The 115,343-nt window shown below is 72.2% G+C and carries 100 protein-coding genes and 1 riboswitch (2 of these 101 running past the window's edge); of the genes, 56 read left to right on the forward strand and 44 right to left on the reverse strand.

Annotated features, from left to right (window positions below; translation table 11 throughout):
- The 5 genes from CP980_RS23640 to CP980_RS23660 all read left to right on the forward strand — a co-directional run.
- Positions 1-1,205, forward strand: the 3' portion of a protein-coding gene (locus tag CP980_RS23640; protein WP_150529030.1) for an extracellular solute-binding protein. Its footprint begins 67 nt before the window's first position; 1,205 of the gene's 1,272 nt are visible here — the last part of the coding sequence; its start codon lies beyond the left edge, outside the window; it ends in the stop codon at positions 1,203-1,205.
- Between the two features lie 8 nt (positions 1,206-1,213).
- Positions 1,214-2,242: a carbohydrate ABC transporter permease gene (locus CP980_RS23645; protein WP_099892916.1), complete on the forward strand. Its 1,029-nt coding sequence runs from the start codon at positions 1,214-1,216 to the stop codon at positions 2,240-2,242.
- Between the two features lie 2 nt (positions 2,243-2,244).
- Positions 2,245-3,144: a sugar ABC transporter permease gene (locus tag CP980_RS23650; protein ID WP_373312938.1), complete on the forward strand. Its 900-nt coding sequence runs from the start codon at positions 2,245-2,247 to the stop codon at positions 3,142-3,144.
- Positions 3,145-3,219: 75 nt separating this feature from the next.
- Positions 3,220-4,827: a glycoside hydrolase family 13 protein gene (locus CP980_RS23655; RefSeq protein ID WP_150529031.1), complete on the forward strand. Its 1,608-nt coding sequence runs from the start codon at positions 3,220-3,222 to the stop codon at positions 4,825-4,827.
- Positions 4,812-5,840 carry a LacI family DNA-binding transcriptional regulator gene (locus CP980_RS23660; RefSeq protein WP_150529032.1) on the forward strand — a complete coding sequence of 343 codons (1,029 nt, stop codon included), beginning with the start codon at positions 4,812-4,814 and terminating at the stop codon, positions 5,838-5,840. The genes CP980_RS23655 and CP980_RS23660 overlap by 16 nt, the downstream gene beginning before the upstream one ends.
- Positions 5,841-5,911: 71 nt before the next feature.
- Here CP980_RS23660 and CP980_RS23665 read toward each other — a convergent pair whose 3' ends face one another.
- From CP980_RS23665 to CP980_RS23675, 3 genes are all read right to left on the reverse strand, one after another.
- Positions 5,912-6,166: a hypothetical protein gene (locus CP980_RS23665; RefSeq protein WP_229907212.1), complete on the reverse strand. Its 255-nt coding sequence runs from the start codon at positions 6,164-6,166 to the stop codon at positions 5,912-5,914.
- 150 nt (positions 6,167-6,316) lie between these two features.
- Complete coding sequence (locus CP980_RS23670; protein WP_150529033.1) at positions 6,317-7,471, reverse strand: Vgb family protein; 1,155 nt, start codon at positions 7,469-7,471, stop codon at positions 6,317-6,319.
- A 57-nt stretch (positions 7,472-7,528) separates the two neighbouring features.
- Entirely contained in the window at positions 7,529-8,593 is a 1,065-nt protein-coding gene (locus CP980_RS23675) for a gluconolaconase (protein ID WP_150529034.1), read from the reverse strand.
- 441 nt (positions 8,594-9,034) lie between these two features.
- Here CP980_RS23675 and CP980_RS23680 point away from each other — a divergent pair, with 441 nt between their 5' ends.
- Together CP980_RS23680 and pulA are read left to right on the forward strand one after the other, a co-directional pair.
- The gene (locus tag CP980_RS23680) at positions 9,035-10,744 is read left to right on the forward strand and encodes a carbohydrate-binding module family 20 domain-containing protein (protein WP_150529035.1); all 1,710 of its coding nucleotides are present in this window, start codon (positions 9,035-9,037) and stop codon (positions 10,742-10,744) included.
- A gap of 99 nt (positions 10,745-10,843) precedes the next feature.
- Entirely contained in the window at positions 10,844-16,189 is a 5,346-nt protein-coding gene (gene pulA, locus CP980_RS23685) for a pullulanase-type alpha-1,6-glucosidase (protein ID WP_150529036.1), read from the forward strand.
- Here the strand turns inward: pulA and CP980_RS23690 are convergent, their stop codons facing one another.
- The 8 genes from CP980_RS23690 to CP980_RS23725 all read right to left on the reverse strand — a co-directional run bounded on the left by CP980_RS23690 (position 16,190) and on the right by CP980_RS23725 (position 24,712).
- Positions 16,190-16,726, reverse strand: coding sequence for a GNAT family N-acetyltransferase (locus tag CP980_RS23690; RefSeq protein WP_132755760.1), 537 nt, complete (start codon positions 16,724-16,726; stop codon positions 16,190-16,192). It lies immediately after the preceding gene.
- 22 nt (positions 16,727-16,748) lie between these two features.
- Positions 16,749-17,471, reverse strand: coding sequence for a TetR/AcrR family transcriptional regulator (locus CP980_RS23695; protein ID WP_132755762.1), 723 nt, complete (start codon positions 17,469-17,471; stop codon positions 16,749-16,751).
- A 31-nt stretch (positions 17,472-17,502) separates the two neighbouring features.
- On the reverse strand, positions 17,503-18,549 hold the full coding sequence (locus tag CP980_RS23700) for a PDR/VanB family oxidoreductase (protein WP_132755764.1): 1,047 nt from the start codon (positions 18,547-18,549) through the stop codon (positions 17,503-17,505).
- Complete coding sequence (locus tag CP980_RS23705; protein WP_132755766.1) at positions 18,546-19,442, reverse strand: metal-dependent hydrolase; 897 nt, start codon at positions 19,440-19,442, stop codon at positions 18,546-18,548. The genes CP980_RS23700 and CP980_RS23705 overlap by 4 nt, the downstream gene beginning before the upstream one ends.
- A 115-nt stretch (positions 19,443-19,557) precedes the next feature.
- Positions 19,558-20,985: a hypothetical protein gene (locus CP980_RS23710; protein ID WP_150529037.1), complete on the reverse strand. Its 1,428-nt coding sequence runs from the start codon at positions 20,983-20,985 to the stop codon at positions 19,558-19,560.
- Positions 20,986-21,142: 157 nt separating this feature from the next.
- Positions 21,143-23,089, reverse strand: coding sequence for a hypothetical protein (locus CP980_RS23715; protein WP_373312937.1), 1,947 nt, complete (start codon positions 23,087-23,089; stop codon positions 21,143-21,145).
- Positions 23,090-23,188: 99 nt separating this feature from the next.
- Positions 23,189-23,986: a tyrosine-protein phosphatase gene (locus CP980_RS23720; protein ID WP_150529038.1), complete on the reverse strand. Its 798-nt coding sequence runs from the start codon at positions 23,984-23,986 to the stop codon at positions 23,189-23,191.
- Between the two features lie 123 nt (positions 23,987-24,109).
- Entirely contained in the window at positions 24,110-24,712 is a 603-nt protein-coding gene (locus tag CP980_RS23725; RefSeq protein ID WP_150529039.1) for a rhomboid-like protein, read from the reverse strand.
- A 203-nt stretch (positions 24,713-24,915) separates the two neighbouring features.
- On the opposite strand from CP980_RS23725, the gene CP980_RS23730 reads away from it, so the two are divergent.
- Both CP980_RS23730 and CP980_RS23735 read left to right on the forward strand, forming a co-directional pair.
- Entirely contained in the window at positions 24,916-25,530 is a 615-nt protein-coding gene (locus tag CP980_RS23730; RefSeq protein ID WP_229907211.1) for a hypothetical protein, read from the forward strand.
- A 75-nt stretch (positions 25,531-25,605) separates the two neighbouring features.
- Positions 25,606-27,057: a PepSY-associated TM helix domain-containing protein gene (locus CP980_RS23735; RefSeq protein WP_150529040.1), complete on the forward strand. Its 1,452-nt coding sequence runs from the start codon at positions 25,606-25,608 to the stop codon at positions 27,055-27,057.
- A gap of 61 nt (positions 27,058-27,118) precedes the next feature.
- Here the strand turns inward: CP980_RS23735 and CP980_RS23740 are convergent, their stop codons facing one another.
- Complete coding sequence (locus CP980_RS23740; protein ID WP_150529041.1) at positions 27,119-27,724, reverse strand: winged helix-turn-helix domain-containing protein; 606 nt, start codon at positions 27,722-27,724, stop codon at positions 27,119-27,121.
- Positions 27,725-28,136: 412 nt separating this feature from the next.
- Positions 28,137-29,156: a glutamine synthetase gene (gene glnII, locus CP980_RS23745; protein ID WP_099892955.1), complete on the reverse strand. Its 1,020-nt coding sequence runs from the start codon at positions 29,154-29,156 to the stop codon at positions 28,137-28,139.
- 215 nt (positions 29,157-29,371) lie between these two features.
- On the opposite strand from glnII, the gene CP980_RS23750 reads away from it, so the two are divergent.
- Positions 29,372-30,301 carry a Gfo/Idh/MocA family protein gene (locus CP980_RS23750; RefSeq protein WP_132756119.1) on the forward strand — a complete coding sequence of 310 codons (930 nt, stop codon included), beginning with the start codon at positions 29,372-29,374 and terminating at the stop codon, positions 30,299-30,301.
- Between the two features lie 21 nt (positions 30,302-30,322).
- Here CP980_RS23750 and CP980_RS23755 read toward each other — a convergent pair whose 3' ends face one another.
- Together CP980_RS23755 and CP980_RS23760 are read right to left on the reverse strand one after the other, a co-directional pair.
- Complete coding sequence (locus CP980_RS23755) at positions 30,323-30,880, reverse strand: hypothetical protein (protein WP_229907210.1); 558 nt, start codon at positions 30,878-30,880, stop codon at positions 30,323-30,325.
- Between the two features lie 110 nt (positions 30,881-30,990).
- The gene (locus CP980_RS23760) at positions 30,991-31,362 is read right to left on the reverse strand and encodes an ArsC/Spx/MgsR family protein (RefSeq protein ID WP_132755780.1); all 372 of its coding nucleotides are present in this window, start codon (positions 31,360-31,362) and stop codon (positions 30,991-30,993) included.
- Positions 31,363-31,479: 117 nt separating this feature from the next.
- On the opposite strand from CP980_RS23760, the gene CP980_RS23765 reads away from it, so the two are divergent.
- On the forward strand, positions 31,480-31,737 hold the full coding sequence (locus CP980_RS23765; RefSeq protein WP_099892962.1) for a hypothetical protein: 258 nt from the start codon (positions 31,480-31,482) through the stop codon (positions 31,735-31,737).
- A 73-nt stretch (positions 31,738-31,810) separates the two neighbouring features.
- Here the strand turns inward: CP980_RS23765 and CP980_RS23770 are convergent, their stop codons facing one another.
- On the reverse strand, positions 31,811-32,938 hold the full coding sequence (locus CP980_RS23770) for a PP2C family protein-serine/threonine phosphatase (protein ID WP_150529042.1): 1,128 nt from the start codon (positions 32,936-32,938) through the stop codon (positions 31,811-31,813).
- Positions 32,939-33,126: 188 nt separating this feature from the next.
- Between CP980_RS23770 and CP980_RS23775 the strand changes: the two genes are divergently transcribed.
- From CP980_RS23775 to CP980_RS23785, 3 genes are all read left to right on the forward strand, one after another.
- Entirely contained in the window at positions 33,127-33,792 is a 666-nt protein-coding gene (locus CP980_RS23775) for a VIT1/CCC1 transporter family protein (protein ID WP_132756123.1), read from the forward strand.
- A gap of 100 nt (positions 33,793-33,892) precedes the next feature.
- Complete coding sequence (locus CP980_RS23780; protein WP_150529043.1) at positions 33,893-34,786, forward strand: TIGR01777 family oxidoreductase; 894 nt, start codon at positions 33,893-33,895, stop codon at positions 34,784-34,786.
- 156 nt (positions 34,787-34,942) lie between these two features.
- A complete protein-coding gene (locus CP980_RS23785; protein ID WP_150529044.1) occupies positions 34,943-36,199 on the forward strand; it encodes an NAD(P)/FAD-dependent oxidoreductase in 1,257 nt (418 codons plus the stop codon).
- Between the two features lie 64 nt (positions 36,200-36,263).
- On the opposite strand, the gene CP980_RS23790 is transcribed toward CP980_RS23785, so the two are convergent.
- Entirely contained in the window at positions 36,264-37,730 is a 1,467-nt protein-coding gene (locus tag CP980_RS23790) for an NsdA family TPR-like regulatory protein (RefSeq protein WP_132755788.1), read from the reverse strand.
- Positions 37,731-37,903: 173 nt separating this feature from the next.
- On the opposite strand from CP980_RS23790, the gene CP980_RS23795 reads away from it, so the two are divergent.
- The 5 genes from CP980_RS23795 to CP980_RS23815 all read left to right on the forward strand — a co-directional run bounded on the left by CP980_RS23795 (position 37,904) and on the right by CP980_RS23815 (position 41,459).
- The gene (locus CP980_RS23795) at positions 37,904-38,245 is read left to right on the forward strand and encodes a hypothetical protein (protein ID WP_132755790.1); all 342 of its coding nucleotides are present in this window, start codon (positions 37,904-37,906) and stop codon (positions 38,243-38,245) included.
- A 76-nt stretch (positions 38,246-38,321) separates the two neighbouring features.
- Positions 38,322-39,119 (forward strand): lipoyl(octanoyl) transferase LipB, encoded by a 798-nt coding sequence (lipB, locus tag CP980_RS23800; protein ID WP_132755792.1) that lies wholly within the window; start codon positions 38,322-38,324, stop codon positions 39,117-39,119.
- Positions 39,120-39,229: 110 nt separating this feature from the next.
- On the forward strand, positions 39,230-40,177 hold the full coding sequence (gene lipA / locus CP980_RS23805) for a lipoyl synthase (protein WP_132755794.1): 948 nt from the start codon (positions 39,230-39,232) through the stop codon (positions 40,175-40,177).
- A gap of 375 nt (positions 40,178-40,552) precedes the next feature.
- Entirely contained in the window at positions 40,553-40,750 is a 198-nt protein-coding gene (locus CP980_RS23810) for an SCO2195 family GlnR-regulated protein (RefSeq protein WP_030863404.1), read from the forward strand.
- 10 nt (positions 40,751-40,760) lie between these two features.
- Positions 40,761-41,459 carry a DUF4191 domain-containing protein gene (locus CP980_RS23815; RefSeq protein WP_150529045.1) on the forward strand — a complete coding sequence of 233 codons (699 nt, stop codon included), beginning with the start codon at positions 40,761-40,763 and terminating at the stop codon, positions 41,457-41,459.
- Positions 41,460-41,554: 95 nt separating this feature from the next.
- Here CP980_RS23815 and CP980_RS23820 read toward each other — a convergent pair whose 3' ends face one another.
- The gene (locus CP980_RS23820) at positions 41,555-42,022 is read right to left on the reverse strand and encodes an RDD family protein (protein ID WP_099892979.1); all 468 of its coding nucleotides are present in this window, start codon (positions 42,020-42,022) and stop codon (positions 41,555-41,557) included.
- 184 nt (positions 42,023-42,206) lie between these two features.
- On the opposite strand from CP980_RS23820, the gene glnA reads away from it, so the two are divergent.
- Positions 42,207-43,616 carry a type I glutamate--ammonia ligase gene (gene glnA / locus CP980_RS23825; protein ID WP_099892981.1) on the forward strand — a complete coding sequence of 470 codons (1,410 nt, stop codon included), beginning with the start codon at positions 42,207-42,209 and terminating at the stop codon, positions 43,614-43,616.
- 82 nt (positions 43,617-43,698) lie between these two features.
- On the opposite strand, the gene CP980_RS23830 is transcribed toward glnA, so the two are convergent.
- Positions 43,699-44,382, reverse strand: coding sequence for a TetR family transcriptional regulator (locus CP980_RS23830; RefSeq protein ID WP_132755796.1), 684 nt, complete (start codon positions 44,380-44,382; stop codon positions 43,699-43,701).
- Between the two features lie 85 nt (positions 44,383-44,467).
- On the opposite strand from CP980_RS23830, the gene CP980_RS23835 reads away from it, so the two are divergent.
- Positions 44,468-45,238, forward strand: a complete 771-nt coding sequence (locus CP980_RS23835) for an SDR family NAD(P)-dependent oxidoreductase (RefSeq protein ID WP_150529046.1) — start codon at positions 44,468-44,470, stop codon at positions 45,236-45,238.
- A gap of 20 nt (positions 45,239-45,258) precedes the next feature.
- On the opposite strand, the gene CP980_RS23840 is transcribed toward CP980_RS23835, so the two are convergent.
- The 7 genes from CP980_RS23840 to CP980_RS23870 all read right to left on the reverse strand — a co-directional run bounded on the left by CP980_RS23840 (position 45,259) and on the right by CP980_RS23870 (position 56,128).
- Positions 45,259-45,777: a DUF4240 domain-containing protein gene (locus tag CP980_RS23840; RefSeq protein WP_132755800.1), complete on the reverse strand. Its 519-nt coding sequence runs from the start codon at positions 45,775-45,777 to the stop codon at positions 45,259-45,261.
- Between the two features lie 120 nt (positions 45,778-45,897).
- Positions 45,898-48,582 carry a pyruvate dehydrogenase (acetyl-transferring), homodimeric type gene (gene aceE, locus CP980_RS23845; RefSeq protein WP_150529047.1) on the reverse strand — a complete coding sequence of 895 codons (2,685 nt, stop codon included), beginning with the start codon at positions 48,580-48,582 and terminating at the stop codon, positions 45,898-45,900.
- A gap of 220 nt (positions 48,583-48,802) precedes the next feature.
- Entirely contained in the window at positions 48,803-49,426 is a 624-nt protein-coding gene (locus tag CP980_RS23850; RefSeq protein ID WP_030156168.1) for a GntR family transcriptional regulator, read from the reverse strand.
- Positions 49,427-49,535: 109 nt separating this feature from the next.
- Complete coding sequence (locus CP980_RS36405) at positions 49,536-50,894, reverse strand: lipase family alpha/beta hydrolase (protein ID WP_150529048.1); 1,359 nt, start codon at positions 50,892-50,894, stop codon at positions 49,536-49,538.
- Between the two features lie 114 nt (positions 50,895-51,008).
- On the reverse strand, positions 51,009-52,829 hold the full coding sequence (gene sucB / locus CP980_RS23860; protein ID WP_150529049.1) for a 2-oxoglutarate dehydrogenase, E2 component, dihydrolipoamide succinyltransferase: 1,821 nt from the start codon (positions 52,827-52,829) through the stop codon (positions 51,009-51,011).
- A 57-nt stretch (positions 52,830-52,886) separates the two neighbouring features.
- Positions 52,887-54,275 (reverse strand): dihydrolipoyl dehydrogenase, encoded by a 1,389-nt coding sequence (gene lpdA / locus CP980_RS23865; protein ID WP_030863427.1) that lies wholly within the window; start codon positions 54,273-54,275, stop codon positions 52,887-52,889.
- 311 nt (positions 54,276-54,586) lie between these two features.
- Entirely contained in the window at positions 54,587-56,128 is a 1,542-nt protein-coding gene (locus tag CP980_RS23870; protein ID WP_132755806.1) for a leucyl aminopeptidase, read from the reverse strand.
- 346 nt (positions 56,129-56,474) lie between these two features.
- On the opposite strand from CP980_RS23870, the gene CP980_RS23875 reads away from it, so the two are divergent.
- The 5 genes from CP980_RS23875 to CP980_RS23895 all read left to right on the forward strand — a co-directional run bounded on the left by CP980_RS23875 (position 56,475) and on the right by CP980_RS23895 (position 63,227).
- The gene (locus CP980_RS23875) at positions 56,475-58,502 is read left to right on the forward strand and encodes a hypothetical protein (RefSeq protein WP_150529050.1); all 2,028 of its coding nucleotides are present in this window, start codon (positions 56,475-56,477) and stop codon (positions 58,500-58,502) included.
- Positions 58,503-58,608: 106 nt separating this feature from the next.
- On the forward strand, positions 58,609-60,153 hold the full coding sequence (gene pelF / locus CP980_RS23880; protein ID WP_150529051.1) for a GT4 family glycosyltransferase PelF: 1,545 nt from the start codon (positions 58,609-58,611) through the stop codon (positions 60,151-60,153).
- The gene (locus CP980_RS23885; protein WP_132755812.1) at positions 60,150-61,688 is read left to right on the forward strand and encodes a hypothetical protein; all 1,539 of its coding nucleotides are present in this window, start codon (positions 60,150-60,152) and stop codon (positions 61,686-61,688) included. Before pelF ends, CP980_RS23885 begins: the two co-directional genes overlap by 4 nt.
- A gap of 49 nt (positions 61,689-61,737) precedes the next feature.
- A complete protein-coding gene (locus CP980_RS23890; protein WP_132756125.1) occupies positions 61,738-62,385 on the forward strand; it encodes a spherulation-specific family 4 protein in 648 nt (215 codons plus the stop codon).
- Positions 62,382-63,227: an endo alpha-1,4 polygalactosaminidase gene (locus tag CP980_RS23895; RefSeq protein WP_132755814.1), complete on the forward strand. Its 846-nt coding sequence runs from the start codon at positions 62,382-62,384 to the stop codon at positions 63,225-63,227. Before CP980_RS23890 ends, CP980_RS23895 begins: the two co-directional genes overlap by 4 nt.
- A gap of 4 nt (positions 63,228-63,231) precedes the next feature.
- On the opposite strand, the gene CP980_RS23900 is transcribed toward CP980_RS23895, so the two are convergent.
- The 5 genes from CP980_RS23900 to CP980_RS23920 form a co-directional block, all read right to left on the reverse strand.
- Positions 63,232-64,449, reverse strand: coding sequence for a sensor histidine kinase (locus CP980_RS23900; RefSeq protein WP_373312998.1), 1,218 nt, complete (start codon positions 64,447-64,449; stop codon positions 63,232-63,234).
- A 43-nt stretch (positions 64,450-64,492) separates the two neighbouring features.
- Positions 64,493-65,227: a hypothetical protein gene (locus CP980_RS35590; protein ID WP_189999111.1), complete on the reverse strand. Its 735-nt coding sequence runs from the start codon at positions 65,225-65,227 to the stop codon at positions 64,493-64,495.
- Entirely contained in the window at positions 65,224-67,125 is a 1,902-nt protein-coding gene (locus CP980_RS23910) for a phosphatidylglycerol lysyltransferase domain-containing protein (protein WP_132755816.1), read from the reverse strand. The genes CP980_RS35590 and CP980_RS23910 overlap by 4 nt, the downstream gene beginning before the upstream one ends.
- 36 nt (positions 67,126-67,161) lie before the next feature.
- Positions 67,162-68,244, reverse strand: coding sequence for a nicotinate-nucleotide--dimethylbenzimidazole phosphoribosyltransferase (cobT, locus tag CP980_RS23915; RefSeq protein WP_132755818.1), 1,083 nt, complete (start codon positions 68,242-68,244; stop codon positions 67,162-67,164).
- A gap of 70 nt (positions 68,245-68,314) precedes the next feature.
- Positions 68,315-69,520: a bifunctional adenosylcobinamide kinase/adenosylcobinamide-phosphate guanylyltransferase gene (locus CP980_RS23920; RefSeq protein WP_132755820.1), complete on the reverse strand. Its 1,206-nt coding sequence runs from the start codon at positions 69,518-69,520 to the stop codon at positions 68,315-68,317.
- A gap of 114 nt (positions 69,521-69,634) precedes the next feature.
- Here CP980_RS23920 and CP980_RS23925 point away from each other — a divergent pair, with 114 nt between their 5' ends.
- Positions 69,635-69,847 carry a hypothetical protein gene (locus tag CP980_RS23925; protein ID WP_099893015.1) on the forward strand — a complete coding sequence of 71 codons (213 nt, stop codon included), beginning with the start codon at positions 69,635-69,637 and terminating at the stop codon, positions 69,845-69,847.
- Between the two features lie 106 nt (positions 69,848-69,953).
- On the opposite strand, the gene CP980_RS23930 is transcribed toward CP980_RS23925, so the two are convergent.
- Positions 69,954-70,712 carry a class I SAM-dependent methyltransferase gene (locus CP980_RS23930; protein WP_123517156.1) on the reverse strand — a complete coding sequence of 253 codons (759 nt, stop codon included), beginning with the start codon at positions 70,710-70,712 and terminating at the stop codon, positions 69,954-69,956.
- A gap of 50 nt (positions 70,713-70,762) precedes the next feature.
- Positions 70,763-71,371 (reverse strand): DUF3043 domain-containing protein, encoded by a 609-nt coding sequence (locus tag CP980_RS23935; protein ID WP_099893017.1) that lies wholly within the window; start codon positions 71,369-71,371, stop codon positions 70,763-70,765.
- Positions 71,372-71,632: 261 nt separating this feature from the next.
- Here CP980_RS23935 and CP980_RS23940 point away from each other — a divergent pair, with 261 nt between their 5' ends.
- Both CP980_RS23940 and pspAA read left to right on the forward strand, forming a co-directional pair.
- On the forward strand, positions 71,633-72,430 hold the full coding sequence (locus tag CP980_RS23940) for a PspA/IM30 family protein (RefSeq protein WP_132755822.1): 798 nt from the start codon (positions 71,633-71,635) through the stop codon (positions 72,428-72,430).
- 13 nt (positions 72,431-72,443) lie between these two features.
- Positions 72,444-72,722 carry a PspA-associated protein PspAA gene (gene pspAA / locus CP980_RS23945; RefSeq protein WP_099893021.1) on the forward strand — a complete coding sequence of 93 codons (279 nt, stop codon included), beginning with the start codon at positions 72,444-72,446 and terminating at the stop codon, positions 72,720-72,722.
- 119 nt (positions 72,723-72,841) lie between these two features.
- Here the strand turns inward: pspAA and CP980_RS23950 are convergent, their stop codons facing one another.
- Complete coding sequence (locus CP980_RS23950; protein WP_132755824.1) at positions 72,842-73,612, reverse strand: hypothetical protein; 771 nt, start codon at positions 73,610-73,612, stop codon at positions 72,842-72,844.
- Between the two features lie 89 nt (positions 73,613-73,701).
- Between CP980_RS23950 and CP980_RS23955 the strand changes: the two genes are divergently transcribed.
- The 3 genes from CP980_RS23955 to CP980_RS23965 all read left to right on the forward strand — a co-directional run bounded on the left by CP980_RS23955 (position 73,702) and on the right by CP980_RS23965 (position 78,613).
- The gene (locus CP980_RS23955) at positions 73,702-74,544 is read left to right on the forward strand and encodes an adenosylcobinamide-GDP ribazoletransferase (protein WP_132755826.1); all 843 of its coding nucleotides are present in this window, start codon (positions 73,702-73,704) and stop codon (positions 74,542-74,544) included.
- Between the two features lie 32 nt (positions 74,545-74,576).
- Complete coding sequence (locus CP980_RS23960) at positions 74,577-75,275, forward strand: response regulator (protein WP_150529052.1); 699 nt, start codon at positions 74,577-74,579, stop codon at positions 75,273-75,275.
- A gap of 194 nt (positions 75,276-75,469) precedes the next feature.
- On the forward strand, positions 75,470-78,613 hold the full coding sequence (locus CP980_RS23965) for an efflux RND transporter permease subunit (RefSeq protein WP_150529053.1): 3,144 nt from the start codon (positions 75,470-75,472) through the stop codon (positions 78,611-78,613).
- A 72-nt stretch (positions 78,614-78,685) separates the two neighbouring features.
- Here the strand turns inward: CP980_RS23965 and nadA are convergent, their stop codons facing one another.
- Positions 78,686-79,873, reverse strand: coding sequence for a quinolinate synthase NadA (nadA, locus tag CP980_RS23970; RefSeq protein ID WP_132755832.1), 1,188 nt, complete (start codon positions 79,871-79,873; stop codon positions 78,686-78,688).
- Between the two features lie 315 nt (positions 79,874-80,188).
- On the opposite strand from nadA, the gene erpA reads away from it, so the two are divergent.
- Positions 80,189-80,545 (forward strand): iron-sulfur cluster insertion protein ErpA, encoded by a 357-nt coding sequence (erpA, locus tag CP980_RS23975; protein ID WP_030010511.1) that lies wholly within the window; start codon positions 80,189-80,191, stop codon positions 80,543-80,545.
- Positions 80,546-80,620: 75 nt separating this feature from the next.
- Here the strand turns inward: erpA and CP980_RS23980 are convergent, their stop codons facing one another.
- On the reverse strand, positions 80,621-82,087 hold the full coding sequence (locus tag CP980_RS23980) for a hypothetical protein (protein ID WP_150529054.1): 1,467 nt from the start codon (positions 82,085-82,087) through the stop codon (positions 80,621-80,623).
- An 85-nt stretch (positions 82,088-82,172) separates the two neighbouring features.
- A complete protein-coding gene (locus CP980_RS23985) occupies positions 82,173-82,412 on the reverse strand; it encodes a hypothetical protein (protein WP_150529055.1) in 240 nt (79 codons plus the stop codon).
- 133 nt (positions 82,413-82,545) lie between these two features.
- Between CP980_RS23985 and CP980_RS23990 the strand changes: the two genes are divergently transcribed.
- Positions 82,546-83,523, forward strand: coding sequence for a carbohydrate kinase family protein (locus tag CP980_RS23990; RefSeq protein WP_150529056.1), 978 nt, complete (start codon positions 82,546-82,548; stop codon positions 83,521-83,523).
- A gap of 33 nt (positions 83,524-83,556) precedes the next feature.
- Here CP980_RS23990 and CP980_RS23995 read toward each other — a convergent pair whose 3' ends face one another.
- Positions 83,557-84,936: a cysteine desulfurase/sulfurtransferase TusA family protein gene (locus tag CP980_RS23995; protein WP_132755838.1), complete on the reverse strand. Its 1,380-nt coding sequence runs from the start codon at positions 84,934-84,936 to the stop codon at positions 83,557-83,559.
- Positions 84,937-85,219: 283 nt separating this feature from the next.
- Between CP980_RS23995 and ctaC the strand changes: the two genes are divergently transcribed.
- The 4 genes from ctaC (at position 85,220) to CP980_RS24015 (ending at position 89,680) form a co-directional block, all read left to right on the forward strand.
- A complete protein-coding gene (gene ctaC / locus CP980_RS24000; RefSeq protein WP_099893039.1) occupies positions 85,220-86,194 on the forward strand; it encodes an aa3-type cytochrome oxidase subunit II in 975 nt (324 codons plus the stop codon).
- Positions 86,191-87,921 (forward strand): aa3-type cytochrome oxidase subunit I, encoded by a 1,731-nt coding sequence (ctaD, locus tag CP980_RS24005; protein WP_099893041.1) that lies wholly within the window; start codon positions 86,191-86,193, stop codon positions 87,919-87,921. Before ctaC ends, ctaD begins: the two co-directional genes overlap by 4 nt.
- A complete protein-coding gene (locus CP980_RS24010; protein WP_069919980.1) occupies positions 87,918-88,316 on the forward strand; it encodes a cytochrome c oxidase subunit 4 in 399 nt (132 codons plus the stop codon). Before ctaD ends, CP980_RS24010 begins: the two co-directional genes overlap by 4 nt.
- Positions 88,317-88,432: 116 nt before the next feature.
- Positions 88,433-89,680 carry a L,D-transpeptidase gene (locus CP980_RS24015; RefSeq protein ID WP_150529057.1) on the forward strand — a complete coding sequence of 416 codons (1,248 nt, stop codon included), beginning with the start codon at positions 88,433-88,435 and terminating at the stop codon, positions 89,678-89,680.
- Between the two features lie 97 nt (positions 89,681-89,777).
- On the opposite strand, the gene CP980_RS24020 is transcribed toward CP980_RS24015, so the two are convergent.
- Positions 89,778-90,179 (reverse strand): DNA-binding transcriptional response regulator, encoded by a 402-nt coding sequence (locus CP980_RS24020; RefSeq protein ID WP_099893045.1) that lies wholly within the window; start codon positions 90,177-90,179, stop codon positions 89,778-89,780.
- 198 nt (positions 90,180-90,377) lie between these two features.
- Here CP980_RS24020 and ctaE point away from each other — a divergent pair, with 198 nt between their 5' ends.
- The 6 genes from ctaE (at position 90,378) to CP980_RS24050 (ending at position 97,651) form a co-directional block, all read left to right on the forward strand.
- Entirely contained in the window at positions 90,378-90,998 is a 621-nt protein-coding gene (ctaE, locus tag CP980_RS24025) for an aa3-type cytochrome oxidase subunit III (RefSeq protein WP_048476286.1), read from the forward strand.
- A 77-nt stretch (positions 90,999-91,075) separates the two neighbouring features.
- Positions 91,076-91,885 carry a cytochrome bc1 complex diheme cytochrome c subunit gene (gene qcrC, locus CP980_RS24030; protein WP_099893047.1) on the forward strand — a complete coding sequence of 270 codons (810 nt, stop codon included), beginning with the start codon at positions 91,076-91,078 and terminating at the stop codon, positions 91,883-91,885.
- On the forward strand, positions 91,882-92,940 hold the full coding sequence (qcrA, locus tag CP980_RS24035) for a cytochrome bc1 complex Rieske iron-sulfur subunit (RefSeq protein WP_132755842.1): 1,059 nt from the start codon (positions 91,882-91,884) through the stop codon (positions 92,938-92,940). The genes qcrC and qcrA overlap by 4 nt, the downstream gene beginning before the upstream one ends.
- Positions 92,937-94,565, forward strand: coding sequence for a cytochrome bc1 complex cytochrome b subunit (gene qcrB / locus CP980_RS24040; RefSeq protein ID WP_123514857.1), 1,629 nt, complete (start codon positions 92,937-92,939; stop codon positions 94,563-94,565). The genes qcrA and qcrB overlap by 4 nt, the downstream gene beginning before the upstream one ends.
- Before the next feature lie 166 nt (positions 94,566-94,731).
- Positions 94,732-95,796 (forward strand): anthranilate phosphoribosyltransferase, encoded by a 1,065-nt coding sequence (gene trpD, locus CP980_RS24045; protein ID WP_123514859.1) that lies wholly within the window; start codon positions 94,732-94,734, stop codon positions 95,794-95,796.
- Positions 95,797-95,911: 115 nt separating this feature from the next.
- Positions 95,912-96,028: riboswitch (SAM riboswitch) on the forward strand.
- A gap of 231 nt (positions 96,029-96,259) precedes the next feature.
- On the forward strand, positions 96,260-97,651 hold the full coding sequence (locus tag CP980_RS24050; protein ID WP_150529058.1) for an aminotransferase class V-fold PLP-dependent enzyme: 1,392 nt from the start codon (positions 96,260-96,262) through the stop codon (positions 97,649-97,651).
- Positions 97,652-98,079: 428 nt separating this feature from the next.
- Here the strand turns inward: CP980_RS24050 and CP980_RS24055 are convergent, their stop codons facing one another.
- Together CP980_RS24055 and CP980_RS24060 are read right to left on the reverse strand one after the other, a co-directional pair.
- Entirely contained in the window at positions 98,080-98,361 is a 282-nt protein-coding gene (locus tag CP980_RS24055; protein ID WP_030013053.1) for an Lrp/AsnC family transcriptional regulator, read from the reverse strand.
- Positions 98,358-99,080, reverse strand: a complete 723-nt coding sequence (locus tag CP980_RS24060) for a rhomboid family intramembrane serine protease (RefSeq protein ID WP_150529059.1) — start codon at positions 99,078-99,080, stop codon at positions 98,358-98,360. The genes CP980_RS24055 and CP980_RS24060 overlap by 4 nt, the downstream gene beginning before the upstream one ends.
- Before the next feature lie 127 nt (positions 99,081-99,207).
- On the opposite strand from CP980_RS24060, the gene CP980_RS24065 reads away from it, so the two are divergent.
- The 7 genes from CP980_RS24065 (at position 99,208) to CP980_RS24095 (ending at position 107,578) form a co-directional block, all read left to right on the forward strand.
- Positions 99,208-99,447, forward strand: coding sequence for a hypothetical protein (locus CP980_RS24065; RefSeq protein ID WP_008738811.1), 240 nt, complete (start codon positions 99,208-99,210; stop codon positions 99,445-99,447).
- A 40-nt stretch (positions 99,448-99,487) separates the two neighbouring features.
- Positions 99,488-100,852, forward strand: a complete 1,365-nt coding sequence (locus tag CP980_RS24070) for an NYN domain-containing protein (RefSeq protein ID WP_189999117.1) — start codon at positions 99,488-99,490, stop codon at positions 100,850-100,852.
- A gap of 253 nt (positions 100,853-101,105) precedes the next feature.
- Complete coding sequence (locus CP980_RS24075) at positions 101,106-102,134, forward strand: C40 family peptidase (protein WP_132755848.1); 1,029 nt, start codon at positions 101,106-101,108, stop codon at positions 102,132-102,134.
- Positions 102,135-102,385: 251 nt separating this feature from the next.
- Complete coding sequence (locus CP980_RS24080) at positions 102,386-103,429, forward strand: C40 family peptidase (protein WP_150529060.1); 1,044 nt, start codon at positions 102,386-102,388, stop codon at positions 103,427-103,429.
- A gap of 47 nt (positions 103,430-103,476) precedes the next feature.
- Positions 103,477-104,610, forward strand: coding sequence for a hypothetical protein (locus tag CP980_RS24085; RefSeq protein ID WP_150529061.1), 1,134 nt, complete (start codon positions 103,477-103,479; stop codon positions 104,608-104,610).
- A gap of 57 nt (positions 104,611-104,667) precedes the next feature.
- The gene (locus CP980_RS24090; protein ID WP_132755854.1) at positions 104,668-105,810 is read left to right on the forward strand and encodes a glycosyltransferase family 4 protein; all 1,143 of its coding nucleotides are present in this window, start codon (positions 104,668-104,670) and stop codon (positions 105,808-105,810) included.
- A gap of 151 nt (positions 105,811-105,961) precedes the next feature.
- A complete protein-coding gene (locus CP980_RS24095) occupies positions 105,962-107,578 on the forward strand; it encodes a GMC oxidoreductase (protein WP_132755856.1) in 1,617 nt (538 codons plus the stop codon).
- A 19-nt stretch (positions 107,579-107,597) separates the two neighbouring features.
- Here the strand turns inward: CP980_RS24095 and CP980_RS24100 are convergent, their stop codons facing one another.
- Genes CP980_RS24100 through CP980_RS24110 form a run of 3 tightly spaced genes read right to left on the reverse strand, consistent with a single transcriptional unit; the run spans position 107,598 to position 111,511 of the window.
- Positions 107,598-109,163, reverse strand: coding sequence for a caspase family protein (locus CP980_RS24100; RefSeq protein ID WP_150529062.1), 1,566 nt, complete (start codon positions 109,161-109,163; stop codon positions 107,598-107,600).
- Between the two features lie 11 nt (positions 109,164-109,174).
- A complete protein-coding gene (locus CP980_RS24105; RefSeq protein WP_341874198.1) occupies positions 109,175-109,669 on the reverse strand; it encodes an effector-associated constant component EACC1 in 495 nt (164 codons plus the stop codon).
- Between the two features lie 45 nt (positions 109,670-109,714).
- On the reverse strand, positions 109,715-111,511 hold the full coding sequence (locus tag CP980_RS24110; RefSeq protein ID WP_150529063.1) for an AMP-dependent synthetase/ligase: 1,797 nt from the start codon (positions 111,509-111,511) through the stop codon (positions 109,715-109,717).
- Positions 111,512-111,740: 229 nt separating this feature from the next.
- On the opposite strand from CP980_RS24110, the gene CP980_RS24115 reads away from it, so the two are divergent.
- From CP980_RS24115 to CP980_RS24135, 5 genes are all read left to right on the forward strand, one after another.
- Positions 111,741-112,523: a metallophosphoesterase family protein gene (locus CP980_RS24115; protein WP_132755864.1), complete on the forward strand. Its 783-nt coding sequence runs from the start codon at positions 111,741-111,743 to the stop codon at positions 112,521-112,523.
- 99 nt (positions 112,524-112,622) lie between these two features.
- On the forward strand, positions 112,623-113,063 hold the full coding sequence (locus CP980_RS24120; protein WP_053692924.1) for an SRPBCC family protein: 441 nt from the start codon (positions 112,623-112,625) through the stop codon (positions 113,061-113,063).
- A gap of 3 nt (positions 113,064-113,066) precedes the next feature.
- Complete coding sequence (locus CP980_RS24125) at positions 113,067-114,293, forward strand: ArsA family ATPase (RefSeq protein WP_150529064.1); 1,227 nt, start codon at positions 113,067-113,069, stop codon at positions 114,291-114,293.
- Between the two features lie 105 nt (positions 114,294-114,398).
- The gene (locus tag CP980_RS24130; RefSeq protein WP_132755868.1) at positions 114,399-114,881 is read left to right on the forward strand and encodes a DUF5304 domain-containing protein; all 483 of its coding nucleotides are present in this window, start codon (positions 114,399-114,401) and stop codon (positions 114,879-114,881) included.
- Positions 114,882-114,942: 61 nt separating this feature from the next.
- A protein-coding gene (locus CP980_RS24135) for an ROK family glucokinase (protein ID WP_132755870.1) crosses the window boundary here: on the forward strand, positions 114,943-115,343 show its 5' portion. 541 nt of this gene lie beyond the right edge of the window; only the first 401 of its 942 coding nucleotides appear in the window; the start codon lies at positions 114,943-114,945; its stop codon lies off the right edge, out of view.

A 115,343-nucleotide genomic window follows, 5' to 3' on the forward strand; every position in this document is an offset into this window, starting at 1 on the left:
GTGACGACAAGGGCGGCGACGAGACCAAGGCCGGCGGGGAGCTCTCCGGCACGGTCACGTGGTGGGACACCTCGAACGACGCCGAGAAGGCCAGCTTCCAGAAGATCGCCGAGGCGTTCACCGCGAAGCACCCGAAGGTCACCGTCAAGTACGTCAACGTCCCGTACGGCGACGCGCAGAACAAGGTCAAGAACGCCTTCAGCAGCGGTTCCGAAGCCCCTGACGTGATCCGCGCGGACGTCGGCTGGGTCGCCGACTTCGCCTCCCTCGGCTACCTCGACGAGGTCCCGGCCGAGACGGCCAAGAAGGTCGACGCCGAGTTCCTGCCGCAGGCCGCGGCCAGCGGCAAGTACGAGGGCAAGACCTACGCGGTCCCGCAGGTCATCGACACCCTCGGCCTCTTCTACAACAAGAAGATGCTCGCCGACGCCGGCGTCCAGCCCCCCAAGACCCTGGAGGAGGTCAAGACCGCCGCCGCCGCGATCAAGGCGAAGACCGGCAAGGCCGGCCTCTACCTGCGCGGCGACGACTCCTACTGGTTCCTGCCGCTGATCTACGGCGAGGGCGGCGACCTCGTCGACGCGAAGAACAAGACGGTCACCGTCGACAACCCGGCCGGCGTCAAGGCGTTCAAGACCGCCCGCGACCTGGTCACCTCGGGTGCGGCGATCACCAACGCCACCGACGGCTGGACCAACATGCAGACCGCCTTCAAGTCGGGCGAGGCCGCGATGATGATCAACGGTCCGTGGGCCGTCGCCGACACCTACGCCGGTGACCAGTTCAAGGACAAGGCCAACCTCGGCGTCGCCGCCGTCCCGGCCGGCTCCGTCAAGGCCGGTGCCCCGCAGGGCGGGCACGACCTCGCCGTCTACGCCGGTTCCAAGAACCGCGCCGCCGCGCACGCCTTCGTCGAGTACATGACCTCGCAGGACGTGCAGGTGCAGTCCACCAAGGAGCTCAGCCTGCTCCCGACCCGGGCCGCCGCCTACGAGCAGCCGGACGTCAAGTCCAGCGAGATGGTCCAGTTCTTCAAGCCGGCCGTGGACAAGGCCGTCGAGCGCGCCTGGATCCCGGAGAACGGCTCCCTCTTCGAGCCGCTGAAGGTCGAGTACACCAAGGCGATCACCGGGGCGTCGAGCCCGGAGGACGCGGCCAAGTCGGCCGGCACCGAGTTCCGCAAGATCCTCAAGGGCTGGAAGTAGACAAGACGATGGCTGCTCACACCAGCCAGTCGGTGGCGAAGGCCGCGGGCGGCGACGGGGAAGACTCCGTCGCGGCCCGCGGCCGGAGCCGCAGGACTGACAGCGCGAAGCGCGGTGGCCTGGGGCGCGCCCTGGCCACCCACTGGTACGCCTGGGCCATGGTCGCCCCGGTGGTGCTCGTCCTCGGCGTGATCATCGGCTGGCCGCTCGCCCGCGGCGTCTACCTGTCGCTGACCGACGCCAACGAGCGCAACGTCGGCCGTACGATCGGCGCCAACCACATCGAGGCGACGTACACGTTCGTCGGCCTCGACAACTACGCCGACGTCCTGGCCGACCCGGTGTTCCTGCAGCGGCTGGTGTGGACGGTGGTGTGGACCGTCCTGTGCGTGTCGATCACCTTCACGCTCGGACTGGCCCTGGCCAACATGCTGAACCGGGACTTCCGGGGCCGCGCCGCCTACCGCATGGCGCTCATCCTGCCCTGGGCCGTCCCCGGCTTCGTCTCCGTCTTCGCCTGGCGGTTCCTGTTCAACCGCGACAGCGGCATCCTGAACAAGATCCTCGACGGGGGCGGCATTTCGGCGATCCCGTGGCTCGACGACCCGACCTGGGCGAAGTTCTCGGTCGTCGCCGTCAACGTCTGGCTCGGCGTCCCGTTCATGATGGTCGCCCTGCTCGGCGGGCTGCAGTCGATCCCCGGCGAGCTGTACGAGGCCGCCGAGATGGACGGGGCCACGTCCTGGCAGCGGTTCCGGCACATCACCCTGCCCGGTCTGCGGGCGGTGAGCATGACCGTGATCCTGCTCTCCACCATCTGGACCTTCAACATGTTCCCGGTGATCTTCCTGCTGACGCGGGGCGGACCGGGCGATTCCACGGAGATCCTGGTGACCCAGGCCTTCCGGGAGGCGTTCGTGGCCAGTCCGCGCGATTTCGCCGGCTCCGCCACCTGGGGCGTGCTCATCCTCGCCCTGCTCATGATCTTCGCGCTGGTCTACCGGCGCTCGCTGCGCAAGCAGGGAGAGGTGTGGTGACCGTGACGACGACCGACGTCCCCGCGACCCAGCAGGGCGCGACCCGGCCGAGTGCGGCCCAGCAGGGCGTGCGCAAGAGGGGCGAGCGCTCCCCCCTCGCCTCCGCCGGACTGCACGCCACCCTGATCGTCGCGTCCGTGATCGCCGTCTTCCCGGTGCTGTGGGTCCTGCTGACCTCCATCAAGCCCGCGAAGCACGCCATCTCCACGGACTTCGTGAAGGAACCGACCCTGGAGAACTACCGGTACCTGGTGGAGTCGACCTCCTTCTTCACCTGGTTCGGCAACTCCGTGCTCGTGGCCGGCATCACCACCGTCCTCGGCGTGTTCATCGCCGCCACCACCGGCTACGCCGTCAGCCGGTTCAAGTTCCCCGGCATGAAGCCGCTGATGTGGACCCTGCTCGTCACGCAGATGTTCCCGATGGCCATCCTGATCGTCCCGCTCTACAACCTCATGGGAGACCTGGGGCTGCTCAACCAGCCGCTCGGGCTGATCATCACGTACCTCACCATCGCCGTGCCGTTCTGCGCCTGGATGATGAAGGGGTTCTTCGACACCATCCCGGTCGAGATCGACGAATCCGGCCGCGTCGACGGACTCAACCCCTTCGGCACCTTCTGGCGGCTGATCCTGCCGCTGGCCAAGCCCGGCCTCGCCGTCACCGGCTTCTACTCGTTCATCACCGCCTGGGGCGAGGTCGCATACGCCTCCGCCTTCATGGTCGGCGACGAACACCTCACCCTCGCCGGGGGCCTGCAGACCTTCGTCACGCAGTACACCTCCAACTGGGGTGCGATGAGCGCCGCTTCGGTCCTCATCGCCATCCCGGCGGCCATCTTCTTCCTCTTCGCCCAGCGTCACCTCGTCGCCGGGATGACGGCAGGCGCGACCAAGGGCTGACGCCCCTCCCGCGACCCAGGGCCGACCACCCTGCCTGCCCCCTCACACCCCCGGCCCGATCTCTCCAAGGACGACATGACCCAGCACCTCGCCGACGCACTGACTTCGGACAGTGGCCTTCCCACCGCCACCGGCACCCGGCCCGGCTGGTGGAGAGAAGCGGTGATCTACCAGGTCTATCCGCGCAGCTTCGCCGACTCCAACGGGGACGGCATGGGGGACCTCGAAGGCATCCGCCGCCGCCTGCCCTACCTCAAGGAGCTGGGCGTCGACGCCGTCTGGCTCAGCCCCTTCTACGCCTCCCCGCAGGCCGACGCCGGCTACGACGTCGCCGACTACCGGGCCATCGACCCCATGTTCGGCACGCTGCACGACGCCGACGCCGTGATCCGCGAGGCGCACGGGCTGGGCCTGCGCATCATCGTGGACCTCGTCCCCAACCACTGCTCCGACCAGCACGAATGGTTCAAGCAGGCGCTGCGGGAGGGCCCCGGCACCCCGCTGCGCGAGCGCTTCCACTTCCGGCCGGGGCGCGGGGCCGACGGCTCCGAGCCGCCGAACGACTGGGAGTCGATCTTCGGCGGGCCGGCCTGGACCCGGGTGGCGGACGGGGAGTGGTACCTGCACCTCTTCGCCCCCGAGCAGCCCGACTTCAACTGGGAACACCCCGCCGTCCAGGACGAGTTCCGCTCCATCCTGCGCTTCTGGCTCGACCTGGGCGCGGACGGCTTCCGCATCGACGTGGCCCACGGGCTGGTGAAGGCCCCGGGCCTGCCCGACCTCGGGCGCGACGAGCAGCTCAAGCTGCTCGGCAACCAGGTGCTGCCCTTCTTCGACCAGGACGGGGTCCACGAGATCTACCGCTCCTGGCGGAAGGTGCTCGACGAGTACGCCGGCGACCGCATCGGCGTCGCCGAGGCGTGGACCCCGAGCGCGGACCGCACCGCCCTGTACCTGCGCCCCGACGAGCTGCACCAGGCCTTCAACTTCCACTACCTCGGCACGGGATGGGACGCGCAGGCGCTGCGCGCCGCGATCGACGACTCGCTCGACTCGATGCGGCCGGTGGGCGCGCCGACGACCTGGGTGCTGTCCAACCACGACGTCGTACGCCACCGCACGCGCTTCGGCAGCCTGGAGCGGGCGCGGGCCGCCGCGCTGCTGATGCTGGCGCTGCCGGGGTCGGCGTACGTCTACCAGGGCGAGGAGCTCGGCCTGCCGGAGGTCGAGGACCTGCCGGACGAGGTGCGCCAGGACCCCTCCTTCTTCAAGGCGAACGGGCAGGAGGGGCTGCGCGACGGCTGCCGCGTGCCGATCCCGTGGTCGGGCGACCGGGCCCCGTACGGCTTCGGCGACGGCGGCAGCTGGCTGCCGCAGCCGGCCGAGTGGGCCGCTCTGAGCGTGGAGGCCCAGACGGGCGACCCCGCCTCCACCCTGGAGCTGTACCGGGCGGCGCTGCGGATCCGCCGGGACCACGCCGACCTGGGCGCGGGTGACGCGGTGGAGTGGCTGGAGGCGCCGCGGGGCGTGCTGGCCTTCCGGCGCGGCGGCTTCGTCTGCACGGTCAACACGACGGGGGAGCCGGTACGGATGCCCGCGCCGGGGGCGGTGCTGCTCGCGAGCGGCGAGGTCACGGACCCCGGGGTCCTCGGCGCCGACACGGCGGTGTGGTGGCAGGGGTGACCTCCCCGCTCCGGCTGACGGACATCGCCGCGCAGGCCCAGGTCAGCGAGGCGACGGTCAGCCGTGTGCTCAACGGCAAGGCGGGCGTGGCGGCCGGCACCCGGCACCGGGTGCTGGCCGCCATGGACCTGCTGGGCTACGAGCGCCCGGTACGGCTGAGGCGCCGCAGCAACGGGCTGGTCGGTCTGCTGATTCCGGAGCTGACCAACCCCATCTTCCCGGCGTTCGCCCAGGTCATCGAGCAGGCGCTGGCGGGCCACGGCTACACGCCGGTGCTGTGCACGCAGACGCCGGGCGGGGCCACCGAGGACGAGCTGGTGGAACAGCTGGAGGAGCGCGGGGTCACGGGGATCGTCTTCCTGTCGGGGCTGCACGCGGACGCGTCGCTGGACCCGTCCCGCTACCAGCGGCTGTCGTCGCGGGGCGTGCCCTTCGTCCTGATCAACGGGTTCAACGAGCACGTCAACGCCCCGTTCATCTCGCCGGACGACCGTGCGGCGGCGGACATGGCGGTACGTCATCTCGCGGACCTGGGCCACCGGCGCATCGGCCTGGCGATAGGGCCGACCCGGTACGTTCCGTCGGCCCGCAAGGAGGCGGGGTTCAAGGCGGCGCTGCCGTCCGCCGAGTCGCAGGGCCTGATCCAGCGGACGCTGTTCACGGTGGAGGGGGGCCACGCGGCGGGCGGCGCCCTGCTGGAACGCGGCTGTACGGGCATCGTGTGCGGCAGCGATCCGATGGCGCTCGGCGTGATCCGTGCGGCGAGGGAGCGGGGGCTGAGGGTCCCCGAGGACGTCTCGGTCGTCGGCTTCGACGACTCCCCGCTGATCGCCTTCACGGACCCGCCGCTGACGACGGTCCGCCAGCCGGTCCGCGCGATGGCCACGGCGGCGGTGGGCGCCCTCCTGGAGGCGGTGGCCGGCACCCCGGTCCAGCGCACCGAGTACGTCTTCCAGCCGGAACTGGTGGTCAGGGGTTCGACGGCCCAGGTCCCGGAAGCCACGGCCCTCTAGGTCGTGTCCGGTGGACGCCGCAGGGGCGACCGACGTCTCCGTCGGGCCGCCCCTGCGGGCCGGGCGCCGGATCAGGCACCGATGTGCTGCCCCGTCAGCCACTCCCGCTCGCCGCTCTTCTCGCAGGACGAGTTGTAGACCGGGCCGGCGAACGCCGGGAGGTTGTGCGGGACCGCGGCGAACGTGGAGCAGTTCGACGCGCGCTCCGAGCGGCCGCCGGTGAAGTAGTCGACGTCGAGCCCGTCGTCGGCCAGGGCGGCACCGGCCCCGCCCAGCAGGATGCCGGCGGCCAGGACGGACGCGGTGACAGCAGAACGAATACGCATGACTCCCCTAAGGTTCATCGGAGGGACGCGCTGTTCGGTCCGCGCGTCGGCCGGTCCAACAGTCCATGAGCGCCACGGGGAACGGGCGTTCACTCCAATGCCCGCAGCTGTATCGTTTCGACACTTTGCGCCCCCGTGCGCGCCCCCCGGCTAGACGGCGACCTTGCCCACGCCGCCCATGGGCCGGGTGGCGCTTTGGGAGATCTGCCAGAGCTGGCCTTCGCGGTTGCTGACGTAGAGCCGGCCGGCGGGGTCCAGGGCCAGGCCCTCGCACGTCGCCAGACCGCTCGCCACCACCCGCTGCGCGCCGTCGGCCAGGGTGATCTCGTACAGGCGGCCGTTCAGGTGGTCGAGGGCGAAAGCCCTGCCGTCGCCGGTGAGCTCCATGCGCATGGCGCTCGCTCCGGGGAGGGTGGTCACGAGGCGCTTGGCGCCGTCGGCCAGGCCGACCTCGTACACCGTGCCGCCGTGGTCCTTCTGGCCGACGTACGCCTTGCCCTTGCCGTCCAGTGCCACCGCGGAGACGCCGACCGGCAGGCCGGTGGCGACCGTGGCCTTCTGCCCGGTCCGCAGGTCCACCGCGACGAGTTTGCCCTCGCTGTGGCTGACGACGTACGCCTTGCCCGCGCCGTCGAGCGCGAGGCCGTACGCGCCGGGGACACCGGCGACCGTGCCGGCGGTGCCGGCGGACAGGTCCACCACGAGCAGGCGCGCGTTGCCGTAGTCGGCGGCATAGGCCTTGCCCGTGCCGTCCGGCTTCACGTCGCAGATGTCGCCGAGGCCGGTCGCGACCACGCGCTGCGCGCCGGTGGCGATCTTCACCGCGGACAGCTTCTGGCCGCCGCGGTCGGCCACGAACGCCGTGTCCTGGGACGGGTCCACCGCGAGGCCCTCCGAGGTGCCCAGGCCCGTGGTGATGAGGGCGAAGCTCCGCTTGGCGGCTATCAGCTTCGACACGTCCTCCAGCTTCGGCATGTCGTCCTCGCCGATGCTCACCTTCGGCGGTCCGGCCGCTTTCAGCGTCGACGAGGCCATGGCGGAGGTCGAAACGGGGTTCTCGGCGACCTGACGCTGATCCGCGGACACGGCGTGGAATTTCTGGAAGAGGGGGCCCAGGAACCCCATGACGTCGAACGCGCCGTGCGCCGTCTGGCGCACGAGCCACGCGTCCCGCTCACTCTCCAGTTTCCGTACGGCCTCCGAGACGTCCCCTGCGCCGGGTGTGTCCTCGTCGAGGGATTCGGCGGACTGCCTGGCGGAGTCGGCACCGCTGCCGCCGCCGTCGAAGATGTTTCCGAAAGACACGGGTGTTCCTCCTGAAGTGGCTGATCCGGCCTGCCCGGTGGTGCTCTTGTCCGCCCGTCAGAGAGGCTGTTTCTGGCTCTCGTAGTCGAGCGTTTCGGGCTGGAACACCCGGTGTTCCCCGGTGCGGACGGCCACGATTTCGGCGGCCCCCTTCTGCAGGAACCTCTTGCCCTCGTCGGCCAGGTCGAAGTTGGCGCGGTCCTCGACAAAGTCGCCGAGTTTCCAGGCGACGACCCGGGAATACCTCGGCTCCTTGGCCTGCGGGGGAGTTCCCCTGACCTCGACCGGCCGGGGGTAGTACAGGGCCACCCAGCCGCCGAAGGTCACCGGGAATTCGTAGTCGAACTGCCGCACCTGGCGCCGCGTCGTGGCCATGACGTCCGCCCGGCTCATCACCTCGAAGCTGACCGACGACTGGTGCTTCCATTCGGTGGTCAACGAGCCGCTGACGGAGCCGGTGATGCCGAGCAGCAGGTCCGCCCACAGCTCACCGGTGCCGGTGGCGGAAGTGGTGGCCGTCGTCGTGCTCGTCGCCTCCGTCTGCGACTCCTGGTCGACGCCCTGGTTGTCCTTGCTGTTCTTCACGGTGGTCTTCTGGTACTGCATCATCGCCATGCTCTTCTGCATCTCCTGCTGGAGCGATGCGATGGATTTGGCCCCGAAGGTGAGCTTCACCTCGCCCTGGAGCGACCAGCTGACCGTGTTCGAGACGGAGAACTCGACTGTGTCCGTCACCGTGATCTTGATGGGGTCGGTTCCGTTGACGTACGTCTGCTTGGAGATCATGTCGGGCGGGGGCTGAGTGATGTCGCTCCGCTCCTCGACGACCGGAACGCCCATGTTCATGAACGCGCGCCACCCGCGCTCCTGTGCCGTCTTCTCGTCCTCGGGAAATCCGCCGTAGCGCTTCTTGTTCAGTGAGAAACCGATGGGGCCGATCTGCTCGCCCCCGCCTTCGGGAGTCCTCTTCAGTGCGCCCCGCAGGTTGTTCCGCTCCAGGATCGCCTCGGCCCTCGCCGGGATTTCGAGCTCGTCCTGGTTCCGCGCGGTGAGCGGGTGGCGCATGAACACGTCGTTGATATAGGCCTTGCCCACATCGCTCTTCGCGCTTTTCTCCGACATGTACCCGAGGTCTCCCTGCTTCGCGGAATTGAATGATTTTTCCGGTGCACGGTGAAACTACGCGGCCGGTGCCAGATGATCATCGAGCGGAAACGGCCATGGGGTGTTAACCGGACAAGCCCGGTGCCACCTGCGCAATCGCCTCCCGGTGGGGGTCCGGACCGACCGCTTTCCCCGGCGGCATGGGGATCGGGCGTGGCTGGAACCGCCGTTCGGGCCGCCGGCCGGGCGGCGGGCGCCCGGGAAGTGGCGGGGATGCGCCGCTGCCGGGGCGTGCCGCGCCCGCGGGGTCGCGGCCGTGGCAGCACCTTGCGGCCCCAATGTCCGGCAGGACACGCCCCGGAAACAATTCTGCAATCTCTTGCGCAATCTCTTGCAGGCCTCTCACCTGGCCCCTACGGTCGCTGCCATCCCCACCTCTCCCGCCAGGAGGCCCCCCGCATGCCTGCCAGAGCCGTCAGAGCTGCAACTCTTTTCGCCGCCACCGCACTTGCCGCGGCCGCCCTCACCGGCCCGGCGCCACGGGCCGCCGCCGCGGCGCCCGGTGACAAGGACGTCACCGCCGTCCTCTTCGAGTGGCGCTTCGACTCCGTCGCCAGGGCGTGCACCGACGCGCTCGGGCCCGCGGGGTACGGGTACGTCCAGGTCTCGCCGCCCCAGGAGCACATCCAGGGCCCCCAGTGGTGGACCTCGTACCAGCCCGTCAGCTACAAGATCGCCGGGCGGCTCGGCGACCGCGCCGCGTTCAAGGCGATGGTCGACACCTGTCACGCGGCCGGGGTGAAGGTCGTCGCCGACTCCGTCATCAACCACATGGCCGCCGGCGACGGCATCGGAACCGGGGGTTCCTCGTACACGAAGTACGGGTACCCCGGCATCTATTCGGGCTCCGACATGGACGACTGCCGGGCCGTCATCTCCAACTACCAGGACCGGGCCAACGTCCAGAACTGCGAGCTCGTTCAGCTCGCCGACCTCGACACCGGCGAGGACTACGTGCGGGGGCGCATCGCCGGGTACCTCAACGACCTGCTGTCCCTGGGCGTCGACGGGCTGCGGATCGACGCCGCCAAGCACATGCCCGCCGCCGACCTCGCCAACATCAAGTCCCGGCTGACGAATCCTTCCGTCTACTGGAAGCAGGAGGCGATATACGGGGCCGGCGAGGCCGTCTCGCCCGGTGAGTACCTCGGCAACGGCGACGTGCAGGAGTTCCGCTACGCCCGCGACCTCAAGCGCGTCTTCCAGAACGAGAACCTCGCCTACCTGAAGAACTTCGGCGAGGCCTGGGGGTACATGCCGAGCGGGCAGGCCGGCGTGTTCGTCGACAACCACGACACCGAGCGCGGCGGCGACACCCTCAACTACAAGGACGGCTCCGCCTACACCCTCGCCGGCGTCTTCATGCTGGCCTGGCCGTACGGCTCCCCCGACGTGCACTCCGGGTACGAGTGGACCGACAAGGACGCCGGCCCGCCGAACGGCGGCTCCGTGAACGCGTGCTACTCCGACGGGTGGAAGTGCCAGCACGCCTGGCGGGAGATCTCCTCCATGGTCGCCTTCCGCAACGCCGCCCGCGGCCAGGCCGTCACCAACTGGTGGGACAACGGCGCCGACCAGATCGCCTTCGGGCGGGGGGCCAAGGCGTACGTCGCCATCAACCACGAGAGCACGGCCCTCACCCGCACCTTCCAGAGCTCGCTCCCGGCGGGCGACTACTGCGACGTCCAGAGCGGGCGCACCGTGAACGTGAACTCCGCGGGGCAGTTCACCGCCACCCTCGGCGCCGGCACCGCACTCGCCCTGCACGTGGGCGCCCGTACCTGCGGCGGAGGTGGGACCACGCCCCCGCCGGCCGCCGCGGGCGCCTCGTTCGCCGTCAACGCCACCACTGCCGTCGGACAGAACATCTACGTCACCGGGGACCGCGCCGAGCTCGGCGGCTGGAACACCGCCAGCGCCCTCAAGCTGGACCCGGCGGCGTACCCCGTCTGGAAGCTGGACGTGTCCCTCCCGGCCGGGACCGCGTTCTCGTACAAGTACGTACGCAAGGACGCCGCCGGGAACGTCACCTGGGAGAGCGGCGCCAACCGCACCGCGACCGTCCCGGCGAGCGGAAGGGCCGTGCTGAACGACACCTGGCGCCCCTGACCCGCCCGCACCCACCGACCAGGGCCGCCCGGTGTTCCAGAACCCCGCCATCCGCCGGGCGGCCCTCATCCACGTGACCCGTACACAAGGAGACCCGCCTTGATACGCCCCGCCGCAGGAGTGATCGCCGCCGCCCTGGCCGTGACGCTGCTGCCCGCCCTCCCGGCCGCGGCCGCCGCGCCGCCCGCCCCGCCGTCGGACGCGAAACTGGCCGCCGAGCCCGCGCGGCACGACCTGACCCGGGAGCAGTTCTACTTCGTCCTCCCGGACCGGTTCGCGAACGGCGATCCGCGCAACGACACCGGCGGACTGGCCGGCGGCCGGCTGGAGACCGGACTGGACCCGACGGACAAGGGCTTCTACCAGGGCGGCGACCTCAAGGGCCTGACCGACCGGCTCGACTACATCAAGGGGCTCGGCACCACCGCCATCTGGATGGCGCCGATCTTCAAGAACCAGCCGGTGCAGGGGAAGGGGGCCGAAGTCTCGGCCGGCTACCACGGGTACTGGATCACCGACTTCACCCAGGTCGATCCGCACTTCGGCACCAACGCCGACCTGGAGCGGCTGATCGACAAGGCGCACGCGAAGGGGATGAAGGTCTTCTTCGACGTCATCACCAACCACACCGCCGACGTCGTCGACTACCGGGAACAGTCCTACTCCTACCTCTCCAAGGGGGCCTTCCCCTACCTGACGAAGGACGGGGTGCCCTTCGAGGACTCCGACTACGCGGACGGGAAGCGGAAGTTCCCCGCCGTGGACGCGGAATCCTTCCCGCGGACCCCGTTCGTGCCCGACGCGAAGAAGAACCTGAAGGCTCCGGCCTGGCTCAACGACCCGGCGATGTACCACAACCGGGGCGATTCCACCTTCGCCGGGGAATCCTCCGGCCAGGGCGACTTCTTCGGCCTCGACGACCTGTGGACCGAGCGCCCCGAGGTCGTCAGCGGGATGGAGAAGATCTACGAGAAGTGGGTCAAGGACTTCTCGATCGACGGCTTCCGCATCGACACGGTCAAGCACGTCAACACCGGGTTCTGGACCCAGTGGGCCACCGCCCTCGACAAGTACGCCGCCCAGCGCGGGCGGAAGAACTTCTTCATGTTCGGCGAGGTCTACTCCGCCGACACCGCCGTCACCTCCCCGTACGTGACGCAGGGGCGACTCGACGCCACCCTCGACTTCCCGCTCCAGGACGCGATCCGCGCGTACGCCTCCCAGGGCGCGGCCGCCTCGCGCCTGGGCTCCGTACTGGCCGACGACTACCGGTACACCACGGACAAGGCGAACGCGTACGAGCAGGTCACCTTCCTCGGCAACCACGACATGGGCCGCTTCGGGAGCTTCCTGAAGCAGGACCGGCCGGGGGCGGGGGAGCAGGAGCTGCTGGACCGCTACCGGCTCGCCAACGAGCTGATGTTCTTCTCCCGGGGCAACCCGGTGGTCTACTCCGGCGACGAGCAGGGCTTCACGGGCGCCGGCGGCGACAAGGACGCGCGGCAGCCGCTGTTCGCCACGAAGATCGCCGACTACCTGGACGACGACCAGCTCGGAACGGTGCGCACGCATGCGAGCGACGCTTACGATCCGGGACACCCGCTCTACCAGCAGATCAGTGCTCTCTCGAAGCTGACCAAGGAACACCCGGCGCTGCGGGACGGCGTCCAGAGCGAACGTTTCGCCGACGGGTCCGTCTACGCCTTCGCCCGCACCGACGCCCGCTCCCGCACGGAGTACCTCGTCGCCGCCAACAACGCGGCCCAGGCCCGCACCGTCGAACTCGACGCACCGGCCGGCGCCCAGTACCGCACCCTCTACGGCGGCACCGGCCTGCTCCGCGCCTCCGCGGCCGGCAAGCTCACCGTCACCGTCCCGGCCCTCGGCTCGGTGGTCCTCCAGGGCGCCGCCCCCCTCGCCGCCCCCGCCACCAAGCCCGCCCTCACCCTCAAGGCCCCGGCCCCCGGAGCCGCCGGCACGGTCGAGCTCTCCGCCGACGTGACCGGCGGCGGCCTGAACCGGGTCGTCTTCGCCGCGCAGACCGGCACCGGGAAGTGGCAGGTCCTCGGCTCCGCCGACCACGCCCCGTACAAGGTCACCCAGCACGTCACCGCGCCCCCCGGCACCGCCCTGCGCTACAAGGCCGTCGTCGTCGACTCCCGCGGCCGCACCGCGAGCGCCCTCGCCGAGTCCGTCTCCGGCCAGGTCCCGCCCACCCCGCTCCCCACCGCCACCCAGCGCGACTACGCGGTCGTCCACTACCGCCGCCCCGACGGCGACTACACGAACTGGCGGCTGTACGCCTGGGGCGACCTCGCGGACGGCGAGGCCACGCCCTGGCCGGCCGGCCACGACTTCACCGGCCGCGACGCGTACGGCGCCTTCGCCTACGTCAAACTCAAGCCCGGCGCCTCCTCGATCGGCTACCTCGTCATCGACAAGGACGGCAACAAGGACGTCGCCACCGACCGCACCCTCGACGTGACGAAGAGCGGCGAGGTCTGGCTGGAGCAGGGCAAGGAGGCGGCCACCACCGACCGCCCCGCCCAGCCGCCCCAGGACCCCTCCAAGGCCGTCCTGCACTACCGGCGCGCCGACGGGGCGTACGAGGGCTGGGGCCTGCACGTCTGGACCGGGGCCGCGAACCCGACCGACTGGTCCAAGCCGCTGATGCCCGCCCGTACCGACTCCTTCGGCGCGGTGTACGAGGTCCCGCTCGCCGCCGGAGCCACCAGCCTCGGCTACATCCTCCACAAGGGAGACGAGAAGGACCTGCCCACCGACCAGTCCCTCGACCTCAAGGCCACCGGCCACGAGGTCTGGATGCTCGGCGGCCGGGCCCCGTACCTGCTCCCGCAGCCCGCCGGCTCCTCCGCGGCCCTCGACCTCACCAAGTCCGAGGCCGTCTGGATCGACCGCTCCACCCTCGCCTGGAACGCCCCCGCGGCCGCCGCCTCCCTCCAGCTCCTCGCCTCCCGCGAGGGCACGATCACCGCGGAGAACGGAGTCCTGCACGCGGACGGCGCGCAGTGGCTGCGCCTGACCAAGGCCGAGCTCACCGCCGCCCAGAAGCAGAAGTTCCCGCACCTCGCCACGGACTCCGCCTACACCGTCGACCCCCGCGACCGGGACCGCGTACGGGAGGCCCTGCGCGGGCAGCTCGTCGCGAGCGCCCGCGCCGCGAACGGCGCCGTCCTGGCCGCGACCGGCGTCCAGCTCGCCGGGGTGCTCGACGACCTGTACGCGAACACCGCCGCCCTCGGCCCGGTCTTCGAGGACGGCCGCCCCACCCTCTCCGTCTGGGCCCCCACCGCCCGGCAGGTGGCCCTCGAACTCGACGGCCGCACCGTCCCCATGCGCCGCGACGACGCCACCGGCGTCTGGTCGGTGCGCGGCGAGCGCGGCTGGAAGGGCAAGCCCTACCGCTACGACGTGAGCGTCTGGGCCCCGAGCACCGGCCGGATGGTCCGCAACCTCGTCACCGACCCGTACTCCACCGCCCTGACCACCGACTCCACGTACAGCCTGGCCGTCGACCTGACCGATCCGAAGCTGGCCCCGCCCGGCTGGCGCGAGCTGCGCAAGCCCGCGGCCGTCCCCTTCACCTCGGCGCAGATCCAGGAGCTCCACATCCGCGACTTCTCGGTCGCGGACCGCACGAGCGCCCACCCCGGCCAGTACCTGGCCTTCACCGACACCGGCTCGGCGGGGATGCGCCACCTGCGCGAACTGGCCGCCTCCGGCACCTCCTACGTCCACCTGCTGCCCGCCTTCGACATCGGCACGATCCCGGAGAAGGCCTCCGACCGCACCGAACCCGCCTGCGACCTGAAGGTGTACGCGCCGGACTCGCCCGAGCAGCAGGCCTGCGTGGCCGCCGCGGCCGCGAAGGACGCGTACAACTGGGGCTACGACCCGCTGCACTACACCGTCCCGGAGGGCTCGTACGCGAGCGACCCGAACGGCACGGCGCGTACGGTCGAGTTCCGCAGGATGGTCCAGTCGCTGAACGGGGCCGGGCTGCGGACCGTCATGGACGTGGTCTACAACCACACCGTGGCCTCCGGCCAGTCCGACAAGTCGGTCCTCGACCGCATCGTGCCGGGCTACTACCAGCGGCTGCTGGCGGACGGCTCGGTCGCCAACTCCACCTGCTGCGCCAACACGGCCCCCGAGAACGCCATGATGGGCCGGCTCGTCGTCGACTCGATCGTCACCTGGGCCAAGGAGTACAAGGTCGACGGCTTCCGCTTCGACCTGATGGGCCACCACCCGAAGGCGAACATCCTGGCCGTCCGGGCGGCCCTCGACGCGCTGACCCCCGCCAAGGACGGCGTCGACGGGAAGAAGATCATCCTGTACGGGGAGGGCTGGAACTTCGGCGAGGTCGCGGACGATGCCCGCTTCGTCCAGGCCACGCAGAAGAACATGGCCGGCACCGGCATCGCCACCTTCTCCGACCGCTCGCGCGACGCGGTCCGCGGCGGCGGCCCCTTCGACGAGGACCCGCGCGTCCAGGGCTTCGCCTCCGGCCTGTTCACCGCCCCGAACGCCTCGCCCGCGAACGGCACCGCGGAGCAGCAGCGGGCGCGGCTGCTGCACGACCAGGACCTGATCAAGGTCGGGCTCTCCGGCAACCTCGCCTCGTACGCCTTCACGGACAGCGCGGGCAGGCACACCAAGGGCTCCGAGGTGGACTACAACGGCTCCCCGGCCGGGTACGCGGCCGCTCCCGGCGACGCCCTCGCCTACGCCGACGCCCACGACAACGAGACCCTGGCCGACGCCCTCACGTACAAGCTGGCGCAGGGCACCTCGGCCGCCGACCGGGCCCGGATGCAGGTCCTGGCGATGGCCGTCGGCACCCTCTCCCAGGGGCCCTCGCTGTCCCAGGCCGGTACGGACCTGCTCCGCTCGAAGTCCCTTGACCGCAACTCGTACGACAGCGGCGACTGGTTCAACGCCGTCCACTGGGACTGCCGCGAGGGCAACGGCTTCGGGCGCGGCCTGCCGCCCGCCGCCGACAACGCCTCCAAGTGGCCCTACGCGAAGCCGCTGCTGGCCGGCGCCGGGGCACCGGGCTGCGCCGAGATCACGGGGGCCTCGGCCGCCTACCGCGACCTGCTGCGCATCCGTACGACGGAACCGGCCTTCGCCCTCACCACGCCCGAGGCGGTCCAGGCGGCGCTGGCCTTCCCGCTCTCCGGCACGGACGAGACCCCGGGGGTGATCACCATGACCCTCGGCGACCTGGTGGTGGTCTTCAACGCCACGCCCGCCGCCCAGCCCCAGCGCCTCCCGGCCCTCGCGGGCACCGGCTACGCCCTGCACCCGGTGCAGGCGGCCGGCTCCGATCCCGCGGTCAAGCAGGCGGCGTACGACGCGAGGACGGGGGTGTTCACGACCCCGCCGCGCACGGTCGCGGTCTTCGAACGGAACCGGTAGCTACACGACGGTGAGCTGGTCCAGCCGCTTCTCCAGCAGGATCACCCCGTACACGCGACCGTCCTTGCCCTCCTTGTGGGGGTACTCCCCGACCACCCGGTAGCCCGCGGCCCGGTAGTACGCGAGCAGCCGGGGGTTGGTGGAGACGCAGTCCAGCCGCGCCCGCGGCAGTCCGGTACCGGCGATCCGCCGCTCGGCGTGTTCGAGTATCCGCCGCCCGGCCCCCGCGGGCGCGGCCTCGCGGTCCACCATCAGCCGGTGCACGTAGCCGGCGACCGGGGGCTGCACGCCCCAGGCGTCCTCGTCGGACCACCACAGCTCGTACGCGCCGATGATCCGGCCGTCGCCGTCCCCGGCGAGCCACACCTCGCCCTCGCGCATCTTCGCCAGGAAGTGCGCGGCGTCCTTGTCCCCGGGCTTCCACTGGTCGATCCCGTGCTTGCGCATCCACCGGGCGGCCTGGTCGTACAGGGCCACCAGGGTGGCGGCGTCCTTCTCCACGGCACGCCGGAACAGGATCCCGTCATTAATGATCACGGGCGCATTATCACGCGGATGATCAGCGGGGGGCGGGAAGGGTGGCCTCGACGGCCGGCGGGACGAGCCCGACGAGCCGTCCGACCAGCTCTCCGAACGGCCCGTCGGCGGGCTCGTCGGCGAGGATCCGGCCGAGGATGGCGGCCATCTCCGCGTCGTACGCAGCCGATACGGCGGCCAGCGCGGCGAAGTCGTGCACGAGCTGCAGCTCCAGCTCGGCCCGCGGGATCTTCCGCCCCTCCAGCCAGATCAGCGCGGTGGACTCCGCCAGCGACACCCAGGACCGCACCACGAGCTCCAGCCGGGCGGGCGGGTCCTCGATGCCGATGTGGGTCACGATCTGCTCGTACGCGGCCTGCCGGACCTCGTCGATCATCGCGTTGGTCCGGTTGCTCCCGACGGCCGGACCGCCGCGCATCAGCGCCGAGAAACCGGGCCCGTGGTCGTCGACGAACGCGAAGAACCGGCCCATGACGCGCAGCAGCCGGGCCCCGAGCGGCCCCTCCCTCGGTTCTACGAACCGCTGGGCGAGCTCGTCGGCGGCCCGCCGCAGCGCGGCCTCGTACAGGCTCAACTTGCCAGGGAAGTAGTGGTAGACGAGCGGCCGCGATATGCCCGCGGCCGCCGCGATCTCGTCGATCGACACGTCGTCGGGAGACCTGTGGCTGAACAGCTCCAGGGCCACCCCGATCAGCTGCTGCCGCCGCTCCTCGACACCCATCCTGCGCCGCGTCCCGGTAGTCATGCGCCACACCCTACTGGGCCTGCGGCAAGGCTCAGAGATCGAGGACCAGGTGGTCGCCCTGGGCGCGGGAGACGCACAGGAGCATCGAGTCCTCGCGCTCCCGGTCCGTGAGGAGGGTGTCGCGGTGGTCCACCTCCCCCGCGAGGACGCGGTGTTGGCAGGTGCCGCAGAAGCCCTGCGCGCAGGAGTACGGGGTGTCGGGGAGCTCCCGGCGGACCGCGGCCAGGGTGGATTCGTCTGCCGCGACCTCGATCGTGCGGCCCGAGCGGTGGAGTTCCACCGTGAAGGGGCGGGAGCTCCCGGTCGCGGCGGTGGCGGTGAAGCGTTCCAGGTGGACCGGGGTGGCGGGCGGGGCCGCTGCCTCCACCGCCTCCATCAGGGGCGCCGGGCCGCAGCAGTAGACCAGGGTGCCGGGGGCCGCCGCGGCGAGCGGGGTGAGGTCGGGCAGGCCCGCCTCGTCCTGCGCCGTGACGCTCACCCGGGGGCCGTACGCCTCCAGTTCGGCGAGGAAGGGCATCGAGGCGCGCGAGCGGCCGCCGTACAGGAGGGTCCATTCCGCGCCCGCCGCCTCGGCCGCCCGCAGCATGGGCAGGATCGGCGTGATGCCGATCCCGCCCGCGACGAAGGCGTACGAGGGGGACGGCACCAGCTCGAAGCGGTTGCGGGGCGGGCGTACGGGCAGCTCCGCGCCCTCCACCAGCTGCGCGTGCGCCTCGCGGGAGCCGCCGCGGCCGTCCTCGACCAGCCGGATCGCGATCGTGTAGCGGCCCCGGTCCGCCGGGTCCCCGCACAGGCTGTACTGGCGGACCAGGCCCGAGGGGAGCTGTACGTCCACGTGCGCGCCCGGGGCCCACGGGGGGAGCTCCGGGGACTGCAGGGTCAGGACCAGCACCCCGTCCGCCGGTTCCGTACGGGACACGATCAGCGCGGGCAGCCAGCGGCGCGGGGAGTGGCCCGATACCGGGGTCTCCAGCGCGGGGAGGGGCCACAGCGGGGAGCGGGCGACGCGCCCGCGCAGGGCGCGCCGGGTCAGCAGTGCCGCTGCCGCGACCGCCGCCAGCTTCAGGGCGCGGCTCATGCGGTGGCACCGCCGTTCGCGCCGGGGGAGGAGGCCAGGTAGGCGACGGCCTGGGCCGTGGAGCCCTCCTGGGAGGGGTGGTACGTACGCGAGAGGTACGTCGGGATCGACTTGAGCATCGCGCCCGCCGAGGGCAGCGTGCCCTGCCGGCCCGCCCGGAAGAACTGGCCGAGGGAGGCCTTGGCGCCGGGCAGCTCCGGGTCGTTCTCCATGAAGAAGCGGGCGCCCCGCTGCCACAGGAAGACGAGCGCCGTGAAGGCGGTCGCCCAGGTCCTGGCCCTGCGGCGGTAGCCGCCGTCCACGTGCATGAAGAGGTCGAAGGCCACCGAGCGGTGCTCCACCTCCTCCGCGCCGTGCCAGCGCAGCAGGTCCAGCATCACCGGGTCCGCGCCCCGGCGGTCCAGTTCGTCCGCGTTGAGCACCCAGTCCCCGAGGAACGCCGTGTAGTGCTCGATCGCCGCGATCAGCGCGACCCGCTCCATGAGCCACCAGTGACGGGCCCTGCCCGGGGGGAGCGTCCGGTCGCCGAGCAGCTTCTCGAAGAGCCAGTCCACCTGCGCCGTGTAGGGCGTCGGGTCCAGGCCCAGGCGTTTCAGGTGCGGGAGCACGTCGTCGTGGGCGGCGGCGTGCATGGCCTCCTGGCCGATGAACCCGACGACGTCCGCGCGCAGTTGCTCGTCCTTGATGTACGGGAGCACCTGTTTGTAGACGTGTACGAACCAGCGCTCGCCCGCGGGCAGCAAGAGGTGCAGCACGTTGATGGTGTGCGTGGCGAACGGATCGCCGGGCAGCCAGTGCAGCGGGGTGTCCTCCCAGCCGAAGGACACGTTCCGCGCCTTGAGCTCGATGTGCTCCGACGCCACGGGGGCGGGCGCGTGCGGCGTATTAGACATGGCGTCAATGTACTGAGGGGTAAGGGCGAGGAAAACCCCTCTGCGCCCATCAAGTTCGAAGGCCCCCGGGCGCGTGGTGCGCGCCCGGGGGCCTTCCCGTCACGTGCCGCTCCGGCTACCGCCCCGCGTGCCCGCTCGCGAGCGCCCACTCGCGGTTGAGGGCGCCCAGCGGGATCTTGCGCTCGAAGACCGGGGTGCCGAACAGGGAGAGCTGGAGGTGGAGCTGCCCGCTCAGGTCGAAGCCGCCGTACAGGGCCCAGGCGCCGCTGAGGGAGGTCTTTCCGTCGCTGGACGCGCTCGCCTTGGCGTCGGCCTCGCCGCGCAGGTACGGGGCGAAGTCCGCGCTGACGCCGACGGCCCCGTACAGGCCGACGGAGGCCTCGGCGCCGAGCGCGCCCTTGACCTTGCCGGCGGCGGTCACCGTCGCCGTGACCGGCGTGCTCTTGACGTCGGACCGGCTGACCGGCGTCCACCCCTTGCCCAGGGCGTAGCTGCCGCCGACCTTGAAGTCGCCCTTGACGTCCTGCTGGACGTCGAGGGTCACGCGGCCGTCGGCCTCCACCTGGACGTAGCAGGTCAGGTCGAGGTTGACGACGACCGGCACCGGGCCGACCTGGATGACCGGGGCGCTGTGCAGCTTGGCGAACGGGATCCGCTTGGGCGCTCCGGTGCTCGCGGCGGCGCGGCCCTGGAGCTTCCACTGCGAGGACCAGTCGCCGCTCATGCCGAGGAAGGCGCCGCGCGGGCCGGAGCCGGCGCCCGGGGTGCCGTCGTAGGAGAACTCCACCTGAGGGGCGAGCTGGACGAACCCGGAGACCGAGGCGCCGGCCGAGGCGGGGGCGTCCGGGGCGGTGTCGACGGCGGCGTTCACGTCGAGCCGCAGGTTGCCGAGCGGCAGCTTCGCGCCCTCGGGGCCGAACTTCACGCCCCCGGTCTTGGCCCAGGAGAACGTGACGCCCTTCATCAGGGGCTCGACGGTGACCGACGACGGGTCGACGGGGACCTTGCCCTCGGCCTTGTCGTCGTTCAGTACGGAGGCCAGCGTCGTGGAGGCGGTCTTCACCTCGGTGCCGCGGTCGGTCTTCCCGACGACCTCGGTGACCTTGGCGAGCAGGCCGTTGGGGGCGCCGGGCGCCGGCGCGCTGGCGATGACGTCGCCGACGGCGACGGGCTTGTCGGCCGTCGGGGAGGGCGAGGAGGGGGTGGTGGGGGCGGAGGTGGACTTCGTGGGCTTGGGAGCGGGCCCCTGGGGGGCCTTGGTTATGACGGCCCGTCCGCTCGCCGGGTCGTACGAGGCGACCTTCAGCGAGGACTGCTCGGTACGGCCCTTCCCGCCCGCGCGGGCCACGGCCGCCGGAGTCGGCGTCCCCTCCGGCGCGGCGGCCACGTCGAGCTGCTGCGACGTGCCGTCGCCCGCGGGAGCGAGGGTGGCGGGGGCGGCCGCGTCGGCGGCGCCGGTGTGCGGTGTGGACGAGCATCCGGTGGCGGTGAGCGCGAGGGTGGTGATGCCGGGCAGCAGGAGCCGGCGGGCGAGCATGCGCACGTGGGGGAACCTTCGGTCCGTGAGGGGGGTGTTGGTGGTTACCGCGTGGTAACCGGAACCCGATCATGCCATGTGTGCCGTGTGGCCGTCATGTCCGGATCCCGCCAACTCCCCACCCGTTCCTGACGGTTGAAGATTCATCCAGATCGTCGCCGGTCTAGCGGAGCACCCCCGCCTTCGTGCCGTCCGTCAGCTTGCCCGCCAGCTCCACCTGCGCGCCCGCAGGCGCCTTCACCGCCAGCCGGTTGCCGTTCGCCGAACCGGTCACCCCGCCGCCCGACACCGACAGCGACGCGAACTGCGCGCTGCCCGCCGCCAGCACGTACCACTGGCCCGCCTTCGACTTCCACAGCACGCCCGCCAGCACCCGCGGCTCCCGCGCCCCGCACGCCGGCGAGCCCTCCGCCTTCGCCGCCTGCGCCGCCAGCGGCGCACCCGGGGCCAGGAACTGCGCCTGCACCCGGTCCTCCGTACCCGCCCAGGTCTCGGCCCGGGTGCACAGCCAGGTCGCGGTGCCGTCGCCCTCGGGCAGCGGCTGCTTCGCGTACGTCCAGGCGTTGACGCTGCGGACGCCGTGCGAGCGGACCGACGGCAGCAGGCACGCGATCCGCGACCAGTCGCCGAGCTCGGCCCCCTCCGCTACGTCGCGCTCCGCGCCCGGCGCGCCCGAGGTCAGCCGGGCCGGGGTCAGTTCGCCGAGGTCGGTGACAAGCCGGGTGGCGCCGCCGCCGGTCAGGGCCAGGGCGTTCCAGCCGGTGCAGCTGCCCGTCGGGGCCGGGCTCGCCACCGGCGGCGTGACCCCGTCCTTGCCCAGCTTGAGCGCCGTCGGGGCGTCGCCGGGCTTGAGCAGGTCCCGCAGCCCCGCCCCGGTGACCCACGGCGCGGTCAGGTAGCGGACGTTGCCGTCGACCCGGCTCAGCACGAGCGCGGTCGCGGACTCCGCCGAGGCGGCGTCGGTCCGGGCGAAGTCGAGGGCGGCGACCGAGGTGCCGGCGCGGGGCTCCGCGTACCGGACCACGCGCAGGCCGTCGTACAGCAGGACCACCACCGCCTGGTCGACGGCGCCCGCGAACAGCAGCTGCGGCGGGCCCATCGGCGGTCCGGGCGGGGTGCCCGGGGTGGCCGAGGCGACCACCGTCCGGCCCGGCCGGGCCCACACGGCCAGCGCCCGGCGCAGCAGTTCGGCGTCGTCGGTGCGGTCGCCGCGGGCGGGCCAGGTGGAGAAGCCCGTACGGGAGGAGGTACGCCAGGCGGTGGGCGCGACCCGGACCACCTTGCCCGGGTCCAGCGCCTGCTCGGCCGCCGCGTTGAGCGCGTACGGCGGGGCCGCCGCCCCGTCCGCGCCCCAGCCGCCACCGGGCAGCGCGAGCAGCGCCCCGCACACGGCGAGGGCGGCCGCGGCGGCCAGACCGGCCCGCCCGAAGCGGCGCCGGCGCAGCAGGTCGGTGGGGCGTGCCTGGAGCACGCACGGATCGAACTCCGGCGAGGCGAACAGGGCGTCGTTGGCCGGATCCCCCGATTCCGCGACCGCCGCGGCGGGGTTCGCGACCCCGGCCTCGGCGAGCACCCGCAGCACCTCCGGCTCCGGCAGCCGCTCCAGGGCGCGCAGGACGCAGGCCGCCCGGCCGGGGCCGTCGAGGGTGGCCAGCCACTGGTCCAGGGCCAGCTCCTCGGCCCCGCCGGAGCGCGGGAACAGCCGCAGGCCCCACACCTGGGGGAGCAGCGGAGGCAGTTGGGCCCGCCGGGGCAGCGCCTTGAACGTGAGCGGGATCCCGGCCTCCAGGGCGGCGCGCAGCACCCTCAGCCGTACGTACGCGTACCCCGGATCGGCGCCCGCCGTCCCCCGCTGGCCCGGGACCCCGCCCTGTACGGCGGCAGCGGCGGCGGCCTCCGCACCGGCGCCGCGCCGCCCGCGCGGGAGCGCCCGCTGGGCCAGCGAATGGGCGGTCAGTACCCGCCGGTTGCGGCCCAGGGCGGGCGGCAGCACCAGATAGGCGAGCCGCACCAGCCGCGGGTAGTGCTCGACGATGGCCGCCTCGGCCAGTTCGACGTCGGGAGGCGGTACGGGAGACGGGGGGCGGGTGGCGGTGTCCGGCGCAGTCACGTTCAGCAGAACGAGCGAATCGTCGGATGGTCACCCGTCCCCGGGTCCCACGTTCGGGTCAAACGGCGCCCGGCCGGACGGGGACCGGGCCGCCCCCGGTCATTGCGCCAGTCGGGTGCGCAGGGCCTCGACGGCCTCGTCGGGGACGCCGAGCCCCTCGCGCACGTACTTCTCCATCGAGCCGTAGCGCGTGCCGACCTCGTCGAGCGCGGCCTGCAGGTACTCCGGGAAGACCCCGATCAGGCCCAGCGCGATGTCCGGGTTGCCGCCGGCGACCGTGAAGCCCTCGATCAGCGGGGCGAACGCCTGCTTGACCGCCGGGTTGACGGAGAGGTACTCGTCCATCAACGTCTCGTCGTCCGCGCCGAGCAGCGAGAGGAGGACGGTCGCGCCCCAGCCCGTACGGTCCTTGCCGGCGGTGCAGTGGAACAGCAGCGGGCCGGCCTGCGGGTCGGCGAGCTCGGTGAGCAGGGTCCGGTACGCGGCCTGCGCGGAAGCGGTGGACACGAAGGACCGGTAGGTGTCCGCGAACAGCGCCTGCACCTTGCCGCCGCCCAGGTGTTCCTCCGCCATCGCCGGGTCGGACAGCAGGTCCTTCAGCTGCGTGGCGGCCGGGATTTTCCCGGCGTTCAGCTTGTCGGCGAGGACGTCCTCGACCAGGAGGCGCACGCCCTCGGGTATCCGGTCCGGGTGGGCGGCGCGCTCGGCGTCGGTGCGGAAGTCGACGACCGTACGCAGGCCCAGCGCGGCCACGACCGGGTCGGCGGCCACGTCGAGCCGGTCGAGCTGGCCGGAGCGCAGGACCAGGCCGGGGCGGACGGTGCGGCCGCCGGAGAGGGGGGTGCCGCCGAGGTCGCGGAGGTTGGCGACGGTGGTGGAGGGGGTGGTCGTGGTCATCGTGGCGGCTCCAGCGGTGTGGGTGCGGCGGGGGTGGTGCGGGTGGTGCGGGTGGTGCGTGCGGTCCGGGTGGTACGGGCGATGCGGGCGGTCCGGTGGTGCCCTGATGTGATGGCTATTCGTTCATCCGATTTTCAGGTGTTTCGTCCCGGATAGGTAATCGAGGACGAGGGACAGCCCGACCCCGATCCCCAGTGCCGCCAGGTGCCCCGCGTCCGTGAAGGTCCGCTCCCGCTTGAGCACCGGCCCCGCGGCGAGCGCCAGCAGCCCGACCCGGGCCGCCGTACGGACCGGACCGCGCGGCAGCGCGGAGGTGAGCGCGCCGAGCACCGCGTTGAAGCCGTAGCTCGCGCCCACGTCCAGCGCCCGCCGGGTCGGGGTGTCGGCCGTCCCGCGCAGGGCGCCGAACACGAGGAGCGTCGCCGCGGCGTGTCCGAAAAGGAACACCCCGACCGTCCACCACGCCCCGTAGGCGTACTCCGCGTACCCGAGGACCGCCACGAGCAGCAGCGCGTACGGCAGCGGCATGGGCTCCTCGACGACGAAGGCGCTGCTCAGCAGGGTCTCCCAGCGGCCGGCCGCGAGATTGTCGACATTCGTCGAGCAGCCCCGCAGCACCCGCTCGCGCTCCGCCCGCCCCTGTCGCTCCAAGGCGTAGGCCCCGAGCTGGAGCCCGCCCGCGTACACCACGCCGAGGGCCGGCGGCGGCCACAGCAGTGAATTCATCAGATCATGATCGGATACGACCCTGGGACTGGCGGAGCCGGGGCCCGTGCGAGCATGTTTCAGCCATGTCAGGAACCCCCGCGCCGCTGCGCGCCACACGGGCCGCGATGTTCGCGGCGGTGTGCACCGCCTTGGGTGCGGTGGGGCATTCGTACATGTCTGGCACGGACATTCCCCCAATAGGCCTTCTGGGTGCATTCGGGGTGACGGGCGGGCTCGCGTGGCTCGGCGCGGGGCGCCGCCGGGGGCCGGCCGGGATCAGCGCGGCGCTCCTCGCCGTGCAGGGAGTTCTGCACCTGCTCTTCTCGGGCAGCCAGGCGGGGCAGGGCGGTCACCGGGCCCCGGTGTCGGCTCCCCTGCCCATGCCCGGGCCGATGCCCGCCCACCACCACATGGCCGGCATGGCGGACGCCCAGGGCATGGCGGACGCCCACGGCATGGCCGATATGGCCGACATGGCCCACATGAGCGACATGGCCGGCACGGCCGGGCACGGCGGCTTCGGCATGACCGCCGCGCACGTGCTCGCCGGTCTGTTCTGCGCCGCCTGGCTGGCCTGGGGCGAGGCGGCCGTGTTCCGGCTGGCCCCGGTCCTCGGCGCCGCCGCGCTGCTGGCGGCCCGGCCGCTCGGCCGCGCCTTCGCGCTGCTCCGGGCCCGGTCGGCCCCCGTACCGGCGCCGCCCGCGCCCCGGCCCTCGTACGAACCCCCGCGCGGGCTGCGCGGAGCGGTGCCCGCCCACACCCTGGTGCGCCGCGGCCCGCCCCGGGGGCCCCACACCCGCGCCACGGCCCCCGGCCGCAGCGCCCTCGCCGTCTGACGGACCGGCCGAGGGGCGAGACCTGGGGCCGGTTCACCCCACGTCTGCGCCAATGCGCCCACACCTAGGACCCACATGTCCCTTGACGAGGTTCAGGACGTCCGTACCCCGGACGCCGCCGCGACCCCCGATACGCCCGCCGCACCCTCCAAGCCCGGAGCCTGGGCCGCCCTGCGGCCCCTGCTCCTGCGCATGCACTTCTACGCGGGGGTCCTGATCGCCCCGCTGCTCTTCCTCGCCGCGGCCACGGGCCTGCTGTACGCGGGCTCCTGGCAGGCCGAAAAGATCATCTACTCCGACGAGTTGACCGTCTCCGAGGTCAGCGAGAGCACCGTGCCGCTCAGCGCCCAGCTCACGGCCGCCCGGGCCACCGTGCCGGACGGCAAGGTCGTGGGCGTGTGGCCCGCGCCCGACGCCGAGGCGACCACCCGCGTGATCATGGAGGCTCCGGGTCTGGCCGAGGGGCAGACCCGGACCGTGTTCGTGGACCCGTACTCCGCCCACGTCAACGGAGTGCTGACCACCGAGGGCGACGCGCTGCCGCTGCGCGCCTGGCTCAGCGAGTTCCACTCCAGCCTCCAGCTCGGCGAGTTCGGGCGGAACTACAGCGAACTCGCCGCGAGCTGGCTCTGGGTCGTCGCACTCGGCGGCCTCGCCCTGTGGATCGGCCGCCGCCGCTCCCGCAAGGCCCTGCTCGTCCTGCCCGACCGCGCCGCCACCGGCCGCCGCAAGACCCTGTCCTGGCACGGAGCCGTCGGCCTGTGGGCCGTCGCCGGACTCGTCGCGCTCTCCGCCACCGGCCTGACGTGGTCGAAGTACGCGGGCGAGCACATCGGCCGGGTCCAGGACGGGCTCGGCGGCGCCACCCCCTCGGTCTCCGCGGCCCTCGCCCCCGGTTCGGCCGCCGGCTCCGACGAGCACGCGGGGCACGCCGGGCACGGCATGCCCGAGGGCATGGAGATGCCCGCGGCCCCGGCCGCCGCCGACATCGGCATCGACAGGGCCGTCGCCGCCGCCCGCGCCGCCGGGGTCACCCACGAACTGCGCGTCACCCTGCCCGCCAAGGGCAACGGCTACGTCGTCAAGGAGCAGGACAAGCAACTGCCGGTCCACCTCGACTCGGTCTCCGTCGACCCCGCCGACGGCCGGATCATCGACGAACTGCGCTTCGCCGACTACCCCGTGCTCGCCAAGCTGACGCGCTTCGGCATCGACCTGCACATGGGCAAGACCCTCGGCCTCGCCAACCAGATAGCCCTCGGCGCGCTCGCCGTCGCCGTGATGTTCCTGGTGTTCTGGGGCTACCGCATGTGGTGGCTGCGCCGGCCCACCAAGGACCGCACCCTGTCGGCCGGCCGCCCGCAGCCGCGCGGAGCCTGGCGCAAGGTCCCGCCGGCGGTGCTGCTCCCGCTCGCCGCGGTGACCGCGGTGGTCGGGTGGTTCGTACCGATGCTCGGCATCAGCCTGGTCGCGTTCCTCGTGGTCGACGTGGTGCTCGGAGCGATCGCGGCGCGCCGCGCGGCCTAAGCCCCACGCGGCGGGTGGGCCCGTACTCCGCTCGGGGGTACGGGCCCGCCCGCCGGCCGGCTCAGGGCGCGTACTTGTAGCCCACGCGGCGCACGGTCTGGATCGCGCCGCGGTGCGCCGCGCCCAGCTTGCGGCGCAGGCGGGCGACGTGGACGTCCACGGTCCGGCCGTCGCCGACGTGGCCGTAGCCCCAGACCGTGGTCACCAGCTGGTCCCGGCTGTGCACCCGGTGCGGGTGTGCGACCAGGTGGGCCAGCAGCTCGAACTCCAGGTACGTCAGGTCGAGCACCCGGCCGTCGACCTCGGCGGTGCGCTGGGCGGAGTCGATGCGGACCAGCTCGTCCCCGGCGGTGGCGGCCGCCGCCGGGGGCTGGGGAAGGGGTTGCGGAACGGCCTGGGGGGCGAAGGCGATCGGCGGCAGATCGTCCGACCCGGCCGGTACGAGGACCAGGTAGCCGACCATCGGCGGCTGACCCGGCAGCGCCGGAACGGCGTGCTGCGGCGCGGGCAGCCAGGTGGCGCCCGGCGGCAGGAGGTCGACCACGCGGGCGACCTCGTTGCGGTCCACGGCGCGCAGCCGCTGGCGCGGACTGGGCGGGTAGGCGAGGGGCGCGGTCGCAGCGGTCGCGGCGGAGGCGGCGGAAGTCAGGGAACGGGTGTGAGACATGAGTGGTCAGCTCTTTCACGCGAAGTGGCAGGCAGGAGAGGACGTACGTACGTCATCGCGTACCGCGCGGACCGAAGGCCTCGGGGGAGCTCCGTGGGCGGATCCCGAAAGGCTTTAGAGGGTCGGCGCGTTCTCCGTGCGGCAACACACCCGGTCGAAATCGTGATCCTGACGGGAGGGCCAGAACGGCTCGAGGTCGCTGCGACCGTTCGAGGTGTGCGAGTGGCTGGCCATGAGCGCCATTGAAGCAGATGTCACGGGCTCAGGGCAGGCTCCGTCTCAGTCCGTGGAGCGGAATCTCAAATTCCGCGACGAGGCCTCCGGCGGACCTCCGGTAACCCCGACGCACGGCGCCCGCCGGGCCACTGGGGCTCGGCGGGCGCCGTGTCGTGCGGGCGGGGCGGGCCGGGTCTCAGACCAGGCCCTCCTTCTTCAGGCTGGTGCAGCAGGTGTCCACGATGAGGCGGGTCACCACGTACGGGTCCACGTTCGCGTTCGGGCGGCGGTCCTCGATGTAGCCCTTGCCGTCCTTCTCCACCTGCCACGGGATGCGGACCGAGGCGCCGCGGTCCGAGACGCCGTAGCTGAACTCGTTCCACGGGGCCGTCTCGTGCAGACCCGTCAGACGCTCGTCGATGCCGGCGCCGTAGTTCTTGACGTGGTCCAGCGGCTTCGAGCCCTCGCCCAGCGCCTCGCACGCCGTGATGATGGCGCGGTAGTCCTCGCGCATCGCCTTCGTGGAGAAGTTGGTGTGCGCGCCCGCGCCGTTCCAGTCGCCCTTCACCGGCTTCGGGTTCAGCGTCGCCGAGACGTTGAAGTCCTCGGCGGTGCGGTACAGCAGCCAGCGCGCGATCCACAGCTGGTCCGAGACCTCCAGCGGGCCGACCGGGCCGACCTGGAACTCCCACTGGCCGGGCATGACCTCGGCGTTGATGCCCGAGATGGCCAGACCCGCCGCCAGGCAGTGGTCCAGGTGCTTCTCGACGATCTCGCGGCCGAAGATCTCGTCGGCGCCGACGCCGCAGTAGTAGCCGCCCTGCGCGGCCGGGAATCCGCCCACCGGGAAGCCGAGCGGCCGGATGCCGTCGAAGAAGGTGTACTCCTGCTCGATGCCGAAGATCGGCTCCTGCTCCCCGAACTGCTCCGCGACCGGACGCAGCAGCGCGCGGGTGTTCGACTCGTGCGGGGTCATGTCGATGTTCATGACCTCGCACAGCACGAGGAGGTTGTCGCCGCCGCGGATCGGGTCCGGGCAGGAGAACACCGGCTGGAGCACGCGGTCGGAGGCGTGGCCCTCGGCCTGGTTGGTGCTCGATCCGTCGAAGCCCCAGATCGGCAGCGCCTCGCCGTCGGCCAGGATCTTCGTCTTGGAGCGCAGCTTGGCCGTCGGCTCGGTGCCGTCGATCCAGATGTACTCAGCCTTGTAGCTCACGGGCCCCATCCTTCGGTGCGTCGCTCCGGCGCAGACTCTGCGGGCTCTGCGTTGCGGTGTGACCGCAGCGTGCCCGTTCGCGATTTCTCTTCCGTTGCCCGTGTGTGAACCCCGTGTTACCGAGGTTTACGCCGCAGGTCGAGTGGCCCGTGCGGGTCGGCGCCAGCACACCCGTCCGAGTGGGGCAGACTGAGCGGGTGAGCATTTCGTACGATTTGAACGCGGCCGACGGTCCCGCGGACTCCCCCCGCCTGCCCGCCCGCCCCCGGGTCGGCCTGCTGGGCACCGGCCCCTGGGCCCACCGCACCCATGCCCCCGCCCTCGCCGCGCACGCCGGCTCCGAGTTCGCCGGAGTGTGGGGCCGCCGCCCCGAGGCCGCGGCCGAGCTGGCCGACGCGTACGGGGTGAAGGTGTACGAAGACGCCGACGAGCTGTTCGCCGACTGTGACGTCGTGGCCTTCGCCCTGCCGCCCGACGTCCAGGCCCCGATGGCCGTACGCGCGGCCGCCGCGGGCTGCCAACTGCTCCTCGACAAGCCCGTCGCCACCACCGCCGAGGACGCGCGTGCCGTCGCCCACGCCGCGGCCCGGCACGGTGTGGCCTCCGTCGTCTTCCTCACCCTGCGCTTCGCCGAGCCGGCCGCCGGCTGGGTCGCCGAGCAGGCCGCCCGCACCGGGTGGTTCACGGCGAGCGCCCACTGGCTCGGCGCCGTGTTCCCGCCCGACGGCGCGCCCAGCGCGTACGCCGCCTCGCCCTGGCGCAAGGTCAAGGGCGGTCTGTGGGACGTCGGCCCGCACGCCCTGTCCGTCCTGATCCCGGTGCTGGGCGACGTCACCTCCGTCTCCGCCACCCGCGGCCCCTCCGACGTGGTCCAGCTCGCGCTGCGGCACGCCTCGGGCGCCGCGAGCACCGCCGTGCTCAGCCTGGGCGCGCCGACGGCGGCGGCCGGGGTGGGCCTGGAGCTGCGCGGGGCCGAGGGCGTGTTCTCGCTGCCGAACTGGACCGACGTGCCGGGCGCGTACGGACGCGCACTCGACGCCCTGCTCACCGCCGCCCGCACCGGTGTGGCGGACCCCCGGGACGCGCAGTTCGCGGCCCGTCTGACGGAAATCCTGGCCGAGGCCGAGTCCCAGCTGCCGCAGTGACCGGGGCCCGGCGCCTCGGGGCTACTTGATGAGGGCGTTGGCCACGATGATGGCGAGGCCGAAGGTGGCGTCCGCCAAGCCCTTGAGCAGGGCCGGGCCGAGCCGGTGGCCGACGCGCAGCGCCACGAAGGAGCCCCACGCGAACAGCAGGGCGGTGTTCAGGCCGAGCCCGACGGCGGTCACCGCGTGGGAGTCCCAGTGGGTGAGCCCGGAGGCGAGCAGCAGCAGGACGGTGGGAAGGGTGGCCGCGATCATCGGCCACTCGTTCCACAGCGCCCGTGCGAGCACCCGCCACCCGTGGGCGGCGGAGCCGGCCTGATGGCTGCTCATGTGGTGCGAGTAGCCGTGCGCGAGGGCGGCCGCGACGGCGGTGACCAGCACCCAGCTGGCGTCGTAGAACGGGGTGGACTCCTCGCCCGCCTGGTCGAGCGCGGCGAGCAGGCCCGATGCGAGCACGGTCCCGTAGACCCCGCCGAACATCCAGTCGGCGCCCCGGCGCGGTGGGGGCAGGTGGGGTCGGGGGAGCCGTCCCTGTTCCTGCGGGTCGTGTGCGTCCGGCCGGGTCTGCTCGTGGGTCATCGCTGTCCTCTGATGTGATCCTTTTGCGCGTTACATCCCTTTTGCTTGGTTTCACACCCTAGAGGGTGACGAGGTGAGGCCGAGATGAGGAACGGGGGCGGGTGCCCGGGTCAGGCCCGGCGGGACAGGGCCTCGCGGACCGCCTCCTCCGAGCGGGCGACCACCGCCGAGCCGTCCTCCGCCGTGATGATCGGGCGCTGGATGAGCTTGGGGTGTGCCGCCAGGTGGGCGATCCAGCGCCCCCGGGCCTCGTCCGTCTCCTCGCGCGGCAGGTCCCGTACGCCCGTCTCCTTGGCCAGGGGGTCCGAGGTGCGGGTGATGTCCCACGGCTCCAGGCCGAGCCGGCCCAGGACCTCGCGGAGCTCGGCCTCGGAGGGTACGTCCTCCAGGTAGCGGCGCACCGTGTACTCGGCGCCCTCCGTGTCCAGCAGGGTCAGCGCGCTGCGGCACTTCGAGCAGGCGGGATTGATCCAGATCTCCATGGCCCCCAGCCTAGGGCGCGCCCGCTCGGGGCCCGTCCGGCCAGGGCTTTTGTCAGTGGCCCCCGGTAAAATCGAGGGAGAACGACAGGAAGCCAACTACCGTTTGGGAGGCTGTAGATGGCCACTGCCATGACCTTCGAGCCCGTCAAGAAGAAGCCGCTGCCGGCGGGCCTGCCCCGCGAGTGGTACGAGAGCCACAACCGCCGTCTGAAGGCGATGCGGCTGGCGATATCCCTGCTCGATTCGGGGACGTACGACGCCCGCCGTGCCACCAACCGGAAGATCCGCACGATGGCCGTCCGCACGGGCATCCACCGTCCGTCGAACGTCACGTGCAAGCTGGTCCGCGCCTACATCGTCAGCAACGGAGCCTGAGCCTGCCCGACGGCGTCCGGCCGGCCCCCCGGCCTGCCGGACGCCCGCCGGACGACCGGCCGGGCCCGGCCGGTCAGACCTCCGGGAGGGACAGCACCAGCAGGGCCACGTCGTCGCGGGGGCCGCCGGCGGTGAACTGCACCAGGTCCTGCCACACCGCCTCGACCAGCCCCGCCGGCTCCCGCTCCAGGGCCGGGAGCCGGTCCGCCAGGGGGTAGAACTCGCCCGCCGCGTCCCGGGCCTCCGTCACCCCGTCCGTGTGCGCCAGCAGCCGGTCGCCCGGCAGCAGCCGTACGTCGGCCACCACCGCGAGGTCCGGCCCGGCGAGCCCCAGCCCCAGCGGGGGGCCCGGTTCCACGGCCAGCTCGGACACCGCGGCCGCCCGCAGCAGCAGCGCCGGCGGATGCCCGCACGAGAGGATCCGTACCAGGTCCAGCCCGGGCGGGAACTCCAGCAGCAGCGCCGTCGCGAACAGCTCCGGCTGCTCCGACGCCGCCTCCCCCTCCGACCCCTCCCCTTCCGCCCCCGCCCCCTCCGCCGACCCCGCGGTGTCCGCCAGCAGCCTGCGGTCCAGCCGGGCGGCCACCGCCGCGAGCTCGGGATCGTCCAGCACCCCCTCGCGGAAGGCGCCGAGTAGCGCGGCCACCGTGCCGACCGCCGCGAGACCGTGCCCCTGCACGTCCCCGACCAGCGCCCGTACCCCGTACGGCCCGACCCGTACGTCGTACAGGTCGCCGCCGACCAGGGTGCCGCGCTGGGCGGCCCGGTACAGCCCCGCGCAGCGCACCGGACCGACCTGCTCCGGTACGGGCGGCAGCACCGCCAGCTGCGCCGCCTCCGCGACCGTCCGTACGCTGACCAGCTGCGCGTCGCGCCGCCGGCGGACCCAGGCGATGACCACGCTCAACAGCCCGATCGCGGCCACCGTGGCCAGGTCCGCGCCCCGCGGGTGCGCGGAACCGGCCCACGGCATGCCGAGCAGCGACAGCACGATCCCGGCGAAGACGGCGGTGCCGGCGGCCCCGTAGGCGAAGGCGGCCACCGGCGGCAGTCCGGCCAGGAAGAAGCCCACCTCGGCCTCGCCCTGGGTGAGGCGCTGTACGAGCACCAGCACCACGAGTGCCGCCACGGGGGCAATGCGGGCCCACAGCGGTGGCGGCTTGCCGTGCAGCCAGCCGGGCTCCTCGCGTCGGCGTCTCACCCCTCCACCCTGGTACGGGCGCGGAGGGCGCGCACGCCGGACCGGCCCGCCGGGTGGCCTCGCGGGGTCCGGGCGCCGACAGTGGTCCCGTGACCGATACGGGAGCGGGCGGCGGGCAGAGCGGGCCGCGCGGGCAGGGCGGGCCGCGCGGGCAGGGCGGCCCGGGTACGGCGGAACAGAGCGCGGAGATCGGCTCGCGGCTGAACTGGCTGCGGGCCGGGGTGCTCGGCGCGAACGACGGGATCATCTCCACGGCGGGCCTGGTGGTGGGCGTGGCCGGGGCCACCACCGCGCGGGCGCCGATCCTCGCGGCGGGGGTGGCCGGACTGCTGGCGGGGGCCCTGTCGATGGCGGCGGGGGAGTACGTCTCGGTGAGCTCCCAGCGGGACTCGGAGCGGGCCGCGCTGGAGACGGAACGGCGGGAGCTGGCGGAGGACCCGGAGGCGGAGCTGACGGAACTGACCGAGCTGCTGGAGGCCAGAGGGCTGAAGCGGGAGCTCGCACGGGAGGCGGCCGTACAGCTGACGGAGCGGGACGCGCTGAGGGCGCACGCGCGGGTGGAGCTCGGGATCGACCCCGACGAACTGGTGAACCCCTGGCACGCGGCGTTCGCGAGCCTGATCGCGTTCACGGTGGGGGCGCTGCTGCCGCTGCTGGCGATCGTGCTGCCGGGGCCGTCGCAGCGGGTGCCGGTGACGGTGGCGGCGGTCCTGGCGGCGCTGACGCTGTGCGGGGTGATCAGCGCCCGCCTGGGCGGAGCCCCCGCCCCCCGGGCGATCCTGCGCAACGTCACCGGCGGCGCCCTCGCGATGGCCGTCACGTACGCGGCGGGAACCCTGCTGGGCGCGTCCTGAGGGCCCGGACGCCGGCCGGGCCCGATCCGCCGGACGCGGACGCGCCGCGGGGCGGCGGGGCTGCACCAGCCGCGGGGCGGCGGGGCTGCATCATGGGGGCATGCGCATCGCGATCACCGGTTCCAGCGGGCTCATCGGGCAGGCACTCGTACGGTCCCTCCGGGCCGACGGGCACGAGGTGGTGCGCTTCGTACGGCGTACGCCCTCCGCGCCCGACGAGGCCGAGTGGGATCCGCGGCGCGGCCACGTCGACCCCGCCGGTCTCGCCGGCTGCGGGGCCGTGGTCCACCTCGCCGGCGCCGGGGTCGGCGATCACCGCTGGACCGCCGCGTACAAGAAGGAGATCCGCGACAGCCGGGTCGCGGGCACCGACGCCATGGCCCGGGCGATCGCCGCGCTCGACGCGCCGCCCGCCGTCTTCGTCTGCGGCAGCGCCATCGGCTACTACGGCGACACCGGCGACCGTGCCGTCGACGAGCACGCCCCGGCCGGACAGGGCTTCCTGCCCGAGGTCTGCGTCGAGTGGGAGGCGGCCGCCGCCCCCGCCCAGCTGGCCGGCGTACGGACGGTCTTCGCCCGGACCGGACTGGTCGTCGCCGCCGAGGGCGGGGCCTGGGGCAAGCTGTTCCCGATCTTCAAGGCCGGGCTCGGCGGCCGGCTCGGCAACGGCCGCCAGTACTGGTCCTTCATCTCCCTGCACGACGAGATCGCCGCCCTGCGGCACGCCGTCGACACTCCGGACCTGTCCGGCCCCCTCAACCTCACCGCCCCCGAACCGCTGACCAACCGCGAGGTCACCGCCGCGATGGGCCGCGTCCTGCACCGGCCGACCCTGCTCCCCGTACCGGCCCCCGCCCTGCGCCTCGCCCTCGGTGAGTTCGCCGGGGACGTGATCGGCAGCCAGCGCGTGCGCCCCACCCGGCTGTTGGAGTCCGGCTTCACCTTCCGGCACCCGGACATCGAGGGGTCGATCCGCGCCGCACTGGCCGAATAGCCCGGCGCTCCCGCCCCCGTGCGACCGTCTGTGACCCGGGTGCGACCGGTGTGCGACCGGAGCCGCCCGTAATACCCGACCGAACTCGGGTTCCCCTGGAGCCCGTTGGGGGAAGGAGGATTCCCACACAGCCGCGCCGACCTCGGGGAGGGGCACGTGCTCACCAGCTCGCACCGCACCGCACAGCACGCGGACGTCGTCATCGTAGGAGCCGGGGTCTCAGGACTCGCGGCGGCGCACCACCTGATCGCCGCAGGGGTCACGGTCACCGTCCTGGAGGCGGCCGACGATCCCGGCGGCCGGATGGCCACCGAGCACGTCGACGGATTCCGGCTGGACCGGATCGGACAGTTGCTCAACACCTCGTACACCGAACTCGACCGGACCCCCGGCCTGTCCGGCCTGGTCCTGCGCCCCTTCGCGCCCGGGGTGCTCATCCACACCGACGGCCGGCAGCTGCGCGCCGGGGCCCTGACCCCGGCCCGCGCACTGGCCAGCGGGTCCTTCGACCAGGCCCGGCTCAGCGCGTACCTCGGCCGGCTCGCCGCCCTGCCGGTGGAACGCGTACTGGCCCGCCCCGAGCGCACCGCACTCGCCGCCCTGCGCTCCCGGGCCCTCGGCGCGACCCTGCGCCCCCTGCTCACCGCGCTCCTGCGCGATCCGGAGCTCACCACCTCCAGCCGGGTCGCCGACCTGGCCCTGCGCACCTTCGCCCGCGGCCGGATCGCCGTGCCCGAGGGCGGGGCCGCCACCCTGCCCGAACTCCTCGCCTCCACCCTGCCGCCCGGCACGGTGCGCACCGGGGTCCGGGTCCGGTCGGTGGCGACCAAACTGGTCACCACCGAGGAGCACGGCGACTTCAGCTGCCGCTCCGCCGTCCTGGCCACGAACGCCCGGGCCGCCGCCGAACTGCTGCCAGGGCTGCGGGTGCCCGCCTTCCACGAGGTCACCGTCGTCCACCACGCCACCGCCGCCCCGCTCCCGTGGGACGGCTCGCTCCTGCTCGACGGGGATCCGCGCTGGCCCGTCGCCCACACCGCCGTGATGAGCGCGGTCGACCCGACGCGGGCCCCGGCCGGCCGGAGCCTGGTCACCACCACCGTGCTCGGCCCGCCGCCCCCCGCCCGTACGGTCGCCTCGCGCCTGGCCCGCCTGTACGAGACCGGCACCCGCGACTGGGAGCTGCTGGCCGTCCACCACACCCCCGAGGCCGTCCCCGCGATGCCGCCGCCGTACGACCTGCGCCGGCCGGTCCGGGTCCTGGCCGGGCTGTACGTCTGCGGCGACCACCGCGACTCCAACACCGTCCAGGGGGCCCTGCACTCGGCCCGCCGCGCCGCCACCGCCGTCCTGCGCGACTTCGGCATCCGGCTCCCGGCGAGCGCGGAGCCCGCGGTACGGGCGGTGGCCTGAGAACCACCACGGACCGGGCCCGGTTCCCCCGCGGAACCGGGCCCACGCCCGTGCCCTCACGCGCTCACGACAGCGCCGCCACCCGGTCCCGGTAGGTCCGCACCGCCGAAGCGTCCCGGTACGGCTCCAGCCGCCGCTCGAAGTCCCGTACGTACTCCACCGCGCGCACCGACCGCATCTCCATCGCCTGCTGCGCCGCCTCCGCGCCCAGCGCGCACGCCTGGTCCAGCTCGCCCAGCCCCAGCCGCGCCGTCGCCAGCACCACCCGGCAGAACAGCCGCGAGCGCGCGAACCCGGGCGCCCGCAGCTGGAGCGAGCGCTCCGCGTGCTGCGCCGAGGCCCGGTACTGCTGGAGGTCCCGGTGGCAGTGCCCGAACTCGTCCGCCAGCTGCCCCTCGTCGAACAAGCGCGCCCAGTGCGGTACGTCGTCCCCCGGCCGGGCCGCGCCCAGCGCCCGCTCGGCGCGCACCAGCGAGGCCGTCGCCGCCCGCACCTCGCCCAGCACCGCGTGCCCGCGCGCCTCCGCCGAGTGCAGGAGCGCCTGTACCACCGGCGGCGGCCCCGAGCCGACGCCCTGCTGGGCGACGCGGGCCAGCTGCACCGCCTCCCGGCCGTGGCCGAGGTAGACCGCCTGCCGGCTCATGGTCACCAGCACGTACGAGCCGTACGGCCGGTCACCGGCGGCCTGCGCCAGCCGCAGCGCCTGCACGAAGTAGCGCTGGGCGAGCCCGTGCGCGGCGATGTCGTACGAGGTCCAGCCCGCGAGCCGGGTCAGGTCGGCCGCGGCCGAGAAGAGCCGGCGCCCGGTGGTCTCCCCGTAGGTGCCGCGCAGCATCGGCTCGGCCTCGTGCTCCAGGTAGCGCACCAGGGCCTGCCGGGCGTGCCCGCCGCCGTAGGTGTGGTCCAGGGTCCGGAACAGCTCGCTCACCGAGCGCAGCGCCGCGATGTCCCCGCTCGTCACCCGCTGGCCCGGACCCCGGTCGATCTGCCGCTGCCGGGGCACCGAACCGCGCCCCTGCACCGGGACGCGGGCCTCGCCGGCGGCTGCGGCCGCGGCAGCGGCCGCCGGGTCCGCGCCGCGGCCCACGCGCTCGTCGGCGCGCCCGATGAGCCAGTCCCGGCTGGGCACGACCAGACCGGCCGGGGTGAACGCGATCTTCCGCAGCTCGGCGTGGGAGCCGGAGTCCTTGCGCCACAGGCCGCTGGCGATGTCGACGGCCTCCTCCGGGGTGGCCGCGAACTCCAGCCCGGCGTAGACGGGCGCGCAGGCGTCCAGCCCCAGGTCCTGCGCGGAGAGCCTGCGGCCCAGGCGCCGGGTGAAGACCTCGGCGATCAGCGCCGGGGTGGTCCCGCGCGGCTGCTGCCCGCGCAGCCACCGGGTCACGGAGGTCTTGTCGTACCGCAGATCGAGACCGTGCTCCAGGCCGAGCTGGTCGACGCGGCGGGCCAGACCGGCGTTGGAGAACCCGGCTTCCGCGATCAGCGCCGCGAGCTGCCGGTTGGGGACGCGCTGGGCAGGTCGTTCCGTCATCGGCTCCACGGTTTCCTGACGTGACGGACCGGAGTCCCGGCCCTGTGAACGGCGTGAATGTAGCGGCGAACGCCGCTCATGCCGCCCCCTCTGTCCCACATTCATCCGATCGTGTGCAGAATCGGTAGGGCGCTTTACGGACCGACCCCCTCCGTCCGCGTACGCTGCGCGACATGACCCGCAGGCCCACCCGGGCGGAACCCCCCGCCGACGACGCCGTACGACTGCCCGCACCGCTGCCCGCGCCCGAGCTGACCGAGGCCGAGTGCCGGCGCTGCGGCACGTACATCGCGGGGCTCGACGGGCGGTACGCGTGCGGTGTGTGCGGCTGGGTCAACGACCACTCGGAGGGCCACCGGCGGCTGCCGACGGCCGACGAGGACCCGGACCGGCCGGCGGCCCGCGGCCGGGCCCCCAAGCCGAGGCCGCTGCCGCTGGGCCCGCCGGACGGCCCGCTGCCCGGCCCCCTGCCCGGCCCGCCGGGCCCCGCCGGCCCCTCGCCGACGGGCCACTGAGGGGGCGGATTCCGGCCGCCGTACCCTTGGCTGGTGCGATACGTGCACACGGCAGGTTCAACGAGGAGGCGCTGCGGTGGCTGAGCTTGGGTTTGTCCATCTGGGCTTCGGACCCGATTACGTCGAGTACACCCAGGCCTGGGAGGAGCAGCGGCGCGTCCACGCCGCGCGCTTCGCGGACGAGATCGGCGACACCTGCCTCCTGCTGGAACACCTGCCCGTGTACACGGCCGGGCGGCGCACCGCCGACAGCGAGCGCCCCCTGGACGGCACCCCCGTGGTGGACGTGGACCGCGGCGGCAAGATCACCTGGCACGGCCCGGGCCAGCTGGTCGGCTACCCGATCATGAAGCTGCCCCGTCCGGTCGACGTGGTCGCGCACGTGCGCCGGCTGGAGGAGGCGCTGATACGCACCGCCGCCGAGTTCGGCCTGGAGACCACCCGCGTCGAGGGCCGCTCCGGGGTCTGGGTCCTGGGCGACCCGGTCGAGGACCGGCCGAAGCTGGGCGGGCTCTCCCTCGACTTCGACCCGCGGCTGACGGACGAGGAGTTCGACCCGCGTCTGAACGGGCCCGAGTACGCCCCCTCCAACGCGGGCCAGCGCCGCGAGGACCGCAAGCTGGCCGCCATCGGCATCCGCGTCGCCAAGGGCGTCACCATGCACGGCTTCGCGATCAACGTGAACCCGGACAGCACCTGGTTCGACCGGATCATCCCGTGCGGGATCCGGGACGCCGGTGTGACCTCGCTCTCGTACGAACTGGGCCGCGAGGTCACCATCGCCGACGTGCTGCCGGTCATCGAACGCCACCTGAAGGACGTACTGGAGCAGGCCGAACTGCGGCCGCGGGAGATCGAGCCCGCCGCGGGCTGACGACCGGGGGAATGCGGCCGGTCACCGCCAGGTTGGCCGACGTAAGAGCGTATGAAATTACGGGCGTACCCTGGTGGGCGCCGAAGAATCGAAGTCACAGGGAGCCGGTCGTGTCCGCAGTCGCACCCGACGGACGCAAGATGCTGCGCCTGGAGGTCCGTAACAGCCAGACCCCCATCGAGCGCAAGCCCGAGTGGATCAAGACCCGGGCGAAGATGGGTCCCGAGTACACGAAGATGCAGGCCCTGGTGAAGGGCGAAGGACTGCACACCGTGTGCCAGGAAGCCGGCTGTCCCAACATCTACGAATGCTGGGAGGACCGCGAGGCCACCTTCCTCATCGGTGGCGACCAGTGCACCCGGCGCTGTGACTTCTGCCAGATCGACACGGGCAAGCCCGAGGCCCTGGACCGGGACGAGCCGCGCCGCGTCGGCGAGTCGGTCGTCACGATGGACCTGAACTACGCCACGATCACGGGCGTCGCGCGCGACGACCTGGCCGACGGCGGTGCCTGGCTGTACGCGGAGACCGTGCGCCAGATCCACCAGCAGACGGCGGGCCGCGAGGGCGGCCACACCAAGGTCGAGCTGCTGGCCCCCGACTTCAACGCGGTCCCGGAGCTGCTGGAGGAGGTCTTCGCCTCCCGCCCCGAGGTCTTCGCGCACAACGTGGAGACGGTGCCGCGGATCTTCAAGCGGATCCGCCCCGGCTTCCGCTACGAGCGCTCGCTCGACGTGATCCGCCAGGCCCGCGCCTACGGCCTGGTCACCAAGTCGAACCTGATCCTGGGCATGGGCGAGGAGCGCGAGGAGGTGTCGGAGGCGCTGAAGGAGCTGCACGAGGCCGGCTGCGAGCTCATCACCATCACCCAGTACCTGCGGCCCTCCCCGCGGCACCACCCCGTCGAGCGCTGGGTGAAGCCGGCCGAGTTCGTGGAGCTGGCGAAGGAGGCCGAGGAGATCGGCTTCTCCGGCGTGATGTCGGGCCCGCTGGTCCGTTCGTCCTACCGTGCGGGGCGCCTGTACACCCAGGCGATGGAGAAGCGCAGCCGAGCCTGAGCGCAGGTTGAGGGCTCGTCCGAGGCACGAGGACGGGCACTCGGCCGGAGCGGTGGCGAGGCGGAGCTCGACCGAAGGCGCGGAGAAGCGCGCATCGGTGTGACGCGCGCTACTGTGCGGACTGTGTGAACTCACGCACAAAGTCTTACCAACGGGTAACACCGCATCGACGCGGCCCCTAGGCTCTCTGTACGGAGAGTCCGGCGGGCCGCGTAAATGTTTCATCACCGTTTGACCGAGCGGTCATGCCCTGGTAACACCAGTCAGTGACGATGGCTCCACGCACCGCGCACACCGGCGCACACCACCGCCGCGCGCCGCCGTGCGCCCCAGACCGTCCCCGAACCGCCCAGCACCGTGAAAGGGATCGACATCATGCAGGCCGCGCCCGTACGCGCCATTGCCATTCCGTCGTTCACCGACGCCTTCCGGGGCTTCGAGTCGCTGCTCATGAGCGGCGCCCGCCGCAACGCGTGGAGCGCCGTCCTGGAGGACCGCCGCAGGGCCAAGGACCGGGTCGAAACCGAGCACGTACTCGAGGCCGCGGCCACCCGGACCCCGCAGGCCACGTAAACTTCGCTCTATGGCGAGGAAGTCAAACGCAGAGACTGCTGCGAACCCCGGGCGACTGAAGCAGATCGCCCTGACGTACAAGATGACGCGCAAGGCCGACCCGAAGGTCGGTCTGATCGTCGCGGGCGTGGGAATCGTCACCTTCGGTGTCTTTCTTGCGATCGGCTTCCTGATCGACCACCCGGTCTACCTGGGCATCCTGGGCTTCCTGGTGGCGTTCCTCGCGATGGCGATCGTCTTCGGGCGACGGGCCGAGCGGGCTGCCTTCGGGCAGATGGAGGGACAGCCGGGTGCGGCCGCGGCCGTACTGGACAACGTGGGACGGGGCTGGACGACCACCCCGGCCGTCGCGATGAACCGCAGCCAGGACATCGTCCACCGGGCCGTGGGCAAGGCCGGCGTCGTACTGATCGCCGAGGGCAACGCGAACCGCGTGAAGCCGATGCTCGCCGCGGAGAAGAAGAAGCTGTCCCGGATCATGCCGGACATCCCGGTCCACGACTTCATCGTGGGCACCGGCGAGGGCGAGGTCCCGCTGAAGAAGCTCCGTACGACGCTGCTCAAGCTGCCGCGCGTACTGACCGGTCCGCAGATCACGCAGGTCAACGACAAGCTGCGGGCCATGGGCGATCTCATGAGCAACATGCCGCTGCCGAAGGGCCCCATGCCCAAGGGCATGCGGATGCCGCGCGGCGGAAAGATGCGCTGATGCGCTGACCCGCTTTTCGTATACGAGACGGGGGCGCCCCCCGAGCCGGCCGGCTCGGGGGGCGCCCCCGTCTCGTACGCCTGGTGCCCCGAGGACTAGATCCGGACCTGGACGGCGCGGGCGAGGCGGTCGTGCAGGCCGCGCCCGTCCCGGTCCCAGACCAGCGCCGGGACGACCAGGGCGAGCAGCACCGTACGCAGCAGGACCCGGCCGAAGCCGAGGCGCCCGCCGTCCTCCGCGACGACGCGCAGGCCCACGAGCCGCTTGCCGGGGGTGAAGCCCACCGTGCCGACGGTGAGGATGCTCAGCACCACGAAGAGGGCCAGCGTCCAGTTGCCGGTGGCGGTCGCGTTGCCGTGCGTGATCAGCCCGAACGCGATCACCTGGCAGCCGACCCAGTCGATGGCCAGAGCGCCGAAGCGGCGGCCGAAGCGCGCGACCGAGCCCGGCCCCTCCTGGGGCAGGCCGAGCCGCTGGCCCCGGTAGCCGAAGTCGACGCCCATGTCCTCGGCGGCCGCGCGGGGGCCGGAGAGCCAGGATCCGATTGCCTGTCTGTTGTCCACCCGACCACGGTACCGGTGGTGTCCGACGGCGTTCCGACGGGACCCTGGTTAACTTGAGCGAAACAAATGGGTCATGCTTGAGAAATCCCGTCTGCTTATGGTCGGGTCAGCGTGCGGCACCGCACTGACGCACCACGAGCTATAAAGCCCGCCCTGCCCCGGGGCCGGGAGTAGGAGGAGTTGGATGTTCCAGAACGCCGACGAAGTGAAGCAGTACATCGAGGAGAACGACGTCAAGTTCGTCGACGTCCGCTTCTGCGACCTGCCTGGTGTGATGCAGCACTTCACCATCCCGGCTCGGGCATTCGACCCGGCGGAGGAGCTCGCCTTCGACGGCTCCTCCATCCGCGGCTTCCAGGCGATCCACGAGTCCGACATGGCGCTGCGTGCCGACATCAGCACCGCGCGTCTGGACCCGTTCCGCAAGGACAAGACGCTCAACATCAACTTCTTCATCCACGACCCGATCACGGGCGAGGCCTACAGCCGCGACCCGCGCAACATCGCGAAGAAGGCCGAGGCGTACCTCGCCTCCACCGGCATCGCCGACACCGCGTACTTCGGCCCCGAGGCCGAGTTCTACGTGTTCGACAGCGTGCGTTTCGCGACCTCCGCGAACGAGGGCTTCTACCACATCGACTCCGAGGCCGGCGCCTGGAACACCGGCTCCGAGGAGAACAACCGCGGCTACAAGGTCCGCTACAAGGGTGGTTACTTCCCCGTAGCCCCGGTCGACCACTTCGCCGACCTGCGCGCCGAGATCTCCCTCGAACTGGACGCCCAGGGCCTCCAGGTCGAGCGCCAGCACCACGAGGTCGGCACCGGCGGCCAGGCCGAGATCAACTACAAGTTCAACACGCTGCTGGCCGCGGCCGACGACCTGATGCTCTTCAAGTACATCGTGAAGAACGTCGCCTGGCGCAACGGCAAGACCGCGACCTTCATGCCGAAGCCGATCTTCGGTGACAACGGTTCGGGCATGCACGTCCACCAGTCCCTGTGGGCCGGCGGCGAGCCGCTGTTCTACGACGAGGCCGGCTACGCGGGCCTGTCGGACACCGCCCGCTACTACATCGGCGGCATCCTCAAGCACGCCCCGTCGCTGCTCGCCTTCACCAACCCGACGGTGAACTCGTACCACCGCCTGGTCCCGGGCTTCGAGGCGCCGGTCAACATGGTGTACTCGCAGCGCAACCGCTCCGCCGCGATGCGCATCCCGATCACCGGCTCGAACCCGAAGGCCAAGCGCGTCGAGTTCCGCGCCCCGGACCCGTCCTCGAACCCGTACCTGGCGTTCGCGGCCCTCCTGCTGGCCGGCCTCGACGGCGTGAAGAACAAGATCGAGCCGATGGAGCCGATCGACAAGGACCTCTACGAGCTCTCGCCCGACGAGCACGCGAGCGTCCCGCAGGTCCCGACCAGCCTGGACGCGGTCCTCAAGGCCCTGGAGGAGGACCACGAGTACCTCCTGGCCGGCGGCGTCTTCACCCCGGACCTGATCGAGACCTGGATCGACTATAAGCGCACGCACGAGATCGCCCCGATCGCCCTGCGCCCGCACCCGCACGAGTTCGAGATGTACTTCGACATCTAAGAACCAGCACACCCGGCGGCCCCGCCCCTCTCCCCGGAGAGCGGCGGGGCCGCCGTGCTGTCGGCGCCGTCGGTCGGAGCGCTCAGGCGGAAGGCGGGGCAGCCGGCTCGGAGCGGCGCAGGAGGGGCATGGCGGCGGTGAGGTCGCGTAGGCAGCGGACGGCCAGTTCTGCGGGGGAGCCGGGGCCGGAGACGGGGGCCTCCGTCGTCGACCAGAGTTCCAGGGCGATGCGTATGGCGTCCGTGGCGGCCGCCGCCAGGAGGCGGACGCCGAGGGGGTCGGCGCCCTCGCCGGCCAGCCGGGCGATCACCGGGACCAGGCGCTCCTCGGAGTCCTGGTTCACGCGGTACCAGACCGCGCGCAGCGCCTCGTCGGTGGCGGCGGCGCGGAGCAGGCCGCGGGTCACCGCCAGGCCCTCCTCGACCGCCTGGGAGTCGCTCAGCGAGCGGGTCACCGCGCGTTCCAGGGCCTCGTCGAGCGGGGTGCCGGGGTCCTCCTCGGCGAGCAGGGCGCGCCAGGCGTCACCGCCGCCGGCCAGCAGCGGGCCCACGGCCTCCTGCTTGTTGCGGAAGTACCGGTAGAACGTACGCAGGGCCACGCCCGCGCGGTGCGCGATGTCCTCGGCGGTGGTGCCGTCGGGGCCGTGCTCGGCGAACAGTTCGCAGGCCGCGCGGGCGATGTCGAGCTGGGTGGCGGCCTTGCGGCGCTCGGTCAGCGACTGGGCCCCGGGGCCGGCCACGGGAGAGTACGGACGAGGGGATCTCACGGTTGAAGGGTACCTTCCGGCTGATGTGAGAGTGCAATCTGTGACGTACTGGCAAAATGTGCCACGCCGACGGTACGCTCGGCCCATGAACCGTTACGAAGGACGTCGCGTCCTCATCACCGGCGGCGGCTCCGGCATCGGCCAGGCCACCGTCCACCGCATCCTCGCCGAGGGCGGCCGCGTGCACACCGTGGACGTCAACGAAGAGGGCCTGAAGACGACCGCCGACCGGGCCGCCGCCGACGGGCACGCCGACCGGCTCACCACCGCCGTCCTCGACATATCCGACGAGGCGGCCGTCCGCAGCGGGGTCGCGGCCGCCGTCGCCTCCCTCGGCGGACTCGACGTACTGGTCAACGCGGCGGGCATCCTGCGCTCCGCGCACACCCACCAGACCACGCTCGACTTCTGGAACAAGGTCATCGCGGTCAACCTCACCGGCACCTTCCTGGTGATCCGCGAGTCGCTCCCGGCGCTGCTGGAGGGCGACCAGCCGGTCGTCGTGAACTTCAGCTCCACCTCGGCGTCCTTCGCCCACCCCTACATGTCCGCGTACGCGGCCAGCAAGGGCGGCATCCAGTCCATGACCCACGCCCTGGCCGCCGAGTACAGCAAGCAGGGCCTGCGCTTCGTCGCCGTCGCGCCCGGCTCCATCGAGAGCGGCATGACCACGGGCAACGGCCCGGGCCTGCCCGAGGACACCGACTGGAGCCTGTTCGCCAAGCTGGCCCCCGCCCTCGGCCAGGGCTTCGCCGGACCGCAGACGGTCGCCGGCGTCGTCGCCATGCTGGGCTCGGAGGACGGCGCCTTCATCACCGGTACGGAGATCCGCATCGACGGCGGGACCCACTACTAGCCGCCGGGCCTACCGGCCGGCTAGGCGCGAAAACGGTCCCAGAGCCGGGGGAAGCGCTCCGCGAGCACGGCTTCGTCCTCGAAGTCCAGCGCAGTGCCCTCCGGCTCGGCCGCCTGCAGCGCGATGCCCAGGTCCGGCGCCACCGCCCCCGTCAGCTGCTCGTACGCCTCGTCGGCCGCGTACCCCAGCTCCTCGCCGTCCCCGTCGATCTCCTCGTCGAACTCGTCCAGGAGCTCCGCGAGCGCGTCCGGATCGTGCACCCCGCCCTCGAAAACCTCCCGGCCCTGGCCGATCAGCCAGCACCGGAAGTAGTCGAACGCGTCGTCGCTCGCCCCGTCGAGCAGCACCCACGCCGCGCCCCACAGGTCCCACGTGTACGCCCGGTTGTACCGGGACTCGAAGTGCCGGGCGAAGTCCAGGACGGAGTCCGGATCGAGCTGCGCCAGCCGCTCCACGAGCAGCTCGGCGTGTTCCTCGGGGTCGCCCTCGGCGGCCTCGCGGGTACGGTCGACGATCTCCCAGAACTCCGTCTCGTCCATCACCGCTCCAGCATCACGGGTGCGCCCCCTCGCCGCCACCGCTCATACGGCCAAAGGCCGGTGTCCGGCCCCCGTTCCAGGGGGCCGGACACCGGCCTTTGGTCCTACCGCGTCCTGGGCTCAGAGGCCGTAGCGCTCGCGGGCTTCCTTTATGGCCGACGCCGGTACCTCGCCGCGGCGGGCGAGCTGGGCCAGCGCGGCCACCACGATGGACTGCGCGTCGACGCCGAAGTGGCGGCGGGCGCCCTCGCGGGTGTCGGACAGGCCGAAGCCGTCCGTGCCGAGCGAGGTCCAGTCCTGCTCCACCCACTGGCTGATCTGGTCCGGGACCTGGCGCATCCAGTCGGAGACGGCCAGCACCGGGCTGGTGACGCCCTCCAGCGCACGCGTGACGTACGGGGTGCGCACCTCGCCGCGCAGCAGCGCCTCGTCGCACTCCAGCGCGTCGCGGCGCAGCTCGCCCCAGGAGGTGGCGGACCAGACGTCGGCGGCCACGTTCCAGTCGGCGGCGAGCAGCTGCTGCGCCTCCAGCGCCCAGTGGATCGCCGTACCCGAGGCCATCAGCTGGATCTTCGGGGCGTCGGCGGCCGGGGCCGCCTCCGCGAGGTCCGCCGCCGTGTTGAAGCGGTACAGGCCGCGCAGGATGCCCTCCTCCACGCCCTCGGGCATGGCCGGCTGCACCTTCGGCTCGTTGTAGACCGTCAGGTAGTAGAAGACGTCTTCGGGCTTCTCGCCGTACATGCGGCGCAGGCCGTCCTTGACGATCACCGCGATCTCGTACGCGAACGCCGGGTCGTAGTTGAGCGACGCCGGGTTCGTGGACGCGATCAGGTGCGAGTGGCCGTCCGCGTGCTGGAGGCCCTCACCGGTCAGGGTCGTACGACCGGCCGTCGCGCCGACGATGAAGCCCTTGCCGAGCTGGTCGGCGAGCTGCCACATCTGGTCGGCGGTGCGCTGCCAGCCGAACATCGAGTAGAAGATGTAGAACGGGATCATCGGCTCGCCGTGCGTCGCGTACGACGTGCAGGCGGCGATGAAGTCGGCCATGGCGCCGGCCTCGGTGATCCCCTCGTTGAGGATCTGGCCGTCCTTGGCCTCCTTGTAGTACATGAGCTGGTCGCGGTCGACCGGCTCGTACGTCTGGCCCAGCGGCGAGTAGATGCCGGCCGACGGGAAGAGGGACTCCATACCGAAGGTACGGGCCTCGTCGGGGACGATCGGCACCCAGCGCTTGCCGGTCTCCTTGTCCCGCATCAGGTCCTTGACGAGCCGGACGAAGGCCATGGTGGTGGCCATCTCCTGCTTGCCGGAGCCCTTGATCAGCGGGGCGAAGGAGCGCTCGGCCGGAGCCGGCAGGGCCACGTGGTGCACCTTGCGGGCCGGGGCCGGACCGCCGAGCGCCGCGCGGCGCTCGTTCAGGTACCGCACCTCGGGGCTGTCGGCGCCCGGGTGGCCGTACGGGACGACGCCGTCGGCGAAGGCGCTGTCCGGGATCGGGAGCCCGAGCAGGTCGCGCATGCCCTTGAACTCGTCGATCGTCAGCTTCTTCATCTGGTGGTTCGCGTTCTTCGACTCGAACCCGGCACCCAGCGTGTAGCCCTTGACGGTCTGCGCGAGGATGACCGTCGGCGCGCCCTTGTGCTCCAGGGCGGCCTTGTACGCGGCGTAGACCTTGCGGGGCTCGTGGCCGCCGCGGGAGCTGTGGAAGCACTCGGCGATCTTCGCGTCGGACAGTACGCCCGCCAGCTGTACGAGCTCGGCGTTGGCGCCGAAGAAGTGCTGGCGGATGTAGGCCACGTCGCGGGTCGCGTACGTCTGGAACTGCGCGTCCGGTACCTCGCGCAGGCGGCGTACCAGGGCGCCCGTGGTGTCGAGCTGGAACAGCTCGTCCCAGGCGGAGCCCCACAGGGACTTGATGACGTTCCAGCCGGCGCCGCGGAACTGGGCCTCCAGCTCCTGGACCACGCGGAAGTTGGCGCGGACCGGACCGTCGAGGCGCTGCAGGTTGCAGTTGATGACGAAGGTCAGGTTGTCGAGCTGCTCGCGGGAGGCCAGGGCCAGGGCGGCGGTCGACTCGGGCTCGTCCATCTCGCCGTCGCCGAGGAAGGCCCAGACGTGCGAGTTGGCGGTGTCCTTGATGTTCCGGTTCTGCAGGTAGCGGTTGAAGCGCGCCTGGTAGATCGCGGAGAGCGGGCCGAGGCCCATGGAGACCGTCGGGAACTCCCACAGCCAGGGCAGGCGCCGCGGGTGCGGGTAGGACGGCAGTCCGTTGCCGCCGGACTCCTGGCGGAAGTTGTCGAGCTGCTGCTCGGAGATGCGCCCGTCGAGGAAGGCGCGGGCGTAGATGCCGGGGGAGGCGTGGCCCTGGATGTAGAGCTGGTCGCCCGATCCGTCGGCCTCCTTCCCGCGGAAGAAGTGCTGGAAGCCGGTCTCGTAGAGCCAGGCCGCCGAGGCGAAGGTGGCGATGTGGCCGCCGACGCCGTACTTGGAGCCGCGGGTCACCATGGCGGCCGCGTTCCAGCGGTTCCATGCGGTGATCTTGGCTTCCATCTCCATGTCACCCGGGAACTCGGGCTCGGCGGAGGTGGGGATGGTGTTGACGTAGTCCGTCTCCAGCAGCTTCGGCAGGGCGAGGCCGGCGGCCTCGGCGTGCTGGAGGGTGCGGCGGAGCAGGTATTCGGCGCGGCGCGTACCGGCGGCCTTGGCGACGGCGTCCAGGGAGGCCGCCCATTCGGCGGTCTCCTCGGTGTCGCGGTCCGGGAGCTGGTCGAGCTCGCTCGGAAGCTTTCCTACGGGGTCGGACATCGGTGTGCGCCGCCTTCCGGACAAAGGAGAGGTGGTGAAAAATCCCTGACGGGCAGGACAGGGTCGATGGGCCCGGTTGGGGTCCGTCGACGACTGTAAATCGCTGATCGATGATCGATCAAATGAATGTGACACTGAAATGGCCATCCGGCCAAAAGTCGGCACCCGGTGCCAGGAAATCAGGCACCCGGTGCCGGGCAAACCAGGACAGACCACCCCGTCAGGCGCGGGGTGCGCACCCCAGGACATGCCGCTTCACGAGCACGCCGATGTCCGGATCCTGACTGCGGAACGCCTCCACGAGGGCCGCGTGCTCCTCGGCGTACGACTTTTGGACGGTTCCCAGCCAGCGGATCGACAGGGCCGTGAAGACCTCGATGCCCAGGCTCTCCCAGGTGTGCAGCAGCACGCTGTTCCCGGCCGCCCGCACCAGCTCCCGGTGGAACCCGACGGTGTGCCGCACCTGCGCGGTCCCGTCCTCGGTCCGGTCGGCCTCCCACAACGCCGCCACGTGCGGCTCCAGCGCCGAGCAGTCCGCCGCCAGCCGGGGCGCGGCCAGCTCGGCCGCGATCTGCTCGAGACCGGCCCGGACCGGGTAGATCTCCTCCAGGTCGGCCGCGGACAGGTTCCGTACGCGCACGCCCTTGTTCGGCGCCGACTCGATCAGCCGCAGCGTCTCCAGCTCGCGCAGGGCCTCGCGCACGGGCGTCTGGCTGACCTCCAGCTCCACGGCGATCCGGCGCTCGACGATCCGCTCGCCGGGCTTCCAGCGGCCGCTGACGATCCCCTCCACGATGTGCTCGCGGATCTGCTCGCGCAGCGAGTGCACGACGGGTGGGGTGATCATCGGGGCTTCATCTCCTGTGGGGCCGCGCATCGCTTCGATGCGTAGACAATACGGCGGAGTAGGCCGCGGGGATGCGTTCCTGGTCAGGGCCGTTGGGTGAGGCTGGTTACAAGGCGCTGCGCCGGATCAGGCTCAGGGCCGTGACCGGCCCCACCGACAGCCGGTACGCGCCCGGTTCGGGCGGCGGGAACGCGGCTGCGTAGCGGCCGCCGCCCAGGCTCCGCAGGGGGCGGGCCACCGGGCGGCCGCCGTCGGCCGGGCGCAGCTCCGCCATGAGCAGCCGCGCGTCGTCGGGGGCCGTGACGGTGACCTCGTACGGGAGGCCCGCGGGCAGTACGGCGGGTACGCGCACCCCGAGACGGGCGGCCGGGTCGGCGGGGGCGGGGTCGGCGGGGGCCGGGTCGGCGGGGGCCGGGTCCGCGAGGTGTCCGGCCTCCGCGGGGAGCGCCGCCTCCTCGACCAGCAGGCCGCGCAGGGCCTCCCGTACGGCCCGGTTGTTCTGGAGCGAGCCGTGCTGCTCGTACACGGCCCACGACCCGGCGACCGGGCCCGCCCCGGCGGGCAGGGGGACCGTACCGTCGCCGTCGCCCTCGGACACGAGGGCCAGGCGGTCCTCGGCGTACCGCGCGGTCGACGCCGTGGGCTGGCCCGTGCCGGCGATCGCGTACAGGTCGGCCCGCGGCGGGGAGCTGCGCAGATCGGTGTGGAAGCGGGCCGCGTCCGCCAGCAGGGCCTCGTCCACGCCGGGCAGCCCCGGCAGGTCGCGGACGCGGGCGAGCCCGCCCGGGCCCTCCATACAGGCGTCGTCGGGGGCCAGTTGGTGCAGGGAGGGCAGGCTGCGGGCGAAGGCGCCGACCTCCGGGTCCCGGCGGCCCCCACCGTCCACCAGGTCCGACAGGGCCAGCAGGGAGCCCCGGTGCGGGGTGCCCAGGGTGATCACGCGGCGGGTGACCTCGTGCCCGCCGAGGCGCTCCACGTAGTGCCGGGCGACCAGCCCGCCCATCCCGTGGCCGAGGAAGACCACCCGGGCGTCGCGGCGCTCGGGGGCCGAGGCCCGCCAGCGCTCCAGCTCCAGATCGATCCGGCCCTTCAGCCGCTCCGCGCCGTGGCGGCAGGACAGCCGCCAGTCGTACGGGAACGTGAGCAGGTTGTCCGACACCGACAGCGTGAAATGGCGTTCCAGCCAGCGCAGCAGGTCCGTGTAGCCGTCCACCGGGTGCCAGATGCCCGGCAGGGCGTGCAGATCGGGCATCAGGCCCACGGGGACGACCCCGTCGCCCGGGTCGCCGTCACCGGTGTCCTTCGGCAGGCGCAGGGCTCCCGCGGAGGCGGTGAAGCCGCGCAGGCCGCGTAAGAGGGCCGGGCCGGACAGGTCCCAGACCGCTCTGCCCGCCGCGTCCGCGAGCCGGCTGCCCAGGATCCCCGGCAGTACCACGACGAGATCCGTCACCTGTGCCCGTGCCATACGCAGCCCCCCGAGATGTCACACATGGACCCACCAGGGTATGACGACGGCGCCCCCGCCCGAAGTGGTTCGGGCGGGGGCGCCGTACGAGTCGCCTGGCGACGGGGCCCGGGACTAGAGGCCGAGCTCGACCTCGAACTCGCCGGCCTCCAGGATCGCCTTGACGGCCGAGAGGTACCGGGCCGCGTCCGCGCCGTCCACCAGGCGGTGGTCGTAGGACAGGGTCAGGTACGTCATGTCGCGGACGCCGATGACGGTGCCCTCGGGGGTCTCGATGACCATCGGACGCTTGACGGTGGCACCGATGCCCAGGATGGCGACCTGGTTCGGGGGCACGATCACGGTGTCGAACAGCGCACCGCGCGAACCGGTGTTGCTGATGGTGAAGGTCGCGCCCGACAGCTCGTCCGGCGTGATCTTGTTGCCGCGGACCTTGCCGGCCAGGTCGGCCGTGGCCTTGGAGATGCCCGCCAGGTTGAGGTCACCGGCACCCTTGATGACCGGGGTCATCAGGCCCTTCTCGGAGTCCACGGCGATGCCGATGTTCTCCGAGTCGAAGTAGGTGATGGTGCCCTCGTCGTCGTTGATCCGGGCGTTGACGACCGCGTGGGCCTTCAGCGCCTGGGCGGCGGCCTTGACGAAGAACGGCATCGGCGAGAGCTTGACGCCCTCGCGGGCCAGGAAGGACGCCTTGGCCTGCTCGCGCAGCTTCATGATCTTGGTGATGTCCACCTCGACCACGGAGCTGAGCTGAGCCTGCGAGTGCAGCGCCTTCATCATGTTGTCGCCGATGACCTTGCGCATGCGGGTCATCTTGACGGTCTGACCGCGCAGCTCCGAGACCGCGGCGGCGGCCGGGGCCTTGGCGGCCGGGGCGGCGGCCGGAGCCGGGGCGGCAGCGGCGGCCTTGGCGGCCTCGGCGGCGGCCAGGACGTCCTGCTTGCGGATACGGCCACCGACGCCGGTGCCCGAGACCGAGGCCAGGTTGACGCCGGACTCCGAGGCGAGCTTGCGCACCAGCGGAGTCACGTACGCGCCCTCGTCACCGGCGGAGGCCGGGGCGGCGGGGGCGGCGACCGGAGCCGCGGCGGCCGGAGCGGCCACGGGGGCCGGGGCGGCGGCCGGAGCGGCCGGGGTGACCGGGGCCGGAGCGGCGGCGGCCGGAGCCGGAGCCTGAGCCGGAGCGGCGGCCGGAGCAGCCGGAGCCGGAGCCGCCGGGGCGGCCGGAGCCGGGGCGGCGGCCGGGGCAGCCTCGGCCGGAGCCGGGGCGGCGGCCGGGGCCGGGGCGGCCGGGGCCGGGGCGGCCGGAGCGGCACCGGCGGCGCCGATGACGGCCAGGACGGCGCCGACCTCGGCGGTCTCGTCCTCGTTGATCCGGATCTCCAGCAGGGTGCCGGCGACCGGGGCGGGGATCTCGGTGTCGACCTTGTCCGTGGAGACCTCGAGCAGCGGCTCGTCGGCCTCGACGGACTCGCCGACCTGCTTCAGCCAGCGGGTGACGGTGCCCTCGGTGACGCTCTCGCCCAGGGCGGGGAGAACGACGTCCGTGCCGGAGGCGGCGGGGGCGGCGGCGGGAGCCTCGGCGGCCGGAGCCGGAGCCGGGGCCGCAGGGGCCTCGGCGACCGGGGCCGGGGCGGCCGGCGCGGCCGGAACCTCGGCGACGACCGTCTCGGCCTCGGCGGGGGCCGGGGCGCCGGAGCCGTCGTCGATGACGGCCAGCTCGGCGCCGACCTCGACGGTCTCGTCCTCGGCGACCTTGATGGACGCCAGGATGCCGGAGACGGGCGACGGGATCTCGGTGTCGACCTTGTCGGTCGAGACCTCGAGCAGCGGCTCGTCGGCCTCGACGCGCTCGCCCTCGGCCTTCAGCCAGCGGGTGACAGTTCCCTCGGTGACGCTCTCGCCGAGCGCCGGAAGGGTTACGGAAACCGACATGGTTTCAGTTGCTCCTTACGAAAGTGCGGAAGTGGTCGTCGCGCCCGTGACTGTGGATTAGTCGTGGGAGTGAAGCGGCTTGCCGGCCAGGGCCAGGTGGGCCTCGCCGAGCGCTTCGTTCTGGGTCGGGTGCGCGTGGATGAGCTGCGCGACCTCGGCCGGCAGGGCTTCCCAGTTGTAGATCAGCTGGGCCTCGCCGACCTGCTCGCCCATCCGGTCACCGACCATGTGGACGCCGACCACGGCACCGTCCTTGACCTGGACGAGCTTGATCTCGCCCGCGGTCTTCAGGATCTTGCTCTTGCCGTTGCCCGCCAGGTTGTACTTCAGGGCCACGACCTTGTCCGCGCCGTAGATCTCCTTGGCCTTGGCCTCGGTGATGCCGACCGAGGCGACCTCGGGGTGGCAGTACGTGACGCGCGGAACACCGTCGTAGTCGATCGGGACGGTCTTCAGACCGGCCAGACGCTCCGCGACCAGGATGCCCTCGGCGAAGCCGACGTGCGCGAGCTGGAGGGTCGGGACGAGGTCGCCGACGGCCGAGATCGTGGGCACATTGGTCTGCATGTACTCGTCGACCAGGACGTAGCCGCGGTCCATCGCGACGCCCTGCTCCTCGTAGCCCAGGCCCTGCGAGACCGGGCCGCGGCCGACGGCGACCAGCAGCACCTCGGCCTCGAAGGTCTTGCCGTCCGCGAGGGTGACCCGTACGCCGTTCTCGGTGTACTCGGCCTTGTCGAAGAAGGTGCCCAGGTTGAACTTGATGCCGCGCTTGCGGAACGCGCGCTCCAGCAGCTTGGAGCTGTTCTCGTCCTCGACCGGGACGAGGTGCTTGAGGCCCTCGATCACGGTGATGTCGGAGCCGAAGGACTTCCACGCCGAGGCGAACTCGACGCCGATGACGCCGCCGCCCAGGACGATCGCCGACTCGGGGACGCGGTCCAGGACCAGCGCGTGGTCCGAGGAGATGATGCGGTTGCCGTCGATCTGCAGGCCCGGCAGCGACTTCGGCACGGAGCCGGTCGCCAGCAGGACGTGGCGGCCCTGGATGCGCTGGCCGTTCACGTCGACGGAGGTCGGCGAGGAAAGGCGGCCCTCACCCTCGATGTACGTCACCTTGCGGGAGGCGACCAGGCCCTGCAGGCCCTTGTACAGGCCCGAGATGACCTCGTCCTTGTACTTCTGCACGCCCGCGATGTCGATGCCCTCGAAGGTGGCCTTCACGCCGAACTGGGCGGCTTCGCGCGCCTGGTCCGCGATCTCGCCCGCGTGGAGCAGGGCCTTCGTGGGGATGCAGCCGTTGTGCAGGCAGGTGCCGCCGAGCTTGTTCTTCTCGATCAGGGCAACGTCCAGACCCAGCTGGGATGCGCGCAGAGCCGCGGCGTAACCGCCACTGCCACCGCCGAGGATCACTAGGTCGAAAACGGTGCTGGCGTCGTTCGCCACGTCACGTCCTCCATGCATGTGCGCCGGGCACCGGTCCTCTGTGACCGGGCGGCGGCTGGTAATCGGCCGCTAGTTGTTCGGCCCTGTGGTGGGGGCCCTGTCCTGCCGAGAACCCATCTTCGCATTTGTCGGGGGAACGCGGGACGCCGGGCCCATGATGTGGCAGGTCGTTCTGCCCGAAGTAGGGGTTACCAGTGCGTAGAAACCTACGGATTTCGTTGTCAGTGAACATGCCTCAAGCCTTGATCGAGTATCCGACCAAGGCTTGAGGCAGATCACAGTCGGCCCCGCGGGGCCTTGTCAGGGCTCGGTCAGCCCAGGTCGCCCGTGGCCGTACGCTCGGCCAGCCGCACCAGGGTGCGCACGGCGGAGCCGGTGCCGCCCTTGGGGGTGTAGCCGTACGGAGCGCCCTCGTGGAAGGCCGGGCCCGCGATGTCGAGGTGCGCCCAGGTGATGCCCTCGCCCACGAACTCCTGGAGGAAGAGGCCGGCCACCAGGCCGCCGCCCATCCGGACACCCATGTTGGCGATGTCGGCGGTGGGGGAGTCCATGGTCTTGCGCAGGTCCTCGGGGAGCGGCATCGGCCAGGAGGCCTCGCCGACCTCCTCGGCGATCTCGTGGATCGAGGTGCGGAAGGCGTCGTCGTTCGCCATGATCCCGAAGGTCCGGTCGCCGAGCGCCAGCACCATCGCACCGGTCAGGGTGGCGACGTCGACGATCGCGTCCGGGTTCTCCTCGGAGGCCTTGGTCAGGGCGTCGCCCAGGACCAGGCGGCCCTCGGCGTCGGTGTTCAGGACCTCGACGGTCTTGCCGCTGTACATGCGCAGCACGTCGCCGGGCTTGGTGGCGGAGCCCGAGGGCATGTTCTCGGCGAGCGCGAGCCAGCCGGTGACGTTGACCGGCAGGCCCAGCTTGGCAACGGCGACGACGGAGGTGAAGACGGCGGCGGCGCCGGCCATGTCGCACTTCATCGTCTCGTTGTGGCCGGCCGGCTTCAGGGAGATGCCGCCCGAGTCGTAGGTGATGCCCTTGCCGACGAAGGCGAGGTGCTTCTCCGCGTCGGGGTGGGTGTAGGCGATCTTCACCAGGCGCGGCGGGTTCTCGGAGCCCTTGCCGACGCCCATGATGCCGCCGTAGCCGCCCTTGGTCAGCGCCTTCTCGTCCAGGACCTGGACCTTGATCCCGTGCTCCTTGGCGGTCGCGGACGCGACGGCGGCGAAGGACTCGGGGGTGAGGTCGTTCGGCGGGGTGTTGATCAGGTCACGGGCGACGTTGACCTCGGTCGCGACGACCGAGGCGCGCTCGGCGGCGGCCTTGTGCTCCTTGTCGCGCGGCTTGGCGCCCAGCAGGACCACCTCGGCGAGCGGCTGCTTCGGGCCGCCGTTCTTCTCGGCGCCCTTGCCGGTCTTCTTCTCGCCGCCCTGGTAGACGGTGAAGGCGTACGCGCCCAGCAGCGCGCCCTCGGCGACGGCCGTCACGGCCGAGGCGTCCTCCAGCGGGAGGGCGAACGCGGCCTTCTTCGATCCGTGCAGCGCGCGGGCGGCGGCGCCGGCGGCGCGGCGCAGGGCCTCCTCGTCGAACGCCTCGTCCTTGTCGGGGACGGGGCCCAGTCCGACCGCCAGCACGACCGGGACCTTCAGGCCGTCCGGCGCCGGCAGCTTGGTGGTCTCGCCTTCGGCGCCCGAGGCACCGAGCGCGTCGAGCACGGCGGCGAGCTTTCCGTCGTACGCCTTGTCCACGGCCTCGGCGCCCGCGGCGACGACCGGGCCCTTGGGGCCCTTCGCCACGCCGACCACGAGGGCGTCGGCGCGCAGCGTCGCCGCGCCGGCAGTGCTGAGAGTCAGAGCAGTCACGGTGGTGAAGTCTCGCTTCCGTTTGTGTTGTGGGCCGAGTGGGTGGCCGGCCATCCGCAGCGATCGTATTCCGGCCCGACGCCCGCCAGAAATGAGCCTACGCGTACGGGCTCGTCCGCACGCCACTCGAAGGTTTGGCAAGTTGTTCGATCAAGACGCCGGGAGATTCACCCATCCGTGGTTTCCGCACCAGGTTTGCCCCTTGGACCTGACGAGGTCCGAGAGACTCGACCCGCTCTCGCAAGGGGACGCGGGGTCCCTTTGCATGATTTCCACAGTGCCTCCTCGGCCCGGCCGACCGCCATAGGGCCGTAGTCGAGTGATGCCTGCGGGGGGAAAGGCCGAAATGGTCAACAAGAACCGGATGAACAGGGCTGCCGCCGCGATGGGGGTGGCAGCGCTGATGTCCGTGGCATTGCCGGCCGCGACCGCGCACGCGGCCGTGACACCGCGCATCGACCTGAAGGTGCTCGTCGTCGACGACGGCGGCAGCTCGGTCGACGCCATCACCGCGGAGCTCCGGGACACCGGAGTGCCGTACACCCGGGTCCTCCTGGGCAGCACCGGACGCCCGGTGATCAACGCCGCGTACCTCAGCGACACCGTCGACGGCCGGCCGCGCGCCAAGTACCAGGGCGTCGTGCTGCCGAACGAGAACCCGTTCGGCGAGGGCTCCGCCGAGATGGCCGCGCTCAGCGCGTACGAGACGACGTACGGCGTCCGCCAGGTCGACGCGTACACCTGGGCCCACCCGGGCGTCGGACTGGAGTACACCGACAACGGCGGCTACAGCGGGCAGCTCGACGGCACCCAGGCCGCCGTCACCGCCGCCGGCAAGGCGGGCCCCTTCGGCTACCTCGGCGGCCAGGTCGCCTTCGAGGACAACTCCGCCCTGGTCCCCGAGAGCTACGGGTTCATGGGCAAGCCGCGGGCCGGATACACCAGTTACCTCGACGCACCCGTCGCCGGCGGACGGGCCTCGCTGGTCGGCGAGTACGCACACGACGGGCGCAGCGAACTGGTCGTCACCTTCGGGTACAACCAGTACCAGCAGCAGTTCCGGCTGCTCGCCCGCGGCATCGTCGACTGGCTCACCCAGGGGATCCACCTCGGCCAGGAGCGCAACTACTTCGCGGTCCACGTCGACGACGTCTTCGCCCCGGACGCACGCTGGAGCAAGGAGCTCAACTGCACGCCCGGCGACTACGCCTGCCCGGGCGGCGAGGGCAAGGAGAGCACCATCCGGATGTCCGCCGCCGACGCCCAGTACGCGGCGCAGTGGCAGACGAGCAAGAACTTCACGCTCGACCTCCTCTTCAACGCCGGAGCCGGCGAGGAATGGAAGGCCGAGAACGGCGGGACCGACGCCCTCACCGCGCAGCTCGTCGCCGACCGGGCCAAGTACCGCTGGATGAACCACACGTACACCCACCCCTTCCTCGGCTGCGTCCAGGACACCGCCGTCGTCCCGTGGACCTGTACGAAGAACAGCGCGGGCGCCATCAACTGGATGAGCCGGGCCGACATCTCCGCCCAGATCCGCGACAACAACAACTGGGCCGCCTCCAAGGGCATCACCACCGACCGCACCGAGCTCGTGACCGGCGAGCACTCCGGCCTCAAGACCCTGCCGCAGCAGGCCCAGGACAACCCCAACCTGGCGGGCGCCCTCGCCGACAACGGGGTCAAGTGGGCGGGCAGCGACAGCTCGCGCGAGCCCGCGCAGCGCGCCGTCGGCGCCGCCCTGACCGTCCCCCGCTACCCCATGAACGTGTACTACAACACGGGCACCAACGCGGAGATGGCCGACGAGTACAACTGGATCTACACCAGCCGCGCCCAGGGCGGCAGCGGGGTCTGCGAGGACAACCCCGGGACCTCCACCTGCCTCCCGGCCCCGCTCGACACCGCCACCGGCTACCTGGACTACATCGTCCCCGCCGAGGCACGGACCGCCCTGCGCCACGTCCTGGCCAACGACCCGCGCCCGCACTACGTCCACCAGTCCAACCTCGCCGAGGACCGCACCCTCTACCCGGTGCTCAACCAGGTCCTCGACACCTACCGCACGCTCTACGCGCCCAGCGCCCCGATCGTGAACCAGAGCATGAAGGACACCGGCGTCGAGCTCAGCCGCCGGGCCGCCTGGGACAAGGCCGTCGCCAACAACCAGGTCACCGCCTACCGCATCGGCAAGGACGTCACCGTCAAGGCGCCCTCCGGCGTCGTCGCCCCGGTGACCGCACCCAACGGCACCAAGAAGCAGCTCCTGCTGGGCAGCGCCGACTTCGGCACCGCCTACGCGGGCAGCCGCTCGGCGTGGACCGCGCCCGAGCTGCTGCAGAGCGCGGTCACGCTCAAGCTGCCCAGCTGACCATCGTCCGGCTGACCACTGTCCGGCTTCGACACCCGGTACCACCCAGCGCCGGCGCTCCGCACTCGGGCGCCGGCCCCTTTTCCGTCCTGGGGGGACACAGCACATGAGCCATGGGCGTCACGTCACCATGCTCACCGAAGGCACCTATCCGCACGTCCACGGGGGAGTCAGCACCTGGTGCGACCAGCTGGTACGCGGGATGCCGGAGGTCGACTTCAACGTCATAGCCCTGACCGGCTCCGGGCGCGAGCCGGTCACCTGGGAGCTGCCCCGCAACGTCTACCGGCACACCGCCGTCCCGCTCTGGGGACCGGCGCCGGGCCGCGGCCGAGGCCGCTCGGCCCTGCGGGGCAAGGCCCACCGCCGTTTCACGGCGACGTACGAAACCTTCCTGCTCTCCCTGCTCGACCCGCCCCCAGCCACCGCCGGGGGTGCCCCCGGCCACGGGGGCTTCTCCGAAGCCCTGCACGAACTCGCCGTCCTGGCCCGGGCCGGCCGGCTCGCCCCGGCCCTGCGCTCCGAAACGGTCCTGCGCCTGCTGATGGACGTGTGGACCCGGCCCGGACTCCCCACCGCCGCCGCCGAGCCCACCATCCACGACGCGCTCACCGCCACCGACCTGATCGAGCACGCGCTGCGGCCGCTGTCCGTACGGATCCCGCCCGACAGCGTCGCGCACGCGGTCAGCAGCGGGCTCGCCACCCTCCCGGCCCTGGCCGCCAAGTACCTCGACAAGGTGCCCTTCCTCCTCACCGAGCACGGCATCTACCTGCGCGAGCGCTACCTCGGCTACCGCACCGCCGCGCAGCGCTGGCCCGTCAAGGCCCTGCTGCTCGGCTTCTACCGCGAGCTCAACACCGAGGGCTACCGGCAGGCCGACCTCATCACCCCGTGCAACCAGTACAACCGCCGCTGGGAGGAGCGCGGCGGCGCCGCCCCCGACCGCATCCGCACGGTCTACAACGGCGTCGACCCGTACGCCTTCCCCGACGCGGGACCCGAACCCGAGGTGCCCACCCTCAGCTGGTGCGGGCGCATCGACCCGATCAAGGACCTCGAAACCCTCATCCGGGCCTACGCGTTCATGCGCGAGGAGCTGCCCGCCCTGCGGCTGCGCCTGTTCGGGCCGGTCCCGGCGGGCTGCGAGGAGTACAAGACCCGCCTGGAGGAGCTCGGCGCCCAACTCGGCGTGGCCGAAGGGATCTCGTACGAGGGCCGTATCGCGGACGTGGCGCAGGCCTACGCGGCGGGCAGCATCGTCATGCTCTCCAGCATCAGCGAGGGCTTCCCCTTCAGCATCATCGAGGCCATGTCCTGCGGCCGCACCACCGTCTCCACCGACGTCGGCGGGGTGCGCGAGGCCGTCGGCGACACCGGGCTCGTGGTCCCGCCGCGCGAACCGGAGACCATGGCCCGCGCCGCCCTCGCCCTGCTCCGCGACGACGAACGCCGCGCCGAGCTGGGCCGCCGCTCCCGCAAACGGGTCGTCGAGAAGTTCACCCTCCACCAGTCCGTGGACGGCTTCCGGCACATCTACCGCGAACTCGCCGGCCAGCCCGTACAGCCCGTCCGCGCGGGCGACGACTGGACCCAGCGGCTCGCCGACCCCTGGTACCGCGAACTCGCCGCCGACGGGAGCCTGTGGTGAGCGGATCCCTGTGGCTGCGCGTCCCCGGCGGGGACACCCTCCCCGCCATCCCCCGGCCCCGCCGCACCGGGCCGGGGGACCCCGGCCCGGCCGGCGACCCCATGGACCGACTCGCCGAGCGCCTCGACGGGTTGATCGCGGCGGCCGTCCACCCCGACGAGATCGCCGCCGTCCTCGAATCCGACGGGATGACCGACGAGCACATCCGGCTCACCTACGGCCGCCACGACTCCTTCGGCCTCGCCGAGGAGCTCTACGCCCGGGTGCCCCGCGCCTTCCCGGAACCGGAGCACGTCCCCGACCCCTGGAAGGTCTCCCTCACCGCCTGCCTGCTGCGCGGGGTGGTCTTCGCCCTGCCCGGCCTCGCCTACGTCCTGGGCGCCCCCCTGCTGGAGGGCCCCAAGGACCGGCTGGGCCTGCCCGCCGGGACGCTCACCCTGCTCGCCGGGGCGCTCATCGGCTGGGTGTGGGACCAGACCCTCTCCCACCGCGCCTACACCTGGCTGGGCCTCGGCGACCGGGCCGCCGCCGGGCGGACCCTGCTCGTCGGGGCCCCCGTCGGGGCCCTGCTCGGCATCGCCGCCGCGCTGACCGTGCCCGGCGGGCCGCCGTTCAGCTACGCCTTCGCCGCCGGCCAGGCCCTGTACGTCGGAGCCGCCACCGTGCTGCTCGTCCTCGGCCGGGAGCGGGTGCTGCTCGCCGCGCTCGGCCCGATGGCCGCGGGGTCGGTGCTCGCGCTCTTCACCGAGGTGCCCGTGCCCGTGCGGGTGGGCCTGCTCGTGGTGTCGCTGCTGGCCGCCTGCGGCCTCGCCGTACGGGAACTGCCGGTGGCCCAGGGCCTGCGGGCCGCCGTGCGCCGGATCCGGGGCTGGGCCGCGCACCGGCCCGGCGAGGGCCCGGTGCGCTGGCGGATGCTGCGGGGCGCCGAGGAGGAGTACGGTCCGCGCGGACCCCGGATCGGGGACTCCGTGCCGTACGGGATGTTCGGTCTCGGCACCGGCCTGCTGGTGCTGTACGCGGCCCTGGGGGAGGTGCTCGCCGGGGGGCCCGCCGAGGCGGTCGCCGCCCCCTCGGCGGTGGCGCTCACCCTGAGCATGGGCCCCGCCGAATGGCTGCTCCACCGGTTCCGCAGCGGCAGCCTGGCCGGGCTGCGGGCGGCCCGCTCGCCGCGGCAGTTCTGGCTGCGGATGCTCGGGACGCTGGGCCGCTGCCTCGCCGCGTACCTGGCGGTGCTGCTGGCCCTCGGGCTGGCGGGCACCCTGCTCTGGCCGGGAGCCCCCGGCCTGACCGGGATCCGGGCCGCGACCCTGCTGCTGCTCGGCGCCGTCATGTGGACCGGGCTGCTGCTCCAGTCCTTCGGGGCGGTCCGGCCGGCGGCCGTGGTCTGCGCCTCGGCGGCGCTGGCCCAGAGCGTGGCGCTGCTGCTCGGGGTGGGGCAGCCGCGGCTGGTCCAGCTGGTGGTGGCGGGCGCGGCCGCGGCCGTGCTGGGCACGCTCGTCTGCCTGTTGCTGGGCCGTGCGACGGCCCACCGCTGATCCCGCCCCCTCCCGGTACCACCCGACCCCGTACAAGAAGAAGGTCCTGATGCTGCTGGTGCCCCTCTACGAGCACCCCGCCGACCGGCCCGAGGACTGGGAGCGGCTCATCCGCTGCGCCGGCCGGCTGCACTCCGTGGTCCTCAACCCCGCCAGCGGGCCGGGCGAGGCCCCCGACCCGCGGTTCGCCGCCGTCGCGCAGCGGCTGCGCGACGCCGGGGTGCCCGTCCTCGGGTACACCGACACCGACTACGGGCGGCGCCCGCACTCCGCCGTGGTGCAGGACCTGCTGCGCCACCGCGACTGGTACGGCGCCGACGGGGCCTTCCTCGACCAGGCCTCCGCCGAACCGGACCTGCTCCCGCACTACGGGCGGCTCGGGATCGCCGCCCGGGCCGCCGGCGCCCGTACCCTCGTCCTCAACCACGGGGTCCACCCGCACCCCGGCTACGCCGAACTCGCCGATCTGCTGGTCACCTTCGAGGGGCCGTGGGACGCCTACCGGGACGCGGCGGTGCCGGACTGGACGGCCGACCACCCCGCCCAGCGGTTCTGCCACCTCGTGTACGCCGTCCCGCCGGGCGCGCCCGCCGCCGAGCTCGCCCGGCAGCGGGGGGCCGGGGTGCACTGCGCGGTCCCCGGGACCGGCGCGCACCCGTGGGGGACCCTCCCGTACGCGCTGGAGGCCGCCGGATGACGACCCGCCCGCCGCGCGGCGCGGTACGCGGATGCCGCGCCCTGTCGCTCGCCCTGCTCCTGCTGCTCGCCGCCTGCACCACCCAGGGGCCGGACGAGCCGGACGACTTCTCGCCCGCCCCGGCGCCGGGGGAGCGCTGGCAGCCGAAGCCAGGGGTCAGCTGGCAGTGGCAGCTCAGCGGGAAGCTGGACACCTCCGTGAAGGCGGCGGTGTACGACGTCGACGGGTTCGACACCACCAAGGAGCAGGTCGCGGCTCTGGCGGGGGCCGGCCGGCGGACCGTCTGCTACCTGTCCACCGGAGCCTGGGAGGAGTTCCGCCCCGACGCCGGCGCCTTCCCGAAGGCGCTGCTCGGCGAGGGGAACGGCTGGGAGGGCGAGCGCTGGCTGGACGTCCGCCGGCTCGCGGAGCTGGAGCCGCTGATGGCGAAGCGCTTCGACATGTGCCGGGAGAAGGGCTTCGACGCGGTGGAGCCGGACAACATGGACGGCTACCGCAACACGACCGGCTTCCCGCTCACCGCCGAGGACCAGCTGGCGTACAACCGGCTGATCGCGAAGCTGGCCCACGACCGGGGCATGGCGGTCGGGTTGAAGAACGACCTCGACCAGATCCCGCAGCTGGTGGGGGACTTCGACTTCGCCGTCAACGAGCAGTGCGCCGAGTACGAGGAGTGCGAGCGGCTCACCCCGTTCATCGCGGCGGGCAAGGCCGTCTTCCACGTGGAGTACGAGGGCCGGATCGGCCAGTGGTGCGGGCAGTCGCAGGAGCTGCGGCTCAGCTCGCTGCAGAAGAAGTACGATCTGGGCGCCTGGCGGCAGTACTGCCCGCCCGGGGACTGAGGGATCAGGTGACGGGCAGGACGGCGTGCACCCGGTAGCCGCCGCCGAACCGCGGCCCGGCGAAGCAGGACCCGCCCAGGGCGGTGGCCCGCTCGCGCATGCCGAGCAGCCCGTGGCCGCCGCCCGCGCCCGCCTCCTCCCCGGCCGCCGCGGTGCCCCCGTCGTCCAGCACGGTCACCTCCACCGAGGAGCCGACCCGGACCACGCTGACCTCGGCCCGGACCTGGGGCCCGGCGTGCTTGCGCACGTTGGTCAGCGCCTCCTGGATCACCCGGTACGCCGCCAGGTCCACGGCGGCCGGCAGCGGGTCCCCGGCCCCGGCGCCCAGCTCGACCATCACCTTCACCGGCAGCCCGGCGTGCCGGAAGGTGTCCACCAGCTCGTCCAGGACACCCAGCCCCGGCGCCGGTTCGGTCGGCGCCTCCGGATCCCCGGACTGCCGCAGCAGCCCGACCGTGGCCCGCAGCTCGTTCAGCGCCGAGCGGCTCGCGTCCCGTACGTGGGCCAGGGCCTCCTTGGCCTGGTCGGGGCGCTTGTCCATGACGTGCGCGGCCACCCCCGCCTGCACGTTGACCAGGGCGATGTGGTGGGCCACCACGTCGTGCAGGTCCCGGGCGATCCGCAGCCGCTCCTCGGCGACCCGGCGCCGGGCCTCCTCCTCGCGGGTCCGCTCGGCCCGCTCCGCCCGCTCCCGTATCGCCCCGATGAACGCCCGCCGGCTGCGCACGGCGTCGCCGGCGGCCGCGGCCATCCCGGTCCAGGCGAAGATGCCGATGTTCTCCTGCGCGTACCAGGGCAGCGGGCCGGCCAGCATGGCCACGCCCGTCAGCCCCGTCATCGTGAGCAGGCCCACCCGCCAGGTGGTGGGCCGGTCGGTGCGGGAGGCCAGGGTGTACAGGGCGATCACCGTGGACATGGCCACGGGAGCCCGGGGTTCGCCGGTGGTCAGCTCCAGCAGGCACAGCGCGCCGGTCACGGCGAGTACGGCGCGGGTGTGCCGGCGCCGGAAGACCAGGGCGGCCGCGCCCAGCACCATCAGCAGCAGGGAGAGCGGCTCGGGGGTGCGGGTCATGAAGGTGGGGCCGTGCGGGCCGTGCGGACCGGCGAAGGAGCCGATGACCATGGAGAGAAGGGCCCCGAGCGCGACGACGGCATCGGTGGCCAGCGGATGCGACCGCATCCAGTGCCGGGTGGGGGCGAACGGCCCGAGGTCTGTCGTCACCCCGATACGGTACGGCCTGCCCGCCGCGGGGCGGCCCGCCCCGTCAGGTGCCGGGACGCTGCGGGGGCAGCGGGGCCGCCGGGGGCGGACGCCGGCCGAGGGGGGCGCGGGAGCGCTCCGGGCCCCAGCGGGCGCGGACCACGCACACCGCCATGACGGCGGCGATGGCCGCGAGGTGTTCCTTGCCCGCCAGGTTGTCCTTGACCAGCACCTCGCCGATCATCACCGCGATCACGATCGAGCCGGTCAGGTACGCGCGGTACCGCCAGCACACGTAGATCGCGAGGCCGACCACCGCCGCCGAGGGCCCGGTGTCGTTGACGACGCGGTCGGACACCGGCAGCCCGAAGGGGTGGTCGGCGCCGAGCGAGAGGCCGATCCGCGCGTACGTGGTCCCGGCGAGGGTGGCGACGTAGCCGATGACCAGCGTGCGCCACCAGCCGATGCAGATCTCGGAGATCCCGAAGACCAGCAGGATCTGGGCGAGCGCCCCCCACACGGGCAGGTCGAGGGCGGGGACGAACAGGGACAGCGGGGTGCGCAGCAGGGCCAGCCACAGCGGGTCGACGGCTTTGACCGACCCGAGGTTCTGGACGGGCTGGAACCCCCAGGACGTGTTCTGGACGATCTGGAAGACCGAGGTCAGGCAGACGGCCCCCAAGGTCATGGGGGCCGCCCGCCATCTGTCGCGGACCAGGGCGTCCTTGACGGTCCAGAACAGGGGCCCCCACTCGCGGCGGGCGAACCGCCGCAGGGGGGTGGTCGTCCAAGCCGTCAACGATTGGTCTCCAGATGTTTGCGGTTCAGCCACTTCGGCAGCCCGGGAGCCTCCAGGAAGCCCTCGGCCCGGCCCGCCGCGATACCGATCCGCAGCAGGTCGGAGCTCTTCTCGAAGAGCATGAACCGCGGCTCCCAGATCGGCCGGTATTTGGCGTTGGCCCGGTAGAGGGACTCGATCTGCCACCAGCGGGAGAAGAAGCTCAGCAGCGAGCGCCACATGCGCAGCACCGGACCCGCGCCGAGCTTGGACCCCCGCTCGAAGACGGAACGGAACATCGCGAAGTTGAGCGAGACCTGTGTGACGCCGATCTCCTTGGAGCGTTCGAGGAGTTCGATGACCATGAACTCCATCAGCCCGTTCTCGGAATCGCGGTCGCGGCGCATCAGGTCCAGCGACAGGCCCTTGGGGCCCCACGGCACGAAGGACAGCACGGCGCGCAGATCGCCGTTGCCGTCGGTGCACTCCAGCATGACGCACTGGCCGTCGCCGGGGTCGCCCAGTCGGCCCAGCGCCATCGAGAAGCCGCGCTCGGTGGCGCCGTCGCGCCAGTCGTCGGCGCGGGCGAGGAGCACGTCCATCTCGTCCGCCGGGATGTCGGCGTGGCGACGGATGCGCACCGTGTACCCGGCGCGCTTGACGCGGTTGTAGGCCTGCCGGACGGTCCGCATGGCGCGGCCCTCCAGCGTGAACTCGTCGGTCTCGACGATGGCCTCGTCGCCCAGCTCCAGCGCGTCCAGCCCGTGGCGCGCGTAGATCTGCCCGGCTTCCTCGCTCGCGCCCATCACGGCCGGCACCCAGCCGTGCTCGCGGGCCTCGGCCAGCCAGGGCTCGATGGCGCCGGGCCAGGCCTCGGGGTCGCCGATCGGGTCGCCGGAGGCCAGTGAGACGCCGCCGACGACGCGGTACGTGACGGCCGCCTTGCCGGTGGGGGACCAGATGACGGACTTCTCGCGGCGCAGCGCGAAGTAGCCCAGCGAGTCGCGGTCGCCCTGCTTGGCGAGCAGCGCGCGCAGCTGCTCCTCGTCCTGCGGGGTGAGGGGGTCGACGGCGCGGCGCGAGCGGAAGGCGGCGAGCAGTACGGCGATCAGGAGCAGCGTGGACATGACGTTGATCACGATGTCCACCCAGCCCGGCGTGGTGATCGAGGCGTAGTCGCGGGCGTTGGGCTCCAGGGTGATCAGCCGCATCACGCCGTACCGCCAGCGGGCCAGGAAGGTGGCCTCGGCGGCGTCCGGGTCGGTGTTGGCGGCGCCGACGATCAGCGCGGCGAGCAGCGAGGTGCACAGCAGGCCGACGGCGCCGACGGCGGTGGCCAGCTTGGGGTTGGAGCGGTCGCCCTTGGCGTAGAACTCGCGGCGGCCGAGCACCAGGGCGCCGACGAAGGCCGCGGTCAGGGCGAGGGAGACCCAGTTCTGGGTGTGGTCGCGGAACTCCGGGTAGCAGAGGTTGAAGTCACCGCTGGTGCACGGGGCGAAGGCCGCCGTGGCGAAGGCCAGCAGCAGCATGCCGCCCAGCACCAGGTTCAGGATCCAGGCGGCCCGCTTGCGGCGGCCCATGGTGACCGCGAGCAGCAGCGAGAACAGGCCGGAGGCGAAGCCCGCCGTGAGCAGGTACGGGGTGTAGAAATCGGCGGTGTTGTGCCGGCGCAGGTCCTGCCCGAGCGAAAGCCACACCGCGCTGAGGAAGTTGACGAAGGTGACGGCGCGCAGGTACCAGACCGCGAACGCGGCGCTGCGCCGTGAGCGGGCGGATCCCCGGCCGGTCTCCCGGCCGCCCCCTTCGTCCCTCTTCTCGTCTTTCCTGCTGTTGTTCGTGCCGTTGCCGGATCCTTGCGCTGCCTTGGCAGCCTGTGCGGTCCGGTCGATGTCTGCGCTGGTCAAGCGGGCCTCTCCCATGAAACGCGATCATATGGGGCGCCGCCGACCGGCCGCTCAGTCCTTCGGCTCCTGCGGCTCTCGCGGCTCCCGCGCCGCCTGCTCCGGGAGCTCCGCCGCGAGCGCGGCGGCCGCCTGGACCAGGGGGAGGGCCAGCAGTGCCCCGGTTCCCTCTCCCACTGTGACGCCGTGGTCGAGCACGGGGTTGAGTGCCATCCGGTCCAGGGCCTTCGTCTGGCCCGGCTCGCCGCTGGCCTGCCCGGCCAGCCACCAGTCGGGCGCGCGGAACGCCGCGCGCTGGGCCACCAGCCCGCACGCTGCGGAAACGACCCCGTCGAGGACGACCGGCGTACGGCGCACCGCGCACTGGAGCAGGAAGCCGGTGATCGCGGCCACGTCCGCGCCGCCGACCGCGGCGAGCAGGGCGACCTGGTCGCCGAGGACGGGGCGGGCCCGGCGCAGCGCGTCGCGGACCGCCGCGCACTTGCGCATCCAGGTCAGGTCGTCGATGGGCCGCCCGCCGCGCCCGGTGACCACGGAGGCATCGGTTCCGCACAGGGCCGCGACGAGCGTCGCCGCGACCGTCGTTCCACCGACGCTCAAGTCCCCGAGGACCACGAGGTCCGTACCGGAGTCGGCCTCCTCGTCGGCGATCCGCATCCCGAGCCGCAGGGCCGCGTCGGCCTCCTCGCGGGTGAGCGCGTCCTCGACGTCGATGCGCCCGCTGCCGCGGCGCACCCGGTGGCGGACCACGTCCTCGGGCAGCAGGCCGGGCTCGCAGTCCAGACCGGCGTCCACGATCCGTACGCCGGCGCCCAGGCGGTCGGCCAGGATCGAGACCGGGCTGTTGCCGTCGAGCACCGAGCGCACCAGCTCGTGCGCGCCGCCGGCGGGCCGTGCGGATACCCCCGCGGCGGCGATCCCGTGGTCGGCGGCGAACAGCACGACGCGGGGCCGCTCGATCGGGCGGACGGGAACCCGCCCCTGCGCGGCGGCCAGCCATTCGGCGAGCTCGTCGAGCCGCCCCAGCGCCCCGGCCGGCACGGCCAGCCGCTCACGGCGTTCCTCGGCGTCACGCCGGACGCCCCCGTCGGGGCGCTCGATCAGATCGGAGAAGTCGTCGAGATTCAGCGTGGTCATCTGCCAGAGCGTACAGCGGGTAAGGCCCTCCCCAAGCCCCGTCCCGCGAGTCGCCGGAGGGGGCGCGCGGTCAGTCCTTCAAGGTCACGGCCTGCCCGGCCACCACCAGCAGCACGTGCTCGCACTCGCCCGCCACCAGGCTGTTCAGGCGCCCCAGTTCATCGCGGAAGCGCCGCCCGGAAGCGGTCGCGGGAACGACGCCCGAGCCCACCTCGTTGCTGACCGCCACGACCGTCCGGCGGGTCGCGCGCACCGCCGCCACCAGCTCCGCCACCCGCTCCCGCAGCTCTTTGCGGCCCCGGCCCGCCCAGACCGCGTCGTCCCAGGCCCCCACCCGGTCCATCGCGTCCGTCAGCCACAGCGCCAGACAGTCGATCAGCAGCGGAGGCCCTCCCTCCACCAGCAGCGGAGCCAGCTCGCAGGTCTCCACCGTCCGCCAGCTCGCCGGCCGCCGCTCCCGGTGCAGGCCGACCCGCGCCGCCCACTCCGCGTCGCCGTCCCGGGTGCCGCCGGTGGCCACGTACTCCACCTCCGGGAAGGCGGTCAGGCGACGCTCCGCCTCGACGGACTTCCCCGAGCGCGCCCCGCCGAGCACCAGCGTCCGGCGCGGCAGGTCCGGCACCGCGTGGTAGTCGCCGACCGTCACCGTCGTCCCGTCCGGCACGGCCCGCGCCCCGGCCGCCGCGCAACGGCGCTCCAGTTCCCGGCCCGGCGGTACGTCGTGGTCCAGGTGCACCGCGATCACGTCCGTGGTCGGCCCGGCGGCGCCGCTCGCCCGCAGCCGGGCCAGCGCCTCCGGCCGGCCCAGCACGTCCGCGAGGACCATGTCGTACGGGCGCTGCCCCGAGACCCCGTTCGTCCCGGCGGGTGCCCCGCCGGGCGGCAGGTACAGCAGCCGGCTCCCGTCCGGGCCGGTCACCTCGTACCCGGTGCCCGGCGCGTCCATCGGCACCGCCCGCACCCGGTGCCCGCTGATCACCGCCAGCTCCCGCCCGTCCGGCACCCGCCCGGCGGCCGGCAGCCCGGGGGGCAGCTCGACCGGCGGTCCGTCGTGCGGATGGGTGAGCAGGACCTGCCGTACGCCGGCCAGCGAATGCCCCGCGCGGGCGCCGGCCAGCACCGCCCCGGGGGTCAGGTCGAGCAGCAGCGCACCGTCGACGAGCAGTGAGGTCGCGGCGCGCGACCGGGAGCCTACGGAAACCGCGCAGGCCGCGCAGGGACAGCCGGGGCGGGGCAGTCCTTCGGGTGTGCCGGTGCCGAGCAGAGTGAGTTCCACAGGAAGATCCTCCCGCGTCCCCGAGACTGCTGCGCGCCCGGCTACTCTGCGGGCAGACTCAAGGGGAGCAGCGTGCGGGAACGTGCGAGCAGCGGACGAGCAACGGAGGCGGACATGGCGTGGACGTGGCGGTTCGAGACGGCCGACGGCACCGAGACGAGCCCGGCGGTCGCGCCGGAGGAGTTCACCACGCAGGGGGACGCGGAGTCCTGGATCGGCGAGGTGTGGAAGGAGCTGCTGGAAGGCGGCACCGAGACGGTGAAGCTGTCCGACGACAACGGCACCGAGCTGTACACGATGAGCCTGCGCTCGGCGCTGGACGCCTGAGCGGCGGCCGCCGACGCGAGGAGCCCGGACCCCGTGCGGGGTCCGGGCTCCTTCGTGGTCCGGCCGGGCGCGGCTCGGGCCGGTCGGCGGTTCGCGGCGGCGGCGGTCAGCCCCGTACGCCGCACAGGTGCAGCAGTGCGGCGACCCCGCGGTAGGGGTCGGTCCGCCCGGCGCGGTCCTCGGCGGCCAGCAGCCGCTCCAGCTCCTCGTCCGGGGGCAGCGTCTCGCCGGCCTCGGTGCCGTCGGTGAAGACGCGTACGCCGTACCAGGCCGACAGCGGGGCGCCGATCCCCGACAGCGTGGCCGTGAGCCCGGCCAGCCGGTCGGCCCGTACGTCCAGCCCGAGCCGGTTCGTGTAGTCGACGGTGTCGAAGGCGGCCAGCGCGGCCGACCAGTCGGCGCCCAGCCCCGGCCGCATGGCGAGGGCGTCGCCGTTGCGCACCAGCAGGGACAGCAGCCCGCCGGGCGCCAGCATGCGGGCCAGCCCGGCCAGCATCGCGTCCGGCTCGGGCACGTACATCAGTACGCCGTGGCAGAGCACCACGTCGAAGCTGCCCGGCAGGAAGTGGGCGCCGGTCTCACGGCCGTCGCCCTCCAGCAGCTCGACCCGGTCCTGGATGCCGGCGGGCTCGGCCGCCAGTGCCTCCCGGGCGACGGCGAGCATCGCGGGATCCTGTTCGAGTCCGGTGACCTTGTGCCCGGCGCGGGCGAGACGCAGCGCCTGGGTGCCCTGGCCCATGCCGACGTCCAGGACGCGCAGCCGCTGCCCGACCGGGAAGCGGTGCGCGATCTGTTCGTCGACCTGCCGGCCCACGAGTTCCTGGCGGACGGCGTTGCGCAGTCCGCCCAGTCCCTCCAGCCACAGCCTGGCGCCCCCCGCGAAGCCGTCCCCCGACGCTCCGGGCTTCCCTCCGGTCAGGGCCGTTCCCCGCGCTTGACCTGCGGCTTCGGAAGACGGAGCCGGCGCATCTGGAGGGTGCGCATGAGGCCGTACGCGACCGCGCCGCGGCGCGGCTCGTCGGGGAAGCGCCGGGTGAGGGCCTTGTTCAGCCGGAAGCCGAGCCCGACGGAGTCGACGAGGATCAGCGCGATCACGGCGAGCCACAGCAGCAGGGCGACGTTCTGGATGGACGGCACCCGCACCATGCTCAGCACCAGGATGATCACGGCCAGCGGCAGGAACATCTCGGCGACGGAGAAGCGGGAGTCCACGTAGTCGCGGACGAACTTGCGCACGGGGCCCTTGTCGCGGGCCGGCAGGTAGCGCTGGTCGCCGTTGGCGAGGGCCTCGCGCTGCCGCGCCATCTCTTCGCGACGGCGCTCGCGGGCGCGCTTTGCATCCTCCTTGCGATTGCCGGTCGATGCCACGACGGCCTTGCGCTGCGACTGTGCCACAGCACGCTTCGGCGTCGGGCGGCCCTTGGGGGCCTGCGGATCACGGGGCTGCGAGAGGTCGGCGCTCACCTTGTCGGTGGCGGCGGCCTTCTCTTCCTTGGAGGAACGGCTACCAAACACAAAACCCAAGCGTACGTGGTCGCAGCCGGGTACCCCACTCCGCCGGGGAACGATCCGGCAACGGCGGGCGTCTTCCCAGTGCAGGGTTCTTGCGGCGGGCGCGCTCGGGGGAGCACCTACTCCCTACGCCTGACAAGGGCAGGGGTGGAGTCGTCCTGGAGGAGGAGCGCATCCGTACAGGAACAGTGCGGTAATGGAGACAGGGCCCGTACTGTGGGTCCTGTCGGTGACCTGGAGCACAGTCCGTCTAGAAGGGGGCGCGCGAAGCCCATGAGCGGTGTCATGAAGCGTATGGGGATGATCTTCCGCGCGAAGGCGAACAAGGCCCTGGACCGGGCCGAGGACCCGCGCGAGACCCTCGACTACTCGTACCAGAAGCAGCTGGAGCTGCTGCAGAAGGTGCGCCGCGGCGTCGCCGACGTGGCGACCTCGCGCAAGCGCCTGGAGCTGCAGCTCAACCAGCTCCAGGGCCAGTCCGCCAAGCTGGAGGACCAGGGCCGCAAGGCCCTCGCCCTGGGCCGCGAGGACCTGGCGCGCGAGGCGCTGTCCCGGCGCGCCTCGCTCCAGCAGCAGGTCAGCGACCTGGAGGTGCAGCACCAGACCCTCCAGGGCGAGGAGGAGAAGCTGACGCTGGCCGCGCAGCGCCTGCAGGCCAAGGTGGACGCCTTCCGTACGAAGAAGGAGACCATCAAGGCCACGTACACGGCGGCGCAGGCCCAGACCCGGATCGCGGAGTCCTTCTCCGGCATCTCCGAGGAGATGAGCGACGTCGGCCTGGCCATCCAGCGGGCCGAGGACAAGACGGCCCAGCTCCAGGCCCGCGCGGGCGCGATCGACGAGCTGCTGGCCTCCGGCGCCCTCGACGACCAGAGCGGCCTCGGCTCCAAGGACGACATCCAGGCCGAGCTCGACCGCCTCTCGGGCGGTACGGACGTGGAGCTGGAGCTCCAGCGGATGAAGGCGGAGCTGGCCGGGGGCCCCTCGGCGCAGCAGCAGGCCATCGAAGGCGGCGCCCAGGGCAGTGCCCAGCAGTCCCCCCAGACCCAGCACCGCTTCGACAAGCAGTAGGACGGGGCCCGTCATGATTGTCCGCATCATGGGGGAAGGGCAGGTGAAGGTGGCCGACGGCCACTTCGCCGAGCTCAACAAGCTGGACGACGAGCTGCTCGCGGAGATGGAGAGCGGTGACGAGGAGGGCTTCCGGCGGACGCTGGGCGCGCTGCTCGACGCCGTGCGGCGGCTCGGCTCGCCGCTGCCGGACGACGCCCTGGAGCCGTCCGAGCTGATCCTCCCCGCGCCGGACGCCTCGCTCGACGAGGTCAGGGAGATGCTCAGCGACGACGGGCTGATCCCGGGCTGAGCCGGGGCGGCAGTACACGTCGGTGAGGCGCCTGGCCGGCCCCTGTGCGGGGGCGGGCCGGGCGCCGTCGTGTTCCGCGGCGCCGCGCCGGTGGCCCGGCAGCGCCCGTCGGTGCTCGCTCAGTGCTTCGTCGGCTTCGAGGCCGGCGCCCTCTCGGGGTCCGGGGTGCCGCCGATGAAGTTCTCGAACTTGCGGCGCGGGGCCGCCCAGCGCCGGTCGTGGCGGAAGGCCCGCAGCCTGGCCTTGGCGCGGGCCCGCGGGCGGTTCTCGTAGAACCTCTTCGCGTACGGGGAGCCGGGTCGGGCCAGCCGGACCGCCCCGATCAGCGCCACGAACGGGACGACCATGCCGAAGAGCGCGGTGCGGGCCTTGCCCTTCCACAGGGCGATCAGGGCCAGGAAGAAGTTGGTGGCGGTGTTCATGATGATGAGACCGCGGCTCTGGCGCTCCTCGGAGGTCAGGTCGTTGACGCCGAAGGGCAGGAAACCGCCCAGGACCAGCGCCACCAGCGCGGCCGTCAGCACCACGATCTCCACGCTCTTGCGGCCCTGCTCGCTCCAGTAGACGTCGTCGAGGTGCAGGATCAGCGCGAACTCGTCCAGCACCAGGCCCGCGCCCAGTCCGAAGATCACGGCGGAGAGCATGGCGCCGAACCCGCGCCCGCCGCTGCCGACCGCCCCGAACCCGCCGATGATCACGAGGACGACGCCGGGCACCACGTGGTGGATGTGGATGCCGCCCGGGGTGATGTTCTTGAAGGGCCCGCGTCCCGCCCGGATCATCCGGGTGATCACGCGGGTGATCAGGAACGACAGGACGAACGAGAGCAGCGCGAGGAGCAGCGGCAGTTTGCCCGGCTCGACGATGTTCCGGTACCACCAGTGACCCATACCGCCGGCTCCCCTGCTGTGGCAGCTCCCCCGATTTTTCCCGTATGGGGCAATTTACCGCCCGAGGCGAGCAGGTAGCGTTCGCGCCGATGAAAGATTCGTTCGACGACCAGCCCCCCGAGCCGCCCGAGCCGCCGCTGACGCCGCCCGACGAGCGCGCCTCGCTGCGCGACGGCGTGCGCTTCGCGTTCGGCACGCTCACCGTGCTGCCCGCCCGCATCACCCGCTGGGACCGCCCCGCGGCCCGTACCGGCATGGCCTGTGCCCCGCTGGCCGGACTCGTCGTGGGCGTACTCGCGGCCGTGCCGGGGGTGCTCCTGCTGGTGCTGGGCGGCGGCCCGCTGCTCGCCGCGGCCGTCACCGTCGCCGTTCCGGCCGCCCTGACGCGGGGGCTGCACCTCGACGGGCTCGCCGACACCGCCGACGGGCTGGGCAGCGCGAAGCCCGCCGCGGCGGCCCTGCGGATCATGAAGCAGTCCGACATCGGCCCCTTCGGGGTGGTGGCGCTCCTGCTGGTGCTGCTGGTCCAGGCCGGGGCGCTGGCGGACCTCTACGCCGAGAGCTGGGTCCACGGCGCCCTGGCGACGGTCATCGCGGCCGTCACCGCCCGGCTGGCCATGACGATGGCCGCCCGGGACGGCGTACCTCCGGCCCGCCCCGAGGGGCTGGGGGCGGCCGTCGCCGGGGTGCTCCCCACGCGCTCGGCCGCCTGGATCGCCGCGCTGGTGGCCGCCTCGGCCGGCGCTGCGGCCCTGCCGGTGGGCCCGGGCGCCGCCGTCCAGTGCGCGGGCGCGGTCCTGATCGCGCTGGCGGCGGCGGAGTCCCTGCTGCGCCGGTGCGTGCGCCGCTTCGACGGGGTCACCGGTGACGTGTTCGGCGCCCTCGCCGAGATCGCCGCGACCACGGCCCTCGTGGTCCTGGCCCTGGGCTGAGCTCCCGGGCGGCATCCGCGTAGGGTGCGGGCGTGGAAGAGACGCCGACGACCATCAGGGTGCTGCTCGCCGACGACCAGGCGCTGCTGCGCAGCGCGTTCAAGGTGCTGGTCGACTCCGAGCCCGACATGGAGGTCGTCGGCGAGGCCTCCGACGGGGCCCAGGCCTACGCGCTCGCCCGGGAGACCCGGCCCGACGTGGTCCTCATGGACATCCGGATGCCCGGCACGGACGGGCTCGCCGCCACCCGCATGATCAGCGCCGACCCCGAACTCGCCGCCGTCCGCGTCGTCATGCTGACGACCTTCGAGGTCGACGAGTACGTCGTGCAGTCCCTGCGGGCGGGCGCCTCCGGGTTCCTCGGCAAGGGCGCCGAGCCCGACGAGCTCCTCAACGCCATCCGCGTCGCCGCCGCCGGGGAGGCGCTCCTGTCCCCGGCCGCCACCAAAGGGCTCATCGCCACCTTCCTCGCCCAGGGCGGCGGCGCCGACCCCGGCGCCCCCACCGCGCACGCCGAACGGCTCGCCGCGCTGACCGTGCGCGAGCGCGAGGTCCTCGTACACGTCGCCGCGGGCCTGTCCAACGACGAGATCGCCGGACGGCTCGAAGTCAGCCCGCTCACCGTCAAGACCCACGTGAACCGCGCCATGGCCAAGCTGAGCGCCCGCGACCGGGCCCAACTGGTGGTCATCGCCTACGAATCGGGCCTGGTCCGGCCCCGCGTCGACTAGGGGTGTCCAGACGGAAGGCAGTCGGGGGCGGGGCGGTGGAGTACGGCCGCGTACTGCGGACGCGGTATGCGGCGCATAAAGACGCGGCACCTGGGGGCGACGCAGCGCCGCCCCCGCGTACGGAAGGCTGAAGGCCCGCGGCCTTCAGGCCCAGCCCAGCCCCGCGCACGCCACTGCAGAGAGATCCCACACCCATGTCCTGGCTGTCCCGCTTCAGCCTGGCCCAAAGAGCGCTGATCGGCCTCGTGTCGATCACCGCACTGCTCTTCGGCGCCATAGCCATCCCGCAGCTCAAGCAGCAGCTGCTGCCGTCCATCGACCTGCCGATGGTGTCCGTGCTCGCGCCGTACCAGGGCGCCTCGCCCGACGTGGTGGAGAAGCAGGTCATCGAACCGATCGAGGCCACCCTCAAGGGCGTCGACGGCATCACCGGCATCACCTCCACGGCCAGCGAGGGCAACGCCCTCATCATGGCCACGTTCGACTACGGCGACAGCGGTACCAAGCAGCTCGTCGCCGACGTCCAGCAGGCCGTCAACCGGGCCCGCGTACGGCTGCCCGCCGAGGTGGACCCGCAGGTCGTGGCCGGCTCCACCGACGACATCCCGACCGTCGTCCTCGCCGTCACCTCGGACAAGGACCAGCAGGCCCTGGCCGACCAGCTCAGCCGCTCCGTCGTCCCCGTCCTGGAGGACATCGAGGGCGTCGGCCAGGTCAGCGTCGACGGGGTCCAGGACCTCCAGATCGCCGTCACCCCCGACAACGCCAAGCTGGCGGCGGCGGGCCTCGACGGGGCCGCCCTCGCGCAGGCCCTCCAGGCGGGCGGCGCGACCGTACCGGCCGGCTCCTTCGACGAGGCCGGCAAGAACCGGACCGTCCGCGTAGGCGGCGGCTACACCTCCCTCGCCCAGCTCCAGGAGCTGCGCCTCGGCGGCGCCGGCGGCAAGCCGGCCGTGCGTCTGGCCGACGTCGCCACCGTCACGCAGGAGCCCGCCAAGGCCGTCTCCCTGACCCGGACCAACGGCAAGCCCAGCCTCGCCCTCGTCCTCACCATGGACAAGGACGGCAGCGCCGTCGCCATCTCCGACGCCGTCAAGGACAAGCTGCCCGAGCTGCGCTCCGCACTCGGCGCCGGCGCCGAACTGACCGTCGTCAGCGACCAGGGCCCGCCCGTGGCCAAGTCCATCTCCAGCCTCACCACCGAGGGCCTGCTCGGCCTGCTCTTCGCGGTGCTCGTGATCCTGGTCTTCCTGGCCTCGCTGCGCTCGACGCTGGTCACCGCGGTCTCCATCCCGCTGTCCGTGGTCCTCGCGCTGATCGTGCTGTGGACCCGCGACCTCTCGCTCAACATGCTGACCCTGGGCGCCCTCACCATCGCCATCGGCCGCGTCGTCGACGACTCGATCGTGGTCCTGGAGAACATCAAGCGCCACCTCGGCTACGGCGAGGAGCGCGAGGCGGCCATCATCGCCGCGGTCAAGGAGGTCGCCGGCGCGGTCACCTCCTCCACGCTCACCACCGTCGCCGTGTTCCTGCCGATCGGATTCGTCGGCGGCATGGTCGGCGAGTTCTTCGGCCCGTTCTCCCTCACCGTCACCGCGGCCCTGCTGGCCTCGCTGATCGTGTCCCTCACGGTCGTACCGGTGCTCTCGTACTGGTTCCTGCGCGCGCCCAAGGGCGTGGCGGCGGGCGACCCCGGGAGCGCGGCGAAGGCGCGGCGCGAGGCCGAGGAGAAGGAGGCCAGGAGCCGCCTCCAGGGCTTCTACGTACGGGCGCTCGGCCTGGTCACGCGCCGCCGGATCGCCACCCTCGCCGTCGCGGTGGTCGTCCTCGTCGCCACGTTCGGGATGGCCCCGCTGCTGAAGACCAACTTCTTCGACCAGGGTGAGCAGAGCGTCCTGACGGTCAAGCAGCAGCTGCCCCCGGGCACCTCGCTGGCCGCCTCCGACGAGGCGAGCCGGAAGGTCGAGAAGGCCCTCACCGAGATCAAGGGCGTCAAGGACTACCAGGTCACCGTCGGCTCCTCCGGCTTCCTGGCCGCCTTCGGCGGCGGTACGGGCTCCAACCAGGCCTCGTACCAGGTCACCCTGGAGGACTCCGGCGACTCCGAGGGCGTCAAGCAGCGCATCGAGGACGCCCTGGGCAAGCTCGACGGCATCGGCGACACCAGCATCTCGGCGGGCGGCGGCTTCGGCAGCCAGAACCTGAGCGTGGTCGTCAAGGCCGGGCAGGCCGACGTCCTCGCCCAGGCCGCGGAGCAGGTCCGGGCCGAGATGGCCACGCTCGACGACGTCACCGACGTGCAGAGCGACCTCTCCCAGTCCGTGCCCCGGATCTCGGTGACCGCCACCCCGAAGGCCGCCGAGGCGGGCCTGAACCAGGCCGCCCTCGGGGCGATCGTCGCCCAGGCCGTACGGGGCACCCCGGCGGGCAAGGCCGTACTGGACGGCACCGAGCGGGACATCGTCATCAAGTCCGCGCACCCGGCCACCACCCTGGCCGAGCTCCAGGCGCTCCCGGTCGGCCCGGTCAAGCTCGGCGACGTCGCCGAGGTCAAGGAGGTCCCCGGCCCGGTCTCGATGACCCGGATCGACGGTGCCCGCGCCGCGACCGTCACCGCGAAGCCGGTCGGCGACAACACCGGCGCGATCGGCGCCGAACTCCAGACGAAGATCAAGGCGCTGGACCTGCCCGAGGGGGCCACGGCCACCATCGGCGGCGTCTCCTCGGACCAGGACGACGCGTTCGCCTCCCTGGGCCTGGCCATGCTCGCGGCCGTCGCGATCGTGTTCATGCTGCTCGTGGCCACGTTCCGGTCGCTGGTCCAGCCGCTGGTCCTGCTGGTCTCGATCCCGTTCGCGGCGACCGGCGCGCTCGGCCTGCTGCTGGTGACCGGCACCCCGCTGGGCGTCCCGGCGATGATCGGCATGCTGATGCTCATCGGCATCGTCGTGACCAACGCGATCGTCCTGATCGACCTGGTCAACCAGTACCGGGCACAGGGCCTCGGCGTGGTCGAAGCCGTCATCGAGGGCGGGCGGCACCGCCTGCGCCCGATCCTCATGACGGCCCTCGCGACGATCTTCGCGCTGCTCCCGATGGCGCTCGGCGTCACCGGCGGGGGCGGGTTCATCTCGCAGCCGCTCGCGGTGGTGGTGATCGGCGGCCTGGTCAGCTCGACGCTGCTGACGCTGCTCCTGGTACCGACCCTCTACACGATGATCGAGCTCCGCAAGGAGCGCCGCCGCGCGAAGCGCGAGGCCAGGCGCACGGCCCGCCTCACGGTGGTCCCGGCCCCGGACGAGTCCTCCGACGAGGGGTCCCCGGTCAAGGTCTGACGTACGGTCCGGCGAACGCCGAAGGGCCGCTCCCTCGAACGAGGGGGCGGCCCTTCGGGCGTACGGCGGGGGCTACGGGAGGGCGAGCATGCGCTCCAGGGCCAGCTTCGCGAAGCTCTCCGTCTCCTTGTCGACCTGGATCTGGTTGACGAGGGTGCCCTCGGCCAGGGACTCCAGGGTCCACACCAGGTGGGGGAGGTCGATGCGGTTCATCGTCGAGCAGAAGCAGACCGTCTTGTCGAGGAAGACGACCTCCTTGTCCTGCGCGGCGAATCGATTCGCCAGGCGGCGGACGAGGTTCAGCTCGGTGCCGATGGCCCACTTGGAGCCGGCCGGGGCCGCCTCCAGCGCCTTGATGATGTACTCCGTCGAGCCGACGTAGTCCGCGGCCGCGACGACCTCGTGCTTGCACTCGGGGTGGACGAGCACGTTCACCCCGGGGATGCGGGCGCGGACGTCGTTGACCGAGTCGACCGAGAAGCGGCCGTGCACCGAGCAGTGGCCGCGCCACAGGATCATCTTGGCGTCCCGCAGCTGCTGGACGGTCAGGCCGCCGTTCGGCTTGTGCGGGTTGTAGAGCACGCAGTCGTCCAGGGACATGCCCATGTCGCGGACGGCGGTGTTGCGGCCCAGGTGCTGGTCCGGCAGGAAGAGCACCTTCTCGCCCTGCTCGAAGGCCCACTCCAGGGCCTTCTTCGCGTTGGACGAGGTGCAGATCGTGCCGCCGTGCTTGCCGGTGAAGGCCTTGATGTCGGCGGAGGAGTTCATGTACGAGACGGGGACCGTCGCACCGGCTATGCCGGCCTCGGTCAGCACGTCCCAGCACTCGGCGACCTGCTCGGCGGTGGCCATGTCGGCCATCGAGCAGCCGGCGGCCAGGTCCGGCAGGACCACCTTCTGGTCGTCCGAGGTCAGGATGTCCGCGGACTCCGCCATGAAGTGGACGCCGCAGAAGACGATGTACTCGGCCTCCGGCTTGGCGGCCGCGTCCTTGGCCAGCTTGAAGGAGTCGCCGGTGACGTCGGCGAACTCGATCACCTCGTCCCGCTGGTAGTGGTGGCCGAGGATGAAGACCTTGTCCCCGAGCTTCTCCTTGGCCGCGCGGGCTCGCGCGACCAGGTCCGGGTCCGACGGCGACGGCAGGTCGCCGGGGCACTCCACCCCGCGCTCGCTCTTGGGGTCGGCCTCACGGCCGAGCAGCAGCAGGGCGAGGGGCGTCGGCTGGACGTCCAAAGGCTGGGCGGTGGTCACGACACGCACCCTTTCTGTTCCGCGACAAGGGCTTCGAAGCGGGGCTTCCGAAGCAGAATTCGACTTCTCGTCTATTTGACGTTATCTATCATAGCCGCTTCACGTCACTTTGACGATGCCGATAGTGTCGATGTGACGAATTCGCCCGGGACGGAGTGCCGGGTCCGTCAGGTCCACCTCCCCGCGACGGTGTGCGAGCATGGAAATCTGAAACATGCGTCGGGTCCGGAATGAATCCTCGGCCCCGCTCGTTGCCATCGACGGCAAGAGTCCGACGTTTCCCCGCCATGGGTGGGGAGCCGCCCACTTCGGGAGTGAATGCAGATGTCCGTACAGGACGACAAGACCACTGTGAGCGACGGCATCCTCCTGTCCGACGCCGCCGCCGAGAAGGTCAGGACCCTGCTGGAGCAGGAAGGCCGCGATGACCTGGCGCTCCGCGTCGCCGTCCAGCCCGGCGGCTGCTCCGGCCTGCGCTACCAGCTCTTCTTCGACGAGCGCTCCCTCGACGGCGATGTCGTCAAGGACTTCGACGGCGTGAAGGTCGTCACGGACCGGATGAGCTCCCCGTACCTGCACGGTGCCTCGATCGACTTCGTCGACACCATCGAGAAGCAGGGCTTCACGATCGACAACCCCAACGCCACCGGCTCCTGCGCCTGCGGCGACTCCTTCAGCTAAGCCTGGAGCGAGCAGGGACACACGGGAGGCCCCCGGCGCCATCGGCGCCGGGGGCCTCCCGTCGTGCGGGCCGGGCTACTGCCGGGGGAGCGGCTTGCCCGACGTCGCGTCGATCACCTTGCGCTCGCCCAGCGGCTGCTGGAGCGTCGCCGACACCGTCATCTCCTGGGCGAGCATGATGCAGGCCCGCCCCGGCTCCTTCGGGGTGTCCGTGATCCGCACGGTCACCGATCCGGCCTCCTCCCGCGCCTCCAGGGCGTACGTGCTGCACACGCTGCCCCAGAAGTTCACGGTCAGCTTCCGGTCGGAGTCCTGGTACGCGAACCCCGGAACGGTGCGCCCGCCCTTGGGGGCCGAAGGCGTCCCCGCGGCGTCCTCACCGGCCGGCTGGACCACCGTACGGGCGGGGCCACCCCCGCTCCCCGCCACCTCGAACAGCCACGCCGGGACCAGCCCGCGCGCCCCGTCCACGGTCCCCGGGGCCAGCCCGAGCACCGCACCCTTCACCGTCTCGGTCCGCGGCGGCTTCATCGGCCGCGGCTCCGGGTTGCAGGGCGGGGTGTCCCCGGGGCCGACCGGGGTGTCCGGGGACAGCGGGACCGCGCTGGCACAGCCGCTGGGCCCGGTGTCCGCGGCCCCGGATCCGCCCGAGGCCCGGTTGAGCCGGGCCAGCGCCTCGGCGGCACCGACCACCGGCTGCTCGGCCGCGCGCACGGGCGCCTTGAGCTCACCGCTGCCCGCCACCACCCGGGAGTCCGCGCCCACGCTGATCTTCGTGGACCAGCCCTGGGTGGGCAGCCCGTCGATCACCGGGTCGGCCGTCACCACGCGTACGGAGCCCTGCGTGAGCCGGGCGTCCAGCTTGGCCCCGCTCTGGCCGAGCGCCGCGAGCACCGGGGCGGCGGCGGCCTTGGCGGCCTCCTCACTCACGGGGGCGCCGCCCTGGGCGGCGTCCGCACCGCCGTTGCCGTCCGCCTGGGGGAGAGTGGCCGGGCCGCAGGTGTCCTTGCCGCGCTTGCAGTCGTCACCGGCCCCGCCGCTGCCCTGGCCGCCGGCCCCCTGGAAGCGAGCGAAGTTCCACGTCCCGGGGGCCTTGTGGTTCACCGTGAGCCGGGGCCCCGAGCCGTCGCCGCCCTCCCCGGCCTGCCAGGTCTCGCCGGTGAGCCGGGGGGAGCCCGGGAGGCCGAGGGCCGTCGCGAGCCGGGCCGCCTCCTCCGGGCTCACCTCGCCGGTCGCGGCGTAGGACGGCGCGGTCGCCGCGGGGGCGTCGGGGAGCTTCACGTCGGCCCGGTAGGTGACCCCGCTGCCGTGCGGGTCCGGCTCGCCGGGGGCGATGCCCGGCCCGGAGGGGCTCGGCGCCACCCGGGGCGCCGAGGCCGCGCTCTCACCCGTACGGTCGCCCCGCCCGCCGTCACCGGAGGCCGCGGCCGCCCAGTACGCCGTACCGCCGCCCGCGAGCAGGACGGCGGCCGCGATCGAGCCGATGGCCCAGGCCGGCCGCCGCCGTGTGCCGCGTGATGTCTCGGGTTGTTCGCTGGTCACCGCTTGCTCCTTCGCCCTCGCCGTAGTGGCTGACGGGGCTGTGACGGAACAGACGGCGAACCGGTTCCCCGGCCCCCCTCGGCTCTCAGTCCCCGTACTCGGCCGTCGAGGCGATCAGGCGGGCCGAGGCCGGCGGGACGCTGATCCCGTGGATCTGGGAGGGCGCCACCCGGGCCGGCCGGGGGTCCGCCGCGACCGCCCAGTGCGGGGCCATCCTGGCGCAGTCGCCCAGCAGCCGTGCGAGGCCGGGCCGCGTGGCGGCGGGGCCCTTCCCGGTGCCTTCCCTGGTCGTGCCCGCGTACCCGAAACCATCGGTGTAGGTCATGGGGGCACGGTAGGCACGGGGCGGCGGGCGAAGAAAGACCTACTACGGGGTAGTTTCGTGCGGTCGGCGGCCGGGCAGCGACCGGGTAGTTTTGACTGTCCCCCTCGCCGTCCTCCGCAGGAGCGTCCACGCCGTGCGTATCGCAGTCACCGGCTCCATCGCCACCGACCACCTCATGACCTTCCCCGGCCGCTTCGCCGACCAGCTCGTCGCGGACCAGCTGCACACGGTCTCCCTCTCCTTCCTCGTCGACAACCTCGACGTACGGCGGGGCGGCGTCGGCCCGAACATCTGCTTCGGCATGGGTCAGCTCGGCACCCGCCCGATCCTGGTGGGCGCGGCCGGCTACGACTTCGACGAGTACCGCGCGTGGCTGGAGCGGCACGGCGTCGACACCGACTCGGTGCGGATCTCCGAGGTGCTGCACACCGCGCGCTTCGTGTGCACCACGGACGCCGACCACAACCAGATCGGCTCCTTCTACACGGGCGCGATGAGCGAGGCCCGCCTGATCGAGCTCAAGGCGGTCGCGGACCGGGTGGGCGGGCTCGACCTCGTCCTCATCGGAGCCGACGATCCCGAGGCGATGCTGCGCCACACGGAGGAGTGCCGCACGCGCGGGATCCCGTTCGCGGCGGACTTCTCGCAGCAGATCGCCCGGATGGACGGCGAGAACATCCGCACCCTGATGGAGGGCGCGACGTACCTCTTCTCGAACGAGTACGAGAAGGGCCTGATCGAGTCGAAGTCCGGCTGGACGGACGCCGAGATCCTGGGCAAGGTCGGCACGCGCGTGACCACCCTCGGCTCGCGCGGCGTGCGGATCGAGCGGGCCGGCGAGGCGCCGATCGTCGTCGGCTGCCCGGACGAGACGGCGAAGGTGGACCCGACGGGCGTCGGCGACGCGTTCCGCGCGGGCTTCCTCACCGGCCTGGGCTGGGGCGTGGGTCTGGAGCGGGCGGCGCAGGTCGGCTGCATGCTGGCCACGCTCGTGATCGAGACGCTGGGCACGCAGGAGTACACCCTGGCCCGCGCCCACTTCATGGAGCGCTTCACCAAGGCGTACGGCGAGGACGCGGCCGCCGAGGTCCGCGCCCACCTGGCGGCGTAACCCTCCCGCGCACCGGACGCCGGCGGGCCGCTCTCAGACCCGCCGGCGGACCGTGTACGCGACCCCCGCCGGGCGCGGGGCCTCGCCCACGTAGGTGTGGCCGCGCATCGTGCACCAGGCCGGGATGTCCAGGCGGGCCACCTCGTCGTCCGACAGGACGGTGACGGTGCCCCCGACCGGGACCGTGCCGATCGCGCGGGCCAGCTCGATCACCGGCTGGGGGCAGCGCAGGCCCAGGGCGTCGATCTCCAGCGCGTCCGACACCGGCTCCGCGGCGGGCGGCGCGCCCACGCCGAGCGTGGCGCGGACCCCCGCCACCACCCCCGGCAGGACCTCCAGGAAGCCGTTCACCTCCTGCGCCGTCGTCCCCGGCGGCAGCGAGACCCGTACGTTCCCCTCCGACAGCACGCCCATGGCCCGGAGCACATGACTCGGGGTCAGCGTGGAGCTGGTGCAGGAGGAGCCGGAGGAGACGGAGTAACCCGCCCGGTCCAGCTCGTGCAGCAGCGTCTCCCCGTCGACGTACAGGCAGGAGAACGTGACCAGGTGCGGCAGCCGCCGCTCCGGGTCCCCGACCACCTCCACGTCCGGCACCAGCCGGGCCACGCGGCGCCGGATGCGGTCGACCAGGGTCCGCAGCCGGGCCGCCTCCGCCTCGGCCTCGGCCCGTACGGCCCGCAGCGAGGCCGCCGCGGCCACGACGGCCGGCAGGTTCACGAAGCCGGGGGAGCGGCCCGACTCCCTTTCGTCCGCGGGGAATTGGGGAGAAAACCGCACTCCCTTGCGGACCGCCAGCAGCCCGACTCCCGCCGGACCGCCCCATTTGTGCGCGCTCGCCGTCAGCACCGACCAGCCGCCCTCCACCGGGCCCCAGCCCAGCGACTGCGCCGCGTCCACCAGCAGCGGCACCCCGGCCGCCGCGCAGACCTCGGCCACCTCCGCCACCGGCTGGACCGTGCCCACCTCGTGGTTGGCCGACTGGAGGCAGGCCAGGGCCGTGGAGGGGTCCAGCACGGAGGCGTACCCGGACGGGGAGACCGCGCCCGCGCGGTCCACCGGTACCTGGGTCACCGTCCCCCCGGCGGCCTCGTGCGCGTCCGCCGCGTGGAGTACGGAACTGTGTTCGACCGCCGATACGACCAGATGACCGCCGACGCGCCGGCGCCCGGCGAGGGCCCCCGCGACCCCCGTGTGAACCGCGTGCGTCCCCGAAGGAGTGAACACCAGCTCGTCGGGGCGGCAGCCCACGGCCTCCGCCGCCGCCTCGCGCGCCGCGTCCAGCAGCAGCCGGGCGCGCCTGCCCTCCCGGTAGAGCCGGGCGGGGTCCGCCCAGCCCTCGTCCAGGGAGGCCTGCAACGCCTGCCGGGCCACGGGGTGCAGGGGGGCGGCGGAAGCGGTGTCGAAGTACGGCATCGGGCCACGCTAACCGGCGGCCGGGTGCGTTCGAGGTCAGGGGCCGTCAGATGCTCTCCGGAGGCCGCCATTCAGGGGGTGTTGGGCCGTCCCCCGTACGGCGGATCCATCCCTTCGGGGGCAGTAGCGGCGCGTTGGGCACCCTCCCCGCGCGACCCCAAATAGCGTCCAGTAGGGTTTGGTCCGCATAAACATCCAAACCCCTGCCTGCGTCAGGGCCGGCGACCGACCCGAATACGGCCGCGGCCGGCCGCGCGGGCCGAGACTCTCGGGAAGGCGCTACGTGAGTCCCTACGGCTCCGACCGCTCGCCGCGGCGCCCGATGCGGCGGAAGCTGCTGCAGGCGCTGACTGCGGGCGCGGTCCTGGCGACCGCCACTGGTTGCTCGTACAACTGGCAAGACTTCCCCCGGCTCGGAATGCCCTATCCGGTCACGGAGGAGGCGCCTCGCATCCTGTCCCTGTGGCAGGGGTCGTGGGCAGCTGCCCTCATCACGGGCATCCTGGTCTGGGGCCTGATCATCTGGAGCGTCATCTTCCACCGGCGCAGCCGGACGAAGGTGGAGGTCCCCCCGCAGACCCGGTACAACATGCCCATCGAGGCGCTGTACACCGTGGTCCCGCTCATCATCGTCTCGGTGCTCTTCTACTTCACCGCGCGTGACGAGTCGAAGCTGCTCGCCCTCACCCCGAAGCCGGCGCACACGATCAACGTGATCGGCTTCCAGTGGAGCTGGGGCTTCAACTACGTCGAGAACGTCGACGGAGACGCGGCGACCCCCAAGGCCGGCGCGGTCCCCAAGGAGCTCGCCAACATCCCGGACCGCTTCACCAAGGAATTCCCCGCGGGCGCCGAGGGCGTCTACGAGAAGGGCGTTCCCGGTGACCGGAACCTGGAGACGGGCAACCCCGGGCCGACCCTGTGGCTGCCCAAGGGTGAGAAGGTCCGTTTCATCCTGTCGTCGAACGACGTCATCCACTCCTTCTGGGTGGTCCCCTTCCTGTTCAAGCAGGACGTGATCCCGGGCCACACCAACGTTTTCGAGGTCACCCCCTCCGAAGAGGGCACCTTCGTGGGCAAGTGCGCCGAGCTCTGCGGCGTCGACCACTCCCGGATGCTCTTCAACGTCAAGGTCGTCTCTCCCGAGGCCTACCGGGCGCACCTCAAGGAACTGGCCGAGAAGGGGCAGACCGGCTTCCTCCCGGCCGGCATCAAGCAGACTGACCCGGCCCGGAATGCGGAGACGAACAAACTGTGAGCATCCTCAACGAATCTCAGGGTGCCGCCGCCGACTCGTATGAAAACGAGCTGCCGGTGCGGCGCAAGCAGCCGGGCAATGTCGTCGTGAAGTGGCTGACCACTACCGACCACAAGACCATCGGCACGATGTACCTGGTCACGTCGTTCGTGTTCTTCCTCATCGGCGGTCTGCTGGCGCTCTTCATGCGCGCCGAGCTGGCTCGTCCGGGTACGCAGATCATGTCGAACGAGCAGTTCAACCAGGCGTTCACCATGCATGGCACGATCATGCTGCTGATGTTCGCCACCCCGCTGTTCGCGGGCTTCGCGAACTGGATCATGCCGCTGCAGATCGGCGCGCCCGACGTGGCGTTCCCGCGGCTGAACATGTTCGCGTACTGGCTGTACGTCTTCGGCTCGACCATCGCGGTGGCCGGCTTCGTGACGCCGAACGGCGCCGCCGACTTCGGCTGGTTCGCCTACTCCCCGCTGTCGGACGCGGTCCGCTCGCCGGGCATCGGCGCCGACATGTGGATCATGGGTCTGGCCTTCTCCGGCTTCGGCACGATCCTCGGCTCGGTCAACTTCATCACCACGATCATCTGCATGCGCGCTCCGGGCATGACGATGTTCCGCATGCCGATCTTCACCTGGAACGTGCTGCTGACCGGTGTCCTGGTCCTGCTCGCCTTCCCGGTCCTGGCCGCCGCGCTCTTCGCGCTGGAGGCCGACCGCAAGTTCGGCGCCCATGTGTTCGACGCCTCCAACGGCGGCGCATTGCTCTGGCAACACCTCTTCTGGTTCTTCGGACACCCAGAGGTGTACATCATCGCGCTGCCGTTCTTCGGAATCGTCTCCGAGATCATCCCGGTCTTCTCCCGCAAGCCGATGTTCGGTTACATCGGTCTGATCGGTGCGACGATCGCGATCGCCGGCCTTTCCGTGACCGTGTGGGCCCACCACATGTACGTCACCGGCGGTGTGCTGCTGCCGTTCTTCTCCTTCATGACCTTCCTGATCGCGGTACCGACCGGTGTGAAGTTCTTCAACTGGATCGGCACCATGTGGAAGGGCTCGCTGTCCTTCGAGACCCCGATGCTCTGGACGATCGGCTTCCTGGTCACCTTCACCTTCGGTGGTCTGACCGGCGTCATCCTGGCCTCGCCCCCGATGGACTTCCACGTCTCCGACTCGTACTTCGTCGTCGCGCACTTCCACTACGTCGTCTTCGGCACCGTGGTGTTCGCGATGTTCGCCGGCTTCCACTTCTGGTGGCCGAAGTTCACGGGCAAGATGCTGGACGAGCGCCTCGGCAAGATCACCTTCTGGACGCTGTTCATCGGCTTCCACGGCACGTTCCTGGTGCAGCACTGGCTGGGCGCCGAGGGCATGCCGCGCCGTTACGCGGACTACCTCGCGGCCGACGGCTTCACCGCCCTGAACACGATCTCGACGATCAGCTCCTTCCTGCTGGGCATGTCGATGCTGCCGTTCATGTACAACGTCTGGAAGACGGCGAAGTACGGCAAGAAGATCGAGGTCGACGACCCGTGGGGCTACGGGCGTTCGCTGGAGTGGGCGACGTCCTGCCCGCCGCCGCGGCACAACTTCCTCACCCTGCCGCGCATCCGTTCCGAATCGCCTGCGTTCGACCTGCACCACCCTGAGATCGCAGCCCTCGACCACCTCGAGGACCACAGCGTCGCCGCCAAGGCCGTCACCGGTGGCAAGGAGGCCGGCAAGTGAAGATCCAGGGCAAGATGTTCCTCTGGCTCTCCTTCTTCATCCTGATCATGGCCGTCGTGTACGGCGTGTGGTCGAAGGAGCCCGTCGGAACCACCGCGCTCTTCCTGGCCTTCGGCCTGAGCGTCATGATCGGCTACTACCTGGCCTTCACGGCCAAGCGCGTGGACGAGATGGCCCAGGACAACCTGGAGGCCGACGTCGCCGACGAGGCGGGCGAGCTGGGGTTCTTCTCCCCGCACAGCTGGCAGCCGCTCTCGCTCGCCATCGGTGGTGCCTTCGCGTTCATGGGCGTCATCTTCGGCTGGTGGCTCATGTACTTCTCGGCCCCGATCATCCTGATCGGCCTGTGGGGCTGGGTGTACGAGTACTACCGCGGTGAGAACCAGAACCAGTAGGACCGCAGCACCGAGACAGGACCTGGGGCCCGGACACCTCCAATGGAGGAGTCCGGGCCCCTCGTTTGCAGTCACCCCGCGCGCAGTAATGGTCATACCTTCATAGCGTGGGCTCCATGAAGCACTCACCGCGTCTTCGGACGGTACTCAGCTGCTCCGTGCTGGTGGCGTCCCTCGGGGCCGGAGCCACCGCCTGCGGGCCCGGAGACAACCCGCTGTCAGCCCGCCCGTACGACGCGGGCGACCAGGTCGTCTTCAACCAGCCGCCCGGTGGACGGCCCGTCGACCCCGAGAAGCCCCTGGAGATCACCGCCAAGGGCACCGGCGGAAGCCGGATCACCGACGTGTCCGCCGTGGACGCCCAGGGCCGCCGTCTCGCGGGCGAGCTGAGCGCCAAGGGCGACCGCTGGCACAGCACCGCCCCGATGGCCGCCGGCGTCCATTACACGGTCCTGGTGAACACCGAGGACGAGCGGGGCGCTCCGGGGCAGCGCAGGCTGACGTTCGAGACCACTCCGGCCCAGAAGGTCCTCAAGGTCGAATTCGGCCCGGACGAGGGCAAGTACGGCGTCGGACAGCCCCTTACGGCCGTGCTCAACGAGCCCATCGCGGACAAGGCCGCCCGGGCGATCGTGGAGCGGGGCCTGGTCGTCAGCACGCCGCCCGGCGTCGAGGGCGCCTGGCACTGGGTGGACGACAAGAACCTGCACTTCCGCCCGAAGGATTACTGGCCCGCGCACTCCACCGTCTACGTACGGAGCAATCTGGAGGGCATCAAGATCAACGACGAGCTCCACGGGGCCGCTTCCACGCCGTTGACGCTGGAGATCGGGGACCGGGTCGAGGTCACCACCGACGCGTCCTCGCACTACCTGACGTTCGAGCGCAACGGAGAAGTGATCAATACCATTCCGGTGACCACCGGAAAGCCCGGATTCTCCACCCGCAACGGGGTCAAGGTGGTGCTCGGCAAGCAGTACTTCGTCCAGATGCGCGGCGACACCGTCGGCATCGGCGGCAGCGAGTACTACAACCTGCCCGTCTACTACGCGACCCGTGTCACCTGGAGTGGTGAATACGTGCACGCCGCGCCGTGGTCCGTGAGCTCACAGGGATCCGAGAACGTCAGCCACGGCTGCACGGGCATGAGCACCGGCAACGCCGCCTGGTTCTACGAGAACATCACCGAGGGCGACATCGTCCGGGTGATCAACAGTATCGGCGATGACATGGAGCCCTTCGGCAACGGCTTCGGCGACTGGAACCTGGACTGGAAGGAGTGGCGCGACGGCAGCGCCCTCCTCAAGGGCACCCAGGAAGGCCGCAGTCCGATCGACCAGGCCCGGCTGCGCCCGCAGGTCTGAGACCGGCCGGCCCCCGCTCCGGGGCCGGGCGGACCCGCACCGTCCTCCGCCGGCGCGCCGCAGTCCGTACGGACTCCCGCGCGCCGGCGGACATCGTCTAGGCGGCCGAAGACAGCCGCGAACGCACCAGGGCCGCCAGGGTGTCCGCGAACTCCACCGGATCCACCGGCAGCGTCACTGCCGCGTCCGCGCGGCTCCAGGTGGCCAGCCAGGCGTCCTGCGGACGTCCCATCAGCAGAAGCACCGGCGGGCACCGGAAGATCTCGTCCTTGATCTGCCGGCACACCCCCATGCCGCCGGCCGGGACCGCCTCGCCGTCCAGTACGCACACGTCGATCCCGCCCGCGTCCAGCTCGCTGAGGACGGCCGGGAGGGTGGCGCATTCCACGAACTCGACGGGCGGCAGGTCCGCGGCCGGCCTGCGCCCGGCCGCCAGCCTCACCTGCTCGCGGGTGCCCGCGTCGTCGCTGTAGACCAGAACCCGTGCAGTCGACCGCATTTCGTTCCTCCACGGTGCCGTGAATCACGTTGATGTTGCGCGGGATGCTACTCCGTCCGCACCCGTGTCAACATCGGTTCGAACAGCCTCGCCGATGAAGGTCCGGGGCCGATCTGATGGGCCGTTCGGGCCTTGCACACGCCCCTGACACTCCGAACGGCACCCCCCGGGGTGAGGGCGGGATAAGCGACCGACATAATGTCGGTCGTGGCGACAGCAACGACAGTAGATACCGGGCACGCGCACCCGACGGTCAACCGGCCGAACCTCGTCAGCGTCGGAACCATCATCTGGTTGAGTTCCGAGCTGATGTTCTTCGCGGCCCTCTTCGCGATGTACTTCACCCTGCGATCCGTGACAGGCGCCGAGTACTGGACAGAGCAGGCTTCGGCCTTGAATCTGCCCTTCTCGGCGACGAACACGACGATCCTGGTGCTTTCCTCCCTCACCTGCCAGCTCGGCGTATTCGCCGCGGAGCGCGGTGACGTGAAGAAGCTCCGGTCGTGGTTCATGATCACATTCGTCATGGGTGCGATCTTCATTGGCGGCCAGGTGTTCGAGTACACCGAGCTGGTCAAGCACGAGGGCATGTCTCTCAAGTCAGGTCCGTACGGCTCGGTGTTCTACCTGACCACCGGCTTCCACGGTCTGCACGTGACGGGCGGTCTCATCGCCTTCCTGCTGGTCCTCGGCCGGACGTACGCGGCCAAGAGGTTCACCCACGAACAGGCCACGTCGGCCATCGTCGTGTCCTACTACTGGCACTTCGTCGACGTCGTCTGGATCGGCCTCTTCGCGACGATCTACCTGATCAAGTAGCGAACACGTCACCGGGCCCAGACCCGGCACTCCATCCAGACACACCGACGCAGAAGATCCTGACACCGGGGTAATCCGTGAAAAAGCTCTCCGCACGACGACGCCATCCGCTGGCGGCGGTCGTCGTTCTACTCCTCGCGCTGGCGGCCACTGGGGGGCTGTACGCCGCCTTCGCCCCCGCGGGCAAGGCGCAGGCCGATGAAACCGCCCAGTCCCTCGCCATCGAGGAGGGCAAGAAGCTCTACGCCGTGGGCTGCGCAAGCTGCCACGGAACCGGCGGTCAGGGTTCCACTGACGGCCCCAGCCTGGTCGGCGTCGGCTCCGCGGCCGTCGACTTCCAGGTGAGCACGGGCCGCATGCCCGCCCAGCAGCCCGGCGTGCAGGTGCCGAAGAAGCCGGTCATCTACGACCAGGCGCAGATCGACCAGCTCGCCGCCTACATCGCCTCCCTCGGCGCCGGCCCCATCGTGCCGACCGAGAAGCAGTACGACCCGGCGGGCGCCAACGTCGCCAGGGGTGGTGAGCTCTTCCGCAACAACTGCGCGCAGTGCCACAACTTCACCGGCGAGGGCGGCGCGCTGACGAACGGCAAGTACGCCCCGAACCTTGAGGGCGTCTCGCCGAAGCACATCTACGAGGCCATGCTCACCGGCCCGCAGAACATGCCCTCCTTCCCGGACAGCACCATGCCGACGAAGGAGAAGAAGGACATCATCGCGTACCTGCAGCACGTGAACGGCGATGAGTCGACCAGCCCCGGTGGTCTCAAGCTCGGCGGCCTCGGCCCCGTCTCCGAGGGTCTGTTCGGCTGGATCTTCGGTCTGGGTGCGCTGATCGCTGTCGCCGTCTGGGTCGCGGCCCACACCGCTAAGGCCAAGAAGTCATGAGTAGCCAAGACATTCCCGAAGAGAAGCACCTGCCGAGCGAGCAGGGCGACGCGCACCACGGTGGCGTAGCAGTCGCGGACGATCCGTTCGCCGACCCGGGCCTGCCGGTCCACAAGCCCCGTATCCAGGACATCGACGAGCGGGCCGCGAAGCGCTCCGAGCGCACCGTGGCGATGCTGTTCACGCTGTCGATGCTGGCCACGATCGGCTTCATCGCCTCCTACGTGACCCTCCCGGTCGACAAGATCGTCTACATCTTCCCGATCGGGAAGGTGAGCGCGCTGAACTTCGCGCTCGGTCTGACCCTGGGTACGGCCCTCTTCTGCATCGGCGCGGGCGCGGTCCACTGGGCCCGCACCCTGATGTCCGACGTCGAGGTCGCCGACGAGCGCCACGAGATCGCGGCGTCGCCGGAGCTCAAGGCCAAGGTCATGCAGGACTTCGCGGACGGCGCGGAGGAGTCGGGCATCGCCCGCCGCCCGCTGATCCGCAACACCATGCTGGGCGCGCTGTCGATGCTGCCGCTGTCCGCTCTCGTGATCATGCGCGACCTGGGCCCGCTGCCCGAGGAGAAGCTGCGCAAGACCGTGTGGAGCCGGGGCAAGCTGCTCATCAACGACAACACGAACGAGCCGCTGCGTCCCGAGGACGTGCAGGTCGGTTCGCTGACCTTCGCCAGGCCCGAGGGCCTGGAGGAGGAGCAGCACGACTTCCAGACGCAGATCGCCAAGGCCGCCCTGATGATCGTCCGCATCAAGCCGGAGGACATCAAGGACAAGCAGGAACTCGAGTGGTCCCACGAGGGCATCGTGGCCTACTCGAAGATCTGCACCCACGTCGGCTGCCCGATCAGCCTGTACGAGCAGCAGACCCACCACGTGCTCTGCCCGTGCCACCAGTCCACCTTCGACCTCTCCGACGGCGCCCGAGTCATCTTCGGTCCGGCCGGCCACGCGCTTCCGCAGCTGCGGATCGGCGTGAACGGTGAAGGTTTCCTCGAAGCGCTCGGCGACTTCGAAGAGCCCGTCGGTCCTGCATTCTGGGAGCGCGGATGAGCACTGCCACTGACACAAAGCGCTCGGCGCCCTCCAAGGGCGAGCGGGTAGCGGACTGGGCCGACGGCCGCCTGGGCATCTACAGCCTGGCCAAGTCCAACATGCGCAAGATCTTCCCGGACCACTGGTCCTTCATGCTGGGTGAGATCTGCCTCTACAGCTTCATCATCATCATCCTCACGGGTGTGTACCTGACGCTGTTCTTCCACCCGAGCATGAACGAGGTCGTGTACCACGGCTCGTACGTGCCGATGCAGGGCGTCCAGATGTCCGAGGCCTTCGCCTCGACGCTGGACATCAGCTTCGACGTCCGCGGTGGCCTGCTGATCCGTCAGATCCACCACTGGGCGGCGCTGATCTTCGTCGCGGCGATGCTCGTGCACATGATGCGCGTGTTCTTCACCGGCGCGTTCCGCAAGCCGCGCGAGGTCAACTGGATCTTCGGCTTCCTGCTGCTGGTCCTCGGCATGTTCACCGGTTTCACCGGTTACTCCCTGCCGGACGACCTGCTCTCGGGCACCGGTGTCCGCTTCATGGAGGGCGCGATCCTGTCCGTGCCGATCGTCGGCACGTACCTGTCGTTCTTCCTCTTCGGCGGCGAGTTCCCCGGCAGCGACTTCGTCGCCCGGTTCTACTCGATCCACATCCTGCTGCTGCCCGGCATCATGATGGGCCTGCTGGTGGCCCACCTGATCCTGGTCTTCTACCACAAGCACACCCAGTTCGCGGGTCCCGGCAAGACGAACAACAACGTCGTCGGCATGCCGCTGCTGCCGGTCTACATGGCCAAGGCCGGAGGCTTCTTCTTCCTGGTCTTCGGTGTCATCGCGGCCATCGCGGCGATCGCCTCGATCAACCCGATCTGGGCGCTCGGCCCGTACCGGCCGGACCACGTGTCCACCGGCGCGCAGCCCGACTGGTACATGGGCTTCTCCGAGGGCCTCATCCGTGCGATGCCCGGCTGGGAGATCAACCTCTGGGGCCACACGCTGGTCCTCGGCGTCTTCATCCCGCTGGTGATCTTCCCGCTGGTGCTGGCCACGATCGCGGTCTACCCGTTCATCGAGTCCTGGGTCACCGGGGACAAGCGCGAGCACCACATCCTGGACCGCCCGCGCAACGTCCCGACCCGTACGGCCTTCGGTGTGGCCTGGCTGACGTGGTACGTCATCCTGCTGATCGCCGGTGGAAACGACATGTTCGCGCAGTACTTCCACCTGTCGATCAACAACATCACCTGGTTCGCCCGCATCGGCTTCTTCGTCGGTCCGGTCATCGCCTTCGTCATCACCAAGCGGATCTGCCTCGGCCTCCAGCGCCGGGACCGGGACAAGGTGCTGCACGGTCGCGAGACCGGCATCATCAAGCGCCTGCCGCACGGTGAGTTCGTCGAGGTCCACGAGCCGCTGACGCAGGGCAAGCTGCACACGCTGACCGCGCACGAGCAGTACAAGCCGGTCGAGATCGGCCCGACGGTCGACGAGAACGGCGTCGAGCGCAAGGTCGGCCGCGCCGAGAAGCTCCGCGCGAAGCTCAGCAAGGGCTACTACGCGCAGGACAACCAGATTCCGAAGCCCACGGTGGAGGAGTACAAGGAGATCCAGAGCGGCCACGGCCACCACTGATCCCGCTTGAGGGACTGATCCAGGTCAGTCCTCGTGTCGCCACGGCGAGAGCCCCGTCCAGTGTCCGGACGGGGCTCTTTGCCGTCCCCGGGGCTGGATAGGCTGAACCCCTTCCCATTCGAGTGGGCCCCGAAATCGGGTGGCCGATCAACAGCAGGAGCGGACCATGAACGTTGCGACCCCGGCAGGCGGCGACAGCGTGGCGGCCCGCGGCTGGCCGGGCGTCCTCGATGCCCTGCTGTCCGGCCAGGACCTGCGCGCCGACGAGACCGCCTGGGCCATGGACCGGATCATGCGCGGAGAGGCCACCGACGCCCAGATCGCGGGCTTCGTGGTGGCGCTGCGGGCCAAGGGGGAGACGGTCTCGGAGATCAACGGCCTCGTTCGGTCCATGTACGACCACGCCAACCTGATCGAGGTCCCGGGCCGGACGGTGGACATCGTCGGCACGGGCGGCGACGGGGCCAAGACGGTGAACATCTCGACGATGTCCTCGATCGTCGTGGCCGGCACGGGCGCCAAGGTGGTCAAGCACGGCAACCGGGCCGCCTCCTCCGCGAGCGGGTCCTCGGACGTGCTGGAGAAGCTCGGCGTCAACCTGGACCTCACCCCGGCGCGGGTGGTCGAGGTCGCGGAGGAGGCCGGGATCACCTTCTGCTTCGCGGTGAAGTTCCACCCGGCGCTGCGGCACGTGGCGGCGGCCCGCAAGGAGCTGGGCATCCGGACCACGTTCAACTTCCTCGGCCCGCTGACCAATCCGGCGCGCGTACGGGCGCAGGCCACGGGCGTCGCGGACGCGCGGGTCGCGCCGATCGTGGCGGGCGTGCTGGCGGAGCGCGGTTCCTCGGCGCTGGTGTTCCGCGGTGACGACGGCCTGGACGAGCTGACGACGACGGCGACCTCCCGGGTGTGGTGGGTCCGCGACGGCCGGGTGGACGAGCAGCCGTTCGACCCGCGCGACGTCGGCATCCCGCTGGTCGACGTCACGGCGCTGCGGGGCGCGGACGCCTCGTACAACGCGGACGTCGCCCGTCGGCTGCTGGCCGGCGAGAGCGGCCCGGTGCGCGACGCGGTCCTGCTGAACTCGGCGGCGGCCCTGGTGGCGCTGGACCCGGGCGCGGGCTCCCTGGAGGACGAGATCCGCGCCGCGATCGCCCGGGCGGCCGAGTCCATCGACTCGGGCGCGGCCAAGGCGGCGCTGGACCGCTGGGTGGCGGCCAGCAACGCGTAGCGGTCCGTCGCCAACGCGTAGCCGCTGATCGTTTCCGGCCCGGCCCCGGTTCCCGCGTATCACCATGCGGACCGGGGTCTTGCGCGCGGGGGATCTTGTGGCAGGATGCTGACCAGGTCACGAGTGACAGCGTTTTGGCCCCGGCTTGCTGTCCGGCAACCCTCCTTCCGTGGCGGGGTGCCCCGGGTGATGACCAGGTCGTAGGCAGAAAGGCCTGCGGCAAGCGCGGATCCCTCGACACCAGGGGTCCTGGTCTCTCGAGGAGCTTTTCCGTGAGCAAGCGAATGCGATAGGGCGTCTCCGCCCCTTCTTCACCCTCCGTGCGGCCCCGAATCGTCCGCGCGTCGAGGCAATTCCCGTACCGCCGGCACGTGTGCCACCGCGCAGTCGCGCACGCACGTCCGGGCACCCGCGTACGGGCCTTCCGAAGCCATTCAGCCTGTCCTGCCGGGGAGATACCGCCATGTCCACGTACCCGAACGCCGCCGTCGCCTCCGCCTGCGCCCCCGTCTCCGTCGCCCCCGCCTGTGCCGAGCCGCTGCCGGTCCTCGGCCGGGAGGTCACCGTCCCGCTCGTGACGGGCGGCGAGGTCACGTACGCCGCCCTCGACTACGCGGCCAGTGCTCCGGCGCTCCAGCGGGTCTGGGACGACGTCGCCGCGTACGCCCCGTACTACGGAAGCGTCCACCGCGGCGCCGGCTACCTCTCCCAGCTGTCCACGGACCTCTTCGAGCAGAGCCGGACGACGGTCGCCGAGTTCCTCGACTGCCGTCCGTCCGATCAGGTGGTCTTCACCCGGTCCACCACCGACTCGCTGAACCTGCTCGCCGCCGTGCTGCCCGCCGACTGCCAGGTGTTCGTGTTCGAGACCGAGCACCACGCCTCGCTGCTGCCGTGGGGGGACGCGCAGGTCACGTACCTCAACGCCCCCCGCACCCCGGACGAGGCCGTCGCCACCTTGGAGCGGGCCCTCGCCGACCGGGAGCCCCACTGCCCGGCCCTGGTCTGCGTCACCGGCGCGTCCAACGTCACCGGCGAGCTGTGGCCGGTGAAGGAGCTCGCCGCCGCGGCGCACACCCACGGCGCGCGGATCGTCCTGGACGCCGCCCAGCTGGCCCCGCACCACCCCGTCTCCGTGCAGGAGCTGGACGTGGACTGGGTGGCCTTCTCCGGGCACAAGCTGTACGCGCCGTTCGGCTCGGGCGTGCTGGCCGGCCGGGCGGACTGGCTGCAGGAGGCGGAGCCGTACCTGGCCGGCGGCGGCGCCTCGCGCAAGGTCGCCCGCCGCGCGGACGGCGGCGTCGACGTTGAGTGGCACACCACGGCGGCCCGCCACGAGGCCGGCTCCCCGAACGTGATCGGCGTCTACTCGATCGCCTCGGCCTGCAGGGCCCTGACCGAGGCGGGCTTCGAGGACCTCGTCGCCCGCGAGCGGCACCTCATCGCGAAGGTCCGCGAGGGTCTCGCCGAGGTCCCGGCGGTCCGGATCCTCTCCCTCTTCGGCGACGAGGCCCCGCGGGTCGGCGTGATCTCCTTCGTGGTGGACGGCTGGAACAGCTCGCACTTCGCGGCGGCGCTGTCGGCCGAGTACGGGATCGGCGTCCGCGACGGCCTGTTCTGCGCCCACCCGCTGGTCCGCACCCTGCTGGGCAGCGAGCCGCAGGCCCAGGGCGAGTGCGGAGCCCCCGAGGCGGCACCGGGCGAGCGCTCCCTGAACGCGATCCGCGTCAGCTTCGGCGCCGGCACCCCGGACGAGCACGTCGACCGCTTCGTCGGCGCCGTGAAGGAGCTGGTGGCCGAGGGGGCCAAGTGGCAGTACCGCACCGAGGAAGGCCGCTGCGTCCCGGCCGTGTGAGACGCTGCGGATCATGACGTACTGGGACCCGATGCCGACGCTGCGCGCCTGTGCGGAGGGTGAGCCGCTCCCGGGCCTGGCGCAGTGGGTGCCCGCATACAACGCGACGTGGGGTGCCCGGCCCCACGCGTGGTCCGAGCGCAACTGGCGCAACGTGCCCGGACCGTTCTACGGGGCGGCGACCGACACGTGCTGGGCGGGGCGCGGGGTCGCACCGGATCACGTCCTGTACGACGACGAGTACGGCCAGGAGTTCGTCTACCGCCGGCCGCGCACGCCCGAGGAGACCCACCGGGTCATGGCCGCCGCCTGGCAGGACCCGATGGCCGGCTTCGAGTGCGACGGCGATGCCCACTGGACCCCGGAGCTGGTCCGGGACTGGTGGCGCGACCGGGGGAGGCCCTGCCCGGGCTGTGAGGGAGGGTCCGCTACGCGTCGAGGCCGATCGCGAAGGCGGCTTCGAGGTCGTGCTGGGAGTACGTGCGGAAGGCCACGTGGGTGTCGGTCGCCTCGACGCCCGGGATCTTGCTGATGCGGCCGGGGATGATGTCCGCCAGGTTCTCGTGGCGGGCCACGCGGACCAGGGCGATCAGGTCGTACGTCCCGGTGACGGAGTAGACCTCGCTGACGTTCTCCAGCGCGGCGATCGACTCGGCGATCTCGGGGATGCGGTCCACGCTGGTCTTGATGAGCACGATCGCGGTGATCACGGCTGGCTGTCTCCCTCGGTGGCCGTCGCTGGTCGCCTCACTCTAGTCGTACGCCGATAGCGCACCCACGCGTAGACGAAGCCCAGCGAGAAGCCCACCAGGTGGGCGAGGTAGGCCACCCCCGGGCCGCTGCCCGCGCGGTGCGCGGCCACCCACTGGAGGGCGAACCAGAACAGCAGGACCAGCCACGCCGGGAAGCGCAGCGGCAGGAAGAGCAGGAACGGGAACAGGCTGGTCACCCGCGCCCGCGGGAACAGGCACAGGAAGGCGCCCAGCACCGCCGAGATCGCGCCCGAGGCACCCACCAGCGTCTGCGCCGAGGAGGCGTTGGCCGCCGCGTACGCCGCCAGCGCCAGGTAGCCCGTGCAGACGTAGAACGACAGGAACTCCGGCCGCCCCATCCGCTCCTGCGTCATCACGCCGAAGACGTACAGGAACAGCATGTTGCCGAGCAGGTGGAGCCAGCTGCCGTGCACGAACAGGGCGGTGAGCGGGGTCAGCAGGGCCCGCGCCGAGCCGGTGAAGAGCTCGTCGGGGACCACGCCCCAGCGCCGGAAGTACGCGGTCCCCGTCTCCAGTAACCGCTCGCCCGTCCCGTACGAGGGATTCAGCCCCGAGGCCGGGCCGAGCAGGAACACCACGCAGCAGCCGGCGATCAGCGCATGGACGACCACCGGGCCCCGGGCGGCCTCCCGGAGGGCCTGCCACCTTACGATCATGCGATCGAGCATGACCCAAGCGGACCCGCCCCGAGCACCGGCAGGCCGTAGGGTTACGTGCTGCGGTCCGCCGATTGACGCGGACGGCGGCTTTAATTGAATGAGCTACGAAGGAGAGAGCGGCCTGATGACGGTTCCCCTGCCGACCGACACCACCCGGTGGCGCTGCACGCTGTGCGGCAACCTCACGCGTTTCGACGTCACCCGTTCGTCGAAGGTCGTGGAGTACGTCCACCTGGATCTCGCCGGGGAGCCCAAGGTCGAGGAACGCGAGGTGGTCAATGAGACCATCGAGTCGGTCCGCTGCCGGTGGTGCAACGCGGTGGACCAGATCGAGCTCGTGGACAGGCCGGGTGCGGACTCCTGACGGAGCCCCGCCCACAGGTGAATGACGGTAGGGGTGACGGATTGTGGAGCCAGCAAGCGGCGCTGAGCCGGCCGACGCGGCCGGCGACGCCGCCGAGGTGCTCGACCGCCCGCTGCCGGAAGGCGTGCGGCGCCGGGTCGTCGCGCTCGTCTCGGACGCCTTCGGCGCACTGACGGTCGCGGACCTCCCGGCGCAGCTGCGCCAGTACGCCCGGTTCACCCCGACCCGGCGCGCCAAGTTCGCGGGCAACGCCATGGCCGCGGCGGTGGAGACGGACGCCGTGTTCCGGGGCCGCGTCGCCGAGAAGCTGCGCGAGGCGCAGGCCGAGCTGGCCGGTGCGCTGGAGTCGGGCGCCCCGCCCGCCGCGGCGGACCCGCTGGACGTGGCGGCCGCCGCGTACGTACTGCGCCCGGTCGGCTGGGTGAAGCTGGTGGCCGCCGCGGGCGAGGAGGCGCAGCGCGCCGACGCCGAGCGGGTCGACGAGGAGACCCGGCGCGAACTGGACCGCCTGCGCGAGGAACTGGCCCACGCGCGGGACGCGCAGCGCCTGGGCGGTGAGCAGGTGCGGGCCGAGCTGGACGCGGCGCGCAAGGAAGCGGAATCGCTTCAGCGCAAGCTGCGCAGCGCGCAGAGCGACGTGAAGCGCGGCGAGGCGGCCCTGCGCAAGGTCACCGCCGAGATCGACGGGATCCGGGGCGACGCGGCCGCGCAGGTCGCCGCCGCCGAGAGCGAGACCCGGCGCCTCAAGTCCCGCCTCGCGGAGGTGGAAACGGCGCTGGAGACCTCCCGCCGCGCCACCCGCGAGGGACGCAGCGTGGAGGACATGCGGCTGCGCCTGCTGCTGGACACCGTGCTGGACGCGGCCCAGGGGCTGCGCCGCGAGCTGGCGCTGCCGCCGGTCTCCACGCGTCCGGCCGACACCGTGGACGCGGTGGAGCCGGGCCGGATGACCCCGAAGGACATCGCGGCGCGCGCCCTGTCGGAGACCGATCCGGCGCTGCTGGACCAGCTCTTGGCGCTGCCCCAGGCCCATCTGGTGGTCGACGGGTACAACGTGACCAAGACCGGCTATCCGACGATGCCGCTGGAGAAGCAGCGGCTGCGGCTGCTGGGCGGGCTGTCGATGCTGGCCGCGCAGACGGGCGCGGAGATGACGTGCGTCTTCGACGGCGCGGAACTGGCGGCCCCGGTGCTGCTCGCTCCGCCGCGCGGCGTGCGGGTGCTCTTCTCCAAGCCCGGCGTGACGGCGGACGAGCTGATCCGCCAGCTGGTGCGGGCGGAACCGCCCGGCCGGCCGGTGGTCGTGGTCTCCACGGACCGCGAGGTGGCCGATGGGGTGGCGAAGGCCGGCGCCCGGCCGGTGACGTCCGCTTTGTTGCTGAAGCGGCTTTCGCGCGTTTCGTAACTCCTCGGTGGAATGCCCGATTTAGCGGGGCGGGCAGGGAACGTACCGTCAAGTCCCCTGCACAGAGCGTGGGCTGTAGGTAAAGAACCTGGTCGGCAGCCAAGTTTTTTGCCGACAGGATTTGAACTGATCACAGCGAGGTCACTAGGGTCGGCTCAAACCTTCGTGCGGTAGGTCACCCATTCGGGGTGCCGGCGAAGGTGTCGCCGAGTCGCGTTCCTTCGGCGGCTCTAGGAAGAAGGAGCTCGCCTTCGTGGCGTCCCACCGTCGACCCAAGCAGCCGACCCGCACTCGTGTGACCGTGCTGACCGCCACGGCCGCCGCGGCCGTCGCCCTCTCCGCACACGGCGCCTCCGCCGCTCCGGCCCAGCCGAGCAAGGACGAGGTCAAGGCCAAGGTCGACGCCCTCTACGAAGAGGCGGAGCAGGCCACCGAGAAGTTCAACGGCGCCAAGCAGCGCCAGGAGACGCTCGAAAAGGAGATAGGCCAGCTCCAGGACCAGGTCGCCCGCGGCCAGGACGAGCTCAACCAGCTGCGCACCACGCTGGGTTCGATGGCCAGCGCCCAGTACCGCACCGGCGGCATGGACCAGTCCGTCGCCCTCTTCCTCTCCGGCGACCCCGAGACCTACCTCGACAAGGCCTCTACCCTGGAGCAGTTGAGCGGCAAGCAGGTCGAGGCGGTCCAGAAGATCCAGGCCAAGCAGCGCTCGCTCGCGCAGCAGCGCCAGGAGGCCTCCGGCAAGCTGGCCGACCTCGACGCCACCCGCAAGGAGCTCGGCGAGAAGAAGAAGGCCTCGCAGGACAAGCTCGCCGAGGCCCAGGCCCTCCTCAACACCCTCACCGCGCAGGAGCGCGCGTCCATCAAGGACGACGACGCCCGCGCCAGCCGCAGCGAGAGCGACCGCGCCGACCTCGGCAACGTCAAGGCCTCGGGCCGCGCCGGCGCCGCCCTGGCGGCCGCCAAGACCAAGCTGGGCAGCGCCTACGTCTCCAGCGCCACCGGCCCGAACGCATTCGACTGCTCGGGGCTGACCCAGTGGGCCTACAAGCAGGCCGGCGTCAGCATCTCGCGCACCACCTTCACCCAGGTCAACGACGGCACGCGCATCGGCATGAGCCAGCTGCAGCCCGGCGACCTGGTGTTCTTCTACTCGGACCTGCACCACGTCGGCCTCTACGCGGGCAACGGCCAGGTCCTGCACGCCTCCAACCCGCGCGGCGGCGTCAAGTACGAGGCCATGGGCAACATGCCGTTCCAGTTCGGCGTCCGCGTCGGCTGACCCCTCCCGCGGGCCGCGAGCCCGCCGAGGGACGCGCCGCACACCGCCCATCCGGGCGAATTCCGCGGCCCCGTTGTGACCACACGCCCCGCCGGTGACCTGCGTCAGAGGCGGGGCGTCGTCGTGTCCGCTCCCCGGGGGTCGTTGGCCGGTGCGTGGTGGCGCGGTTACTGTCTGCCAGCGCGGAACCCGGCACACGGCCGTCCACGGAGGGCGGACCCGGTCCCGCGCAGCGGAAGGGAGCGGTTCCAGTGGCGTCCCATCGTCGGCCCGGGCTCGGCAGCCTCGACAGGAACACCAAGGTCACCGTCCTGACCGCCGCCGCGGCCACCGCCGTGGCAGCCCTGACGGGCGCGACGGCCAGCGCGGCCCCCACCCTGCCGCAGGAGCCCGCGGGCGGCGCCCGCGCCCAGGTCGACCGGCTCTTCGAGGAGGCCGAACAGGCCACCGAGCGTTACAACCAGGCGGGCGAGCGGGCCGCGCGGCTCCGGGGCGAGATCGACCGGGCCCAGGACGCGCTGGCCCGCGGCCAGGACCGCATCAACACCATGCGCGGCCTCCTCGGCACCTTCGCCGGAGCCCAGTACCGCTCCGGAGGCATCGACCCCGCCGTCGAGCTGATGCTCTCCGAGAACCCGGACGAGTACCTCGACAAGGCCGCCCAGCTGAACCGGCTGACGGACCGGCAGACCCGGCAGCTCGACGAACTGCGCAAGGAGCAGCGCCGGCTGGCCCAGCAGCGCCACGAGGCCTCCGAGAAGCTGGCCGAACTCGACGCCGTACGCGCCGACGTGGCCCGCCAGAAGCGTGCCGTCACGGCCAAGCTGGCCTCCGCCCGCCGGCTCCTGGCCGCCATGCCCAGCCAGGAGCGGGCCGACTTCGAGCGGGCCTCGCGCTCCGGCGAGCGCCCCGCGGGCCTGCCCGAGCCGAACTCGCTCGGCCCCTCCTCGGGCCGCGCCGCCACCGCCGTGATGGCCGCCCGCTCCGCCGTGGGGCGCCCGTACATCTGGGGCTCCACCGGGCCCTCCGGGTTCGACTGCTCCGGGCTGATGGTGTGGTCGTACCGGCAGGCGGGCGTCTCCCTGCCGCGCACCTCGCAGGCCCAGCGGTACGCGGGCCGCCAGGTCCCGCTCTCGCAGGCGCAGCCGGGCGACCTGGTCACCTACCGTTCCGACGCCAGCCATGTCGGCATGTACGTCGGCAACGGCCAGGTGGTGCACGCCCCGTACCCGGGGGCGCGGGTGCGCTACGACCCGGTCGGGATGATGCCGGTGTCCTCCGTGACCCGTCCCTGACCCGTCCCTGCCCCCGGCGCCCCGCGGGGCGTGCGTACGATCGTCGGATGTCCCCGGTCCGTCGGCCCCTCCTCGTACGCGTCCTGCCGCTCCTGCTGAGCGTGCTGCTCGCGGGGTGCGGGGCGCCCGCGGTGCGGGACCCCGCCGAGCGGGACGTCCGGGAGGCCGTCGCCGCCTGGTCGCGGACCCCGCCCGCGCGGCTCGCCGGGATCCCGCTGGAGGGGTGGGCGTACGAGGTCACCGCGGTCCGCCGGGACGGCGACCGGGCCACCGCCCGCGCGGAACTGCGCTACCGGCTCGCCGGCTACGACGCGGCCCCGGCCGGCTCGGCGCGCGAGGTGCGGCTGAGCCGGGACGGCGGGCCCGGCGGGGCGTGGCGGGTCACCGGGGACGCCGCGGCGCCGGGCGCGCAGCCGCAGCTGTGGGACCAGGGGCCGGTGGAGGTGGTCCGGGGCGCGCACGCGCTGGTGCTCGGGGTCGGCCGGCCCGCGCAGGAGCTGTCCGCCGTCGCGGCCGAGGCCGAGCGGGCGGTGCCCGCGGCGAGCGCCGCCTGGCCGGGGAAGTGGGCGGGCCGCGTGGTGGTGCTGGTGCCGGGCTCCCTGGAGCTGATGGCGCGGCTGCTGGGGCGGCCGGCCGCCGAGTACCGGGGCATGGGGGCCGTCACGACGGGCCGGGTGGGCGCGGCGGCGGCCCCCGCCGACCGGGTCGTCGTCAACCCGGAGGGCTGGGCCGAGCTCAGCGCCGCGGGGCGGGGCGTGGTCCTGACCCACGAGGTCACGCACGTGGCCACCCGGGCCGCGACCACCGCGAAGACCCCGCTGTGGCTGTCGGAGGGCTTCGCGGACTGGGCGGCGTACCGCGGCGGGGCCGCCACCGCGCAGGAGGCCGCTCCGGCGCTGGGCCGGGCGGTCCGCCGCGGCCGGCTGCCGGCCGCGCTCCCCGCCGACGGGGAGTTCGCCTTCGGGGGCGACCCGGAGGCGCTGGCCCGCGCGTACGAGGGCGCCTGGCTGGCCTGCCGGCTGATCGCGGCCAAATGGGGGGACGCCACCCTGGTCCGCCTCTACGAACGGGCGGGCCGCGAGCCCCTGGCGACCGCCCTGGCGGACACCGTCGGCGGCGATCTGCCCGGCCTGACCCTGGCCTGGCAGGCGAGCCTGCGCCAGGAACTGGGCACGGAGTAGGACGGCCCGCGGCCGGGGCGGGGCCCGGTGGGGGGTGTCCGGTACTGTCGGCAGGCGATGCACAAGACCCTGATCGTGACCAACGACTTCCCGCCGCGCCCGGGCGGCATCCAGGCCTTCCTGCACAACATGGCACTGCGTCTGGATCCCGACCGGATCGTCGTCTACGCCTCCACCTGGAAGCGCGGTGCGGAAGGCCGCGAGGCCACCGCCGCCTTCGACGCCGAACAGCCCTTCCAGGTGGTCCGCGACCGTACGACCATGCTGCTGCCGACCCCGCGGGTGACCCGGCGGGCCGTCGGACTGCTGCGCGAGCACGGCTGCGAGTCCGTGTGGTTCGGGGCGGCGGCCCCGCTGGGGCTGATGGGCCCGGCGCTGCGCCGCGCCGGGGCGAAGCGGATCGTGGCCACCACCCACGGGCACGAGGCGGGCTGGGCGCAGCTGCCGGCGGCGCGGCAGCTGCTGCGCCGGATCGGCGAGGGCACGGACACGCTGACGTACCTGGGCGAGTACACGCGATCGCGGATCGCCTCGGCGCTGACGGAGCAGGCGGCGGCGCGCATGGTGCAGCTCCCGCCGGGGGTGGACGAGAAGACCTTCCACCCCGGGTCGGGCGGGTCCGGGGTCCGGGCCCGGCTGGGGCTGACGGACCGGCCGGTGGTGGTCTGCGTCTCGCGGCTGGTCCCGCGCAAGGGCCAGGACACGCTGATCGAGGCGATGCCGCGGATCCTGGCCGCGGTGCCGGACGCCGTGCTGCTGGTGGTCGGCGGGGGCCCGTACGAGGAGGACCTGCGGGCGCTGGCCGCTTCCACCGGGGTCGCGGACTCGGTGGTCTTCACGGGCGCCGTCCCCTGGTCCGAACTGCCCGCGCACTACGGAGCCGGGGACGTCTTCGCGATGCCCTGCCGGACCCGGCGGGGCGGCCTGGACGTGGAGGGCCTCGGCATCGTCTACCTGGAGGCCTCGGCGACCGGCCTGCCGGTGGTCGCGGGCGACTCGGGAGGGGCCCCTGACGCGGTGCTGGAGGGCGAGACGGGCTGGGTGGTCCGCGGCGGCGTCCCCGAGGACGCGGCGGACCGCGTGATCGCCCTGCTGCGGGACCCGGAGCTGCGCCGCCGCGTGGGGGAGCGGGGCCGGGCCTGGGTCGAGGAGAAGTGGCGCTGGGACCTCCTGGCCGAGCGCCTGCGCGCCCTGCTCTGACCGGGGCGGCATCCGGAGCCGGGTCCCGGGTGGCGTCATGCGTGATGCCGTGACGCGCGATGCCGTGATCCTCCGCCACACCTGACTGTTCCTCAGATGTCTGTCAACACCGCCTCTGGGTGGACGGCCCGATTCCGCCCATGATGCGGCCATGACACCTCAGCTGACGCGCCGTCACTTCCTGGGTATCGGCGCCCTCCAGACCGCCGCGGCCCTCGGGTTCACCCGCATCGGACTCCAGTCGGCCTCCGCCGCCGAGCCCCCCGCCGCCCAGTACGCCCCCGCCATCGTCGTGGGCTCCGGCTACGGCTCGGCCGTCGCCGCCCTCCGGCTGGGACAGGCCGGCGTACGGACCGTCGTCCTCGAAATGGGCCGGCTCTGGAACACCCCCGGCCCGGACGGCAAGGTCTTCCCCTCCACCTCCGCGCCCGACCAGCGCTCCATGTGGTTCCGCACGCGCACGGAGGCCCCGCTCGCCCAGTTCCTCTGGCTCGACGTCGTCAACCGGGACATCAGCCCCTACCCCGGCGTCCTCGACCGCGTGAACCACGGCGACATGTCCGTCTACCTCGGCCGCGGCGTCGGCGGCGGATCCCTCGTCAACGGCGGCATGGCCCCCACGCCCCGGCGCTCCTACTTCGCCGAGGTGCTGCCCCAGGTCGACGCCGACGAGATGTACGGCACGTACTACCCCCGCGCCCGCGCCATGCTCGGTGTCAACGACATCGACCCGGCCTGGTTCGAGTCCACGGAGTGGTACCGCTTCGCCCGGATCTCCCGCAAGCACGCGCAGAACACCGGCCTGAAGACCACCTTCGTGCCCAACGTGTACGACTTCGGGTACATGCAGCGCGAGGCCGCCGGCACCGCCACCCGCTCCGCGCTGGCCGGCGAGGTCATCTACGGCAACAACTTCGGCAAGAAGAGCGTCGACAAGACCTACCTCGCGGCCGCGATCGGCACCGGCAACGTCACCATCGAGACCATGCAGCGCGTCGTCGGCGTGCGCCAGGACCCGGCCGGCGGCTACGTGGTGACGGTGCAGACCAGCGATCTGACGGGGAAGGTCACCCAGGTCAGGGAACTCGGCTGCACACAGCTCTTCCTCGGCGCCGGCAGCCTCGGCACCACCGAGATCCTGCTGCGCGCCCGCGAACGCGGCACGCTGCCCGGGCTCAACGAGAAGGTGGGGCAGGGCTGGGGGCACAACGGCAACGTCATGACCGCACGCGCCAACCACCTGTGGGACACGGTCGGCTGCAACCAGGCCACCATGCCCGCCCTGGGCATCGACGACTGGGACAACGCCGCCCACCCGGTGTTCGCCGAGATCGCCCCGCTGCCGATGGGCTTCGAGCACTGGATCTCGATGTACCTGGCCATCACCAAGAACCCCGAGCGCGGGCACTTCACGTACGACGCGGCAACCGACTCGGCGCGGCTCAACTGGCGCCGCGACCAGAACACCCCGTCCGTCCAGGCCGCCAAGAACCTCTTCGACCGGATCAACCGGGCCAATTTCACGATCTACCGGTACGACCTGTTCGGCGACAACAAGAACTTCGCCGACAACTTCACCTACCACCCGCTCGGCGGCTGCGTCCTCGGCCAGGCGACCGACGACTACGGCCGCGCCAAGGGCTACCAGGGGCTGTACGTGGTCGACAGCTCCCTGATCCCGGGCTCGCTCGGGGTGAACCCGTTCGTCACCATCACCGCCCTCGCCGAGCGGAACATGGCGCGGATCCTCGCCGAGGACCCGCGCTAGCGCGCGGAACCGCATCCGCTCACTGCAGGGTTGCCGCCATCAGGGTGACGTTCCCGCCCCCGTGGTTGCTTTCGAGCGTGATGGCGACTTCCAGGAGGGAGGGCTCAGGGGTCCGGAAGGTCATCTCGTACACCCGGAAGTAGTTCTCGTTCGGTGGTCCGGACGCGGTGTCGGCGGAGGCCGAGTAGGCGGGTGCTCCGCCGTTCCTGAGGGACGCGGAGAAACGGATCGAGCCCTGGCGGTAGGAGACGTACAGGCGGAACACCCGGGTCGTGTCCTTGGAGGGGACCAGGATGCGGAACCCTGCGCCGGGGCCGCCCTGGTAGACCACCGAACGGACGCCGGTCGCCGACTCGTGCGGGGCGGCGCCCCCGGTCCACGAGAACGACACGGGCTGCCGGCTCGCGTGCAGCCTGAACGGGGGCTCGGTGCCGAGCGCGGTGAAGTCCCCGATGACGAAGGCGTCCGCTCTGCGGGTGACGCACGTGATGTTCGTCTGGCGGCATTCCGACTCCGCGGGCCCGCCGGTGAACTCGGCCGTGACGCCGCGGTCCTTGGGGAGGTAGCCCCACTGCACCCAGTCGGTCCTCCCCTCCCGCGACAGGTCGACGTTCCCGGTGAAGCCGCTTGCGGAAGCCCGGAGCAGACTGCCGGCGGCGGGCGGGGACGCGGACTTCCCGCCGGCCTTCGAACCCCCGCCGGCGAAGGGGTCCAGCGCCAGGACGGTGACTGCCGCGAGGACCGTCACGGCCGCGGCCAGGCCGCGGGTCGGCCTGCGTGGACGCGGCCCGGTCGCGGCGGCGGTCCGCTCCGCTGCCGACGGCCCGGGCGGCGGCTCCCGGTACTGCCGGTTGCGGGCGAGGGCGAGCTCGGCAGGGAGGCCCGAAGAGCTCAGCTGCGGACTGGTCCTGTTGCGCTGCCGCATCCTGCCGTAGAGCTCGCGGTACAGGGTGTCCAGGTCCAGGTACCGGCGATCGTTCGCGATCCCCTCCCACAGGACGGACACGAGTTCGGCGGTGAAGTCGGTCAGCGGCTGCCCCTGGGGGGCCTTCGCCTGCTCGTTGCGCTTCGTGGCGGTCAGGAGGAAGACGCCCTCGGCCGGTGGCTCTTCGGGTGGTAACCGCTTCCTCCCCATTCTCCCGCCCGAAGCCGCGCCGCTGTAGCAGCAGTCCAGGATGACGAGGTTGCGTCGGGCCCTGGACCGCGGGTCCTGGAGGGCGTCGACGACGGATTTGTAGCGGACGGCCCGGTGCAGGAGGTCCGGGGAAGACCGGGGCATCGCCAGGTGTAGGCCCTTGCCGTGCTCCAGGTCGAGCAGACCGTGCCCCGCGTAGTACAGGACGAAGGTGTCCTCGGCCCGCTTCGTGAGGGAGTGGACGGCGTCGAGCACTTCCTCGGCGCCTGCGGGGCGGAGGATGACGCAGTGCTGCTCCGGCAGTCCCCACACCTCGGGGTCCATGAGCACGGCCCGCAGCTTTTCGAGGTTGTTCGCGACCGCGGGCAGGTCGTCCATGCCCTCCTCGCTGTACGCGGACACTCCGACCAGCAGGCACCGTGACGAGGCCGGATCGGGAAGCACGGCCATGGCCGTGGCGGCTACTCGCCGCCCGGCCCGGGGCCGGGACCGCCGGCAGGTCTCGTGTCCACGGTGTCCACCGCGTCCGGCGAGGCCGTCCCGTCCGTCCCGTCCGTCGCATCCGGGATGCCGAGGGCCCCGGCGATCTCGGCCACTTGCCGGGGCGAAGCCCGTTCGATGGCGACCGCGGTATCGCCCCTCGTGATCCGCACGGTCGCGGAGCGCCGGCGCATCTCCATCCACGCGGCGATCGCCGCCGCCAGGCTGCCGAGCGCGCTGACGTCCTGGATGACCACGCTGATCGCGTCCAGCCCGGACCCCATGGACCCGGCCTCGGGCCGTGCGTACACGGGAGCGGGCCGGCAGTGCCTTCGTACCGCCGAGTCGTAGGACAGCCACTTGAGCAGTGAAGCCGTGGACTTCTCGCCCTCACCAAGATCAGTGGTCGATACAACCAATATGGCGTCCAATGGGACTCCCGTGGTCGCGGAGCGGCAGATGGCCGAGCGGCTCAAGTATGGCGTGAACTCGGCCCCCTTGTCCGGGAGTTACCGCGTCCTTCAGCCCCGGTACAGGGCCTCGATCTCGTCCGCGAAGTCCTTCGCCACCACATTCCGCTTCAGCTTCAGCGAAGGCGTGATGTGACCCGACTCCTCCGTGAACTGGGAGGGCAGAATGCGGAATTTCCGCACCGATTCCGCCTTGGAAACCGCCGCGTTGCCGTCGTCCACGGCCTGCTGGACGGCGGCGATGAGGTCCGCGTCCTCGCGCAGCTCCGCCGCCGTGACCCCGGCCGGCTTGCCGTGCTCCGCCGCCCAGCGGCCCAGGAACTCCTCGTCGATGGTGACCAGCGCGGCCACGAACGGCCTCGCGTCGCCGACCACCATGCACTCCGCGACCAGCGCGTGCGCCCGGATCCGGTCCTCAATCACCGCGGGGGCCACGTTCTTGCCGCCCGCCGTGACGATGAGCTCCTTCTTGCGCCCGGTGATCGCGAGGTAGCCGTCCTCGTCGAGGGTGCCGACGTCGCCGGTGTGGAACCAGCCGTCGGTCAGCGCCTCGGCGGTCGCCGTCTCGTTCTTCCAGTACTCCTTGAAGATGTGCTCGCCGTGCAGCAGCACCTCGCCGTCGTCGGCGATGCGCACCACGGAGCCCGGCAGCGGCTGGCCGACCGTACCGATCTTCGTACGGTCCCATGGGTTGAAGGCGGTGGCCGCGCAGGACTCCGTCAGGCCGTAGCCCTCCAGGACCGTGAAGCCGATGCCGCGGAAGAAGTGCCCGAGCCGCTCGCCCAGCGGGGCGCCACCGGAGATCGCGTACTCGCCGCGCCCGCCGAGGACCGTGTGCAGCTTGCTGTAGACCAGCTTCGAGAACACCTTGTGCTTCAGCTTCAGGCCGAAGGACGGGCCGCCCGGGGTGTCCAGCGCACGGCTGTACGCGATCGCCGTCTCGGCCGCCGCGTCGAAGATCTTGCCTTTGCCGTCGGCCTGGGCCTTGGCGCGCGCCGAGTTGTAGACCTTCTCGAAGACGCGCGGCACGCCGAGGATCAGCGTGGGCCGGAAGGACTGGAGCTCGTCGGTGAGGTTCTTGATGTCCGGTACGCAGCCCAGGCGGATCGGCGCCAGTACGGCCGCCACCTCCACCAGGCGCCCGAAGACGTGCGCGGCGGGCAGGAAGAGCAGCACGGAGCACTCGCCGGTGCGGAACAGCGGGCTCAGGCGTTCCACCACGTTGCCGCACTCGGCGAAGAAGTTGCGGTGGGTCAGCACGCAGCCCTTGGGGCGGCCGGTGGTGCCCGAGGTGTAGACGATGGTGGCCGGGTCGTCGGCGTTGGCGAGCGAGCTGCGCCCGTCCACCTCGGCGTCGGTGACCTCGACGCCCGCGGCGTTCAGCGCCGCGAGCGCGCCCCGCTCGATCTCCCAGACCTCGCGCAGCTCCGGCAGCCGGTCGCGCAGGGAGGCCACGGCCGCGCTGTGCGCCGGGCTCTCGACGATCACGGCGACGGCGCCGGAGTCCCCGAGGATCCACTGGATCTGCTCGGGCGAGCTGGTCTCGTACACGGGGACGGTGACGCCGCCCGCGCTCCAGATCGCGAAGTCGAGCAGCACCCACTCGTAGCGGGTGCGGGAGATCAGCGCGACGCGGTCGCCCGGCCGGATCCCCGACGCGATCAGGCCCTTGGCGGCGGCGCGCACCTCGGCGAGGAACTCGGTCGCCGTCACGTCCTGCCAGCCGCCGTCGACCTTGCGGCCCATGACTGCGGTGTCGGGATGCTGAGCGGCGTTGCGGCGGATGAGATCCGTCAGGTTCCCGTCCGACGGGACCTCGTACAGGGCCGGAAGGCTGAACTCGCGCAAGACTGCTGCTCCTCTGGGCGCCATCGCCACCATGTGGACCGACCGGACGTTACCCACCGGTAGTGGGTTCCGGATAGAGGGAACCGGCCAGATGTTCCGTGCGTCACATGACGCGGCCGTGCCATGCCGACAGTAGTCGACCCCGTCGACGACTCGGAAGTAACCGCAGGTAGGCAGCCTGTGAAGGTTCCTCTACCCGCCGCACCCAAGCCCCCCTAGGGTGGGGCGCATGGGTGGCAGGAAGAGCAGTACGAGAGTCCACGTCGTCAGCGACGTCCACGGCAACGCCGAAGCGCTCGCCCGGGCCGGAGACGGCGCCGACGCGCTGATCTGCCTCGGTGACCTCGTGCTCTTCCTCGACTACGCCGACCACTCGCGCGGCATCTTCCCCGACCTGTTCGGCATCGAGAACGCCGACCGGATCGTCGAGCTGCGCACCGCCCGCCGGTTCGACGAGGCGCGCGACCTCGGCCGTCGGCTGTGGGCCGGACTGGACCGGGAACAGCTGATCGAGGGCGCCGTGCGCCGCCAGTACGCCGAGATGTTCGCCGCGTTCCCGCAGCCCACGTACGCCACCTACGGCAATGTCGACATCCCGGGTCTGTGGCCCGAGTACGCCGGCCCCGGCATCACCGTCCTCGACGGGCAGCGCGTGGAGATCGGCGGCCGCGTCTTCGGCTTCGTCGGCGGCGGACTGCCCTCCCCGATGCGCACCCCGTACGAGGTGGACGAGGAGGAGTACGCCGCCAAGGTCGAGGCGCTCGGCGAGGTGGACGTCCTGTGCTCCCACATCCCGCCGGAGGTCCCGGAGCTCTGCTACGACACGGTCGCGCGCCGCTTCGAGCGCGGCAGCGAGGCCCTGCTCGCGGCGATCCGGCGGACCCGGCCGCGGTACGCCCTGTTCGGGCACGTGCACCAGCCGCTGGCGCGGCGGATGCGGATCGGCGGCACGGAGTGCGTGAACGTCGGGCACTTCGCCGCCACGGGAAGGCCGTGGGCCCTGGAGTGGTGAGCCGGGCCCTGGAGTGGTGACCTCCGCACGCACGGTAGCCTGCACGCGGCGGCCGCAGGCCGCACACTTCCTCGAAAACTCCCTGGAGGGGCGACCGCCATGGCCGAACACACCAGCTCGAGCATCACGATCGATGCGGCGCCGGCCGACGTGATGGCCGTGATCGCCGACTTCGCGCGCTACCCCGAGTGGACCGGCGAGGTGAAGGAGGCCGAGGTGCTGGCCACCGACGCCGAGGGCCGCGCCGAGAAGGTCCGGCTGCTGCTCGACGCGGGCGCGATCAAGGACGACCACACCCTCGCCTACTCGTGGAAGGGCGCCGACGAGGTCAGCTGGACCCTGGACAAGTCGCAGATGCTGCGCCAGCTCGACGGCTCGTACCGGCTCGCCCCGCTGGACGGCGGCAAGCGCACCGAGGTCACCTACCAGCTGACCGTGGACGTCAAGATCCCCATGCTCGGCATGATCAAGCGCAAGGCCGAGAAGGTCATCATCGACCGCGCCCTGGCGGGCCTGAAGAAGCGCGTCGAGTCGGCCTGACCGATGCGCATCCTGCTCATCACCGGCCCCGGAGGGGCGGGGCGGACCACGGTGGCCGCCGCCACCGCCCTCGCCGCCGCCGGGAACGGTGCACGGGTGCTGCTGGTCTCCGGCGCCCCCGCGGACCATCTCCACGCACTGGTCGGCGAGGTGCCGGGGGAGCCCGCCCCGGCCGCGCCCGGGCCGGCCGCCGGGGTCCGCGTGGCCCGGGTGGACTCCGGAGAGGAGTTCCGCGAGGAGCTCGTCGCCCTCCAGGAGCGCGGATCGGCACTCCTCGGCATGGTCGGGGCCCGGCCGCTGGGGGCCGAGGAGCTCACCGAGCTGCCCGGCGCCGAGCAGTTCGCCCTGCTGCGCGCCCTGCGCCGGGCCGCGGCCGCGCCCGGCACCGACCTCGTCGTCGTCGACCTGCCCCCGCTCCCGCAGGCCGTGGCCGCCCTCGCCCTCCCCGCCCAGCTGCGCCGCTACCTGGCCCGGCTGCTCCCCGCCGAGCGGCAGGCGGCCCGCGCCCTGCGGCCCGTACTGGCCCAGCTGGCCGGCGTACCCATGCCCGCGCAGTGGCTGTACGAGGCCGCCGCACGCTGGGACGAGGAGCTGGCCGCCGTCCAGGCCGTCATCGAGGCCGGCACCACCTCGCTGCACGTGGTCGCCGAGCCCGGGCCCGGCGCGGACGCCGCGCTGCGGACCGGGCTGCTCGGGCTCGCCCTCGAACAGCTCCCGGTCGCCGCGATCGTCGCCAACCGGATGGTGCCCCAGGGCTCGCCCGACCCCTGGCTGGCCGGGCTCGCCGCCCAGCAGGAGAAGTACGCCGCCCAGTGGGCCGGTACCGGCCGGCCCGGGAGCACAGCGGCCGGGGACGTCCCCGTACTGCCGCTCGGCCACCTCGGGCGCGACCCTGCCGGGCCGGACGACCTGATCCGGCTCGCCGGGGCGCAGGGGCTGGTCCCGCGCGATCCGGAGGACTCCCGCGCCCGCTGCGCGTGGACGGTCGAGGACCGGCTCGCCGACGACGGGGTACTCGTCTGGGTGGTACCGCTGCCCGGCGCCCGCAAGTGCGATCTCGACCTGGTCCGGCGCGGCGACGAGCTGCTGCTCGCGGCGGGCCCGTACCGCAGGATCGTTCCGCTCCCCTCCGTGCTGCGCCGCTGCACGGTCTCCGGCGCCGCGCTCGCCGACGGGGTGCTCCGCATCCGCTTCACGCCCGACCCGGACCTGTGGCCGCGCCGGGGCTGAACGGCGCGCGGGGCGGTACGCGGGCCTGAACCGCGTACCGCCGTTCGGGTACCGTCGAAGGTAGTACGTACCGCACGCCCAGCAGCTGCCGCAGGAGAGTCCGCCATGAGCGAGGCCACCGACCGTCCCACCGACGACGCCTGGGCCAAGGCCTGCGCCGAGGACCTCGCCGCGGAGCAGGAGCGCCGCCGGGCCCGCGAGGGCGCGGGCGACGCCGGCGGCGGAGCCGGTACCGGGACCGCCGCCGAAGAGCTGTTCAAACTGTTCGAGGCCGTCGCCGACAAGGTGTCCGCGCTGAACAACCCGCTGCTCGGCGCCGCCGCCCAGGGCGCCGTACGCCAGTTCGTCAATCAGGCGAAGGCCGCCGCCAAGCCCGTCGTCGAGCGCAACCCCGAGGTCTTCGACCACCTCGCGGCCGCCGGCTCCGAGCTGCTCGCCGCGTACCGCTCGGCCGTCGAGGGCCACGAGCGGCGCTGGACCCGCGACGAGCCCGCGCCCGGCACTCCCCCGGACCGTCCCTCCGGCGACCACACCGACCCGCGCGACGAGGGTGGCGGCGGTCCCACCCAGCGGATCGATCTCGACTGAGACCGCGCCGCCCTCGGGTACCGTTGGCCGTGGCGGGGTTTGACCGGAAACCGAGGGACTAATGGGACTCACCATCGGCGTCGACATCGGCGGCACGAAGATCGCGGCCGGCGTGGTCGACGAAGAGGGCACCATCCTTGAGACGTACAAGGTGCCCACCCCGCCGACCGCGGACGGCGTGACGGACGCGATCTGCGCCGCAGTGTCCGAAGTCAGCAGCAGCCACAGCATCGAGGCCGTCGGCATCGGCGCCGCCGGATACGTGGACGACAAGCGCGCGACCGTCCTCTTCGCACCGAACATCAACTGGCGCCACGAGCCGCTCAAGGACAAGGTGGAGCAGCGCATCGGCCTGCCGGTCGTCGTCGAGAACGACGCCAACTGCGCCGCCTGGGGCGAGTACCGCTTCGGCGCCGGCCAGGGCCACGAGGACGTCATCTGCATCACGCTCGGCACGGGCCT

The sequence above is a fragment of the Streptomyces vinaceus genome (genome assembly GCF_008704935.1).
GTDB lineage: Bacteria > Actinomycetota > Actinomycetes > Streptomycetales > Streptomycetaceae > Streptomyces > Streptomyces vinaceus.

Bases quoted from the DNA above. Each gene is read 5' to 3' on its own strand.
- CP980_RS23645 (WP_099892916.1), top strand. From the start codon at position 1,214: ATGGCTGCTCACACCAGCCAGTCGGTGGCGAAGGCCGCGGGCGGCGAC.
- CP980_RS23655 (WP_150529031.1), top strand. From the start codon at position 3,220: ATGACCCAGCACCTCGCCGACGCACTGACTTCGGACAGTGGCCTTCCC.
- CP980_RS23665 (WP_229907212.1), bottom strand. From the start codon at position 6,166: ATGCGTATTCGTTCTGCTGTCACCGCGTCCGTCCTGGCCGCCGGCATC.
- CP980_RS23675 (WP_150529034.1), bottom strand. From the start codon at position 8,593: ATGTCGGAGAAAAGCGCGAAGAGCGATGTGGGCAAGGCCTATATCAAC.
- CP980_RS23680 (WP_150529035.1), top strand. From the start codon at position 9,035: ATGCCTGCCAGAGCCGTCAGAGCTGCAACTCTTTTCGCCGCCACCGCA.
- CP980_RS23695 (WP_132755762.1), bottom strand. From the start codon at position 17,471: ATGACTACCGGGACGCGGCGCAGGATGGGTGTCGAGGAGCGGCGGCAG.
- CP980_RS23700 (WP_132755764.1), bottom strand. From the start codon at position 18,549: ATGAGCCGCGCCCTGAAGCTGGCGGCGGTCGCGGCAGCGGCACTGCTG.
- CP980_RS23705 (WP_132755766.1), bottom strand. From the start codon at position 19,442: ATGTCTAATACGCCGCACGCGCCCGCCCCCGTGGCGTCGGAGCACATC.
- CP980_RS23720 (WP_150529038.1), bottom strand. From the start codon at position 23,986: ATGACCACGACCACCCCCTCCACCACCGTCGCCAACCTCCGCGACCTC.
- CP980_RS23725 (WP_150529039.1), bottom strand. From the start codon at position 24,712: ATGAATTCACTGCTGTGGCCGCCGCCGGCCCTCGGCGTGGTGTACGCG.
- CP980_RS23735 (WP_150529040.1), top strand. From the start codon at position 25,606: ATGTCCCTTGACGAGGTTCAGGACGTCCGTACCCCGGACGCCGCCGCG.
- CP980_RS23740 (WP_150529041.1), bottom strand. From the start codon at position 27,724: ATGTCTCACACCCGTTCCCTGACTTCCGCCGCCTCCGCCGCGACCGCT.
- CP980_RS23755 (WP_229907210.1), bottom strand. From the start codon at position 30,880: ATGACCCACGAGCAGACCCGGCCGGACGCACACGACCCGCAGGAACAG.
- CP980_RS23760 (WP_132755780.1), bottom strand. From the start codon at position 31,362: ATGGAGATCTGGATCAATCCCGCCTGCTCGAAGTGCCGCAGCGCGCTG.
- CP980_RS23765 (WP_099892962.1), top strand. From the start codon at position 31,480: ATGGCCACTGCCATGACCTTCGAGCCCGTCAAGAAGAAGCCGCTGCCG.
- CP980_RS23780 (WP_150529043.1), top strand. From the start codon at position 33,893: ATGCGCATCGCGATCACCGGTTCCAGCGGGCTCATCGGGCAGGCACTC.
- CP980_RS23790 (WP_132755788.1), bottom strand. From the start codon at position 37,730: ATGACGGAACGACCTGCCCAGCGCGTCCCCAACCGGCAGCTCGCGGCG.
- CP980_RS23795 (WP_132755790.1), top strand. From the start codon at position 37,904: ATGACCCGCAGGCCCACCCGGGCGGAACCCCCCGCCGACGACGCCGTA.
- CP980_RS23810 (WP_030863404.1), top strand. From the start codon at position 40,553: ATGCAGGCCGCGCCCGTACGCGCCATTGCCATTCCGTCGTTCACCGAC.
- CP980_RS23815 (WP_150529045.1), top strand. From the start codon at position 40,761: ATGGCGAGGAAGTCAAACGCAGAGACTGCTGCGAACCCCGGGCGACTG.
- glnA (WP_099892981.1), top strand. From the start codon at position 42,207: ATGTTCCAGAACGCCGACGAAGTGAAGCAGTACATCGAGGAGAACGAC.
- CP980_RS23835 (WP_150529046.1), top strand. From the start codon at position 44,468: ATGAACCGTTACGAAGGACGTCGCGTCCTCATCACCGGCGGCGGCTCC.
- CP980_RS23840 (WP_132755800.1), bottom strand. From the start codon at position 45,777: ATGGACGAGACGGAGTTCTGGGAGATCGTCGACCGTACCCGCGAGGCC.
- aceE (WP_150529047.1), bottom strand. From the start codon at position 48,582: ATGTCCGACCCCGTAGGAAAGCTTCCGAGCGAGCTCGACCAGCTCCCG.
- CP980_RS36405 (WP_150529048.1), bottom strand. From the start codon at position 50,894: ATGGCACGGGCACAGGTGACGGATCTCGTCGTGGTACTGCCGGGGATC.
- sucB (WP_150529049.1), bottom strand. From the start codon at position 52,829: ATGTCGGTTTCCGTAACCCTTCCGGCGCTCGGCGAGAGCGTCACCGAG.
- CP980_RS23875 (WP_150529050.1), top strand. From the start codon at position 56,475: ATGGTCAACAAGAACCGGATGAACAGGGCTGCCGCCGCGATGGGGGTG.
- pelF (WP_150529051.1), top strand. From the start codon at position 58,609: ATGAGCCATGGGCGTCACGTCACCATGCTCACCGAAGGCACCTATCCG.
- CP980_RS23890 (WP_132756125.1), top strand. From the start codon at position 61,738: ATGCTGCTGGTGCCCCTCTACGAGCACCCCGCCGACCGGCCCGAGGAC.
- CP980_RS23895 (WP_132755814.1), top strand. From the start codon at position 62,382: ATGACGACCCGCCCGCCGCGCGGCGCGGTACGCGGATGCCGCGCCCTG.
- CP980_RS23910 (WP_132755816.1), bottom strand. From the start codon at position 67,125: ATGGGAGAGGCCCGCTTGACCAGCGCAGACATCGACCGGACCGCACAG.
- cobT (WP_132755818.1), bottom strand. From the start codon at position 68,244: ATGACCACGCTGAATCTCGACGACTTCTCCGATCTGATCGAGCGCCCC.
- CP980_RS23925 (WP_099893015.1), top strand. From the start codon at position 69,635: ATGGCGTGGACGTGGCGGTTCGAGACGGCCGACGGCACCGAGACGAGC.
- CP980_RS23940 (WP_132755822.1), top strand. From the start codon at position 71,633: ATGAGCGGTGTCATGAAGCGTATGGGGATGATCTTCCGCGCGAAGGCG.
- pspAA (WP_099893021.1), top strand. From the start codon at position 72,444: ATGATTGTCCGCATCATGGGGGAAGGGCAGGTGAAGGTGGCCGACGGC.
- CP980_RS23950 (WP_132755824.1), bottom strand. From the start codon at position 73,612: ATGGGTCACTGGTGGTACCGGAACATCGTCGAGCCGGGCAAACTGCCG.
- CP980_RS23955 (WP_132755826.1), top strand. From the start codon at position 73,702: ATGAAAGATTCGTTCGACGACCAGCCCCCCGAGCCGCCCGAGCCGCCG.
- CP980_RS23965 (WP_150529053.1), top strand. From the start codon at position 75,470: ATGTCCTGGCTGTCCCGCTTCAGCCTGGCCCAAAGAGCGCTGATCGGC.
- erpA (WP_030010511.1), top strand. From the start codon at position 80,189: ATGTCCGTACAGGACGACAAGACCACTGTGAGCGACGGCATCCTCCTG.
- CP980_RS23985 (WP_150529055.1), bottom strand. From the start codon at position 82,412: ATGACCTACACCGATGGTTTCGGGTACGCGGGCACGACCAGGGAAGGC.
- CP980_RS23995 (WP_132755838.1), bottom strand. From the start codon at position 84,936: ATGCCGTACTTCGACACCGCTTCCGCCGCCCCCCTGCACCCCGTGGCC.
- CP980_RS24015 (WP_150529057.1), top strand. From the start codon at position 88,433: ATGAAGCACTCACCGCGTCTTCGGACGGTACTCAGCTGCTCCGTGCTG.
- CP980_RS24020 (WP_099893045.1), bottom strand. From the start codon at position 90,179: ATGCGGTCGACTGCACGGGTTCTGGTCTACAGCGACGACGCGGGCACC.
- ctaE (WP_048476286.1), top strand. From the start codon at position 90,378: ATGTCGGTCGTGGCGACAGCAACGACAGTAGATACCGGGCACGCGCAC.
- qcrA (WP_132755842.1), top strand. From the start codon at position 91,882: ATGAGTAGCCAAGACATTCCCGAAGAGAAGCACCTGCCGAGCGAGCAG.
- qcrB (WP_123514857.1), top strand. From the start codon at position 92,937: ATGAGCACTGCCACTGACACAAAGCGCTCGGCGCCCTCCAAGGGCGAG.
- trpD (WP_123514859.1), top strand. From the start codon at position 94,732: ATGAACGTTGCGACCCCGGCAGGCGGCGACAGCGTGGCGGCCCGCGGC.
- CP980_RS24050 (WP_150529058.1), top strand. From the start codon at position 96,260: ATGTCCACGTACCCGAACGCCGCCGTCGCCTCCGCCTGCGCCCCCGTC.
- CP980_RS24060 (WP_150529059.1), bottom strand. From the start codon at position 99,080: ATGATCGTAAGGTGGCAGGCCCTCCGGGAGGCCGCCCGGGGCCCGGTG.
- CP980_RS24065 (WP_008738811.1), top strand. From the start codon at position 99,208: ATGACGGTTCCCCTGCCGACCGACACCACCCGGTGGCGCTGCACGCTG.
- CP980_RS24085 (WP_150529061.1), top strand. From the start codon at position 103,477: ATGTCCCCGGTCCGTCGGCCCCTCCTCGTACGCGTCCTGCCGCTCCTG.
- CP980_RS24090 (WP_132755854.1), top strand. From the start codon at position 104,668: ATGCACAAGACCCTGATCGTGACCAACGACTTCCCGCCGCGCCCGGGC.
- CP980_RS24095 (WP_132755856.1), top strand. From the start codon at position 105,962: ATGACACCTCAGCTGACGCGCCGTCACTTCCTGGGTATCGGCGCCCTC.
- CP980_RS24100 (WP_150529062.1), bottom strand. From the start codon at position 109,163: ATGGCCGTGCTTCCCGATCCGGCCTCGTCACGGTGCCTGCTGGTCGGA.
- CP980_RS24115 (WP_132755864.1), top strand. From the start codon at position 111,741: ATGGGTGGCAGGAAGAGCAGTACGAGAGTCCACGTCGTCAGCGACGTC.
- CP980_RS24120 (WP_053692924.1), top strand. From the start codon at position 112,623: ATGGCCGAACACACCAGCTCGAGCATCACGATCGATGCGGCGCCGGCC.
- CP980_RS24125 (WP_150529064.1), top strand. From the start codon at position 113,067: ATGCGCATCCTGCTCATCACCGGCCCCGGAGGGGCGGGGCGGACCACG.
- CP980_RS24130 (WP_132755868.1), top strand. From the start codon at position 114,399: ATGAGCGAGGCCACCGACCGTCCCACCGACGACGCCTGGGCCAAGGCC.